This is a genomic window from Pandoraea terrae (genome assembly GCF_902459695.1).
GTDB classification, from domain to species: domain Bacteria; phylum Pseudomonadota; class Gammaproteobacteria; order Burkholderiales; family Burkholderiaceae; genus Pandoraea; species Pandoraea terrae.
Genome location: NZ_CABPRZ010000001.1, coordinates 287,074 through 402,416, shown reverse-complemented (window position 1 = coordinate 402,416; position 115,343 = coordinate 287,074). Strand labels below are relative to the sequence as shown.

Annotated in this window: 107 protein-coding genes and 1 pseudogene (2 of these 108 only partly in view); 46 read left to right on the top strand and 62 right to left on the bottom strand. The window is 62.8% G+C overall.

The features are described 5' to 3' along the window. From PTE30175_RS01800 to PTE30175_RS01725, 16 genes are all read left to right on the top strand, one after another. A protein-coding gene (locus tag PTE30175_RS01800) for a LacI family DNA-binding transcriptional regulator (protein ID WP_150695403.1) crosses the window boundary here: on the top strand, positions 1-714 show its 3' portion. It extends 393 nt beyond the left edge of the window; only the last 714 of its 1,107 coding nucleotides appear in the window; its start codon lies off the left edge, out of view; the stop codon is at positions 712-714. A 144-nt stretch (positions 715-858) separates the two neighbouring features. Further along, positions 859-1,530: an amino acid ABC transporter permease gene (locus PTE30175_RS01795; RefSeq protein WP_150695323.1), complete on the top strand. Its 672-nt coding sequence runs from the start codon at positions 859-861 to the stop codon at positions 1,528-1,530. A gap of 10 nt (positions 1,531-1,540) precedes the next feature. Further along, positions 1,541-2,194, top strand: coding sequence for an amino acid ABC transporter permease (locus tag PTE30175_RS01790; protein ID WP_150695322.1), 654 nt, complete (start codon positions 1,541-1,543; stop codon positions 2,192-2,194). A 72-nt stretch (positions 2,195-2,266) separates the two neighbouring features. Continuing rightward, positions 2,267-3,067 (top strand): transporter substrate-binding domain-containing protein, encoded by an 801-nt coding sequence (locus PTE30175_RS01785; protein WP_150695321.1) that lies wholly within the window; start codon positions 2,267-2,269, stop codon positions 3,065-3,067. A gap of 25 nt (positions 3,068-3,092) precedes the next feature. Beyond that, positions 3,093-3,878: an amino acid ABC transporter ATP-binding protein gene (locus PTE30175_RS01780; RefSeq protein WP_150695320.1), complete on the top strand. Its 786-nt coding sequence runs from the start codon at positions 3,093-3,095 to the stop codon at positions 3,876-3,878. Then, positions 3,875-4,672, top strand: coding sequence for a sugar phosphate isomerase/epimerase family protein (locus PTE30175_RS01775; protein WP_150695319.1), 798 nt, complete (start codon positions 3,875-3,877; stop codon positions 4,670-4,672). Before PTE30175_RS01780 ends, PTE30175_RS01775 begins: the two co-directional genes overlap by 4 nt. A gap of 25 nt (positions 4,673-4,697) precedes the next feature. Next, entirely contained in the window at positions 4,698-5,675 is a 978-nt protein-coding gene (locus tag PTE30175_RS01770; RefSeq protein ID WP_150695318.1) for a sugar kinase, read from the top strand. Next, on the top strand, positions 5,672-6,715 hold the full coding sequence (locus PTE30175_RS01765) for a 2-hydroxyacid dehydrogenase (RefSeq protein WP_150695317.1): 1,044 nt from the start codon (positions 5,672-5,674) through the stop codon (positions 6,713-6,715). The genes PTE30175_RS01770 and PTE30175_RS01765 overlap by 4 nt, the downstream gene beginning before the upstream one ends. Before the next feature lie 229 nt (positions 6,716-6,944). Then, entirely contained in the window at positions 6,945-7,292 is a 348-nt protein-coding gene (locus PTE30175_RS01760; protein WP_150695316.1) for a hypothetical protein, read from the top strand. Positions 7,293-7,557: 265 nt separating this feature from the next. Next, the gene (locus PTE30175_RS01755; protein ID WP_191628759.1) at positions 7,558-8,460 is read left to right on the top strand and encodes an aromatic ring-hydroxylating oxygenase subunit alpha; all 903 of its coding nucleotides are present in this window, start codon (positions 7,558-7,560) and stop codon (positions 8,458-8,460) included. Then, entirely contained in the window at positions 8,444-9,073 is a 630-nt protein-coding gene (locus PTE30175_RS01750) for a glutathione S-transferase family protein (RefSeq protein WP_150695315.1), read from the top strand. The genes PTE30175_RS01755 and PTE30175_RS01750 overlap by 17 nt, the downstream gene beginning before the upstream one ends. 38 nt (positions 9,074-9,111) lie before the next feature. Continuing rightward, positions 9,112-10,068, top strand: a complete 957-nt coding sequence (locus PTE30175_RS01745; protein ID WP_150695314.1) for a PDR/VanB family oxidoreductase — start codon at positions 9,112-9,114, stop codon at positions 10,066-10,068. Between the two features lie 61 nt (positions 10,069-10,129). After that, positions 10,130-11,236 carry an S-(hydroxymethyl)glutathione dehydrogenase/class III alcohol dehydrogenase gene (locus PTE30175_RS01740; protein ID WP_150695313.1) on the top strand — a complete coding sequence of 369 codons (1,107 nt, stop codon included), beginning with the start codon at positions 10,130-10,132 and terminating at the stop codon, positions 11,234-11,236. Positions 11,237-11,684: 448 nt separating this feature from the next. Continuing rightward, positions 11,685-12,758: an ABC transporter permease gene (locus tag PTE30175_RS01735; protein WP_191628757.1), complete on the top strand. Its 1,074-nt coding sequence runs from the start codon at positions 11,685-11,687 to the stop codon at positions 12,756-12,758. After that, complete coding sequence (locus tag PTE30175_RS01730; protein WP_150695311.1) at positions 12,751-13,689, top strand: ABC transporter permease; 939 nt, start codon at positions 12,751-12,753, stop codon at positions 13,687-13,689. Before PTE30175_RS01735 ends, PTE30175_RS01730 begins: the two co-directional genes overlap by 8 nt. A gap of 103 nt (positions 13,690-13,792) precedes the next feature. Continuing rightward, positions 13,793-14,764: a LysR family transcriptional regulator gene (locus PTE30175_RS01725; protein ID WP_224788547.1), complete on the top strand. Its 972-nt coding sequence runs from the start codon at positions 13,793-13,795 to the stop codon at positions 14,762-14,764. A gap of 15 nt (positions 14,765-14,779) precedes the next feature. Here the strand turns inward: PTE30175_RS01725 and add are convergent, their stop codons facing one another. The 10 genes from add to PTE30175_RS01680 all read right to left on the bottom strand — a co-directional run bounded on the left by add (position 14,780) and on the right by PTE30175_RS01680 (position 25,972). After that, the gene (gene add, locus PTE30175_RS01720; RefSeq protein WP_191628755.1) at positions 14,780-15,832 is read right to left on the bottom strand and encodes an adenosine deaminase; all 1,053 of its coding nucleotides are present in this window, start codon (positions 15,830-15,832) and stop codon (positions 14,780-14,782) included. A gap of 207 nt (positions 15,833-16,039) precedes the next feature. Next, positions 16,040-16,669: a glutathione S-transferase family protein gene (locus PTE30175_RS01715; protein WP_150695309.1), complete on the bottom strand. Its 630-nt coding sequence runs from the start codon at positions 16,667-16,669 to the stop codon at positions 16,040-16,042. Between the two features lie 19 nt (positions 16,670-16,688). After that, positions 16,689-17,603: an aromatic ring-hydroxylating dioxygenase subunit alpha gene (locus PTE30175_RS01710; RefSeq protein ID WP_150695308.1), complete on the bottom strand. Its 915-nt coding sequence runs from the start codon at positions 17,601-17,603 to the stop codon at positions 16,689-16,691. Then, positions 17,590-18,315: a Rieske 2Fe-2S domain-containing protein gene (locus tag PTE30175_RS01705; RefSeq protein WP_150695307.1), complete on the bottom strand. Its 726-nt coding sequence runs from the start codon at positions 18,313-18,315 to the stop codon at positions 17,590-17,592. Before PTE30175_RS01705 ends, PTE30175_RS01710 begins: the two co-directional genes overlap by 14 nt. A gap of 57 nt (positions 18,316-18,372) precedes the next feature. Further along, a complete protein-coding gene (locus PTE30175_RS01700) occupies positions 18,373-19,422 on the bottom strand; it encodes an aromatic ring-hydroxylating oxygenase subunit alpha (protein ID WP_150695306.1) in 1,050 nt (349 codons plus the stop codon). Positions 19,423-19,495: 73 nt separating this feature from the next. Then, positions 19,496-21,076 carry an ABC transporter ATP-binding protein gene (locus PTE30175_RS01695; RefSeq protein WP_224788546.1) on the bottom strand — a complete coding sequence of 527 codons (1,581 nt, stop codon included), beginning with the start codon at positions 21,074-21,076 and terminating at the stop codon, positions 19,496-19,498. Between the two features lie 42 nt (positions 21,077-21,118). Continuing rightward, positions 21,119-22,159, bottom strand: a complete 1,041-nt coding sequence (locus tag PTE30175_RS01690) for a BMP family ABC transporter substrate-binding protein (RefSeq protein WP_191628753.1) — start codon at positions 22,157-22,159, stop codon at positions 21,119-21,121. A 223-nt stretch (positions 22,160-22,382) separates the two neighbouring features. After that, positions 22,383-23,276: a hypothetical protein gene (locus tag PTE30175_RS28105; RefSeq protein WP_191628746.1), complete on the bottom strand. Its 894-nt coding sequence runs from the start codon at positions 23,274-23,276 to the stop codon at positions 22,383-22,385. A gap of 294 nt (positions 23,277-23,570) precedes the next feature. Beyond that, entirely contained in the window at positions 23,571-24,950 is a 1,380-nt protein-coding gene (locus PTE30175_RS01685; RefSeq protein ID WP_150695303.1) for an FAD-binding oxidoreductase, read from the bottom strand. A 44-nt stretch (positions 24,951-24,994) separates the two neighbouring features. After that, complete coding sequence (locus tag PTE30175_RS01680; RefSeq protein WP_150695302.1) at positions 24,995-25,972, bottom strand: isopenicillin N synthase family dioxygenase; 978 nt, start codon at positions 25,970-25,972, stop codon at positions 24,995-24,997. A 352-nt stretch (positions 25,973-26,324) separates the two neighbouring features. On the opposite strand from PTE30175_RS01680, the gene PTE30175_RS01675 reads away from it, so the two are divergent. From PTE30175_RS01675 to hutG, 12 genes are all read left to right on the top strand, one after another. Next, positions 26,325-27,158, top strand: a complete 834-nt coding sequence (locus PTE30175_RS01675) for a transporter substrate-binding domain-containing protein (RefSeq protein ID WP_150695301.1) — start codon at positions 26,325-26,327, stop codon at positions 27,156-27,158. A gap of 125 nt (positions 27,159-27,283) precedes the next feature. Beyond that, complete coding sequence (locus tag PTE30175_RS01670) at positions 27,284-27,934, top strand: amino acid ABC transporter permease (RefSeq protein WP_150695300.1); 651 nt, start codon at positions 27,284-27,286, stop codon at positions 27,932-27,934. A 4-nt stretch (positions 27,935-27,938) separates the two neighbouring features. After that, on the top strand, positions 27,939-28,601 hold the full coding sequence (locus PTE30175_RS01665; protein ID WP_150695299.1) for an amino acid ABC transporter permease: 663 nt from the start codon (positions 27,939-27,941) through the stop codon (positions 28,599-28,601). A gap of 18 nt (positions 28,602-28,619) precedes the next feature. Continuing rightward, positions 28,620-29,465, top strand: a complete 846-nt coding sequence (locus PTE30175_RS01660) for an amino acid ABC transporter ATP-binding protein (protein ID WP_150695298.1) — start codon at positions 28,620-28,622, stop codon at positions 29,463-29,465. Then, positions 29,462-30,601 (top strand): histidinol-phosphate transaminase, encoded by a 1,140-nt coding sequence (hisC, locus tag PTE30175_RS01655; protein ID WP_150695297.1) that lies wholly within the window; start codon positions 29,462-29,464, stop codon positions 30,599-30,601. Before PTE30175_RS01660 ends, hisC begins: the two co-directional genes overlap by 4 nt. Positions 30,602-30,631: 30 nt before the next feature. Beyond that, positions 30,632-31,390: a histidine utilization repressor gene (gene hutC, locus PTE30175_RS01650; protein ID WP_150695296.1), complete on the top strand. Its 759-nt coding sequence runs from the start codon at positions 30,632-30,634 to the stop codon at positions 31,388-31,390. A gap of 44 nt (positions 31,391-31,434) precedes the next feature. Beyond that, entirely contained in the window at positions 31,435-32,979 is a 1,545-nt protein-coding gene (gene hutH, locus PTE30175_RS01645; RefSeq protein WP_150695295.1) for a histidine ammonia-lyase, read from the top strand. A gap of 39 nt (positions 32,980-33,018) precedes the next feature. Next, positions 33,019-34,707 carry a urocanate hydratase gene (gene hutU, locus PTE30175_RS01640; RefSeq protein ID WP_150695294.1) on the top strand — a complete coding sequence of 563 codons (1,689 nt, stop codon included), beginning with the start codon at positions 33,019-33,021 and terminating at the stop codon, positions 34,705-34,707. 5 nt (positions 34,708-34,712) lie between these two features. Next, the gene (locus tag PTE30175_RS01635; RefSeq protein ID WP_150695293.1) at positions 34,713-35,333 is read left to right on the top strand and encodes a HutD/Ves family protein; all 621 of its coding nucleotides are present in this window, start codon (positions 34,713-34,715) and stop codon (positions 35,331-35,333) included. Positions 35,334-35,364: 31 nt separating this feature from the next. Beyond that, a complete protein-coding gene (gene hutI / locus PTE30175_RS01630) occupies positions 35,365-36,603 on the top strand; it encodes an imidazolonepropionase (RefSeq protein ID WP_420819595.1) in 1,239 nt (412 codons plus the stop codon). After that, a complete protein-coding gene (locus PTE30175_RS01625; protein WP_150695292.1) occupies positions 36,600-38,012 on the top strand; it encodes a formimidoylglutamate deiminase in 1,413 nt (470 codons plus the stop codon). The genes hutI and PTE30175_RS01625 overlap by 4 nt, the downstream gene beginning before the upstream one ends. 56 nt (positions 38,013-38,068) lie before the next feature. After that, a complete protein-coding gene (gene hutG, locus PTE30175_RS01620; protein ID WP_150695291.1) occupies positions 38,069-38,884 on the top strand; it encodes an N-formylglutamate deformylase in 816 nt (271 codons plus the stop codon). A gap of 89 nt (positions 38,885-38,973) precedes the next feature. Here hutG and PTE30175_RS01615 read toward each other — a convergent pair whose 3' ends face one another. Next, on the bottom strand, positions 38,974-40,116 hold the full coding sequence (locus PTE30175_RS01615; protein WP_150695290.1) for an acyl-CoA dehydrogenase family protein: 1,143 nt from the start codon (positions 40,114-40,116) through the stop codon (positions 38,974-38,976). Between the two features lie 64 nt (positions 40,117-40,180). After that, entirely contained in the window at positions 40,181-41,383 is a 1,203-nt protein-coding gene (locus tag PTE30175_RS01610; protein WP_224788554.1) for a CaiB/BaiF CoA transferase family protein, read from the bottom strand. 142 nt (positions 41,384-41,525) lie between these two features. Here PTE30175_RS01610 and PTE30175_RS01605 point away from each other — a divergent pair, with 142 nt between their 5' ends. Beyond that, positions 41,526-42,464, top strand: a complete 939-nt coding sequence (locus PTE30175_RS01605) for a LysR family transcriptional regulator (protein ID WP_150695288.1) — start codon at positions 41,526-41,528, stop codon at positions 42,462-42,464. Here PTE30175_RS01605 and PTE30175_RS01600 read toward each other — a convergent pair. The 11 genes from PTE30175_RS01600 to PTE30175_RS01550 all read right to left on the bottom strand — a co-directional run bounded on the left by PTE30175_RS01600 (position 42,425) and on the right by PTE30175_RS01550 (position 54,665). Beyond that, positions 42,425-43,933 carry an aldehyde dehydrogenase family protein gene (locus tag PTE30175_RS01600; RefSeq protein ID WP_150695287.1) on the bottom strand — a complete coding sequence of 503 codons (1,509 nt, stop codon included), beginning with the start codon at positions 43,931-43,933 and terminating at the stop codon, positions 42,425-42,427. The genes PTE30175_RS01605 and PTE30175_RS01600 overlap by 40 nt on opposite strands. 32 nt (positions 43,934-43,965) lie before the next feature. Further along, entirely contained in the window at positions 43,966-44,418 is a 453-nt protein-coding gene (locus PTE30175_RS01595) for a c-type cytochrome (RefSeq protein WP_150695286.1), read from the bottom strand. After that, a complete protein-coding gene (locus PTE30175_RS01590; RefSeq protein ID WP_150695285.1) occupies positions 44,415-44,912 on the bottom strand; it encodes a c-type cytochrome in 498 nt (165 codons plus the stop codon). The genes PTE30175_RS01595 and PTE30175_RS01590 overlap by 4 nt, the downstream gene beginning before the upstream one ends. Then, positions 44,909-45,439, bottom strand: coding sequence for a methylamine dehydrogenase light chain (locus PTE30175_RS01585; protein ID WP_150695284.1), 531 nt, complete (start codon positions 45,437-45,439; stop codon positions 44,909-44,911). Before PTE30175_RS01585 ends, PTE30175_RS01590 begins: the two co-directional genes overlap by 4 nt. A 19-nt stretch (positions 45,440-45,458) precedes the next feature. Beyond that, positions 45,459-46,076: a methylamine dehydrogenase accessory protein MauD gene (gene mauD, locus PTE30175_RS01580; RefSeq protein WP_150695283.1), complete on the bottom strand. Its 618-nt coding sequence runs from the start codon at positions 46,074-46,076 to the stop codon at positions 45,459-45,461. Positions 46,077-46,078: 2 nt separating this feature from the next. Next, on the bottom strand, positions 46,079-46,633 hold the full coding sequence (locus PTE30175_RS01575) for a MauE/DoxX family redox-associated membrane protein (RefSeq protein WP_150695282.1): 555 nt from the start codon (positions 46,631-46,633) through the stop codon (positions 46,079-46,081). An 8-nt stretch (positions 46,634-46,641) separates the two neighbouring features. Then, positions 46,642-47,823: an amine dehydrogenase large subunit gene (locus tag PTE30175_RS01570; RefSeq protein WP_150695281.1), complete on the bottom strand. Its 1,182-nt coding sequence runs from the start codon at positions 47,821-47,823 to the stop codon at positions 46,642-46,644. A gap of 107 nt (positions 47,824-47,930) precedes the next feature. Next, entirely contained in the window at positions 47,931-48,950 is a 1,020-nt protein-coding gene (locus PTE30175_RS01565; RefSeq protein WP_224788545.1) for a WD40/YVTN/BNR-like repeat-containing protein, read from the bottom strand. Between the two features lie 15 nt (positions 48,951-48,965). Continuing rightward, the gene (locus PTE30175_RS01560) at positions 48,966-51,326 is read right to left on the bottom strand and encodes an efflux RND transporter permease subunit (RefSeq protein ID WP_150695280.1); all 2,361 of its coding nucleotides are present in this window, start codon (positions 51,324-51,326) and stop codon (positions 48,966-48,968) included. 9 nt (positions 51,327-51,335) lie between these two features. After that, on the bottom strand, positions 51,336-53,165 hold the full coding sequence (locus PTE30175_RS01555; protein WP_150695279.1) for a DUF1302 domain-containing protein: 1,830 nt from the start codon (positions 53,163-53,165) through the stop codon (positions 51,336-51,338). Between the two features lie 96 nt (positions 53,166-53,261). Next, a complete protein-coding gene (locus tag PTE30175_RS01550; protein ID WP_338044394.1) occupies positions 53,262-54,665 on the bottom strand; it encodes a DUF1329 domain-containing protein in 1,404 nt (467 codons plus the stop codon). A 400-nt stretch (positions 54,666-55,065) separates the two neighbouring features. Here PTE30175_RS01550 and PTE30175_RS01545 point away from each other — a divergent pair, with 400 nt between their 5' ends. Both PTE30175_RS01545 and PTE30175_RS01540 read left to right on the top strand, forming a co-directional pair. Next, positions 55,066-56,016, top strand: a complete 951-nt coding sequence (locus PTE30175_RS01545) for a helix-turn-helix domain-containing protein (protein ID WP_191628745.1) — start codon at positions 55,066-55,068, stop codon at positions 56,014-56,016. A 207-nt stretch (positions 56,017-56,223) separates the two neighbouring features. Then, positions 56,224-56,697: a hypothetical protein gene (locus PTE30175_RS01540; protein WP_150695277.1), complete on the top strand. Its 474-nt coding sequence runs from the start codon at positions 56,224-56,226 to the stop codon at positions 56,695-56,697. A 95-nt stretch (positions 56,698-56,792) separates the two neighbouring features. Here PTE30175_RS01540 and PTE30175_RS01535 read toward each other — a convergent pair whose 3' ends face one another. The 5 genes from PTE30175_RS01535 to PTE30175_RS01515 form a co-directional block, all read right to left on the bottom strand. Continuing rightward, entirely contained in the window at positions 56,793-57,785 is a 993-nt protein-coding gene (locus tag PTE30175_RS01535; RefSeq protein ID WP_420819597.1) for a 2-hydroxyacid dehydrogenase, read from the bottom strand. A gap of 1 nt (position 57,786) precedes the next feature. Continuing rightward, positions 57,787-58,737, bottom strand: a complete 951-nt coding sequence (locus PTE30175_RS01530; RefSeq protein ID WP_150695275.1) for an amidohydrolase family protein — start codon at positions 58,735-58,737, stop codon at positions 57,787-57,789. Positions 58,738-58,747: 10 nt separating this feature from the next. Then, positions 58,748-60,049, bottom strand: coding sequence for an MFS transporter (locus PTE30175_RS01525; protein ID WP_150695274.1), 1,302 nt, complete (start codon positions 60,047-60,049; stop codon positions 58,748-58,750). 110 nt (positions 60,050-60,159) lie between these two features. Beyond that, positions 60,160-61,605, bottom strand: a complete 1,446-nt coding sequence (locus PTE30175_RS01520) for an aldehyde dehydrogenase family protein (protein ID WP_150695273.1) — start codon at positions 61,603-61,605, stop codon at positions 60,160-60,162. A 5-nt stretch (positions 61,606-61,610) separates the two neighbouring features. Further along, the gene (locus PTE30175_RS01515; protein ID WP_150695272.1) at positions 61,611-62,783 is read right to left on the bottom strand and encodes an L-rhamnonate dehydratase; all 1,173 of its coding nucleotides are present in this window, start codon (positions 62,781-62,783) and stop codon (positions 61,611-61,613) included. Between the two features lie 353 nt (positions 62,784-63,136). Between PTE30175_RS01515 and PTE30175_RS01510 the strand changes: the two genes are divergently transcribed. Next, positions 63,137-64,075, top strand: a complete 939-nt coding sequence (locus PTE30175_RS01510; protein ID WP_150695271.1) for a LysR family transcriptional regulator — start codon at positions 63,137-63,139, stop codon at positions 64,073-64,075. Between the two features lie 135 nt (positions 64,076-64,210). Continuing rightward, positions 64,211-65,479, top strand: a complete 1,269-nt coding sequence (locus PTE30175_RS01505) for an MFS transporter (RefSeq protein WP_150695270.1) — start codon at positions 64,211-64,213, stop codon at positions 65,477-65,479. A 926-nt stretch (positions 65,480-66,405) separates the two neighbouring features. Here the strand turns inward: PTE30175_RS01505 and PTE30175_RS28935 are convergent. After that, positions 66,406-66,537 (bottom strand): hypothetical protein, encoded by a 132-nt coding sequence (locus PTE30175_RS28935; RefSeq protein WP_263596269.1) that lies wholly within the window; start codon positions 66,535-66,537, stop codon positions 66,406-66,408. Between the two features lie 490 nt (positions 66,538-67,027). Between PTE30175_RS28935 and PTE30175_RS01500 the strand changes: the two genes are divergently transcribed. Further along, the gene (locus PTE30175_RS01500; protein ID WP_150695269.1) at positions 67,028-67,360 is read left to right on the top strand and encodes a cupin domain-containing protein; all 333 of its coding nucleotides are present in this window, start codon (positions 67,028-67,030) and stop codon (positions 67,358-67,360) included. A gap of 783 nt (positions 67,361-68,143) precedes the next feature. Here the strand turns inward: PTE30175_RS01500 and PTE30175_RS01495 are convergent. After that, entirely contained in the window at positions 68,144-68,428 is a 285-nt protein-coding gene (locus PTE30175_RS01495) for a hypothetical protein (protein ID WP_150695268.1), read from the bottom strand. A gap of 579 nt (positions 68,429-69,007) precedes the next feature. Between PTE30175_RS01495 and PTE30175_RS28100 the strand changes: the two genes are divergently transcribed. Then, positions 69,008-69,184, top strand: coding sequence for a hypothetical protein (locus tag PTE30175_RS28100; RefSeq protein ID WP_191628743.1), 177 nt, complete (start codon positions 69,008-69,010; stop codon positions 69,182-69,184). Between the two features lie 97 nt (positions 69,185-69,281). Here PTE30175_RS28100 and PTE30175_RS01490 read toward each other — a convergent pair whose 3' ends face one another. The 8 genes from PTE30175_RS01490 to PTE30175_RS01455 all read right to left on the bottom strand — a co-directional run bounded on the left by PTE30175_RS01490 (position 69,282) and on the right by PTE30175_RS01455 (position 77,815). Beyond that, entirely contained in the window at positions 69,282-70,121 is an 840-nt protein-coding gene (locus tag PTE30175_RS01490; RefSeq protein WP_338044393.1) for an enoyl-CoA hydratase-related protein, read from the bottom strand. Further along, positions 70,118-72,292, bottom strand: coding sequence for an acetate--CoA ligase family protein (locus PTE30175_RS01485; protein ID WP_150695266.1), 2,175 nt, complete (start codon positions 72,290-72,292; stop codon positions 70,118-70,120). The genes PTE30175_RS01490 and PTE30175_RS01485 overlap by 4 nt, the downstream gene beginning before the upstream one ends. A gap of 2 nt (positions 72,293-72,294) precedes the next feature. Next, entirely contained in the window at positions 72,295-73,077 is a 783-nt protein-coding gene (locus PTE30175_RS01480) for an enoyl-CoA hydratase/isomerase family protein (RefSeq protein ID WP_191628741.1), read from the bottom strand. Between the two features lie 162 nt (positions 73,078-73,239). Further along, entirely contained in the window at positions 73,240-74,286 is a 1,047-nt protein-coding gene (locus PTE30175_RS01475; protein ID WP_150695264.1) for a C45 family autoproteolytic acyltransferase/hydrolase, read from the bottom strand. Between the two features lie 16 nt (positions 74,287-74,302). Further along, positions 74,303-75,031 carry a glutamine ABC transporter ATP-binding protein GlnQ gene (gene glnQ, locus PTE30175_RS01470; RefSeq protein WP_191628739.1) on the bottom strand — a complete coding sequence of 243 codons (729 nt, stop codon included), beginning with the start codon at positions 75,029-75,031 and terminating at the stop codon, positions 74,303-74,305. Continuing rightward, positions 75,028-75,684, bottom strand: a complete 657-nt coding sequence (glnP, locus tag PTE30175_RS01465) for a glutamine ABC transporter permease GlnP (protein ID WP_150695263.1) — start codon at positions 75,682-75,684, stop codon at positions 75,028-75,030. The genes glnQ and glnP overlap by 4 nt, the downstream gene beginning before the upstream one ends. A gap of 68 nt (positions 75,685-75,752) precedes the next feature. Further along, positions 75,753-76,505 carry a glutamine ABC transporter substrate-binding protein GlnH gene (gene glnH, locus PTE30175_RS01460; protein WP_150695262.1) on the bottom strand — a complete coding sequence of 251 codons (753 nt, stop codon included), beginning with the start codon at positions 76,503-76,505 and terminating at the stop codon, positions 75,753-75,755. 395 nt (positions 76,506-76,900) lie between these two features. After that, positions 76,901-77,815 carry a LysR family transcriptional regulator gene (locus PTE30175_RS01455; RefSeq protein ID WP_150695261.1) on the bottom strand — a complete coding sequence of 305 codons (915 nt, stop codon included), beginning with the start codon at positions 77,813-77,815 and terminating at the stop codon, positions 76,901-76,903. Between PTE30175_RS01455 and PTE30175_RS01450 the strand changes: the two genes are divergently transcribed. Then, positions 77,808-79,412: a YfcC family protein gene (locus PTE30175_RS01450; RefSeq protein WP_224788544.1), complete on the top strand. Its 1,605-nt coding sequence runs from the start codon at positions 77,808-77,810 to the stop codon at positions 79,410-79,412. The two genes, PTE30175_RS01455 and PTE30175_RS01450, sit on opposite strands and share 8 nt — an antisense overlap. Before the next feature lie 25 nt (positions 79,413-79,437). Beyond that, positions 79,438-80,628: a M20 aminoacylase family protein gene (locus tag PTE30175_RS01445; RefSeq protein ID WP_150695395.1), complete on the top strand. Its 1,191-nt coding sequence runs from the start codon at positions 79,438-79,440 to the stop codon at positions 80,626-80,628. Between the two features lie 151 nt (positions 80,629-80,779). Here PTE30175_RS01445 and PTE30175_RS01440 read toward each other — a convergent pair whose 3' ends face one another. The 5 genes from PTE30175_RS01440 to PTE30175_RS01420 form a co-directional block, all read right to left on the bottom strand. Next, positions 80,780-81,739 carry an amidohydrolase family protein gene (locus PTE30175_RS01440; RefSeq protein ID WP_150695260.1) on the bottom strand — a complete coding sequence of 320 codons (960 nt, stop codon included), beginning with the start codon at positions 81,737-81,739 and terminating at the stop codon, positions 80,780-80,782. Positions 81,740-81,760: 21 nt separating this feature from the next. After that, positions 81,761-83,053 (bottom strand): MFS transporter, encoded by a 1,293-nt coding sequence (locus PTE30175_RS01435; protein WP_150695259.1) that lies wholly within the window; start codon positions 83,051-83,053, stop codon positions 81,761-81,763. 81 nt (positions 83,054-83,134) lie between these two features. Next, positions 83,135-84,067: a YncE family protein gene (locus PTE30175_RS01430; protein ID WP_150695258.1), complete on the bottom strand. Its 933-nt coding sequence runs from the start codon at positions 84,065-84,067 to the stop codon at positions 83,135-83,137. Between the two features lie 33 nt (positions 84,068-84,100). Next, the gene (locus PTE30175_RS01425; protein WP_150695394.1) at positions 84,101-85,030 is read right to left on the bottom strand and encodes a dihydrodipicolinate synthase family protein; all 930 of its coding nucleotides are present in this window, start codon (positions 85,028-85,030) and stop codon (positions 84,101-84,103) included. A gap of 53 nt (positions 85,031-85,083) precedes the next feature. After that, entirely contained in the window at positions 85,084-86,130 is a 1,047-nt protein-coding gene (locus tag PTE30175_RS01420) for a 4-hydroxythreonine-4-phosphate dehydrogenase PdxA (protein WP_150695257.1), read from the bottom strand. Positions 86,131-86,357: 227 nt separating this feature from the next. Here PTE30175_RS01420 and PTE30175_RS01415 point away from each other — a divergent pair, with 227 nt between their 5' ends. Continuing rightward, positions 86,358-87,308, top strand: coding sequence for a LysR family transcriptional regulator (locus PTE30175_RS01415; protein ID WP_150695256.1), 951 nt, complete (start codon positions 86,358-86,360; stop codon positions 87,306-87,308). 30 nt (positions 87,309-87,338) lie between these two features. Here PTE30175_RS01415 and PTE30175_RS28445 read toward each other — a convergent pair. Together PTE30175_RS28445 and PTE30175_RS01405 are read right to left on the bottom strand one after the other, a co-directional pair. After that, positions 87,339-87,461: pseudogene (locus tag PTE30175_RS28445) on the bottom strand (VOC family protein); the annotation flags it as partial. Between the two features lie 29 nt (positions 87,462-87,490). Beyond that, entirely contained in the window at positions 87,491-88,981 is a 1,491-nt protein-coding gene (locus tag PTE30175_RS01405; RefSeq protein WP_150695255.1) for a sensor domain-containing diguanylate cyclase, read from the bottom strand. A gap of 529 nt (positions 88,982-89,510) precedes the next feature. Between PTE30175_RS01405 and PTE30175_RS01400 the strand changes: the two genes are divergently transcribed. Further along, complete coding sequence (locus tag PTE30175_RS01400) at positions 89,511-90,707, top strand: chromate transporter (protein ID WP_150695254.1); 1,197 nt, start codon at positions 89,511-89,513, stop codon at positions 90,705-90,707. 32 nt (positions 90,708-90,739) lie between these two features. Here PTE30175_RS01400 and PTE30175_RS01395 read toward each other — a convergent pair whose 3' ends face one another. Beyond that, positions 90,740-92,464, bottom strand: a complete 1,725-nt coding sequence (locus PTE30175_RS01395; protein ID WP_224788543.1) for an FAD-binding protein — start codon at positions 92,462-92,464, stop codon at positions 90,740-90,742. Positions 92,465-92,669: 205 nt separating this feature from the next. On the opposite strand from PTE30175_RS01395, the gene PTE30175_RS01390 reads away from it, so the two are divergent. Continuing rightward, positions 92,670-93,272, top strand: coding sequence for a TetR/AcrR family transcriptional regulator (locus PTE30175_RS01390; protein WP_150695253.1), 603 nt, complete (start codon positions 92,670-92,672; stop codon positions 93,270-93,272). Between the two features lie 32 nt (positions 93,273-93,304). Here the strand turns inward: PTE30175_RS01390 and PTE30175_RS01385 are convergent, their stop codons facing one another. From PTE30175_RS01385 to PTE30175_RS01370, 4 genes are all read right to left on the bottom strand, one after another. Next, entirely contained in the window at positions 93,305-93,757 is a 453-nt protein-coding gene (locus PTE30175_RS01385; RefSeq protein WP_150695252.1) for a type III secretion system chaperone, read from the bottom strand. Positions 93,758-93,776: 19 nt separating this feature from the next. Continuing rightward, positions 93,777-95,690, bottom strand: a complete 1,914-nt coding sequence (locus PTE30175_RS01380; RefSeq protein ID WP_150695251.1) for a hypothetical protein — start codon at positions 95,688-95,690, stop codon at positions 93,777-93,779. A 407-nt stretch (positions 95,691-96,097) separates the two neighbouring features. Next, a complete protein-coding gene (locus PTE30175_RS01375; RefSeq protein WP_150695250.1) occupies positions 96,098-97,480 on the bottom strand; it encodes a DUF1329 domain-containing protein in 1,383 nt (460 codons plus the stop codon). 177 nt (positions 97,481-97,657) lie between these two features. Then, on the bottom strand, positions 97,658-97,843 hold the full coding sequence (locus tag PTE30175_RS01370) for a hypothetical protein (protein WP_191628737.1): 186 nt from the start codon (positions 97,841-97,843) through the stop codon (positions 97,658-97,660). A gap of 42 nt (positions 97,844-97,885) precedes the next feature. Here PTE30175_RS01370 and PTE30175_RS01365 point away from each other — a divergent pair, with 42 nt between their 5' ends. After that, positions 97,886-98,275, top strand: a complete 390-nt coding sequence (locus PTE30175_RS01365) for a class II aldolase/adducin family protein (protein ID WP_224788542.1) — start codon at positions 97,886-97,888, stop codon at positions 98,273-98,275. A gap of 122 nt (positions 98,276-98,397) precedes the next feature. Here the strand turns inward: PTE30175_RS01365 and cysC are convergent, their stop codons facing one another. The 9 genes from cysC to PTE30175_RS01320 form a co-directional block, all read right to left on the bottom strand. After that, the gene (gene cysC, locus PTE30175_RS01360; RefSeq protein ID WP_150695249.1) at positions 98,398-98,922 is read right to left on the bottom strand and encodes an adenylyl-sulfate kinase; all 525 of its coding nucleotides are present in this window, start codon (positions 98,920-98,922) and stop codon (positions 98,398-98,400) included. A 193-nt stretch (positions 98,923-99,115) separates the two neighbouring features. Next, positions 99,116-100,072, bottom strand: a complete 957-nt coding sequence (locus PTE30175_RS01355; RefSeq protein ID WP_150695248.1) for a PDR/VanB family oxidoreductase — start codon at positions 100,070-100,072, stop codon at positions 99,116-99,118. A 2-nt stretch (positions 100,073-100,074) separates the two neighbouring features. Next, positions 100,075-101,226, bottom strand: coding sequence for an aromatic ring-hydroxylating oxygenase subunit alpha (locus PTE30175_RS01350; protein WP_150695247.1), 1,152 nt, complete (start codon positions 101,224-101,226; stop codon positions 100,075-100,077). 127 nt (positions 101,227-101,353) lie between these two features. Further along, complete coding sequence (locus PTE30175_RS01345) at positions 101,354-102,181, bottom strand: ABC transporter permease (RefSeq protein WP_150695246.1); 828 nt, start codon at positions 102,179-102,181, stop codon at positions 101,354-101,356. Positions 102,182-102,245: 64 nt separating this feature from the next. Beyond that, entirely contained in the window at positions 102,246-103,502 is a 1,257-nt protein-coding gene (locus PTE30175_RS01340) for an ABC transporter permease (RefSeq protein WP_150695245.1), read from the bottom strand. Positions 103,503-103,577: 75 nt separating this feature from the next. Next, positions 103,578-104,633, bottom strand: coding sequence for an ABC transporter substrate-binding protein (locus tag PTE30175_RS01335; protein WP_150695244.1), 1,056 nt, complete (start codon positions 104,631-104,633; stop codon positions 103,578-103,580). Between the two features lie 2 nt (positions 104,634-104,635). Next, entirely contained in the window at positions 104,636-105,841 is a 1,206-nt protein-coding gene (locus tag PTE30175_RS01330) for an ABC transporter ATP-binding protein (RefSeq protein WP_150695243.1), read from the bottom strand. Positions 105,842-105,884: 43 nt separating this feature from the next. Further along, positions 105,885-107,036 (bottom strand): aromatic ring-hydroxylating oxygenase subunit alpha, encoded by a 1,152-nt coding sequence (locus tag PTE30175_RS01325; protein ID WP_150695242.1) that lies wholly within the window; start codon positions 107,034-107,036, stop codon positions 105,885-105,887. Between the two features lie 119 nt (positions 107,037-107,155). Further along, on the bottom strand, positions 107,156-108,079 hold the full coding sequence (locus tag PTE30175_RS01320) for a LysR family transcriptional regulator (RefSeq protein ID WP_150695392.1): 924 nt from the start codon (positions 108,077-108,079) through the stop codon (positions 107,156-107,158). A gap of 253 nt (positions 108,080-108,332) precedes the next feature. Between PTE30175_RS01320 and PTE30175_RS01315 the strand changes: the two genes are divergently transcribed. The 4 genes from PTE30175_RS01315 (at position 108,333) to PTE30175_RS01300 (ending at position 112,144) form a co-directional block, all read left to right on the top strand. Then, a complete protein-coding gene (locus PTE30175_RS01315) occupies positions 108,333-109,679 on the top strand; it encodes a flavin-containing monooxygenase (protein WP_150695241.1) in 1,347 nt (448 codons plus the stop codon). Then, positions 109,679-110,110: a RidA family protein gene (locus PTE30175_RS01310; protein ID WP_150695240.1), complete on the top strand. Its 432-nt coding sequence runs from the start codon at positions 109,679-109,681 to the stop codon at positions 110,108-110,110. The genes PTE30175_RS01315 and PTE30175_RS01310 overlap by 1 nt, the downstream gene beginning before the upstream one ends. Before the next feature lie 11 nt (positions 110,111-110,121). Then, a complete protein-coding gene (locus PTE30175_RS01305) occupies positions 110,122-110,799 on the top strand; it encodes a DUF1028 domain-containing protein (protein WP_150695239.1) in 678 nt (225 codons plus the stop codon). Between the two features lie 136 nt (positions 110,800-110,935). Next, positions 110,936-112,144, top strand: coding sequence for an MFS transporter (locus tag PTE30175_RS01300; RefSeq protein WP_150695238.1), 1,209 nt, complete (start codon positions 110,936-110,938; stop codon positions 112,142-112,144). A gap of 113 nt (positions 112,145-112,257) precedes the next feature. On the opposite strand, the gene PTE30175_RS01295 is transcribed toward PTE30175_RS01300, so the two are convergent. Together PTE30175_RS01295 and PTE30175_RS01290 are read right to left on the bottom strand one after the other, a co-directional pair. After that, positions 112,258-112,794, bottom strand: coding sequence for a hypothetical protein (locus PTE30175_RS01295; protein ID WP_150695237.1), 537 nt, complete (start codon positions 112,792-112,794; stop codon positions 112,258-112,260). A gap of 32 nt (positions 112,795-112,826) precedes the next feature. Next, a complete protein-coding gene (locus PTE30175_RS01290; RefSeq protein WP_150695236.1) occupies positions 112,827-113,450 on the bottom strand; it encodes a hypothetical protein in 624 nt (207 codons plus the stop codon). Between the two features lie 767 nt (positions 113,451-114,217). On the opposite strand from PTE30175_RS01290, the gene PTE30175_RS01280 reads away from it, so the two are divergent. Continuing rightward, the gene (locus PTE30175_RS01280) at positions 114,218-114,526 is read left to right on the top strand and encodes a DUF4148 domain-containing protein (protein ID WP_150695234.1); all 309 of its coding nucleotides are present in this window, start codon (positions 114,218-114,220) and stop codon (positions 114,524-114,526) included. 792 nt (positions 114,527-115,318) lie between these two features. Here PTE30175_RS01280 and PTE30175_RS01275 read toward each other — a convergent pair. Beyond that, on the bottom strand, positions 115,319-115,343 hold the 3' portion of the coding sequence (locus PTE30175_RS01275) for an SDR family NAD(P)-dependent oxidoreductase (RefSeq protein ID WP_150695233.1). It continues 809 nt past the right edge of the window; only the last 25 of its 834 coding nucleotides appear in the window; its start codon lies beyond the right edge, outside the window; it ends in the stop codon at positions 115,319-115,321.

Here is a 115,343-nt window from a genome sequence, read left to right as displayed (position 1 = left end):
GGGCGCGATGCGCGCACGGCGGCCCGCGCGAATCAGCTTGGCAAGCCCATCGTGCTGGTCGACCGCAAGCATCGCGGCATGCATGCCGATTTCGTCTCGCTCGACAATGCCACCGCCATCCAACAGGCGGCCGGGCATCTGGTCGCGCAGGGCTACCGGGAATTGCTGTACGTCACGGAACCGATTCGCGCCGTCAGTTCACGGATCGAGCGCGAGGCCGCGTTCCGCGAGTTCGTCCGCGACGCCGCCCGTCATGATAAGACCGGCCAGCCGGTCGCCGGCAGCGTGCTCGAAACGCCTGACGGGGATGGCGAGGCGCAGCTCTCCACGCTGACCGATGCCCTGCGCGATTTCTGTGCGCGCACGGCCGGCCGCCCCGCCGCCGTGCTGTCCAACAACGCCGTGACCACCTTGCGCCTCGTTGCCGCCATGGCGCGCGTCGAGGGCCGATGGGGCGAAACGCTCGGACTTGTCGGTATCGATGAAACCGACTGGTCGCCCTACGTCGGCCCGGGCATCTCCACAATCGCGCAGCCGACCGACGATCTCGGACGCCTCGCCGCAACCTGCCTCATCGAACGGTTGCGAGGGCTTGCGCTGCCGCCGCGCCAGATCCTGCTGCACGGGCAGTTGATTCCGCGCGGTTCGTCTCGCGCGGTCGGCGCGACGAAAAAACCCGTGAAACCGATCAACAAACGCAGCGGCACCCGCTAAAAACCGCTGGAAACCGTGGCCGGATGCCAGCTTAGGGTTAGTCCGAATCGTATTCTGAAATCGGTTTCTTAAACTGCGAACTTCGGAGACAGCGTTGCACACCTTTCGCGATCGGAACGCGGTTGGCGCGCACGAGGATAAAAAGTGAACTATACGTTTCAATTCGGCGACGTCTTCGCCGCCTGGCCGCTCTTGCTCAAGGGCACCTGGATCACGATTCAATTGTCGTTCTCGGCGATGGCGATCGGCCTGTGCGTGGCGGTCCTGTGCGCGTGGGGCAAGACGTCCGGCCCGGCGCCCGTGCGCTTCGTCGTGAACACGTACATCGAGATCATCCGGAATACGCCGTTTCTCGTGCAGCTGTTCTTCTTTTTCTTCGCGCTGCCCGCGATCGGCCTGCGCTGGACGCCGCACACTGCCGCGCTGACGGCGATGGTCGTCAATCTCGGCGCCTACGCCACGGAAATCATCCGCGCCGGCATCGAAGCCATCCCGAAGGGGCAAATCGAGGCCGGTCTGGCGCTCAACCTCAAGCGCTGGGAAATCTTCCGCTTCGTGGTGCTCAAGCCGGCGCTCAAGGCCGTCTATCCGGCGCTGACGAGCCAGTTCATCCTTCTGATGCTGTCCTCCGCGGTGGTTTCCGTGATTTCCGCCGACGATCTGACGTCGGTCGCGGCCAACATCCAGTCGCAGACCTTCCGCAGTTTCGAGGTCTACATCGTCGTCGCGTTGATCTATCTGCTGCTGTCGCTGGCGTTCTCCGCCGTTTTCCGCCTCGTGTATCAGTGGGGCCTCAACTACCCCGACCGCCGCTGAGGAGTTCCCCATGCGTTCCTTCGGATACCCCGAACTCTGGTTCATCGTCGAAGCCGCCAAGTGGACGTTGGCGCTGTCGGTCATCGCATTCGTCGGCGGCAGCCTGCTCGGGCTCGTCGTCGCGCTCTCCCGCACCGCTGAAGCGGCGTGGCCGCGCCGGCTCGCCACGGGATTCATCAAGCTGTTCCAGGGCACCCCGCTGCTGCTGCAGTTGTTCCTGATCTTCTTCGGCGCGCCCGTGTTCGGCCTGGAGATCAACCCGTGGGTGGCCGCCGGCGCCGCGCTGATTTTCAACAGCGCCGCGTTTCTTGGCGAAATCTGGCGCGGTTGCATTGAAGCCATCCCGCGCGGCCAGTGGGAAGCCGCGCAGGCGCTGTCGCTGTCGTACGTCGACCGCATGCGCGATGTCATTCTGCCCCAGGCCTTCAAGATCGCGGTGCCGCCGACCGTCGGCTATCTGGTGCAGATCATCAAGGGCACGTCGCTCGCGGCAATCATCGGATTTACGGAAGTCACGCGCGCGGGCCAGATCATCAACAACGCGACCTTCGAACCGCTGCTTGTGTTCTCGGTCGTCGCGGCCGTCTATTTCGTGCTGTGCTGGCCGCTCTCGCTGCTGGCAGCGCGTATGGAGCGCCGCCAGGCCGCCGCGCTGGCCCGTTGACGTTTTTGCCGTGCTTTGCCATTTGATTTGACCGATAAGAAACGCAACCGTCGCTTTCGCAGGAGACAAAAGATGCCCAATATCACCCGCCGTACGCTGACCCTCGGCCTCGCCGCCGCCGGACTCGCCGCCAGCCTGGGCGCGCTCGCGCCCAACGCCTGGGCGCAAAGCGTCGCCGACATCAAGAAGAAAGGCGAGATCACGATCGGCATGCTGGTCGACTTCCCGCCGTACGGCACCACCAACGCACAGAACCAGCCCGACGGCTACGACGCCGACGTCGCCCGACTGCTGGCGAAGGACCTCGGCGTGAAGGCGAACATCGTGCCCGTCACCGGCCCGAACCGCATCCCCTTCCTGTTGACGAACAAGGTTGACCTGCTCGTGGCGTCGCTCGCCATCACGCCCGAGCGCGCCAAGCAGGTCCAGTTTTCGCAACCGTACGCCGCCGCCACGATCGTGCTCCTCGGCAAGGCGGGCGCCAACCTGAAGTCGGCTGCCGATCTGAAGGGGCTGCGCGTCGGCGTTGCCCGGGCGTCCACGCAGGACGTCGCCGTCACCCGGAGCGCGCCGGAAGGCACTGAAATCCGCCGTTTCGACGATGACGCCTCCGCCATGCAGGCGCTGCTGTCGGGCCAGGTCGATGCCATCGGCTGCTCGGTTACCGTCGCGAGCCAGATCAAGAAGCGCGCCCCGAACGCCTATGAGGCCAAGTTCAACCTGCTGCAGCAATCGATGGGCATCGCCATGCGCCCCAACCAGCCGGAACTGCTCAAGACGGTGAACGACTTCGTCGCACGCAACACGGCCAATGGCGAGCTCAACAAGCTGTATCACAAGTGGCTCGACACCGACCTGCCGAAAATGCAGTAACGCGTCAGACCGAATGGATGCCATCATGACGGATACCCAACACGCTCCGGCCAGCGACACCATCATCCACATGGAACATGTGGAGAAGTGGTACGGCCATTTCCAGGTGCTTACCGACATCAACCTGACCGTAAAGGCCGGTGAGCGCATCGTGATCTGCGGTCCGTCGGGCTCCGGCAAATCGACGCTGATTCGTTGCATCAACCGGCTCGAAGCCGTGCAGAAAGGCCGCATCGTCGTCGACGGCATCGAATTGACTGCCGGCGGCAAGAATGTCGATTCGGTGCGGCAGGAAGTCGGCATGGTGTTCCAGCAGTTCAACCTGTTCCCGCACCTGACGATCCTGCAGAACTGCACGCTCGCGCCGATGCGTTCGCGTGGCCTGTCGAAGGACGAGGCTGAAGCGATCGCAATGAAATACCTGAAGCGCGTGCGCATCCCGGAGCAGGCGAACAAGTATCCGAGCCAGCTCTCGGGCGGCCAACAGCAGCGCGTGGCCATCGCCCGGGCACTGTGCATGACGCCGCGTGTGATGCTGTTCGACGAGCCCACCTCGGCCCTGGACCCGGAGATGGTCAAGGAGGTGCTCGACACCATGATCAGCCTCGCCGAGGACGGCATGACGATGCTTTGCGTGACCCATGAAATGGGCTTTGCGCGCAGCGTTGCCGACCGTGTGATCTTCATGGCGGATGGCAAGATCGTCGAAGAAGCGCCGCCCGCGCAGTTCTTCAGCCAGCCGGCACATGAGAAGACGCGCAATTTCCTCGGACAGATCCTCAGCTCACATCACCAGGCGGTCGCGCAATGACAACCCAACACTCCCCGATCCTGATCTCCCTGACCGCGTTCGGCGCGGCAGAGGTGATGCGGCATGGCCAGTTGTATTTCACGCACCTGTCGCACGCAGCCGGCGCAAACGGCGTGGAAGTCCGCGCGGAACTGCTGCGCGACCCCGCGACCGAACTGCCGGCCATTGCCGACGCCGCGCGCGAGCTCGGCCTGTCGCTGGTGTACTCGAGCCCGCGCGGATTATGGCGCCCTGACGGTACGCTCGACACCGCAGCGCTCGACGAGGCGATCCGTCATGCCAAAACGCTCGGCGCTTCCCGGTTCAAGATGTCGATCGGCGGATTCCAGCGGGCCTCCGCGGCCACGCTGGGCGAATTGCGCGAACGTCTCGTGGCACAGTCGGCTGAACTCGTCATCGAAAACGACCAGACGGCGCGCGCCGGCACGATCGGCGTGCTGCGCCGCTTCTTCGCCGCCGCGGCACTTGCCGGCCTGTCGCCGGGCATGACCTTCGACATGGGCAACTGGCATTTCGTGGGCGAGGACCCGCTCGTGGCCGCCGAAGTGTTCGGCAGCCGGGTCGTCTACCTGCACTGCAAGGGGGTGCAACGGCTGCCGCACAAATGGATCGCGGTGCCGCTGGCCGACTCGCTCGCGCCTTACCGCACGATCGCGCAGCATATGCCGCCCGATGTGCCGTGGGCCATCGAATACCCGCTCGTCGGCGACGATCTTCATGAGGTGACCGCCGCACAGATTCAGGCGTTGCGGCGGCTGTCGGCCGAGTGCCGCGACGTACCCGCATCCACCTGAGCCCCATTTTTTCAGAGATTTCCGCATGACCTCAGTTCCTCAGCAGGCCAACGCCGCCCTTGACGTCGTCACGTTCGGCGAAGCGATGATGCTGCTCGTGGCCGACACGCCCGGCGCCATCGAAGACGTGCACACGTTCCACAAGCGCACCGCAGGCGCCGAGACCAATGTCGCGATCGGCCTGTCGCGCCTGGGCCTGCGGGTGGGCTGGGCCAGCCGTCTCGGCACTGACTCGATGGGCCGTTACCTGCTCGCGGCGATGCAGGGCGAAGGCATCGACTGTTCGCATGTGATATGTGACGCCACGCAACGCACGGGCTTTCAGTTCAAGGGGCGCGTGATGGACGGCAGCGATCCGCCTGTCGAATACCATCGCAAGGGCTCGGCCGCGAGCCAACTCGGCCCGGACGACATCGACGTGCCCTGGCTGCAGTCCGCCCGCCATCTGCATGCAACCGGGGTATTTCCCGCCCTGTCGGCGCAAACGCTGGCCGCCGCACGCAAGACACTGGATACGATGCGCGCTGCAGGCCGCACGATTTCGTTCGATCCGAATCTTCGGCCGACCCTCTGGGCCACGCCTGACTTGATGCGCGACACGCTCAATGACCTTGCGCGGCACGCCGACTGGGTGCTGCCCGGTCTGGCCGAGGGCGAATTCCTGACAGGACAAACGACTGCACAGGGCGTCGCCCGGTTTTATCTCGACCGTGGCGCGAAGCTCGTGGTCGTCAAACTTGGGGCGGACGGGGCATATTACGAAGGCGTACACGCCGGACGGGGCGTCTGCGGACAGGTTGCGGGTTTTCCGGTCGAGACGGTCGTCGATACGGTCGGCGCGGGCGACGGCTTTGCCGCCGGCGTCATCAGCGGTCTGCTCGAGGGCCTGCCGGTGGCCGACGCGGTGCGCCGCGGCACCTGGATCGGCGCGCGTGCGGTACAGGTCCTGGGCGACACGGAAGGCCTGCCGACACGCACGCAACTGGATGCAGCAGGACTATGACCCCCCACACCGAACCCACACCCGCCACGCCTGCCACCGCCACCGCCGCCGGTACGGCGCGCCGCCGCGTGCTCGTCTTCCGGGAATTGCCGGAAGACCAACTTCGCCGCCTTCAGGACGCGCACGACGTGATCGTCGCCAATCCGCGCGTCCCGGCACAGCGTGCCGCGTTCGACGCGGCGCTGGCCGACGCGGATGGCATGATCGGCTCGAGCTATCCCGTCGACGATGCGATGCTCGCGCGCGCGCCTCGCCTGCAAGTCATCTCCAGCGTGTCGGTCGGCGTGGACAACTACCCGCTCACGGCCCTCCAGTCGCGCGGCATCACGTTGTGCCATACGCCCGGTGTGCTCACCGAGACGACCGCCGACACCATCTTTGGCCTTGTCATCGCTGCGAGCCGCCGGATGGTGGAGCTCGCGAACCTGGTGCGCGACGGCCACTGGACGAAAAACATCGGCGAGGACCATTTCGGTTGGGATGTCCATGGCAAGACGCTCGGCATCGTCGGCTTCGGCCGCATCGGCCAGGCAGTCGCGCGCCGCGCCGCACTCGGCTTCGGCATGCCGGTGCTCTATCACGCGCGCCGGCCGGTCGATCTCGGCGAGCAGGCGCCCGAGCTCGCCGGCCGCGCCACCTACGCCGCATTCGACGACTTGCTCGCGGGCGCCGACATCGTCGCGCTCGTGCTGCCGTTGTCGGCCGCGACGGCCGGCATGATCGGCCCCGCGCAATTCGCCCGCATGCGGCCCGGCGCGATCTTCATCAATGGCGCACGCGGCGGGCTGGTGCAGGAGGACGCATTGCTGCAGGCGCTGGACAGCGGACATTTGCGCGCCGCCGGCCTCGACGTTTTCGCAACCGAGCCGCTCCCGCTCGACTCGCCGCTTCGCACGCATCCGCGCGTCACCGCCCTGCCCCATATCGGCTCGGCGACCGTCGAGACGCGCCACGCCATGGCCACGCTCGCCACGACCAATCTGCTCGATGCGCTCGCCGGCCGGACACCGCAAGCCGTGTATCGCAGCGGTCGGGCCTGAACGTCTTCTCCGACGGCGCTGCCAGCCCTCCTGCATCCCCGATCCGGTGGCCGGCAATCGCGCGTCACCGCGATTCGGCGTGGAGGCGCCTGGCGGCGCATGCCCCATCGTTGGGCGAATTTCCCGCCACGTTTCGGAATCTGCTGATAGCCAAGCCGCGCCGCCGTCCTCACTATCGGTATCGCCGCAGCGTGTTTACGCGGCGTTCACTGACGGGAGGAACAAGGCGATGGAGCATTTTCGGCGACACGACGGTTTCGGGCGGTGGATGACGGGTGCGGTGGCGCGTCAGATGGGCCGCAACGACTCGCGGTCCAGAGTATTCCGGCCGCCACCGATGGCGGAATTTCAGGGGTTCGTGGTGTGGTGCTACACGCAGGGAGTGTTCCTGGGACAGGAATTCGACCGGGAAACGGACACGATCACGCATTGCTACGTCCGCAACGGGGCGTGGGCGGTGCAGTTCGACACGTTCGACGACGCCGTGGAACGGGCGCATGAGGTCCACACGCCGACGCTGATCCTGTTCGCCCTCGAGCGCCACGGCGCCGTATTCATCACGGGTACGGAACAGTAACCGTCGCCCGCGAGGCGATTGCCACGCCGGGAGAAATGGGGAACCACCCAACCCTCCCGGCGCTGCATTGCGCACAGATCGGAAGCCGAAGGTGTTCCGGAATTGGAACGTTGGTTCTTACGGTGCACCTTAGCAGCCTGCCAGGTAAAGCCTAAAGTTCGCTCAACGTCATCGGACATTGAGCGACCGGTCAATCGGCACGAAATTCGTGCGTCGGGTCGCCCCGCATGGCGTTCGCCATATGCGTAAAAAGGGGGCCCTATCCATGATTCCCGCCATCGAACCCGCGCTTGCCGACGATTGGTTCGTCGCAGCGAGCAGCCAAAGCCTGTCTGCCGGGACAACGACCCGCACGCGATTGCTGGGCGCGCCAATCATCCTGTTCCGCGACGAAACAGGACAACCCTGCGCAAGCGTTCAGCACGGGCCGCGCGAAACCGACCTCCGTCCGATCTTCGCGTGCGAACGATACACGCTGATCTGGGTGAGTTTCAAATCGCCGTGCAAGCCCCTGTTCGCAATTCCCGAGTTCGACCAGCCGGGCAGGCGCATCGTGCCGTGCGGCGCGCTCGGCGTAAAGACATCGGGCTTGCGTGTTGTCGAGAACTTCCTCGATCTGGCGCACCTGCCTTACGTGCATAGCGGTTGGCTGGGGCAAGAGGCGCACAGCGAAGTCAAGCGGTATGACGTGAACCGGAATCAGGACACCGACGAACTCTGGGCCACCGACTGCCGTTTCTGGCAGCCCCGCGCCGCACTCTCGGCCAATGGGGGTTTTGAAGTCGAATACACGTATCGCGTCATGCAACCCTTTACGACGATGCTGTACAAGTCGTCGCCCGCACGGCCGGCCGCCTTCGATTTCATTCTGTTATGCGTTCAACCCACGACAGACGAGCAATGCCTGGTCTATTCCGTGCTCGGCTATTTCGACGATGTGAGCAGCGATGCAGAACTGATTTCGTTCATGCAACTCATTTTCGGTCAGGACAAGCCGATTCTTGAAAGTCATCGTCCCAAGCGCATCCCTCTGGATACGCGCATCGAAGTACCCACCCGCGCCGATGCGTTATCCACCGCCTATCGGCGCTGGTTACGCGAAAAGTGCATTACCTACGGTGTTCATCGCCATGAAAGCGAGGCCTCAAACCATGATCAAACTCTATGACTTCGAGCTGTCCGGCAATTGCTACAAGCTCCGGCTGCTGATGCACTTTCTCCGCGTTCCGTACGAACCCGTTACCGTGGATTTCTATCCGGGACGCGAACACAAGAGCGAGAAATTTCTCGCCATCAATCCGTGGGGGCAACTGCCGGTATTGGACGAGGGGGACTACCGCTTGCGCGACGCGCAGGCGATTCTGGTCTACCTCGCGAGCAAATACGACGATGAGTGCACCTGGTTTCCGATCGACCCGGAAGCCCGGGGGCAGGTGATGGCATGGCTGGCCGTCGCCGACGACATCACTCGCACTGCAGCGGCCGCCCGCCTGCACGATGCGCTGGGTTACGCACTGGATATCGATGCCGCCAGAAACGGCGCCCGCACCGTGTTCAAGCTGATCGACGATCACCTTGCCCATCGTGAGAGCGAAGGACGACTCTGGCTCGCGGCGGATCATCCGACGGTTGCCGATATCGCCTGCTTCCCCTATACCGCCCTTTCGCATGAAGGCGGCATCCTGCGTGATGACTTTCCGGCGCTGCAACGCTGGATCGATCGCGTCCGGCACTTGAAGGACTTCATCGGCATGCCCGGCATCCCCGCGCCGAAAGTGTGAATTCGGGCGGCGTCCATTCCGAAATAGTAGAGATCGACATGAATCAACTGACCGTCAAAGTGGTACGCAAGCAGCGCGAAGCCGAAGGAATATTCAGCTACGAATTGGCTGCTGCCGATGGCGCTGCGCTTCCCCGGTTTTCCGCCGGCGCGCATATCGACGTCTATATCCGGCCGGGACTGATTCGCCAGTATTCGCTATGTAATCATCCGCGGGAGCGGCACCGGTATGTCATCGCGGTACTGCGTGAGCCGAATTCGCGCGGCGGCTCGCATGCGATGCATGACGCCGTCCATGCCGGCGACGTGATCGAGATCAGCGAACCGCGCAATCACTTTCCCCTCACGCCGGCGGCCCGCACGCTCCTGTTTGCAGGCGGTATCGGCATCACGCCGATCCTGAGCATGGCAGAGCGCCTTTCGGAAATGGGGGCCGATTTCGCGCTGCACTACTGCTGCAGATCAGCCGATCGCGCCGCGTTTGTCGACCGGATCGCCGACGCAGCCTATGCGCGTCACGCGCATTTCCATTACGACGACGGCGACGACGGCCAACGACTCGTACTTTCCGCAACGCTCGGCGAACCGGCACCCGACAAGCACCTGTATGTGTGCGGCCCCACCGGCTTCATCAGCTATATCGTGGAAAGTGCCAAGGCGAACGGCTGGCGCGACGACGCTATCCATCTTGAATATTTCGGCGCCAAGCCGGCAGACCCTAGCAAACAAAATGCGTTTTCCGTGCAGATCGCGAGCACGGGGCGGATTATCGATGTGCCGGCCGACAAGAGCGTGGTAACCGCGCTCGAGGCACACGGCGTCACCATTCCGGTGTCTTGCGAACAAGGCGTCTGCGGCACGTGCCTGACGCGTGTCCTCAGGGGCGAACCCGATCATCGGGATCTCTATCTCACCGATGAGGAAAAGGCGCGCAACGATCAGTTCACGCCGTGCTGCTCGCGATCGAAGTCGGAGATGCTCGTGCTGGATCTGTAGCCAGGCGCCGTCAAGCTGGCAATCGCTCAATGAACCCTTGTCTATTATTTAGGTATACGACATGAAAACCAAAGCCGCCATTGCCTGGGAAGCGGGCAAGCCGTTGACCATCGAAGACGTGGACCTCGAAGGCCCGCGCGCCGGCGAGGTGCTGATCGAGGTCAAGGCCACCGGCATCTGCCACACCGACTACTACACCCTCTCGGGCGCCGACCCCGAGGGCATCTTCCCCGCCATCCTCGGCCATGAAGGCGCCGGCATCGTGGTCGACGTCGGCCCCGGCGTGACCAGCCTAAAAAAGGACGATCACGTCATTCCCCTCTACACCCCGGAATGCCGCCAGTGCAAGTTCTGCCTCTCGCGCAAGACCAACCTGTGCCAGGCCATCCGCGCCACCCAGGGCCGCGGACTCATGCCCGACGCCTCCTCGCGCTTTTCCATCGGCGGCAAGCCCATCTTCCACTACATGGGCACCTCCACCTTCTCCAACTACATCGTCGTCCCCGACATCGCCGTCGCCAGGATTCGTGAAGACGCCCCGTTCGACAAGGTCTGCTACATCGGCTGCGGCGTGACTACCGGCGTGGGCGCCGTCGTTTACTCCGCCAAGGTCGAAGCCGGCGCCAACGTCGTCGTCTTCGGCCTCGGCGGCATCGGCCTGAACGTCATCCAGGGCGCGAAGATGGTCGGCGCCGACAAGATCATCGGCGTCGACATCAACCCGGGACGCGTCGAACTCGCCAAGAAGTTCGGCATGACCCACTTCGTCAACCCCAAGGAAGTCGACAACGTCGTCGACCATATCGCGCAACTCACCGATGGCGGCGCCGACTACTCGTTCGAGTGCATCGGCAACGTCACTACCATGCGCCAGGCGCTCGAATGCTGCCACAAGGGCTGGGGCCAGTCCTTCATCATCGGCGTGGCCGCCGCCGGCCAGGAAATCAGCACGCGCCCGTTCCAGCTGGTCACCGGCCGCGAATGGAAGGGCTCGGCCTTCGGCGGCGCGCGCGGACGCACCGACGTGCCCAGAATCGTCGACTGGTACATGGAAGGCAAGCTCAACATCGACGACCTGATCACCCACACGCTGCGTCTCGACCAGATCAACGAAGGGTTCGATCTGATGAAGCGCGGCGAGTCGATCCGATCTGTGATTCTTTTCTGAAGACCCGCCATAACTGATACTCGAACGCGGGCCGCTGTTCCCCGGCGGGACACTGATCGATCAAGGCCTGGCCGACAAATGTCTCGCCATTCGGGCACGCACGTCATGTTCCGGAATTGAAACGACACGTCTCATGACGGCCCTTATGCGTTTTTTTCTGTCTCCCTATATTGGTCTCAACCAACGCCGCTTACCGGCGTTGGCAGCGGCCATTCCAGCGCCCACGGGTAATCCCGGGGTTGAAGGGAGCGCGCCAAACCTGTTTAACACATTGACAACAACGGCATGAGTGGGTGTGTAATCGCGTAGCTGTTCCCCAACATGCGCAAGGGAGACACATGATGCAGGCAATATCCAGGCATGAATGGCCAACGCAGGTGGCGGCCGAGCGGATCGCGGTGCGCACGGCGCGCGCCAGGATCGCGCCCTGCTCCGGGGGAGCGACGGCATGAGCGCGCAACTGCAGGTACGTTTGCCGCGCGCCAGGCTGGTCGTGGCGCCGGCGTTGCTCGCCATCGTGCTGAGCGTGGCGGCAGGACTGGCCATTACGGCGCTGCTGCTGGTCGTCACTGGCTACCATCCAACAACGGCCTTGATGTCGCTGCTCGCCGGCGCGTTCGGCGGCAAGCAGGAAACGGCGGAAACGGTGGCTCGCGCGGTACCGCTGGCATTGACCGCGCTCGGCACGGCGGTCGCTTATCGCGCACGCCTCTGGTCGGTCGGACAAGAGGGGCAACTGGTCATCGGCGCTTTGTTCACCTATGCCACCGCGCAATGGCTTGGCGGCCGCTTCGGCCCGCTGGCATGGGGACTCCCGCTGATCGCCGGTGCGGTGGGCGGCGCGCTCTGGGGTGTACTGCCCGCCTGGTGGAAAGCCCGCCGCGGCGTCAGCGAGATTATCTCGACCGTCCTGCTCAACTATGTCGCGGTCTATGTCCTGATGTACGTGATCGCGCATATCTGCGCGAAAACGCAGTCGACCTACCTGCAATCGGATCCGGTGCCTGTGGGCGCATGGTTGCCCACGCTGGTCACCGATACGCCGCTCAACATCGGCGTGTTCGCGGCATTGATCGCCACGGCCATCGTCGGCGTTGTGCTGGCCTTCAGCGCATTCGGGTTCGAATTGCGCGCATTCGGGAGCAATCCGCAGGCGTCGCGTTTCAAGGGCATTCACAGCGGCCGCATGATCCTGGCCGTCTTCGCGATCAGCGGGGCCTTGTGCGGGTTGTGCGGCGGCGTGCAATTGCTCGGCACACATCAGCGGCTGTCGCTGGCGGTCGTCAGCGGAGCCGGCTACGCCGGCGTTATCGTCGCCATGCTAGCTCGGCTCAATCCGTGCGGCGTGCTGCTGGCCGCATTGCTCTTCGGCGCGCTGGACACCGGCAGCACGGTGATGCAACTGGAAGCCGGGGTGCCCAGCAGCCTCGCCAGAGCCATGCAGGCGTTGATGCTGATCTGTTTTCTGGTCAGCGAACTGGTCGTACGCCGCTTCTACGTCAATCGGGAACGCCATGACTGATATCCTCCAAAGTGCCCTCATCGCCAGCATTTTCGCCGCGGCGATACGTTTGCTCACCCCGATCCTGCTTGCCGCGATCGGTGAACTCGTCGCCGAGACCTCCGGCGTAATGAACCTTGGTGTCGAAGGGACCATGCTCACCGGGTGCTTCGTCGGCTTCCTCGTGGCATTCGCCACCGGTTCCGCGCCCCTGGCCATCATGGCAGCAGTCGTGTCAGGCGCGCTGCTGGGCCTGGTCACATCGATCGCCATCGTCACACTTCGCATCGAACAGTTTGTCGTCGGACTGGCCATCAATCTGCTGTGTTCCGCGCTGACGGCCTACGCGTTCCGCGCGTTCCTGCAAGACGTGACGCCGGAGCGCGCCATCATTACGCCGCTCTCGCCGATCCGCATTCCCGGGCTTGCGGATATTCCGCTGATCGGGCCGGCATTGTTCGAACAAACGGTGTTGACCTATCTGACGTACATCGCCGTGCCGCTTGTCGCGTTCTGGCTGCACCGGACGCATCAGGGTCTTCAAATGCGCTGCCTTGGAGAAAACCCGAAGCTGGTCGACATGACGGGTGCCAGCGTCGCGCGACGACGCTACGCAGCGATCGTATTTGGCGGCGCCATGGCCGGCCTGGCGGGGGCTTCGCTCAGCGTGGGGGCTTCGATGCGCTTTGTCGAGGAAATGTCGGGCGGGCGCGGCTGGCTGGCGATCGTCGCGGTCGTCGCCGCCAACTGGCGGCCCGCCCGCGTGCCGCTGGTGGCCCTCGCATTCTCCATTCTGCAAGCAATCCAGATCCAGACGCAGGCGACCGGCTCGTCCTTTCCGTATGAAGTCTTGCTGGCGTTGCCCTATGTTGCGGCCATCGGACTGATGGTGGTATTCCGCGCGTCCTCGCGGATGCCCGCCGCACTTGGCGAACCCTACGTCCGCCATTGAGCACGGTGGCGCGTGCCGCGACTTGCGGCACGCATAATTTTGATCGGGTTCGCAGCGGTGTAACATCAACAACGTTGGATATCAGGACGGAGGCGCAGACCACGTGGTCGATATCAAATTGATCGAATCCTTCGTGCTGGTCATCCGCGCCGGAAGCATGACGCGCGCCGAGGCCTTGAGCGGCACGCCCAAGGCCACCCTCAGCCGCCAGTTGGTCAAGCTCGAGAAGGATCTTGACCTCGAACTGGTGCGCCGGGACAGCCGCCGCATGATTCCGACCGAAGCCGGACGCCGGTTTTTCATTCATGGCGAACAATTGCTCGCCGAGATGAGTGCGCGCATTGAGGCCGCTCGTACCGAGGCGCAAGACCTCGCCGACGGCGTAATGGGGGATATTTCCGTACTCACCGATACGCACTTCAGCACACCGTTCATGTGCCGCGTGACGCGGCTTTTCCTGGAGCGTTACCCCAACGTGCGCTGCCGTTTCGATGTCACCGGCCGCATTTCGTCGCCGAAGATGGACGACGTCGATTGCTACGTCGGCATGAGCCCGCCCCCGCATCCGAATCTGGTGGAAAAAGTGCTGGGCCAATTGAATTTCAGCCTGTTCGCCAGCACCCGCTACCTGGAGATGTATGGGGAGCCCAAGTCGCAATTGGACCTGCCCCGACATCGCGCGATCACGCTCGACGATGCGACGCCGGACGTCGTACATCGCCTGTTTTCCGGCTCGAACGTATTTGACTATGAACCCAGGTCCGTGATTCGCGGCAACGACTACTGGGTTGTCAAGACGTTCTGCATCGACGGCTTGGGCATCGCGCTCCTGCCTGACTTCTTTACCGGCCCCGAACTCGAAGCGGGGGCACTCGTTCGGGTATTGCCCGACTGGCGCCCCGAGCCGGTGCGCGTCTATTGTGCCTACCAACGACAACGCTATAGCGGCCGCAAACTCCGCGCGTTCATCGAACTGACCGCCGCGAGCTTCCAACGTATTGATGGCTTCCATTATTACGTCGGCTCCCGCATGACGGCGGCCCGGCCCGACGAAGTCGTCGCGGCGAACAGCTGACGGGCCCTCCCCGGCCTACGCGAGCTTCTCGCGCAAACCCTGCGACGCTTCGTCGAAGTGCGCAAGCAAGCGGGTCCGCTCACCTGACGACGCAAACGACGCTTCGAACGCCGTGCGCACGATCCGCAGAATCTCGTCATGCGTCAACGCGAACTGCGCCGCCGCTGCCGCAAGATTCTCGATCAAGTCGCCGGCGAACATGCCGGGGTCGTCGGAATTCACGGTAATGCGCGCCCCGGCGTCGAGCAGTTGGCGAAACGGATGGTCGACCAGACTCGCGTACCGGCCGGGATCGACCGCCACGTTGGAGAGCGGGCAGATGGTCATCGGATAGCCTTGCGCCGCGATATAAGCCAGCACGGCGGCGTCCTCGATGCAGCGAACCCCATGATCGATACGGTCCAGCGGCAGCGTGTGAAGCGCCTGCAGAACCGCTGCCGCGCTTTCGTCCGACCCGAGATGCGCTGTCACGTGAAAGCCGTGCGAATGCGCGGCGTGCAAGGCATCTAACAAGCGGCAAGGGGAAACATCGCGCTCAGCGCCATCCATGCCGACCGCGCGCACCACGTCCGACGCCTGCAATGCCGCGAGTCGATTCACGAGATCCACCGCCGCGCCCGGATCTGTGCCGCGGTCGATATCGGCAATGAAATTGATCCGTACGCCATGCGTGCGCATGCACCATTCGCGGCCGGCGGCCAGGGCCGCGACGATATCCTCGAGCGCCGGGCCGCGCGCGGCATAGTAGGTCGGCGTGAACATGACTTCCCGATACACGATGTTCTGACGGGCGGCATCCTCACCCAGGTCGCACACAACGTCCTCGAAGTCTTCCGGGGTGCGCAACAAATCGCACACCACGGCGAAGATGTCCAGAAACTCACCGAGATCGGCGTAAAGCCGGCGCGCTGCCAGCGTACGCGCGTCGAACGGCAAGGTGACACGGTGACGGCGGGCGAGCGCCACCAGACGCTCGGCGCGCAGGCTGCCTTCCAGATGAATGTGCAACTCAGCTTTGGGCAGCGCCTCGATCAGGCGTCGGGTCTTGGGATCGATACGGTCTTTCAACACAGTTTCCGTGGCAGGCATGAGAAGAGGGGCTCGGTGAGAACTTGGCATGGGCGGCACCTGCTGCAGCGTCAGGATAAACGAACACAGGCGGCAAAAAAAAGCCCTCGCGACGGAGGGCCCAACGTATCCGAAAATCGGTTCGACATCGGACACGGACACGACCCGATTGCAACGGCGCCCGAAACGCAGGCGCGGGAACTGGCCTTAGAGGCTTGGCGAGAAGATGCCCGGCATTCCGATGAATCGGGGCAAATGCCGGATTCGGTCGATCCATCGGCGCAGGGCGGGATAGCTGTCGAGGCTGATGCCGCCTTCGTGCGCGAGTGCCACGTACGGAAAGCAGGCGATGTCGGCGATCGTCGGAGCGCTTCCGCAAAGCCATTCCCGCCCTTCGATTTCCGCATCCGCCAGATAATCATCGACGAAGCCGAAGACGCGATGCGCGCCGGCGCGGCAGTCCTCGATATCGAACGGATACGCCATCGCATCATGCAGGCGTGCCGCAGATGCCGTACGCGTTATCTCGTCGGCCGTCGCCAGCCACGCCGCAATCTGGCCGCGCACCTGCGGGTCGTCCGGATACCATGACCGCTGCGTATCGTACCGGCTCGCAAGATAGACAAGGATCGCCTGGGCATCACGAAGCACATAGCCGTCGTCGTCGATCACCGGAAGCTGCCCCAGCGGATTGACGGTTTCGGTGAACCAGGCGGCCTTATGCTCCCGTCCCGGATAAAAGTTGATTTGCCGGGTTTCGACATCCAGCGCCAGGAAACTCGATAGCAGCCTGACCTTGTAGCAGTTCCCGGACAGCTCGTAGTTATACAGTTTCATCTTGTCGACAACCTTTTCTTCATTGAGGCGCGCTGGACGCGAAGACCTCGGCATCGCCGCGAATCATTGATTTGGCGTTGATACCGGGTCCGGCCTGCAAGCCGAACTTCAAACCGCTGCTGCGCAACCATCGGCGGTAGACCGTGGACGCCGCATCTGCCCTGGCCGGCACCTCGGACGTGAGATCGACGGGCACGAGTTGGGGATGGTGGTTCTCGAGGATCGGCTTATCCTGCCCCAGGATCATCTGCTGGAATGATGTGATGTCGACATCCGAGCTGACGTCATCGAACAATGCGATCGCGAAGTGGAGAATGGACTGCGTCGGCGTCAACGGCTGCACGAACAGGAAAATCAGGTCCATTTGATCGTCACGGCCTTCCGACGTCTTGTACAGCATGGGCGTAAAGGCGTTGGCGACCCGGTACACATAATCGATCCGCTTGGCCTGCGTGGACGTCGCAGCGGCCCGCGGCTGCACGAATTCGCAGCCCAGTGCCCAAACCTCCTTGCCGTCACGCAGTTCCGCCTTGTAGTCGCTGACCTCGGTGTGCGGCTCGGCGCCCAGAATGTCGGGGTGGACATAGGGAAAATGTGCCATGTCGAGGAAATTCTCCACCGCGCGCAAACCGTTGGCGTGCAGCCCGATCGCCCCCATATAGAGGTAGCGCCGGCCGGGCTGATCGAATTCCGGCAACGCGAAAATCGGGTGCGGCGCCTCGCCGAACGAAGCCCAGACATGACCGTAGCAGTCGATGAGATGCACGGGCAGCGAACACGTGGGCGCATGTCCCGCGAGGGTTCCGTCAGAGTCCCGTTTCAGCACCAGCGTGTGCTCCAGCAATTGGGTGGAAAACTCGCCGCCGGGCGGCAAGTCCGCCGAATTGCGGATTGCGAACCATTCATTCTGCAAGACCGGATCAACGGATCTCATGATTTTCCCTTGTCGACATGGGGTACGCCCCCGAAAGGACAGCGGCGGGCGCCGCGTCGGCAACCGGTCTCGCGACATCCAGAAGCGCTTTGACGCGGTGGTTCAATGTGCGCAAATCCGCGACGGACGGCGTGCCGTCCACCCACAAATGGAATACGCATTGGTCGCCTTGCATCGGCGCCGCAAGCAAGGTGCATCCCGGTACATCATCGGTCCCGTTTGCGCGCAGGACGCCGGCCGGCCTCGATTGGAATCCCGCCTTCGTCGCCCGGCTCACGATATCCGCCATGTCGCAACTGCGCACGTAGCTGCGGCAGAACGTGCCGCCGGCCGGGGCGACCTCGCCGCTCGGCGTGCCCACGCTCGCCCAGATCACGCCGTACGCTTCCACCACCGGATACGTCTTGACGCATGCATTCTTCGGCGGTTGCGCGCAAGGATGGGCCGGGATGTAGCGGCATGCACCGTCGTTGCCATATCGCCAACCGTGGTATCCGCAGGCCAACTGATCGTCTACGATACGCCCCAGTGTCAGGCGCACGCTGCGGTGCGGGCAGCGGTTTTCCCACACCATGACCTGCCCGGCGCTATCGCGCCAGACGGCCAGCTCCTGGCCATGCAGGAACGCCTGCGTGATGACGCCGGCGCGGATGCGTAGCGATATCTCGATCGGGTACCAGGCGTCGACCGGGAAGATGATTTCGTTGTTCATGTTCATTCGCATACGTTTTTGGGGTTGAGGTCGCCAGACGGTGGCCACACCTTGGATTCACGCAGCGGCGCCCAGGCCGAACAAAGTGACGAGATCGCGGCGATATTGGTTGGAGAAGCGATCGGCCGGCACCGAGACCTCGTAGGCGGGATCGAGCGGCACTTGCCATGGCGTCTGACTCTCCACCAAGGGCGCGTCCTCTTCGTTGGTCAGCATCTGATACTGCGCATAGTCGGGGCCCGCGCCCGGCACATTCGTCAGGTTGATCTGGTAGATGTCGCACTCGTGGGCGCTGACCGGCGAGGCGATATCGAAATAGTGCGAAGTCATGGTGGCGTCGTAGTCGACCCGCAGGTGACTGGCGAAGGGATACGTCAGCTCGTACACATACTGGGTCGTGCGCTCGCCTTGATGGTCGTCGTTGAAACCGCGTTCGATTTCCACGTACGGCAGTTCCATGCGCAATCCGTAGTGGGTGCGTTCGACCTGGTAAGGCTCGACGCGCGGCCGCGCGCGGTTGCCGAAGGTCTGCATGTGGACCCAGGACAGGTGGCCGACATCGTTGAAGTTCTCGCAATGCCGGCTGGCCGAGGCGTTCCAGTGGCCCCTGGGAATTTCGATGCGCTTCCATGGCGCGGCGACCGGTTCGAGCAGCGGCCACTCGGGCAGCGCGCGCCGGGGTTCCGGCTTGAGGCAGACCCAGACGAAACCGTAGCGCTCCGCACTCAGGTAGGTGTGCAGTTGCATGCGCTCGGGAATGCGCACGCCCTCGGTGCCCATCGACGGAATCGCCACGCAGCGGCCATCGTGCCGATAGTGGTGGCCGTGCATCGGACACACGAGCGCATCCCGGTTGTCGTCGAGCCAGCCCAGCGTAAGCCTTGCGCCCCGGTGAGGGCAGGCGTCGCGGCTGACGCACAGGCCTTCGCGGGTGCGATAAACCACCAGGTTCACACCCAGCAGGCGGGCGGCCACCGGTGCGTCCTGCACTTCGGCGGAAACGGCCACGGGGTGCCAGAAGCCGGCGAGGATATGCCAGTCGGATTCGGAAAAACCGCTCTCGGGTGGGAATTCTGAGGCTTTACTGTGCTGAATGGGCAAGTACATGGCAGATTTCGTTCTTAGTAGTGAACATGGGGGCAATGTTGGCAAGACGTCGTACGACGGTGCGGTCCGTTCATCACCCGGGCTCCTGAAAAGCGCCGCCGCCAGCCATCAAGTGGCCGATCTGTTCGATCGACACCTCCGACGGTGCGCCGGCCATGATCAGTCGGCCGCCGTACATCACGGCGATCCGGTCGCTCAAGGCGAACAGATCGTCCAGCTCGTCGGACGCGAGCAGAATGGCGAAGCCCTCCTGGCGCTTGGCCAGCAGCAGGGTGTAAATGTCTTCGATGACGCCGATGTCGAGCCCGCGCGTCGGCTGATTGGCGAGCAAGACCCCTTTGGCGTGGAACAGCTCACGCGCAATCACCACCTTTTGCGCATTGCCCCCGGACAAGGTTTGCACCGGCGTCATTGCCGAGCGTGTGGCAATGCCGTAGTCGCGGATGGCCGACTGGGCAAAGGCTTGCATGCGCGCACGCGACATGAAGCCATGCCGGCTCATGGTGGCCGTGCGCTGAAGTCCAAGCGCGAGGTTGTCCGCCACGCTGAATTCGCCGACCAGCCCCTCGGCGAAGCGATCCTGGGGGATATGCCCGACGCCCGCCCGCATGATGCCTGCCGGGCCGATATTGGTCACATCCTGCCCGTCGCAAAGAATCTGGCCACTTTCGGCACGACGCGCGCCGGCAAGGACCTCGAACAATTCACGCTGGCCGTTGCCCGACACCCCCGCAATCCCGACGATCTCTCCGCGCCGTACTGAAAGGTCGATACCGCGCAGTCGGCGGCCGCTGCCGGCGGCCGACAGCCCGCGCACCGACAGGCGCTCATCCGTGCCCGAGGCGCCGCGCCGTTGCGGGGTCGCGGTGACACGCCCGACCATCAGGCGGGACAGTTCATTCTTGTCGCGCCCCTGCGTGGGCACCGTCGCCACGGTGCGGCCCTTGCGCATCACGGTGACGTTGTCGCATTGCAGGGCTTCGTCCAGTTTGTGCGTGATTACGATCAACGCCGTCCCCTGGCGCGACAGCGCGCGCAGGATCTCGAACAGCCGCGCCGATTCCTGCGGCGCAAGCACCGCCGTCGGTTCGTCCAGGATCAGCAGGCGCACGCGTTGATACAGGCATTTCAGAATTTCAACCCACTGCTGCTGCCCGACGGCGAGATCGCCGACGCGCGCATTTAGATCGACATCAAGCCCGTACTGCTCGCACAGCGCCTGCACCCTGGCGCGCACCCGGGCGGGCCGCAGCAGCCAATGTTCGCGTTGCGTTCCCGCGATGATGTTCTCGATCACCGAGAGCACCGGCACGAGCACGAAGTGCTGGTGCACCATGCCGATGCCGAGCCGCGTTGCGTCGGCCGGTGAATGGATCCGCGCGGCGCGGCCATCGAACTCGACATCGCCGGCGTCAGGCCGGTGATAGCCGCTGATGCAGGCCGTCAGTGTCGACTTGCCGGCGCCGTTCTCGCCAAGCAAACCGTGGATCTCCCCCGGCACGAGCTGCAATGACACATCGTCGACGGCGGCGAAGGCACCGAAACGCTTGGTCAGATGCCGGACGCGCAGGATCGGCGTGACGTCGGTGTTCAGCGCACCGCGCGCCGACGGCGCTTGAGTGGATAGCGGATTCATGGTGGTTCGGTGGGTCAACAGGGTTCTCCCGATGAGATGCCTGGCACACTTGGGCCGCGTTCAGTCCGACTGCGGCTTGGTCGTGACCAGCGGCACAACGAATTCCTTGGCCAGGATCTTTGCGCGCACCGCTTCGACGCGTGCCGCCACGGCCGGCGACACCACCGCGGTGTTCAGCGGTGTAATGTCCGCCCCGCCCTCAGCCATGCCGAAGTTGCGCTTATCCATGTTGCCGTTGTATGGCTTGTCGGCGGAGCGCGCCTGGTACCACTGGTCGATGATCCAGTGCAGCCCCGGCTTCCAGCTGCCCAGCGAGTTGCTGGCGATGTTCTTGGGCGCCGTGCTGGTGTAATCCCGATAACTTCCGTAGCACACGACGGTCTGTTTGCACGCCTCGAACGACCCGGCCATCATGTAAATCTGGTCGGCCCCTGCGGCGATTTGCGCCTTCGATGACTCGAGCGCCAACGGCGGATCCCACCAGCTCCCGATATACGCAACCTTCTGTTTGACGTCCGGCCGCACCGAGCGGGCACCGGCGAAAAACGCGTTCATGGCGTCGTTCTGATCTTCCGTCGGGAAATACCCGACCGCGCCGACGACCCCGGTCTTCGTCATCGATCCGGCCACGACACCGAGCAGGTAGGACGGCTCGTAGATACGGTTGTAGAGCAGAAAGGAATTGCCGCCGAGCGCCTCGTTCGGATTGCCCGTGAGCACGAACAGCGTCTTCGGGTAGAGATTGCGGATCTTCTTGACCTGGTCCGAGTACGAACTCAGCGCAAACACGATGTCGTAGCCCTTGCGCGCATACAGCCTTAGCGCGGCTTCGGCCGGGTCGCCCCAGGCGTTGTCCGTATAGACCGGTGCATTGATCTCCAGGCCATGCGGCTTCTCCGCGCGAACTTCGCCCCAGGCCTTGAGGAAGGAGGACGCCCAGGGTTCGTCCGGCGTGGATGCGAGGACTGCGGCGATCTTGAGCTCCTTGGGCGCCTGCTGCGCGCTTGCGCTGCCGGTATGGATGCCGCCCAGGCCCAGCGCGAGCGCCAGCCAGGCCGCCCGGCCAGGTCTCATGAAGGTTGTTGCCAGCGAAATCATCATTTGCTCCTTGTGCACCAATATCGAGAAACCGACGCAGTCCGGCAAACGTCGCGTCGTCGGAACGGCATGCGCACGGCAGACCGCCCAATCTCCTGCCTTCCCCACGACGTAGTGAAACCCATCGTAGGGAAGGATCGTAGTGTTGCTAACCCTGCTTGTGAGAAATAACGTCTCAAAGTTGAAACAGATCCCTGCAAACGCCCGCCGAATACCGGCTTCCCTGTCAGAAAACCCACTCGAACAGGATTTGCGGGAAGAACTCGTTGGTTGCCTTGGACACACCGGGGATGGTCTTGACCCCATATGTGTTGTGCGACCATTGCAATTGGAGGCCGGTATAGAACTGGTCAGGCCGATCCCACAGCAACAACCCGGTATCGAGCAGCAACGCATGCTGCATGGTGAAATACGACACCGCATCAAGATTCGCGTCGACGCGCGACCGGCGCGCGGCATACCACTGCGCGTAGCCTTCCGCCTTCCAGCGGGTCGCGCCCAAATAAAAATGCGAGCGGTAGTAGAAATTCACCGACGGCTGAGCCACGAACTTCGTCTTCTTCTGGAAATCCTGGTAGATACCCGCCGTGATGCCAGCGAAGTCGAAGCCGGGAATGTCCAGGAAGAAGTCCAGACCCAGAAACAAATCCTTGGTGTCGGCGGCGGGGTAAACCACCTTGGCGCCCATATCCGCAGCGGCGCCCTGATTCTGGGTTCCGGCGTAATAATCCTTGGAGGTCGAGAATTGCCAACCCGGCGCAATTCTTAATTCCTTCACCGGACCAAATGACAAATTTCTATTGAAAATCTTGTTTAAACTTAGAAACTCCCATCCCTGCGTATACATTCGATAATCACCATTATCAAATGCATTCTGAAAGTAAAAATAAGTGGCGCCGTATTTCCACCCGTTGCTGTAGTTCAATTGAAAAACATTCAATGTGCTCGACCCGCCCGTCGGATTGCCGGTCGTGTTGTCGATCGCGTTGCTATATTGCTTGAAGCCGTTACCCCGATAGAACTGAACATCGAGCTCCTGCCAGTCAGATGCCGCATGAGCGGGAATTCCCGCAATGGACATCGCAAGTGCAGCTATCAGCAAAATCATTATCTTTTTCATGACGCTCCCGTGGCGCACAGCACGCGTTAGACAATAAATTAATTTCCCTGCCTGCAATAAAACTGCCTTATCTACGATTTATTATTTTCGAGTTCAGTATATGTAGACGAAAACATTCGCATAGCCAGCACCGTGAAACGACACATTCCATTTCCGGAACAGCCGCATGCTGCCGGATGCCGGCGTCGCAATAGGGAAAATACGGATGGTGCAGGGGAGATATGCCTTTCGGGACGCACAAACAAAAATGCCCGCTTGTTTTCAGCGGGCATTTTCGGTTTAGCTACACGGCGTCTAAAGGACTTTTCCGGGATTCAGGATGCCGTTCGGGTCCAGTGCCTGCTTGATCCGGCGCATCGTCGCAAGCTCGGCTGGCATACGCGAATACGAAAGATACGGCCGCTTCAGCACGCCAATGCCATGTTCGGCCGACACCGATCCTCCGTATTGCCGCACCAGCGCATAAGCGATATCGTCGACGCCCGCGTGCGTGGCGCCCGGACTGGTGCGTCCGTCGACCGTGACATGCAGGTTCGAGTCACCGATATGCCCGAAGAAGAACGCGCGGTGCACCGGCCATGCGGCCGCGAATGCCGCGCGGCATTCGTCGACGAAAGCGCCGATCCGGCCGATCGGCAAACTGATGTCCAGGTTGATCGGATCGAGCGCGACCGGAAACTCGGCCGTGCATTCGCGGATCTCCCATAACGCCGCCGCATCGCTCGCCGACTGGGCGATGACCGCGTCAGTGACAATGCCGTCCTCGAGCGCATCGCCCAGGACCGCCGCGAAACGCCCGGCATCATCATCACCGCCGATACTCGCCATCTCGACGAGCACATACATGGGATGCGCCGCGGCGAACGGCGAGGTCTTGCTGCGCGTCAGCGATACGCACAGGTCGAAGAAATCCGGCCACATCAGCTCGAACGCGCCGACGTCGCTGCCCAGTCGACGGCGCATGTGACCGAGCAGTGCGAGCGCACCGTCGAAATCGGCCAGCGCGCACAGCGCGGTGTGACGTTGCGGACGCGGCGGCGAGAGGCGCAACACCGCGCGCGTGATGACACCGAGCGTGCCTTCCGAACCGACGAACAGTTGCTTCAGGTCGTAACCCGTGTTGTTCTTGACCATCTTGTTCAGTGAACTCAGGATCGTGCCGTCCGCAAGCACGACTTCGAGACCGAGCAGCAGATCGCGCGTCATGCCCGATTGGATCACGCGCAAACCGCCCGCGTTGGTCGCGATATTGCCGCCGATCTGGCACGAACCCCGCGCACCGAAATCGAGTGCAAGCTCGAAGCCCTGCGCCGCCGCCGCCTCCTGCGCGACCTGCAGTGGCGTGCCGGCAAGTACCGTTAGCGTCGCGGCTGCGGGATCGATCTCCTCGACGCCGCTCATCCGTTCGAGCGACAGGACAATGTCGCCCGCTGTCGGCACGGCCGCACCCGCAAGCCCCGTCATGCCACCCTGCGGCACCACCGATTGGCGATGCGCGTCGCAGATCCGCAGTGCCGCCGCCACTTCCTCCGTCGTGCGCGGTAGCAAGAGCGCACGCGGCTGCGCGGGGGCGTGGCCCGACCAGTCGGTATGGTGACGCTCGCCAATGGCCTCGCCCGTGCGCACAGCGTCATCGCCGAGCGCCTCGCGCAGGGCTGCGATTACCTCTGTCATCCTCACTCCTTGAATTGAAGGCGCGGCATTAGGGCCTGTACACGCTAAGCCACCGATTGGCTCTGCTTCTTGCGATAGCCCATCGAGTCGTTGATGCGGCCGAGAATATAGTCGCCCGCGGCGACCGGGGCGTACTTGGCGTCGGCATCGCTCGCCCCGAGATCGCGCGGATCGACGTTGGCGCCATAGTCAGGATCGTAGAACGTCGCAATCGAATAGCGCTCCTGGCCCGACCGGTTGACGACGCGGTGCAGCGTCGAACGGAAGCGGTCGTTGGACCAGCGCGCCAGCAGGTCGCCCACGTTGATGACCAGCGTGCCCTCGATCGGCGGCGCATCGATCCATGACTGCGAGCCCAGCTCCCGCACCTGCAGGCCACCGACATTGTCCTGCCACAGCAGCGTAATGCAGCCATAGTCGGTATGCGGCGCGACGCCGAACTGATCCGCTTCCGACTGGGGCGACTGCGGCGGGTAGTAGACCATTTGCGTGCGTTGCAGGCGCTTCTGGTACTTGTCGACAAAGAACGCTTCGTCGATGCCGAGGCTCAGCGCGACCACGCGCAGCAGATCCGCGCCACACGCGCCGATCGCCTCGTAATACCTGTAGAGCGCCGGCTGCAGGTCCGGCATGAAGTCGGGCCAGTTGTTCGGGCCGCGCAGCGCCTCGCCGGCGAGCACGGCCGGATCATCCTCGGGCAGTTCGAGCCCGATGCTGAAGAATTCCTTGAAGTCGGGCTTGGTCGCCTGATACATCGTCGCATCGCCGAGCGCATTGAAGCCGCGATGGCGCTGATTGACCGCCACGCGTTGCTTGGTCTCGCGCGGATGGGCGAAGAAGGTGCGCGCCGCGGCTTGCGCACGCGCCAGCGTCTCGACCGGCACCCCGTGATTCCTGATGTAGAAGAAGCCGCTTCTCGTGCAGGCCTCGCGGATCTCGCGCGCGACCTGTTCGGTCGCCGCGCGGTCACGGTTGCGCACGCCTTGCAAATCAATCACCGGAATGTATGCGGGCTGCCCCATGGGCGTCTCCTTGATGTTGTCGCCAAATCCGTCGACAGGCGGCAACCTGTCTAGTCCGGTTCGGCCAGGTGGAATGACTCAAGCCTTTCCCGCGCGCTGAGCGATGTTTTCACCGCGCGCAATGGCTACATGTATATACCGCCAGAATTTCCAGGGCAAGGTCGGTAGTGCACGGGTAAATCCCTATGAGGCTTTATTTTTAAGCGTTTAGTATTTCCAGGTCCCCGCAAGCAAGAAAGCCGGTGTAAAAAAGTTTGAAAGCTGTATATACTGGTCCGAACAAGAGCCGTTTCGAGCTCGCGGCGACGGATATCGCACCCAACCCAAATCTGCCGCACCCACAGGAGATTTCATGAAAACTGCTGCTTGGAAAACTGGCCTGCTGTCGTTGTGCGCCACCGCCTTGACCCTTTGCGCCGTCAGCGTGCATGCCGAAGATCTGCTGGCCAAGGCCAAACGCACGGGCGAGCTGGTGATCGGTACCGAAATGCAATTCGCGCCGTTCGACTTCCTCGAGAACGGCAAACAGGCGGGCTTCAACTCCGATTTCTTTGCCGAAGTCGGCAAGGATCTCGGCGTCAAGGTCAGATTCCTCGACCTGCCGTGGCCCAGCGTGCTGCCGGGCCTGGAAGCCAACAAGTTCGATATCGTCGGCGGCCCGGTGACGGTCACCAAGGCGCGCATGGAGCGTTACCGCTTCACGCTGCCGGTGGCCGAGGCGACGGTCGCCTTCCTCAAGCGCGCCAACGACAAGTCCGTCATGAAGTCGCAGGATGTCTCCGGCAAGACTGTCGGCGGCGGCAAGGGATCTGCACAGCTCGACCAGGTCAAGAAGTACGTCGAGACGCTGCCGGCCAAGGCCACCGTCCGGGAATACGTCGACAATAACCAGGCCTACGCCGATCTGGCCGCCGGGCGCATCGTCGCCGTCGGCAACTCGTTGCCGAACGTCGCGTATGTCGCGCGCCAGCGTCCTGAGACGTTCGCCGTCGTGCAGCCGGCCTTCGGCCAGAAGGTCTACTTCAGCTACGTCGGCCGCAAGGATGCGGACAGCAAGGCGTTGCTCGACGCCGTCGACCAGTCGATCCTGAAGATGCACAAGGACGGACGCCTGGTTGCGCTGCAGAAGAAGTGGTTCGGTATCGAGATGGAAGCGCCCGAAACGATGCCGACGCCGGCCGAGTAATGCCGGCGGCGTGATGCATGCGCGAGGCGCTCGCCGTCTCGCCATGCGGACGTAGTCCCCCGCGCGCCGCAGGCCGCATTGCGGTGCGCCGTCTGAACGGATGACGCATTTATCGCAGACTCGCCATGCCCAGTTTCGACTTTTTCCTGCAAAACCTGCCCTTGCTGCTGCAAGGCGCGCTCGGCACAGTGGCGATCTCGCTGGTCGGGCTCGTCTTTGGCTTCGTGATCGGCACACTCGTGTGCGCCGCGCGCATGAGCCGCCATCCGGCATTGCGCCGTTTCGGCGCGCTATACGTGGGTTTCTTCCGTGGCGTGCCGCTGCTCGTGCAGTTGTTGCTCGTCTATTACTTCCTGCCGTTCGTCGGCCTGAATGTCTCGCCGATCGTCGCGGCGATCAGCGCGGTATCGTTGTGCAGCGCCTCGTATGTCGCCGAAATCATGCGTGGGGGTTTCCTCGGCATTCCGGGCGGCCAGCTCGAGGCCGCGCAGATGCTGGGCCTGCCTGCGGGCAGCACGCTATTGCGCATCCAGGTGCCGCAGGCGTTTCGCCTTACGGTGCCGTCGCTCGTCAACGAGATGGTGCTTTTGATCAAGGCCTCGTCGCTGATCTCGGTGGTCGGCGTCGCCGAATTGACGCGTACCGCGCAGAACCTCGCCGCGAGTACCTTCCGCCCGCTCGACATCTACCTCAGCGCCGGTCTTATCTATTTCGTGATCAACGGCGTGCTCTCGCTCGCGGGCCACGCGGTCGAGCGACAACTCAAGAAGGCCTGACGCGATGAAATTCGATCCTACCGTCATCACCAGCCACCTCGCCGAGCTGCTCTCCGGCTTCGGCGTGACGCTCACCTCCTGGGTCGCGGGCGTGGTCATCGGCATCGCCATCGGCTTCCTGATCGCCGTGCTGCAAGTGTTCTTCGGCCCGATCGTGCGCGCCGTGCTGCGTGCCTACATCGAACTGATCCGCGGCACGCCGTTCCTCGTGCAGTTGTTCCTGCTCTATTACGGCGGCCCGTCGTTCGGTCTCGAACTCGATCCGATGCCCGCCGGCATCATCGGCCTGGGCATCTACGGCAGCGCGTACTTTGCCGAAGTGTTCCGGTCCGGTTTTGAATCGGTGCCGCGCGGCCATCTGGAGGCGGCCGAATGCCTCGGGCTCACGCGGTGGCAAAGCGTCGTGCGCGTACAGGCGCCGCAGATGCTCGTGATCATCCTGCCCGCGCTCGTCAACATGATCATTGTGTTGTCGAAGGAAACGGCCGTGTTGTCGATCGTCACCGTCCCTGAACTGACCTTCGTGCTGACCGGTATCGGCTCGGCTACGTTCGCTTTCGTCGAGACGCTGCTCATGCTGTGCGTCTGCTACCTCGCCCTGGTCGAGCTGACCTCGCGCGCCGGCCAGTGGGCCGAATCGCGCGTTGGCCGCTTCCTGATGCGCTAACCCTCCCAAATCCGCGCCATGAACGATCCCAAGAAGCCCCTCAGCCAAACGAAACCGCTGATCCAGGTGCGCAACGTCGGCAAGCACTTCGGTAGCATCGAGGTGTTGAAGGACGTCTCGCTCGACGTGAAAAAATCGGAAGTCGTCTGCATCATCGGCCCGTCCGGGTCCGGCAAGAGCACGCTGTTGCGCTGCCTCGCTTTCCTGGAGGAATACACCACCGGCGAAGTGCTGATTGAAGGCGAATTGCTCGGCTACACCGACAGCCGCGCCGCCAACCGCGTACGCGCGCCGCAAAGCGAGATCAATCGCGTGCGGCGCAATATCGGCATGGTGTTCCAGCAGTTCAACCTGTGGCCTCACATGACCGCGCTCGGCAACGTCATGGAAGCCCTGCTGCGCGTGCGCCGCATGCCGCGCGAACAGGCGCGCGCCCGGGCAATGGCGATGCTCGAAAAGGTCGGCATGGGTCCGAAGGCCGACTCGCATCCGGCACGCCTGTCGGGCGGTCAGCAGCAGCGCGTTGCGATCGCCCGCGCACTGGCCATGGAGCCGCACATCATGCTGTTCGACGAGCCAACCTCGGCGCTCGACCCCGAACTCGTCGGAGAAGTGCTGCAAGTGATGAAGGCCCTCGCCGCCGAAGGCATGACGATGGCCGTCGTCACGCATGAGATGGGCTTCGCCGCCCAGGTCGCCGACACCGTCGTGTTCCTCGACAAGGGCAGCATCGCCGCGAAGGGCGCCCCTGAGCAGATCTTTCATGATCCGGAGAACCCGCGCTTGCAGCAGTTCCTGCAGAACTACTTCGACCGGAACGCGTTCTGGACCCGCAAACCGCAAAGCGAGGAAAACATCGCATGAGCGCCGCTGCCCTGATCGAACACGTGCGACCTGAGGTACTCGGCCTGCCGCCATACAACGCCGGCCTGTCCACCGAGTATGTGCAGGCGAAGTACGGCGTTGCACGCGTGGCCAAGCTCGGCAGCAACGAGAATCCGCTGGGCCCGAGCGAGGCCGTCGCGCGAGCGCTGCAAGCGAGCGCGGCAAGCGTCGCGCTGTATCCCGATCCTTCGTGCACACAGTTGCGCGATGCCTTGGCCACGCACCTCGATTGCGCGCCCGAGCGCCTCGTGTTCGGCAACGGCTCGGAGGACCTGATCGCGATCGCGGCCCATGCGCTGCTCGCCCCCGGCGCGGAAGTGGTCACGATCGTGCCATCGTTCGGCCTGCATATCCTCTACCCGGTCTCGGTCGGCGCGACCGTGCGCGCGGTCAAGATGCGCGACGATTTCTCGATCGATGTCGACAGCATCATCGCCGCGCTCACGCCGAACACGCGTATGGTGCTGATCAGCAACCCGTCGAACCCGGTCGGCGTAACGATTGCGCCGGCCGACATGATGCGCCTGTTTGCCGCGATCGGCCCCGAAACGCTGCTCGTCTGGGACGAGGCGTATTACGAATACGCCGCCGCCGACCCCGGCTACGCCGACTGCTTCGCGCTGTTGCGCGATGTGCGCTGTCCGTGGCTGGTGCTGCGCACCTTCTCGAAGGCCTACGCCCTCGCGGGCCTTCGCATTGGCTATGGCGTGGCGTCGAGCCCTGCCGTGGTCGATGTGCTCAATCGTGTGCGTACGCCGTTCAACGTCAACCGCCTGGCCCAGGTCGCGGCGCTGGCCGCGCTCGACGATACCGATCACCTTGCGCGCAGTGTCGCGCACGTCGTTGCCGAACGCGAGCGCATGCGCAGCCACTTGCAGGCGATCCGCTATGTCCCGGCGCCGTCTGCCGGCAACTTCCTGTTCTTCGATGCGCACGAGGACGCCACTGCGTTGGCCGAGCGCCTGCTGGGCCATGGCGTGATCGTCAAGGCCTGGCGCGAAGCGGGCTACACACAGTGCCTGCGTGTCTCGGTGGGCAGCCGCATCGACAACGACCTGTTCCTCACAGCGCTCGCCGACGTCGCCCGCGTGGGCCAGGCGTCCCGTGCGGCCTGAAGCCATCGTCAACCCGAGCATGTGACCACGATGAGAAACCTGTCCCAATCCGCGAATTCGGAAGCCAACGCACCGGCAGCCTTGTACAAGCAGATCAAGCAATTGATCCAGGACCGCGTGCGCCGCGGCGAGTGGAAACCGGGCGACCGCATTCCGTCGGAAAACAATCTGGTCGACACGCTTGGTGTCTCGCGCATGACCGTCAACCGCGCACTGCGCGAATTGACCGAACAGGGCACGCTCGTGCGCCTGTCGGGCGTCGGTACGTTTGTGGCCGAAAGCAAGCCGCAATCGACGCTTCTGATGATCGCGCAGATCAACGACGAGGTGAGAGCTCGCGGCCACGAATACAGCCACGAGATACTGCTGCAGCGACGCGAACCGGCGCCCGGCGAAGTGGCTGCGGCGCTCGGCCTGACGGCACTCGCGTCGGTGTTCCATGTTGTCGTGCTGCATCGCGAGAACGGACTGCCCGTGCAGCTCGAGGACCGATTCGTCAACCCGAAGGCCGCCCCCGCGTTCATCGATCAGGATTTTGCGCAGAACCTGCCGTCGAAATACCTGCTCGCCACCGTGCCGGCGCATGAGATCGAGCATGTCGTCGATGCCGTGCTGCCAACGCCCGAACAGGCAAAGACGCTGGAGATCGGCGCCGAGGCCTGCCTGTCGCTGACGCGCCGTACGTGGTCAAGCGGCGTGCCCGTGACCTTCGCCCGCTTTATTCACCCAGGCTCGCGCTACCGCCTGGGATGCCGTTTCCAGCCGGCCGACGCGCAGCAACATAGCTGAAGCCCGCCGTCCCCCAATGTCACCCGCCATATCACGAGGATTTCATGACTACCTCCGGAGACACCATCACACTGACGCCCGGTGCCGTCAGCCTCGCGCAACTTCGCCGCATCGCACGCGGCAGCAACCCGATCGCGATCGACCCGGCCGCGCTGGACGGCGTGAAGCGCGCGCAAGCCGTTGTGACCGATGTGATCTCGCGTGACGCCGTCGTCTACGGCATCAACACGGGCTTCGGCAAGATGGCGCAGACGGTGATCCCGGCGGACCGCCTGGCCGAGCTGCAACGCAATCTCGTGCTGTCGCACAGCGTCGGCATCGGCGAGCCCCTGCCTGACGCCACCGTGCGCCTCGTCATGGCGCTCAAGGCAATCAGCCTCGCGCGCGGACACTCGGGCGTGCGGCCCGCGGTGATCGACGCACTGCTCAAGCTGATCAATATCGGCGTCTATCCGTGCATTCCGTGCAAGGGCTCGGTCGGCGCCTCCGGTGACCTGGCGCCCTTGGCGCACATGAGCGCGACGCTGATCGGCGTCGGCGACGTCACCGTCGGCGGCAAGCGCATGACGGCCTTGCAAGGGCTCGAGCACGCCGGCCTGCAGCCGCTCGAACTTGGCCCGAAGGAAGGCCTCGCGCTGCTCAACGGTACGCAGGTCTCGACCGCCCTGGCGCTGGTGGGGCTGTTCGGCGCCGAGGACGTGTTTGCCGCCGGCGTGCTGGCCGGCGCCTTGTCGGTAGAAGCGATCAAGGGTTCGATCGCGCCGTTCGATGCGCGCATTCACGCCGCACGCGGCCAGGCGGGCCAGATCGACGTCGCCGCCGTCTACCAGGGCTTGCTCGAAGGCAGCGGCATCCTCCACTCGCACCGTACCTGCGGGCGCGTGCAGGACCCGTATTCGATCCGCTGCCAGCCGCAGGTGATGGGCGCATGCCTGGACCAGATCCGCCACGTCGCGCGCGTGCTGGAGATCGAAGCCAACGCCGCGTCGGACAACCCGCTCGTGTTCCCCGACGAAGGCGACGTGCTGTCGGGCGGCAATTTCCACGCCGAACCGGTGGCTTTCGTGGCAGATGCCCTGGCCATTGCCATCGCCGAGATCGGCGCGATCTCCGAGCGCCGCCTCGCGCTGCTGCTCGACAGCAACCTGTCGGGCCTGCCCCCGTTCCTCGTGAAGGACGGCGGCATCAACTCGGGCTTCATGATCGCGCAGGTCACGGGCGCGGCGCTGGCCTCGGAGAACAAGTGCCTGGCCCATCCGGCTTCGGTCGACAGCCTGCCGACCTCGGCCAACCAGGAGGATCACGTATCGATGGCGACGCATGCCGCACGCCGCTTGGGCGACATGGTGGCCAACACCGCGACGATCGTGGGCATCGAGGCGCTGGCCGCTGCGCAGGGGGTCGATTTCCACCGCCCGCTGCGTTCGACCGACGCGATCGAGGCGGTCCATGCGGGCATCCGCAAACGGGTCGCATTCTATGAGCGCGACCGCTACTTCGCGCCGGACATCGCCGCCGCACAGGACTGGGCATTGAGCGTCCAGGCGCCGGCCACGCTGGCCGCCGTTCTGCCGAGCCTGCGCGGCTGAGATCACGCAATCCCCGCATTCGATACCTGGAGACCTGCCATGAACGCACCCCGGAGGCTCGACCGCCGCATCGATACCTCGCGTACGATCCGTGCTGCGCGCGGCACCGCGCTGTCGGCCAAGAGCTGGCTGACCGAAGCGCCGCTGCGCATGCTGATGAACAACCTCGATCCGGACGTCGCGGAAAAACCGGAAGAATTGATCGTCTACGGCGGCATCGGCCGTGCCGCGCGCGACTGGCAATGTTTCGACAAGATCGTCGAAGTACTCAAGACGCTCGAAGCCGATGAAACGCTGCTCGTGCAGTCCGGCAAGCCAGTCGGCGTGTTCCGGACGCATGCCGACGCACCGCGCGTGCTGATCGCCAACTCGAACCTGGTGCCGCATTGGGCCAACTGGGAGCACTTCAACAAACTCGACCGCGACGGACTGATGATGTACGGCCAGATGACAGCAGGCTCGTGGATCTACATCGGCAGCCAGGGCATCGTGCAGGGCACCTACGAGACCTTCGTCGAGGCAGGCCGCCAGCATTACGGCGGCGACCTCAAGGGCCGCTGGGTCCTGACCGGCGGCCTCGGCGGCATGGGCGGCGCACAGCCGCTGGCGGCAACCATGGCCGGGGCGTCGATGATCGCCGTCGAGTGCGACGAGACGCGCATCGACTTCCGCCTGCGGACCCGCTACATCGACCGCAAGGCCAAGACGCTGGACGAAGCGCTGGCGATGCTCGCGCAAGCCAGGGCGGCCGGCCAGGCCATTTCGATCGGCCTGCTCGGCAATGCCGCCGAAGTCTTCCCCGAACTGCTGGGGCGCGGGGTTCGCCCCGACATGGTGACCGACCAGACCAGCGCCCACGATCCGCTGAACGGCTACCTGCCGGCCGGCTGGACCATGGCGCAGGCCGCCGAGCGCCGCCAGAGCGATCCGCAGGGCGTGGTGGCCGCCGCCAAGGCGTCGATGGCCGAACAGGTGCGTGCGATGCTGGCCTTTCAGACGCAGGGCGTGCCGACCTTCGACTACGGCAACAATATCCGCCAGATGGCCTTCGAGACCGGCGTCGAGCGCGCGTTCGACTTCCCGGGTTTCGTGCCCGCCTACATCCGCCCGCTGTTCTGCCAGGGCATCGGGCCGTTCCGCTGGGCCGCCCTGTCCGGCGATCCGGAGGATATCTACAAGACCGACGCAAAGGTCAAGGAACTGATCCCCGACAATCCGCACCTGCACAACTGGCTCGACATGGCACGGGACCGCATTGCGTTCCAGGGCCTGCCCGCGCGGATCTGCTGGGTCGGGCTCGGCGACCGCGCCCGCCTGGGCCGCGCGTTCAACGACATGGTCGCCAAGGGCGAACTGAAAGCGCCGATCGTGATCGGCCGCGATCACCTCGATTCCGGCTCGGTGGCGAGCCCGAACCGCGAAACGGAAGCGATGCGGGATGGCTCGGACGCCGTGTCCGACTGGCCGCTCCTGAACGCCCTGCTCAATACCGCAAGCGGCGCGACCTGGGTCAGCCTGCACCACGGTGGCGGCGTCGGCATGGGTTTCTCGCAGCACGCGGGCGTGGTGATCGTCGCTGACGGCACCGAAGCTGCTGACCGGCGCCTGCAACGCGTGCTGACCAACGATCCGGGCACGGGCGTGATGCGTCATGCCGACGCCGGCTACCCGATCGCGATCGACTGCGCGCGCGAGAAAGGCCTGAAGCTGCCCTTCATTACGGACTGACCATCATGCAAATCACAGTAAAACGCGCTGGCGAGCTGATTGCCAGCCCATGGAAGAACGGCGGCGGGGTCACGCGCGAACTCGCCGTGGCGCCGCCTCGCGCGAGCCTGGACAACTTTGTCTGGCGCGCAAGCGTCGCCGACGTGAGCGCATCCGGGCCGTTTTCGACCTTCCCGGGCATCGACCGCGTGATCGTGCTGCTCGATGGCGACGGGATGGTGCTCGCGGGTGCCGACGGCACGTCGCACCGCCTGACGACACGCTTTGCCCCGCATGTCTTTCCCGGCGAAACGCCGATCGAGGCGACGCTCACGGGCGGCGCGACACGCGACTTCAACCTGATGGTGCGGCGTGCCCATGCGCGCGGCGCGGTCGAAATCCATCGCGAGACGACGACGCTCGTCGTCGAGGACGACACGCTCGCCGTGCTGTGCCACGTGCTGCAGGGCGAGTGGTTGCTCGCCGGCGAGGCGATATCCCCGGCCAGCCGGCTCGGCCCCGGCGACACCGTGCGCATCGAGCCCGACGGCGCGGCCCCATGCGCGGCAGCGCAACTCGTGCCGGCGGCACAGGCCGGGGACGCCCCTGCCCTGCTCGTTGCACACGTACGTGCGTGCCCGCGCTGAGCCCGAGGGCCACGACAATCAAGGACACTTCATGACGACTTCCCTGTCCACGCGCGTCTGGCGCAACGTTCGGCTTTCCCCGTGCGCCGATCCGGCACATGTGATCGACAACGCCGCGCTTGCCGTGCGCGAGGGCCGCATCGCCTGGTTCGGCCCGGCCGGCACGCTGCCGCCCGAGTTCGCCAATGCAGAATCGCATGACCTCGGCGGACGCTGGGTGACGCCCGGCCTCGTCGACTGCCACACCCATCTCGTACACGGCGGCCAGCGCGCCGATGAGTTCGCGCTGCGCCTGGCTGGCGCGAGCTATGAGGAAATCGCGCGCCGCGGCGGCGGCATCGTGTCGACCGTACGCGCCACGCGCGCGGCCGACGAAGATACGCTGTTCACGCAGGCCGCACGCCGGCTCGAGGACCTGCTCGCCGAAGGCGTGACTGCGATTGAAATCAAGTCGGGGTACGGCCTGGACCTTGCGACCGAACGCAAGATGCTGCGCGTGGCGCGACGGCTCGGACAAGCCTATCCGGTCACCGTCAAGACGACATTTCTTGGCGCGCATGCCCTGCCGCCCGAATACGCGGGCCGCGCCGACGAATACATTGCGCTGGTCACCGACGAGATGCTGCCGGCGCTGGCCGCCGAAGGCCTCGTCGACGCCGTCGATGTCTTCTGCGAGAACATCGGCTTCTCGCTCGCACAGAGCGAGCGCGTGTTCGCCGCCGCGTCGCGGGCCGGCCTGCCGGTCAAGGTGCATGCGGAGCAATTGTCGAACCTCGGTGGCACGCAGTTGGCCGCACGCTACCGGGCGCTGTCGGCCGATCATCTCGAATATCTGGACGAGGCGGGCGTGGCGGCGATGAAGGCCGCCGGCACGGTGGCCGTGCTGCTTCCCGGCGCGTTCTATTTCATTCGCGAGACGAAGCTGCCGCCGCTCGACCTGCTGCGCCGATTCGACGTGCCGATCGCACTGGCCACCGATGCCAATCCCGGCACCTCGCCGACCACGTCGCTGCTGCTCATGCTCAACATGGCCGCGACACTGTTCCGCATGACGGTGGCCGAGACGCTCGCCGGGGTCACGCGCCACGGCGCGCGAGCACTCGGCCTGGCCGACTCACACGGCGAAATCGCCGTCGGCCGTCCGGCCGACTTCGTGGCCTGGTCCGTCGACACCCTCGCCGAACTCGTCTACCGGTTCGGCGGCAACCCCTGCCATTGTGTCGTGCGCCACGGCGAGATCGTGCGCACGGCCGAAAAGGAAAACGCATGAACGCGCGCACTACCCCGCTTCATACCCCGCCTCGTACCCTGTTCGCCGCTCAGGCGCTGTTGCCCGACGGTTGGCACCGCGATGTCCTGCTGCACTGGGATGACGCCGGCACGCTGACGAGCGTTGAAGCGGGCTGCCCGGACCCGGGCAGCCATCCGCGCGCGCACGGCCCACTGCTGCCCGGCATGCCCAACCTGCATTCGCACGCGTTCCAGCGCGCAATGGCCGGCCGGACCGAATACGTCGGCCGCCCCGACGACAGCTTCTGGAGCTGGCGCACCCTGATGTACCAGTTCGCAGGCCGCATCACGCCCGAAGGCCAGGAGGCGATCGCGCGCCATCTCTATATCGAGATGCTCAAGGCCGGCTACACTTCGGTGTGCGAATTCCACTATGTGCATCACGCGCCCGACGGCAAGCCCTATGCCAACCCCGCCGAACTCGCAGCGCGCATTGCGGCCGCGGGCGAATCGGCCGGCATTGGCGTGACGCTGTTGCCGGTACTGTATCAATACAGCGGCTTTGGCGAGCAACCGCCACTGCCGGGTCAGGCGCGCTTTCTCAATACGCCCGAAGGCCTGCTCGATCTCGTCGCGCGCCTGCGCGCGCAGCATCCGGAGAACGGCAACCGGCGCTACGGCGTTGCGCCGCACTCGTTGCGTGCCGTCTCGCACGACTCGCTCACGCGTCTCTCTGAAGGCTTGAGCGTGATCTCGCCCGACGCACCGATCCATATCCACATTGCCGAGCAGCGCCGCGAAGTCGACGACTGCATCGCCGTGCACGGCACGACGCCGGTCGCGCTGTTGCTCGATACACAGCCGGTCGACGCGCGCTGGTGCCTCGTCCACGCCACGCACATGACGCGCGCCGAGACCGAGGCGCTTGCCGCATCGCGTGCAATCGCCGGCATCTGCCCGAGCACCGAGGGCAATCTCGGCGACGGCATCTTCGACGGCACCGCGTACTTGCGCGCAGGCGGACGCTGGGGCATCGGATCCGACAGCCACGTGACAATCTCGGCCGCCGAGGAACTGCGCTGGTTCGAATACACCCAGCGGCTTCACGACCAACGGCGCAACGTGCTGACGAATCCACGCACGTCCGCGATCGCCGACGGGCTCTACCTTGGCGCCGTCGACGGCGGCGCGGCCGCGGCCGGACGCAATATCGCCGGGCTCGCCCCGGGGCAACGCGCCGACTTCGTCGTGCTCGACGCCGAGCATCCCGATATCGGCGGCCGGCCCGATACGCAAACGCTCGCGGGCTATGTGTTCTGCCAGCACGGCGAATCGCCGGTGCGCGACGTGTTCGTCGGCGGCCGCCAGGTCGTGAGCGAGCGCCGCCACGCGGACGAAGCTGCGGCGCGCGCGGCGTATCGCGACGCGCTCGCAATGCTGATGGCATGACGTGCGTTGTCAACCTGCCCGAGCAACCGCATGACACATGCAATAAACGAGGCACCATGACTGAACTGTCACAACCGACTTACACGCTGCACCGCGGCACCGCGCCGCTGCTCATATCGATTCCGCATGCGGGCACGCAACTGCCCGCCGAGATCGCCCGCCGGATGGCGCCGATCGCCGCGCATCTCGACGACACCGACTGGCATTTGCCGCGCCTGTATGCATTCGCGGCCGAGCTCGGCGCGTCGATCCTGGTGCCGGCGAACTCGCGCTACGTCATCGACCTGAATCGGCCGCCGAACGACGAGAACCTGTACCCGGGCCGCAGCACGACAGGGCTTTGCCCTGTGGACACATTCGAGGGCACGCCGCTATATGCCGCCGGCGCACAGCCCGACGACGCCGAGCGTGCCGCCCGTCTCGCGGTGTACTGGCAGCCCTACCACTCAGCGCTGCAGGGTGAACTCGAACGGCTGAGGGCCGAGCATGGCGTGGCGCTGTTGTGGGAAGCGCATTCGATCCGCTCCGTGATCCCGCGCCTGTTCGACGGCCGCCTGCCCGACCTTAACCTCGGCACGGCCGACGGTGCGGCTTGCGGAGCCGGCATCGGCGAGACGCTGCGCGATATCGCTGCGCGGCACGACGGCTACAGCGCCGTGCTCAACGGCCGCTTCAAGGGCGGCTACATCACGCGCGCGTATGGCAAGCCGGCGGAAAACATTCACGCCGTGCAGTTGGAAATGACGCAATGCGCGTATATGGAAGAAGCGCGCCCGTATGCCTATGACGAGGCGGCCGCGGCACGCGTGACGCCGGTATTGCGCGAACTGTTGCGCGCCTATCTTGATTGGGGCGTCGCCAGGTCGAAGTGAGCGCCGAAGCGCGTGCAAAGGTGGCGCGAATTGCGCGTACCTTTGCGCGTACCTTTGCGCTGCATGCCAAACGTTGAACGCCAAACGACTCACGGCGCCAACATCGTACGCGCGATGACTGTCCGCTGGATTTCCGACGAACCTTCATAAATGCGCATGATGCGCGCATCGCGCACCCAGCGTTCGAGCGGCATCTCGCGCGTGAAGCCGTAGCCGCCATGAATCTGCAGCGCTGCGTCGGTGATGAAGCCCGCCGCTTCCGACGCATAGAGCTTGGCAATGGACGCCGATTGCGTGAGCCGTCCGCCGGCGGCGCGCACTGCTGCTGCCTGCAAGGTGAGCAGCCATGCCGCTTCGAGGCGGACCTTCATGTCGGCAAGCAGCCACTGGATACCCTGCTTGTCCGCCAGCGACGCGCCGCCGACCTGGCGCTCACCGGCCCATGACAGGGCGGCGGCCATGGCCGCCTCGGCGATCCCGATACTGTTCGCCGCGACATCGATACGGCTGTTGTCGAGCACCTTCATCGCCGTACGAAAGCCGCTACCTTGCGCACCGAGCCGCTGGCGCGCATCGATCTCGCAATCGAAGGCCACCTCGAACGCATGGCCGCCGCGAATCCCCATCAGCTTCTCCGGCGGCGAAATCGTCACGCCCGGCGTATCGGCGTCGACGATAAATGCGCTGATGCCGCGATGCCCGGCCGACGGATCGGTCTTCGCGTAGACAACGATGAAATCAGCATCGCCCGCGTTCGAGATGAAATGCTTGACGCCGGTCAGGCGATAGCGCTCGCCGATGGGCTCGGCGCGCGCGCCCATGTCGGCGGGGTTCGAGCCCGCGCGCGGCTCGGTCAGCGCGAACGCGCCGAGCTTGCGCCCGGCCGCCGCATCGGGCAGGTAACGTTCACGCTGCGCGTCGTCGCCGCCGATCAGCACGGAATCGGTCGCGAGGTAATGCGCGCCGATCATCGAAGCCGTCGACGCACACGCCCGCGCGATCTCGGCCAAGGCGAGAATCAGCCCGGTCGGCGACGCACCGGGCCCGCCCCATCGCTCCGGCAGGTTAAGGCCCATCACCCCCATCTCGGCCAGTTGCGGCACATAACGCGCCGTCGAAATCTCCTCCTCGTCGACGGCGTGCGCATGCGGCGCCAGTTCCTGTTCGGCAAAACGCGCGATGGCGTCGGCCAGCGCCTGATCGTCCGGGCTCACGCCGAGTCGTGTTGTCATGATCTGTCTCTCGCAGGGAAATGAAGTTCGGGAATGCGCAAAACGGAGGCAAGTGGCAGCGGCATCACACCGCGCCGAACGCACCGGCCGCGCGTAACTCGGCCACGCGCGCCATCGACAGGCCGAGCACGCGCTGCAGCACCGCGTCGGTATGCTCACCCAAGGCCGGTGCGGGCTTCACGACGTTGCCCTCGAACGCCGAGAACTTGAGCGGCTGCGACGGCAGGCGCAGCCCCGGCAGTGCCGGATGCGCGACCTCGGTCAGCACGCCGCGCGCCTGGCTTTGTTCACATGCCAGGGCCTGCGCAATATTCCAGATCGGCGCGACCGGCACGGCGGCGGCTTCGAGCGCGCGCTCGACGTCGGCGACGTCGCGCGCCATCGACCAGGCCTCGATCGCCTCGCGCAGCGCCGCCTCGTTGGCCGCACGCGTTTCGTCGCAGGCGTTGCGCGGGTCGTGGCACAGGTCCGGGCGGTCGATGGCCGCAGCGAGCGCTGCGAACAATTTGTTGTTGAGCACGGCAAGCACGAAATGCCCGTCTCGGGCACGAAACACGCCGAACGGCGCCGACAGCGGATGCCGGTTGCCGACACGCGCCGGCACCGCGCCTGTGAACAGGTGGCGCGAGACAGAGGTCGCGGCGAACGCCAGCGTGCTGTCGAGCATCGAAACGTCGACATGCGTGCCGCGGCCATGGCGCTCGCGCGCGAACAGCGCGACCAGCGCGCCCCACGACGCGAACAGGCCCGCCACGACATCGGATACCGCCTCGCCGATCAGCGTCGGCGGGCCATCGGGCGAACCTGTCGCCGCCATCAGGCCGCTCATCGCCTGGATCACGATGTCATATGCCGGCCGGTGTGCGGCCGGGCCGCTCTGGCCAAAGCCCGACACGCTGACGTAGATCAGGCGTTCGTTGACGGCCGACAGCGCGGCGTAGCCGATACCGAGCTTGTCGGCCACGCCGGGCCGGAAGTTTTCGATGACGATGTCGGCGTGACTCGCCAGCTCACGTGCGAGCGCCACGCCCTCGGCCTGCTTCAAGTCGAGCACGGCGCTCTGCTTGTTGCGGTTGACGACCGAGAACAGCGCGCCATGGCCGTCGCGCATCGGTGCGACGGCGCGATAGTCGTCGCCCTGCGGCGGCTCGATCTTGATCACGTCTGCGCCAAGGTCGGCGAGCAGCGCCGTGCAGAACGGGCCGGCCAACACACGCGTGAAATCGAGCACGCGTACGCCGGCGAGCGGCAGGTCCTTCGCCGGCAAAGCCGGTGTTGAATTCAGGAATGGGCTCACGCGTGTCTCCGGTGGGGGGGTGCCGCGGACCCGATGCCCGCGCATGTCCTTATCATGGCGGCGTCGTTGTATTATTAAAAATATTGTCTTTATATCCTTTGAATCAATAAAAATGATTCACTTCACCTTGCGGCAACTGGCCTATTTCGTGGCGGCGGCGCGTCACGGCAGCACCGCGCGCGCGGCGCGGGCCGAGAACGTCTCGCAGCCGTCGATCTCGCATGCGATTGCTGAACTCGAGGCGCAATGGGGCGAAGCGCTGTTCCTGCGCATCCATGCGCAAGGCATCGAGTTGACCGCGGCCGGCCGGCGGCGGCTGGCGCAGGCGCAACGCGTACTCGGCGAGGCGGCAAGGCTGGCGAGCGACGACGGTGCACGCATCACGGGCGAGCTGTCGGTCGGCTGCTTCTCGACGCTTGGCCCGCTGATGTTTCCCGCCATCCTGCGCGCGGTCTCGAAACGGCATCCCGATGTGATCGTGCGTCTTCACGAGGGCGACACGGAGACGCTGGTTGCCGGCGTGGAGCGCGGCACGCTCGATTTGGCGCTGATGTACGATCTGGGCCTCGACCGCCCCGTGCGCCTCACGCCCATCGCCGAGCACGCGCCCTACGTGCTGTTGCCGGCCAACCACCGCCTGGCGAAACACGACACACTGGGCGCCGCCGATCTCGCCGACGAGCCGTTCGTGCTGATCGACCTGCCGCACAGCCGGGAATATTTCCTGTCGATCTTCGGCATCGCCGGGGTGCACCCAACCGTTGCCTACCGCACCGGCTCGCTCGAAATGGCGCGCGCACTCGTCGCCAACGGCTGCGGCGTGTCGATCCTGGTCACCCGACCGGCGCGCGACGTCGCCTACGACGGCCGCCGGATCGTCTGCAAGCCATTGGCCGGCCAGTTCTCGCCGCAGCGCGTGGTGCTGGTGTCGGCGCGCGAGCGGCCGCTGTCGCCAGCGGCCGAGGCGTTCATCGACGCCGCTCGCGCATCAGCTCAACCGACTGGCGCGCATTACGACAAATCGATCAGCACCGATTGCGACTCAGTGTAGAGATCGATCGCCGCACGGCCAAGTTCGCGGCCGATGCCCGACTGCTTGAAGCCGCCAAATGGCAGTGCATTGTCGATCAGCGAGTGGCAGTTGACCCAGACAGTGCCGGCCTGGATGCGCGGGATCAGCCGATGTACGGCGCGAAGGTCGTTCGACCAGATGCTCGCACCGAGTCCATACGGCGTGTCATTGGCGCGGCGAGCGACCTCGTCAACGTCGGAGAACGGCATCGCGACAAGCACAGGTCCGAAGATCTCCTCGCGCACCACGCGCATGCTGTCGGACGTATCGACCAACACCGTCGGCGCCACGAAAAACCCTGGCCGGTCCGCACGACCGCCCCCCGTCAGCACGCGCGCCCCCTCTTCCACCCCGGATTCGATATACCGGCACACGCGATCCGCCTGCTTGCCCGAGATCAGCGGGCCGAGTTGCGTGCTCGAATCGAGGCCCGGGCCAAGCTTCATCTGGCTGGCAATGTTCGCCACCCCTTCCACCACGCGATCGAACACGCGCTCATGGATAAAGAGGCGCGAGCCCGCAGAGCAAACCTGCCCCTGATTGAAGAAAATCGCGTTCGCCGCCCCCGCCGCCGCACGGCTGACATCGACATCCTCCAGGACGATTACCGGCGACTTGCCCCCGAGTTCGAGCGACATGCGCGTCATGTTGTCGAGGGCCGCGTGACCCACGCGTTTGCCGACTTCGGTCGAGCCGGTAAACGCCACCTTGTCGATGCCGGGGTGCGCGGCCAACGCCGCACCGGCTTTGTGGCCGTAGCCGGTCACCACGTTCACCACGCCGGCGGGATAGCCCGCCATCTCGATCAGTTCGGCGAGCCGCAACGCCGACAGCGGCGTATCCTCCGCGGGCTTGAGCACCACCGTACAGCCGGTCGCCAATGCCGGGGCGATCTTCCAGATGGCCATCATTAACGGAAAATTCCACGGAATGATGGCGCCTACCACGCCGACCGGCTGTTTGCGCGTGAAGGCAAAGAACTCGCCCTCGGGCGGCATATACGGCAGCCCCGGATCCAGCGTGCTGCCTTCGATCTTCGTCGCCCATCCCGCCATGTAGCGCAAACCGCTCACGCACATGCCGACATCGACCGCATGCGCTACCTCGACCGGCTTGCCATTGTCGAGCGCTTCGATCTCCGCCAATTCGCGCCCGTGCTGCTCCACCAGATCGGCGAGCTTGAGCAGCAACCGCTCACGCTCGGACGACTTTGCGCGCCGCCACGACGGGTGCTCGAAGGCGCGGCGGGCGGCCTGCACGGCGAGATCGATCTCGGCACTCCCTGAATCGGGCACGCGTGCAATCGTCTGGCCCGTGGCCGGATCGACAACGCCAATCGTGCTTCCGTCCTGCGCAGACAACCACTGTCCGCCAATGAAATTTCGCTTGGACCTGTCCAGAAAGGCCGCCGTCATCGCGGAAAAAAGCGGTTCGCTCCGATGGTGCATGTTTGTCTCCTGAAGTCTCGAATCACTCGATGTCATTGAATCTTGGTGACGCCATGGGCATGAAGTTGCTCGATCACCTGGCTGCGCTGCGTTTTCACGTCGCCATATGCGGGTCTGCGCAGACGCGATACCTCCTGCGCCGTGTACGGTTTGAAGTCCGGCGGCAATTCGTCACGGTTGAATGTCTGCAGAAGCCAATTCAACACTTCGGCCAACTGGGCATCGTCGAGCGACGAATTGGACGATCCCGGTACACGCACGGCGAACTCGCGGCCTGCCGGCAGGTACATGAAATAGCCGAGCGCATGCTGCATCGGCGGAATCTTGCCCGGGACGCCGGCGCTGTTCGCACCGTGGCATCCCATGCAGTTCAGCACGTAGTTCCGGCTCGCCCGCGCTGCGTCGACGGCCTGTCCGAATGCGGCCGGCGCGGCGACGCCTAGCGCCAACGCCACAGCCAGCAAGCGACGATGGTGAGCTTTCATGGCGTCCCTACCCCGAGGCTGTGCAGCAGTTCGGCGCGCTGCCGGCGCACGGCGTCACCGTCGAGCGTGACGCCGCGCAGTGCGGCAACCTCCTGCGCCCCCACCGGCGCCGCGCGCGGGCCGCTTGCCCCGGCCGGCAAGTCGATCGCCAGGTAATTCAGCACATTGGCGATCTCCTCATCGCCAAGGCTGTTGAACGCCGGCATGCGGAAGTTGTAGTGCTTCCCGTTGACCGAAATATCGCCGTACATGCCGTGCAGCAACGTCTCGATCAAGTGCTTGCGGCCCGGCGCACTCCCGGCGAAGCGCGCGGGGTATTCGGTCAGCGGCGGCGCGAGCCCATCCATACCGCGGCCGCCCGCCTGGTGGCAAACGGCGCAGCGGGCGGCAAACACCGCGCGTCCGGCGTCATTGCCCTCGGCGTATGCCGAAGACACGCCTAACAGCCATACGCCGGCCGCCAGCGAGCTTGCGAAGGCAACGAGCGCTCTCATGACTGCGCCACACCGAGGAGAACGGACACGGAACAGGTGTAAGTCGCATTGGGACTCGCCATGCACCAGTTGATATCGTTGTCGAGCGACAGCTTGTAGAGCGGCTTCTCCCGTTCATTGCGATTGCACATGCAATGGCCACATGACGTCGTGCCGCAGCAGTCGTTGTAGGACACGATGTAGTCGCGCCCGTCATGCGGGTTCAGGCACGTGCCGATCCATGTGATGGGTGACGGCACGCTGCCGGGCGGACAACTGCTCGAGCTGCCGCCACAGCAACTGCACAGCCAGCCGTCGATTGCGCAGTGCTTCCAGTAGTCGCAACTGCCCGGGTCGTCCACGCCGGCGGGCAGCTTGCTGCGCTTGCCTTGCGGCTCGGCGGCATTCGCCATGCGATCGACCGGCAGCAACGGCACGAGCGCCCCGCCCACGAGCACCTTGCCCAAGCGGGCCAGCGCGCTGCGGCGCGAACTGCGTTGTGCGACGCTGCGCACCGTATGCTCGAACATTGCATCGAACCATCTCATTGCCACGTCTCCCCCATCCTCAAGAAACTTGTGCGGCGGACTGCCGCTCGTGTTGCAGATACGCCTGGATCGACGGCACGCCACGGGCCCGGGCTTCGAACAGGCTCTCCAGGTGCTCACGGGAATTGACGAGGCCCTTGGCCTGAACGCGGCCCGCGCCGTCGATCAGCACGGCATACGGCAACTTGCCGATCTGGAACGCCATGCCAAGCTCCTGCGACAGTACGTACGGGTACGGGGCCAGTCCGGCGCGCGCATAGAAGCGCCGGTGTTCGCCCGGATCACCGTCGCTGGCGATCACGAAACGCGTGTCGCGCCCTTCGGCAGCCTGCAGCGAAGGCAGCAATGGCAGCAGCTTCTTGCAAACCGGACAGGTCGGCGACACGAAGAAGAGCAGCGTTCCCTGGCCGTCCGGATCGATGCCGCCGACCTTGACCGGACGCGACTCGACGTCCATCAACTCGAACATGGGCGCGACGCTGCCCACGGCGGGACCTTTGTCGATCACGAGCGCCCCCACCGGCATCACGCGTTCGTACAGCACGCCGACCTGGCGTGTCAGCGCCAGACAAATGGCGCCGAGCAGTGCGACGACGACCCACAGGATGAGATTGGAAATCAGGATGGCATGCAGCATGGTTACGGCCTCGATTGGCTAAGCTTCGGACGATTGGCCAGAAGCAGATCAAAGGTGAAGAAGACGGTGAGCGCGCAGGCGACGCCGAGCAATACGGTCAGATAGTCGACCCAATAGACGGGACGTTCGGTGGTGTCGAACAGCGCTGGCGCCAGCAGCACGCCCAGCGCGGCAGCGCGCACGATGTGCCAACCTGAAATGCCGCCGCCGGAGTCGGCCGGCCTGTCGACAAATCCCCAGCATCCGCAATCGATGTCGCGATTGCCGCGCACCAGATTGACCGCGATCGCAGCCGCGAAGAGACCGACGAGCACCAGCAGACCCGTTGCGCTCGCCGCGCGGGTTTCGTCCCGGATCAGGCCAATGGCCAACAGCGCTTCGGCAATCAGCACCGCCGCAGCGGCGACCGGAATCATTGCCCCGGGCAGCAAGCGATAGGCATCCAGTGCGGCAGCGAACGCGGCCCGGTTGCGGAATTTCGACTGGGCCGAGATGAGGAACACGATGGCGCCGGTAGCCGTACCGAGATGGCGCACCACGGGATCGATGTAGTACATGCCGCCTCCTAGAATTTGACCAACTGCACCAGCAGCTCGCCGAGACCCTTTTCGACGTGGCGCGGCTGTCCGGTTCGCGCGTCCATGATCATCAGGTCGGTGCCGTTGGTGCCATACAGCAAGGGCTTGTCGTCTTGCGACACCTCGACGGCGATCATGGGTTCGAGCTTGCGGGCCAACAGGTTCCAACGTGCGATGCGCGTGCGCTTGGCAATGTCGTAGACCCAGATCTCGGTGCCGGCGTCCTTGTGCGAACCCTCGCCGCCGCGATGCATGGCGACATAGAGTCGCTGGTCCGGCGCGTGAACCGCGAACGGCTGGTTGCCCCCCGGGCGCCAGCCCGCCGCCTTGTCCGCAGGCGTTAGCAGCGGCCATGGCGCGTCGAACGTTGCCTTGTCAGACGAGAAATCGGCGCCGTAGATGTCGCCGTGAAAGGAAAGGAACAGGTACTTCTCTCCGAGCCGCTGCGCGTTGATGTAGACGGGGTCCTTCTCCACGTCGATGAACGGCGCACTTTGTTCGCGCGCGACTTCCCGTCCGTCGTCGCCGAGCGTCACGGTCAGCGCCCGGCCGCTCTCACACAGCGACGTGAAGCGCCGGTTGCCTGACGGGAATGCCAGCACGCAGGCGGCGGTATCCACCTCGCCGACGACCAAGCGCCGCGCAAGATCGACCACCGAGACGGAGGTTGCCGGCGTGATGTTCGTCACGTAGGCAAAACGGCCGTCGCGGCTGATCGACGTGTTGAAGCCCGTGGCGATCTCCTGGGCGTGCTTCGGCGGCAGCACCACCTCCGCGTTCTTGTCAAACGTGGCCGTGTCGGCAATCTCCAGAACGTCGGTGCGATCGCCGCGCGTGCCGCGTGCAAAGTAGCTGGTCGCAATGTAGTTGTGCGCCTGGTCGGGCGAAGTCGCGAAGCCCGGCATGAAGCCGGCCCCCAGCTGCCCTATGATCTTGCGGCGCTCCGCGTCATACAGCACGACTTTTCCGTCGACCAGATGACTGATCGCCACGTCGATGGCGTAGAGCCAATGCGGATTGCGCGGCGGCATCGGCGCCGTACGCAACGTTTCGGCCGCCAGCGGCGGCGGCAGCGTTTTCGTTTGCGCCTGCGCCTGCGCCGTCATGATCCACAAGGTGAGCGCCATTGACGTCAGCGCTCGCCAACCGGGTGTTGCCTTCATGCTCATTCTGTTCGCCTCGTTGTTCATGGGGTCGTCACATAATCACTATATTCGATGGATACCTAATCAAATATCCAGATTCGGCAGACGTTTGTAAGCGGGCCTGAAAACGCTCATTTCGTTTTCACGCCGATCACGCCGGTTTCGGAGAACTGGACCACGTGGCCGTTGGGTGCGACGGCGGCGGCGGTCAACGTGAGACGATCCGGACGTTGCGATGCCGAAAAGGTCCGTCCGCCGTCGGTGCTTGTCACCACGGTGCCGTCCAGCCCCACGCCCGTGATGGCCGCAGGCGCGGCGACCAGGCTGGTAATTGAGCTGTGCGCCGGCGATGCCACCGCCTGCCAGCTCGCACCGTCGTCGTTGCTGCGGTAAAGCGTGCCGCGCAGGCCGCCGACGACCAGCGTGCCGTCGGCGAGCGCCACGCCGCTCCAGAGCGTGCCCTTGTAGCCAGTGGCCACGTATTGCCACGTTTGACCGTCGTCCTGCGAGCGAAAAACCGTCCCTTGTTCGGCCGCGATGAAGAGATTGCCCTTCGCGTCTGCAAATATCTTGAACATGTTGCGATCGGGCCGCCCGCCCGCCGGCGGCGCCGGAATGTCCACCTTGCGCCAGTGTTGACCGCCGTCGTCAGTCGTCAACAACATGGACCACAAGCCGGTCGCCCATCCTTTGTGTTCGTCCTTGAAATGCACGGAAAAAAGCGGTTGGTCGATCGCGGTATCCATGCGTTGAAGCCGCCATGTGTCGCCGCCGTCATCCGTTCTGAGAATGACGCCCCAGTGCCCCACGGCCCACCCGTGTTGCGCATCGGCAAACGCGACTGCCGTCAGCGCGGTTTGAACGGGTACGGTGCGCGCCTGGCGGAAGTGAACGCCGTTGTCGTCGGAGAGCAGGACAACACCATGGTCGCCGACGGCGACGATGCGCCGGCCGGCGGTCGTCGCGGCGTCAAGCATCATGGCGTTGGCCGCATAGGCGGACCGTTCAGCCGGCTTGGGGCCAAGATGCGCGGCCGGCGCAGCGGCGGGCGCGGTGGAGGGTGCGTGTTGCGCGGAAGCCGACGTCATCAGGCCGAGCGCGAGGAACGTGCCAAGCAAGGGCGACAGACGGTTAGCGAGATAACGTTGCATGCGATTCCTCATGGATCAGTGAGACAACGCGCTCGATGCCCGAACCGCCTTGCGGCGCGGGAACAGCTTTTCGAGGACGACAGCAAGCGCAGGCAGCGCGGTCATTGCCATCACGAGATTGACCATGAACATGAAGGCGAGCAGCTTGCCCATGTCGGCCTGGAACTTGAGCGTCGAGAACGACCACGTCGCCACGCCGATGGCGAGCGTGATGGCGGTGAAGACTGTCGCCATGCCGACTTCGAGGATCGCGTGCTCGATCGCGCGGCCAATCGGCTCGCCGGCCGCGAGGTGCCATTGCAGCCGGTTATAGATATAGAACGCGTAGTCGACGCCGATGCCCACGGCCAGCACCATCACCGGCAGCGTCGCAACCGTCAGCCCGATCTGCAGGTCCTTCATGAACCAATAGCCGATAAACGTGCCGACGGTGAGCGGCAGGCAACATGCGATCACGGCGCGGAAGTCGCGATACGCCAGGAACACGAGAATGATGATGGCCGCATAGACGTACAGCATCATCGGCAATTCGCTCTTGTGCACTTCGTCGTTGGTGGCCGCCAGCACCCCGCCATTGCCGGCCGCCAGGCGAATGGTGATGCCGGGTTCGCGATGGGTCGCACGGAATTCGCGCACGGCGTCAATCACGCCGTTGAGCGTGCTCGCCTTGTGATCGGCCAGGAAAAGATGCACCGCCGTCATGCTGCAATCCTTGCGCATGTAGCCGCGCAGCCGCCCGACCTCGCCGGAAAGCCCGCTGTAGTTCCCGGCATCGATCGGCACGACCGACATCTTCGGATTTCCCTCGTTGTAGCCGGCGTTGTAGGTACGTAGCATGCCGGCGTACGACGTGACCGACACGACACCGGGCACGTGCTGCATGCGCCACGCGAAGGCGTCCTCGAAGGTGCCGAGGGCGACGTTCTCGCACGACTCCGCGGGGGCTTCGAAAACGACCGTCAGCCAGTCGAGGCCGACGTCGTAACCATGCGCTACGGCCACCGCGTCGCGATTGAAGCGCGCCTCGGGCCGCAGCTCGGGCGCGCCGGGCTGCAGCGTGCCGATCAGGCGGTCACGGCTTTGCCAGACCGCAAGGCCGAGCACGGCGCAAACGACCATGACCACAACCACTGCATTGCGCGGCACGGCAACGCGGGTGAGCACGCGCAGCCAGTTGGCGCGCCGCTCCCGTTTGAGCATTGCGCGCTCGGCATACGCCTGGGTGAATTGGAAACACGACGCCGCCACCGGCAGCATGATGAGATTGGTGATGATCTTGTAGCCGACGCCGAGCGACGCCGTGATCGCCAACTCGCGCACCATCGGAATCGGGATCAGGGCCAGCGTTGCGAAGGACACAAATGCTGTTACGAGCGCCAGCGTCCCCGGAATCAGCAGGCCGCTGAAGCTCCGGCGCGCAGCCACATCGCTGCTGGCGCCATGCGCCAGTTCGCGCACGATGAAATTGATCTGCTGCACGCCGTGCGAGACGCCGATCGAAAACACCAGGAACGGCACGAGGACAGCCAGCGGATCGAGACCGAATCCGAGCAGCCGCAGCGTGCCGAATTGCCATACCAGCGACGTCAGCGAACACACCACGGGCAGCACCGTGAAGCGCACGGAATGGCAATACCAGTAGACAGCCAACGCGGTCAGCAATAGTGCGATGACACAGAACTCGAGCACCGATGTGGCGCCCTGCGCGATATCGCCGATCTGCTTGGCGAAGCCGACGATCTGGATTTCGAAGTTTCCGTCTTCAAACTTGTCGCGCAACTGCTGTTCAAGCAGGCGGTTGTAGGCCATGTAGTCGAGCTTCTTGCCGCTGGCGTCCTGCTCGTTCAACTCCGCGGTGATCATGGCGCTCGTCTGATCGTGGGACACCAGCGTGCCTACGAAGCCGCCCTGGTTCGTCGCGCGCTGAATGCCGGCAATGATCTCCGGCGTCAGGTTTTCCGGGGTGACGGTGCCGCTGATCAGCGGATCGGCGCGAAAGCCCTCTTCGGTAACCTGATTGACGAAACTGTTTGGCGTCCACATTGACTGCACGCCGAGCTTGTCGACATAGGGCAGGAAGCTGACCGCCTGCGTCACCTGATAGAGCCGCGCAAGACCGGGCTTCGTCCAGATCGTGCCGTGACGCGCCTTCACCACCACCGTCAGCCGGTTGGCGCCGAACAGGTCGTCACGGTACTTCTGGAACGTCTGGATATATTCGTGCCCGGTCGGTAGCTGCTTCTCGAAGCCGGCATCCATGCGCAACTGCAGTGCGAAGACGGCCATCACCGCCGTATAGGCGGCGATGATGCCAAGCACCCAAGCGCGCCGTGCGAAGCAGAACGCTTCGAGCTTCCTGACAAACGTGTTCAGCATTTCACTATCCTAGAAGTTGTACGAAACGAACGCGCCCAGGAAATTTCGATCCGCCAGCGGCTGGGTCAGATTGTTGCCGCCGAAGTACGCCGTGTAGTTCACGCCCGCGTTCCACTTGCCGTTATTCTTGGCGAACAGCACGTAAAAATTGGCCGATTTCGCGCCGCGCATGTAGTTCGCCGAGAACGTCGGCGTGTAGCCGAACAGCGAATCGGTAAAGGTGACGCCCGGCGTGACCTGCCAGCCGGACAACAAGCCTCCGTCATACGTCCAGTTGAAGTCGACCGTGATGCCGCCGGAATATGACGTGCCCGCCGTTGCCGTGGTCGGGTAGCCGAGTGCGGCTACGGAGCCCTGGTTCAGCCATGCCGAGTACCCGGCCGATACCCCCTGCATGACCTGCGTGCCGCCCACCGTGCTGAAGATGCGCATGTCGTTGCTCACCCCCGGGTAATGCACGACCACGCCTTCGATCGTGAGCGCGGCGGAGTCGGCGTGACCGAGCAGGTTGAGGATCGGACCGTATTCGCCGGGCGTGAGCGAAAGGAGTGCCGTCAGGTCAAGCTGGTACTTTTTGTTGTCGGCCCATTGCTTGCAACTGCCGGCCACGGCGTTGGTGTTCGCGTCCAGCGGACCGCCCGGGTTGAAGCAGCCGGTGAGCGAGATCGCATCCTTCGGGCGGTACGACAGCTCGCCCCCGATGGCCCAGTCGCCGAGCGGGAAGTTCGTGCTGATGCCGTACAGCTGGCGATTCTCGAGGAACTGCCACTGGAGCTGGCCCGAAGCCAGCGCATTAAGCACCGGCACCTTGTCGTGATAGTTCAGGGCGTAGAAGCCGAAGTCGACCTGATATCCCGTCGGCTTGTAGTGCATCGACACGCCGAACTGGCCTTGACTCTTTGCGCGCGCATCGTCGGCAAACGGGATGCCGATGGTGTTGAAAGGGGGACCGGCGAATGCCCCGTTCGCGATCGCCGGGTTCAACGATGCCAGAACGCCATGGCTTACGCGGCCGGGGCCGCCGATCGTCCCCGAGTCGGTGCCGAAGGCATTGGCATTGACCGTGTTGATGAACAACGGATTGCGGCCGGCATCGTAGACATCGGCCGTCGAAAAATAGGTGCCGACCGGCGGCACCAGCGAGCGGTTCCAGCCGAACTGGTAATAAGCCTCGATGTTCACGCCGTGCCCCAGGCCGGTTGCAAAGCTCAGCATCGGCGATGGCAGCACCGCCTCCTTCACCTGCGTTCCAGGCACCTGGAGTTTTTGCAGATCGAGCGCGTTGGTCGCGTTGATGCCGCCAAGTGCGTAGAGACTTTCTCCCCAATTGATTACCTGGTTGCCCAACCGCAAGCGCGCACTTTGGCTTCCGATCGAGAAATCCTTGCTGACCCACAGGTCGAGCAGGCGAACGTCATGCGCAACACGCTGGTTCGCCGTCGGCGAGAGTTCCGTGCGATTGGTATTCGGTGCGGCAAAATCATCGAGCCAACTACCGCGCGCCATGAACTTGTACCCTTCGGGGAACCCCAGCAACAGTTCATGAACGCCCTTGATGTAGGCCGAGAACAGTTGTCCCTTGCGATAGTTCAGATTGCCGTCGTCGCTATTGGACGCTTGCGCGGTATTGGCGCTGGCGCCGCATTCCCCGTTGGTGTCGCCCACGAGCGCACAACTCGGGTTCTTCATGCGCATGCCGCCGCCGGCGGAAACCGTCGAATTGAACGACCCCTGGATCGCGCCGGCGTCGATGTTGACGGCGTACGCGGGCGCGGCGGCCAGCAGCGCGCCGCCAAGCAAGCATGCACGGCGCGCCGGGGCGCGGTGGGATGAACTCATGACGCGTGCCTTTCTCGTTATCGTGATTTGAAGGGCGAGTTTTGCCAGCCGAGGGTTGCACGGGGCAAACTCGGCCGGGAACCGCCAGGAGGGGAATTAGCGTTCGCTCATCGCGCGGAGGTTTTCCGGCGTGTAGTAATCAGGCGTGAAACGTCTGTCGCCACGGGCTTCGGCAAACCACTGGATGTCCTTGCCTGAACCCATGATGTTGAAGTCCGCGATGTAGCGGCCGTCGATGAGGTCGTAATTCTGGAAGCTCGCGAACGTGCACGCACCGCCCAGCTCCCATACGGGGATCGGCGACGTCTCGCGCGTGCGCCACAGCTTGCCCTGGCCGTCGTAGTCTTCCGCGGCTGCAATGGTCCAGCTGTCTTCGTCAACGTAGAAGGTCCGCTTCGGCGAGGTATGGCGCATGCCGGGCTTCACGGCGGCCTCGACCACCCACACCCGGCGCAATTCATAGCGCAGCGCCGAAGGGTTCACGCCATCCGGCGTCATGACCTTGTGCAGATCATTGGATGTCCGGAAGTCGTAGATCTTGAAAGCATTGGCCTGCACATAGATTTCCTTCTTGCCGACGAGCTTCCAGTCGAATCGGTCGATGCGCCCGTAGAAGCCGAAGGCGATATCGAGGGGATACTCGTTTTCCATGCCGATCTGCGGCGCGTCGTACGCGTAATTCGGCAGGCGGCGCACGCGGCGTTGACCGGGGAAGTAATAGAACGTTTCGCTTGCGTCGTTGAACGAGGTGGTGATGAGCGCGCCTTGCCCGGCAAATGCGGCCGGATTCAGGTACTGGAAGATCGTCATCGAGTCGTTCGGCGGCAGCTGGGTCAGCTTCTTCGAGCCCTTTTCGCCCCAGGGGAAGTAGAACGGCTCACGTTCGGCCGGTTCGATCCATTCGGCCGAGCCCTTCTTCGGCGACACCAGCGTGCGGTAGCCATCGGTGAAGAAGCCCACGCCGTTGTAGTGCAGCTTGGCGTTCCACATCACCTCGGCGCCGTTCTTCGGCAGCGGGAAGGGAACGCCCGGCAGATTCGCTTCGGCCAGATCATGGCCGTTTTCGGCGAGCTTCGCTTCGGTGACGTTCTTTTTCGTGTTGCCGTAGACGAAATCGGGGAAGCCGCAAGTCCGATGGGTCGGATAGATATCCATGCGCCGTCCCTTGCCCGTCTTCATCAGTGCAATCTGCCCGGGTGTGAGACGGCTCGCGTATTTGTCGACGTTGCTCGCGTCGATCGAGGCGGTGGGCTTCTCGTCCTTGTACTTGAAGTAATCGCCGCGGTACTTGCCCCAGGACCACCCCGGAAGCGGCGCGTCCTTGCCCTCCCAGCGGGGGATGGACCCGTCCTTGTTGCCGGCCGTCTCCGCACCGACCGGTGTGAGCGTGGTGCCCAGTTGCTCCGCGTCCGTTGCTGTGTGCGCGGTCTGCATGACCAATGCAAGCGCGCTCGCCGAAGCGAGTGCCGTGAGTCGAATTCGCCATCCACGAGACATCATTTCTTTCCTACCTCCGCTACAGGTCACCGCCTTCACGCGCGCTCGCAGCGCGCTGAAGGGTCGTCGAAAAGCGCTGTCCTCTTTGATGGCGAATGTCATCGACGTGCCATGAAAGTCGGAATGTGGAGGCGAGTATAGGGTTCGGCTCCCGCGTGCCGGTATCCAAAATCGGCGGTGATTTGTAACCGGACATAAAAGTTCCCAGAATGTTTCACGCACGCATTTGGTGCACCGCACACACACCGCCTGACGGGGCGCGGGTTTTGCCGGTGGGGCGCGCCGGCCGATGGCAACAGGTCGTGATTACACGAGCCAGCCCACCGTAGTTCCCCTAGTGTTCAGGGCAAATTGCCCGGCGGAAGATGCATCGACTCCAGACTTGGCAGCAGCGGTTGGCTTCATGGAACAGAACGGACACTTTGGTACGCATCAATTCTCCGATGCCGATGAGCATGCGCGTTCGCTCGTCAATTTCGAGCAGCGCTATTTCCAGATCGAAGCAGGCAAATTCAAGAGCACGATGACGCAGTGCGATCTCGATGGATTGCGTCTGGTGCGGGAGCGCACGAGTCATCGTGTATCGCAACAGGGGCGTTCGCCGGCCGATGTTTATACGATCGGGTTACCGGTGAGCGCGCCCTCGCCGGCAACGTTTCAGGGACGTCCGCTCGAAGCAGCGACGTTGCTTCAGCTGCGCGGCGGCCAGGAATTCTCGCTGCACACGCCGGCAGACACGGAGTTGGTGGCGATCGTGCTCCCGGAGCATGAATTCGGTGAGCTGATGGAATACCTCGGCGGTGCCGGGTCGGTGGCCTGGTTACGGGCGCCGACGATGCAAGCTGGCAGCGCGACGGCGCATCGGGCGTGTTCGGCGATTCGCGCGTGTTTTGCACACGCCGAACAGAACCAGGACCTGTTGACCGTTCCGGCAGTGCGCAAGGCATTGCGCGACCAGATCATCGAGCACCTGCTCTGCGTACTGACGGAGGGTGAGACACCGGGACAGCCCGACGTGACGCGCCTGGCGTACAGCCGCATCGTGAAGACGTGCCAGGAATTCGTGCTGGCGAACTCCGAGCAGCCGCTGACCGTGACCGACCTGTGCCAGGCCCTGCGCGTGAGCCGGCGGACATTGCAAACGAGCTTCACCGAGGTCACCGGGGCATCGCCGGCGTTCTACCTGCGCTATATGCGGTTGTCGGCCGTGCGCAGCCTGTTGCGCTCGACCGGGGCGACACTGACGATCCGTGATGCCGCCGCGTATTGGGGATTCATCCACATGGGCAACTTCGCGCGCGATTACTTCAGGATGTTCGCGGAACTGCCGTCGCAAACCTGCCGCCGCAACTGACGGCATTCGCGTGGCGTCACGCCTTCCACCGCATCGGCATGGCGTGATTTCCGTGATTGACGGCCTCCCGAAACGCTGCACCCATGCTAGGTAAAACCCTTAAAAGTCACAGAATGTCACAGAAAATCTCCGCGTCTCGTCATCGCTTGTCCGTCCGAAGCGTTAATGGGGAACGCACGTAATATCGTGCAACCCTGGAGAGATACCGTGAAGAATTCGTTCCTGATGGTAGCAACGAGTGCACTGTTCCTGACGTCGGCCGCCTTCGCGCAAACCGCGGCACCGGCCGCGCCGGCCGCAGCGGGGGCCATGGCGCCGCCCGCAGTAACCGCGACGTGCAAGGACGGCACGCCGTATTCGGGCGCCACCCTGAAAGGCGCATGCCGAGGCCATGGCGGCGTCGACAAGAATGCCGGCGCGAAGGGTGCTTCCGCTCCCGCGGCTGCCCCGGCTGCACCGGCGGCGCCGGCCGCTGCTGCAGCAAGCAAGGGCGCCACTCCGGCAGCCATGGCCCCCGCCGCCGGCGGTGGTGCGGGCAAGGTTTGGGTCAATACCAGCACCAAGGTCTATCACTGCCAAGGCGATAAGTACTACGGCAAGACCAAGGCGGGCGAATACATGTCGGAAGACGACGCCAAGACCAAGGGTTTCCGCGCCGATCACGGCAAGGCCTGCAAATAAGGCAACGCGGCAGCCATTACGAAACACGCCGCCGGAAACGGCGCTGCACCCCGGAAGCTGGACGCATCCGTCCTGACTTTCGGGGTGTTTCTTTATTAAGGGTCCCCGATCCTTTCGGTAGCCAACACTTCCGGATTGACCAGGTGCGCCGGCCTGCGGCCTTGCATCGCGTCGAGCAGGTTGCGCACCGCCAGAGAAAACATCGTGCTGCGTGTCGCCACGGTCGCGGTGCCGATATGCGGTGCGAGCACGACGTTCTCGAGCGCGAGCAGTTCGGGATGCACCTCAGGTTCGCCCTCGTACACGTCAAGGCCTGCCGCACCGGGGCGGCCCGCGCGCAACGCCTCGGCAATCGCGCCGTCGTCGACCACGCCGCCGCGCGCGATGTTCACCAGGGTCGCGCCCGGCTTCATCCGGGCCAGCTCGCGCGCGCCGATGAGATGATGCGTGGCCGGCGAGTACGGCACTACCACGATCACGTGATCCGCTTCCCGCAACAACGCTTCAAGCGAAACATATTGCGCGCCCGCCGCCTGGGCGTCGGGTAGCGGCTTGCGGTTGTGATAGCACACGCGCATTCGGAACCCCGCCGCGCGCCGCGCGATCGCCTGCCCGATCCGCCCCATGCCGACAATGCCGAGTGTGGTCCCGCTGACATCGGCGCCCAGCCAGTCGTCGAAGCGCCAGCCGCGCCCCGGCCAGGCGCCGGAACGCAACCATCGCTCGGACGCGCCCAACCGCCGCGCGGCGGCCATTATCAACAGCCAGCCGAGATCCGCGGTCGCATCAACGACAACGTCCGGTGTGTTCGTCACCAGCACGCCGGCGCGCGTGCAAGCCGCCACGTCGATGTGATTGAATCCCATGGATGCCGTACTGACCACGCGCAGTGACGGCGCCGCCGCCAGCCAGCCGGCATCGACGCGATCGCCTGCGCCAACCAATACTCCGTGGCAACCCCGCAGGCGCGCATGCAACGCCGCAGCGTCGAGCGCCTCGTGGCGATCATTGATGTCGACGACGCACGACTGCGTCAGCATCGCCGGCAGCGGCGTCACGAAACGCCGTGTCACCAGCACGCGCGGCATCTCATCCATTCGCAGCCTCCGCAGTCGCGTGCAGCGCCTGCCCGGTGCGGTACAGACGTTGCGCATTGTCATGAAACATGGCGCGTTGCCCCTCGGCCGGCAAACCGGCGGTAATGGCCTTGAACCCGTCGAAGATCTGCGCGAAGGTTGCGCACAGGCCGTCGACCGGGAAGTTGCTGGCGAACATCACGCGCTGCGGCGAGAACATGGCGATGCAGTCGTTGACGACTGGCGCGTTGGCGGCCACAGTCCATGCCTGTCCGGCTTGCCCGAGCCCCGATATCTTGACGGCGACGTTGGGGCAATCGGCCAGCGGTGCAAGTGCCCGGCGCCACGCGTTCAACCCTGCCGCGCTACGGTCGGCAGGCAGCCCCGCATGATTGAGAATGATCGTGGTCCGAGGGAAATCGCGCGCGAGTTGCACCGCCTCGTGTGCGTGCCACCATGACGTCTGCAGATCGAAATGAAGGTCATGCCGGGCCAGCTCGGCGTAGCCGCGACGCCAGCGCTCGTCACTCATCAGACTGCGCACGCGCGCCGCGTCCTCGGGGCGCGCCGCACCGCCGGGCTTGTGACGCACGCTGCGCACGAGCGGGCATGCCGCTTGACGCGCCAGGAGATCGGCCGCATCGGCATGATGCAACCATGCCTGGGCGACCACGGCGTTGGGCACGCCGTGATCCTGCGAAATCCGCGAAATGAAAGCGGTCTCGCCCAGCGGGTCGCGCGGGTCCCATTCCGATTCTACGTAGACGGTCGCGGTGACGGCATGCCGCCCCGCGTCAGCGAAGTAGTCAGCCGGATAGTAACGGCGCTTGATCGCGCTGTAGTCGCCGTATCGGAACGGGATCAGCCCTGGCCCGGACAACCACGGATGGTGGTTGGCGACCGGGTCCCAGAAGTGATGATGGGCGTCGACGATAGGGCCGTCGTAAACATTCTCGACAGTCATGATCGCCACCTTACGCCCGGCGTTGCCGCAGATCGATCAACAGCGTGCAGCCGATGAACACAAAGGCGCATGCCGCGAAGAAATGCAGTACGGTCTCATACGTCCCGAAGCGCTGCAGCATCAGGCCGACGACGATCGGGATCAGCATGCCGCCGAGGCTGCCGGCCAGGTTCATTGAGGCGCCGACGATGCCGACGCGCGCGCGCGGCGCCAGGATCGCCGGCAAGCTCCAGTACAGACTGCCCCACATGGTGATGAACGCCGCAAGGCACAGCAGGCACACCGCCTCGATGGGGTCGGCGATGCGCGGCAATATCAAGAACACGGTGGCAATCACCACGCCGGAGAACGTCAGCATGCCCTTGAGCACCCAATTGCGCGGCAGGCGCCGCATCAGTGCATCGGCACCGAAACCGCTGGCCAGCGAGCCGAACGCGCCCGACAGGAAGATCAGGAAGGTCGCCATGCCGATCTGCTTGAGATCAAAGCCTCGCGCGTGAGACAGGTAGCTCGGCCCCCAGGTCAGCAAACCGAAGTACACCATCGCCCAGCTCGCGCGGCCGAGCGTGAGGCCGAACCAGCTGCGCGGCGAGATCCTGCCGGTGATGTCCGCAAGCGAGGTCGCGCCCGGCCCCATCGCGCGAATGTGCGCGAGCTCCGCCGCGTTGACGCCCGGATGCAGGGCCGCGTCATCGCGCAGGTAGCGCCACGATATCCAGCTCATCAGCACCGTCACTGCGCCTGCGATGAAGAACGCCGAACGCCACGAATCGAACGAGAGGATCAGCCAGGAAATCACAATGCCGCCGAGCGCCGCACCCAGCGGGCTGCCGGCGTCGACGAGCACCGCGCCACGGCTGCGTTCGCCCGGCGCGAGCCAAAGGGCATTGAGCTTGGCGCCGGCCGGAAACAGCGGCGCCTCCGCACCGCCAAGCGCCGCGCGCGTGACCAGCAGCGACGCGCCGCCGGTGGCGAACGCGGCCAGCGCCTGGCACGCGCCCCACAGGGCAGTGGCGCCCGTGATCATTTTGCGCGGGCCGAAGCGGTCGATCAGCCAGCCGCCCGGAATTTGCAGCAGCGCGTAGGTCCAGAAAAAGCTGCTGAGCACCAGGCCCTGCATGGCCGGGCTCAGCGAGAATTCCTTCGCGATGGTCGGCATCGCAATCGACAGCGATATCCGATCGAGCAGGTTCATCATCACCAGCACAAAAATCACGCTGAAGATGCGCCAGCGTGCACGCGTGGGTGCAATGTCGAGCGCGCCGGCGCCGGCGCCCTCCGAATGGGCGTTGGATGCCAATGGTGTGGTCATGTGTCTCCTCCTGTCGTAGTGTTGGCGACGCGCGGCGGGGGTACCGCGCGTCGCACCGTCGCGTCATCGTCACGCGGCGCTGTCTGCGCGGCGCGCTGCGCTTACTGGGTCTACCCGGCAGACGTGTAGGCCGTCTTGACCGTCGTGTAGAACTCTCGCGCGTAGGAGCCCTGCTCGCGCGGCCCGTAGCTCGACGCCTTGCGCCCGCCGAACGGCACGTGATAGTCGACGCCCGCCGTCGGCAGGTTGACCATCACCATGCCGGCTTCGGCATGCTGGCGGAAATGCGTGGCATGCTTGAGTGACGTCGTGCAAATGCCGGAGGCCAGTCCGAACTCGGTATCGTTGGCCATCGCCAACGCCTCGTCATAATCGCGCACGCGCATGACGCTTGCCACCGGGCCGAACACTTCCTCGCGATTGATGCGCATGCCGGGCGTCGTGTCGGTCAGAAGCGCCGGCATCTGGTAGAACCCCGGCGTTTCGCGTTCGAGCGCTTGGCCGCCGAACGCGAGCGTGGCGCCCTCGCGCACCGCGATATCCACATACTCGAGGTTCTGCGCCAGTTGCTTCGCGTCGACGACCGGCCCGATGTCCGCGCCCGCCTTGAGCGCATGATCGACGCGCAAGCCCTGCAGTTTGGCGCGCACCGCCGTCACGAAGCGGTCGTGAATACCGTCCGTGACGATGAATCGGCTCGACGCCGTGCAACGCTGCCCTGTGGAGAAGTATGCGCCCTGCACCGCGCAGTTCACTGCAATATCCAGATCCGCGTCGTCGAGCACGATCAGCGGATTCTTGCCGCCCATCTCGAGCTGGACCTTGGCCTGCCGCGCCGCTGTGGCGGCCAGCAGGTGACGGCCGGTCGCCACCGATCCGGTGAAGCTCACGGCGGTGACACCGGGATGCTGCGCAATTGCCTCGCCGACCACGCTGCCGCGCCCCATGACGAGATTGAACACCCCGGCGGGCAGGCCGGCGCGGCTGATGATCTCGGCCAGCGCCCATGCGCATCCGGGCACCAGCTCGGCCGGCTTGAATACGACGCAGTTGCCGTAGGCGAGCGCCGGCGCGATCTTCCACGCGGGGATCGCCATCGGGAAATTCCACGGCGCGATCAGGCCGATCACGCCGAGCGGCTGACGCACGATATCCACGCTCACGCCCGGACGCACCGACGGCAGCACCTCGCCGCCCGTACGCAGCACCTCGCCGGCGAAGAACTTGAATATCATCGCCGCGCGCCCCACCTCGCCGATACCCTCCGGCAGGGTCTTGCCCTCCTCGCGCGACAGCAACGCGCCAAGTTCCTCGCGGCGGGCGTGCAGCTCGTTGCCGATACGATCAAGGGCGTCGTGCCGCGCCTGGATGCCCCCGGCCGACCATGCCGGGAAAGCCGCGCGCGCCGCCGCGATGGCGGACTCGGCCTGTGCCTGGCCGGCTTGCGCATACTCGCCGATCACATCGCGCGTGTCAGACGGATTGACGTTGGCCTGGGTGTCCTCACCGGCCAGCCACTTACCGCCAATATAGTTACGGAACACGGATTCGCTCATGATGTTCACTCGATGATCTGGAACTGGTCGAGATAGCGCTCGTCGATCGTGAGGCCCAATCCCGGCAGATTGTCGTCGAGATCGAGGAATCCGTTGTCCGGCTGCGGATCGCCCTTGAAGATGTAGTAGAACAGCTCGTTGCCGACTTCGACGTCGTGCACCGGGAAGTACTCCGACATCGGTGAGGCCAGCGTCGACATGGTCAGGTGATAGTTGTGCATCTGCCCCGCGTGCGGGATCACCGGCACGCCGTACGCTTCGCACAGCGCATTGATCTTGTGCGCAGCGGTGATACCGCCGACACGGTTGGTGTCGTACTGCACGACCGACACGGCCCGCTTGTCGAGCAGTTGACGGAAGCCATGCAGGGTGAATTCATGCTCACCGCCGGAAATCGGAATCGACGTGAGCTGGTTCAGTTCCGCATAGCCGTCGATGTCGTCGGCGATCACCGGCTCTTCGAGCCAGCGCGGCTCGAACTTCTCGAGCTTGGGCAGGATGCGCTTTGCATATTCGAGATTCCAGCCCATATAACATTCGAGCATCAGGTCGTTCTCATAGCCGACGACCTCGCGAATGGCCTCCACCGACTTGAGGTTCTCGCGCACACCGGCCACGCCGTCGCGCGGACCGTAGCCGAAGCGCATCTTGAAGGCCGTGAAACCCTGATCCAGGTAGCGCTGGGCTTCCGTCTGCATGTCGCCGAGATCGGTGCGATACAGCTTCGACGCATAGCACGGGATCTTCTCTTTCGTGCGCCCGCCCAGCAGCTTGAACACCGGTTTGCCGGTCGCCTTGCCCATCAGGTCCCACAGGGCGATGTCGATACCCGAGATGGCCGCCATGCCGATGCCCTTGCGACCCCAGGCCAGCGTCGAGCGATACATGCGTTGCCACAGATACTCGTAGTCGAACGGATCGTGGCCAATCACCAGCGGTGCGAGGTATTGGTCGATGATGGCCTTGGCGATACGGGGAGCGAGCGCGACGTTGCCCAGACCGACGAGCCCGGTGTCGGTTTCCACTTCCACCACGGTCCAGCCATGGAAGCGGAACGTTCCCATCGAGTCGCCGCGATCGTACAGCTGATCCATTGCGTTGGAACAAAAGTGCGCCTGCGGCGCCACGGTCTTGCCCTTCCATTCAAAGACGCGGGCACGAATATTGGTGATCTTCATAGAGCGATTTCCTCGTGAAAATGTCGGGACAGGACGCCGCACGCCTGGCGGCCCCATCCGGGATGAAATGCAGTACCGTCACGTCAGGACTTGACGGCCGGCGACCGGCAGCAAGCGCCAGCGGCACTTGCGAAGGGCCGATGCGCACGCCGTGGCGGCGGGCGGGAATGAGGGCATGACGTGTCTCCGAATCGCTTTGCCGGCGGGTCCGCCGGCATTGTTCTTCTGGCGAGCAAACAGCCCGCTGAGCAGAAAATATAGGAGGGACAGGTGATAAAATCTATTGACGTTTTTCTATGTATCAATAAGTATTTCTCATACCCCACTTTGGGTCCATACGACCTCGAACCGACATGATTCCAAGCTTCAGCACCCTGCAAGGACGTCTCCGAATGCAGCATCTTCGGCTGCTGCTGGCGATCGAGGAACGCGGCTCGCTGCGTCAGGCCGCCGACGAATTGGCGCTCACCCAGCCGGCCGTCACGAAGATGCTGCAGGACATGGAAGCGCTGCTCGGCGTGCCGCTGTTCGAACGCCACGTACGCGGCTTGCGGCCGACGCGCTTCGGCGCGACCGCCACGCGCTACGCCAAGCTCGTGTTCTCCGACATGGCAGGGTTTCGCGACGAGCTGGCCGCGCTCGAGTCAGGCAAGATCGGCAAGGTTCGTGTCGGCGCGGTGATGGCCCCCACGCCGGTGCTGCTGGCGGAAGTGATTCGCCGGCTCAAGCGCGACCATCCCCTGCTCGACGTCAGTGTCCAGGTCGACACCAGCGACGTGCTGGTGCCGTTGCTGGAGCGCGACCAGCTCGACCTCGTGCTCGGCCGCGTGCCCGAGGGCTGGGACACCAGCCTGCTCGAATTCGATCAATTGGGTGAGGAGGGCCTGGCCATCGTGGTGTGCCGCGATCATCCGCTGGTCAAGCGCCGCAAACCCTCGTTCGAGGAATTGGCGACGTTTCCGTGGATCATGCAGCCGCTGCCGAGCCCGATGCGCGCGCTGGTCGACCGCTCCTTCGCCGATGCAGGCGTCACGCCGCCGTCGAGCACGATCGAGACAGCCGCCGTACTGATGACGACGTCGCTGCTGCCGGGCAGCGACCTGGTCGCCGTGCTGCCAGCCTCGGTCGCCGCCTTCTACGCGCGCCTCGACGTGCTCAAGGTGCTGCCGGTGCCGTTGCCGCGCAAGCTCGGGCCCTATGGCATCGTGACGCGGCGCGGCCGCCCGCTGTCGGCCTCGATGTCATTGCTGGTCGACACGTTGCGCGCGGCGGCGGCCGAGGGACTGGCCTGACGCGCCGGGGCGAACAACGCCGGTTATCACCCTATCGAAAAGATTCAATAGACATCCGTTCCCTCGTCGCGCGACCCTAGCGCAAACCAAAAAAATGCGGCGTCACCCCGACGCTGCGCGACAACGGAGCGAGACATGCCCACCGATAGCCGGCAACGGCGCCGCACACTCTGGCTGCTGTGCGCCCTTTCCTTCATCCTGTACGTCGACCGCGTCAACCTGGCGACGGCCGCCGGCGCCATCAAGGCCGAACTGGGCTTGTCCAATACCGAACTCGGTATCGCCTTCTCCGCGTTCGCCTATTCCTATGCCATCTTCCAGGTCGGCGGCGGATGGATTGCCGATCGTTTCGGCGCGCGCATCACGTTGATCGGTTGCGGCCTCATCTGGGTGGTATCGACTTTCGCCACCGGACTCGTGCACAGTCTGGGCCTGCTGTTCGCGGCGCGGCTGCTGCTCGGCATCGGCGAAGGCGCAACCCTGCCGGCCCAGGCACGTGCGATCACACGCTGGTTTGGGCGCGAGCAGCGCGGCATGGTGCAAGGGTTCACGCATTCGTTCTCGCGGCTCGGCAATGCCGTCACGCCACCGCTCGTGGCCGCGTTGATGGCATGGCTGTCGTGGCGATCCGCCTTCTACTTGATCGGCGCGGTGACGGCTGTCTGGCTGGTTTGGTGGTGCCTTTCGTTTCGCGAACATCCGCACGGCGCCAATGCCTTTGCCCCCGCCTCCCCGACCGACGCCCCAACCGGCCTGACCCCGTGGGGCCCGCTTTTCAAACGCATGGCGCCGACGATTTTCGTGTACTTTTGCTACGGCTGGACGGCGTGGCTGTTCTTCACGTGGCTGCCCACCTTCTTCCTGCATGGCGAAGGACTCGACCTGAAATCGTCGGCGCTGTTCGCCTCCGGCGTGTTCTTCGCCGGTGTGGTCGGCGATACGCTGGGCGGATGGCTGAGCGACCGGGTCTACCGCAAGACCGGCAACCTTGCCACCGCCCGGCAGGGCGTCATCGTGCTCAGCTTCACCGGCGCACTGCTGTTTCTCGTGCCGTTGGCGTTCGTGCATTCGACGGTCGGCGTGGCGCTGTGCCTGTCCGCGTCGTTCCTCTTTCTCGAACTGACTATCGGACCGATCTGGGCGGTGCCGAGCGACATCACGCAAACGCATGCGGGCATTGCCAGCGGCATGATGAACGCCGGCTCGGCGGTCGCCGGCATTCTCTCGCCGATCCTGTTCGGTTTCCTGGTCGACCGTACCGGCAGTTGGACCCTCCCCTTCGCGGGCTCAGTCGCCATGCTGCTGATCGGCGGCGTGGTTGCGCTGCGCATCCGCCCCGATCGTCCGTTGGCCACGGACGCCGTCGAAGCACCGCGCCGGGCGCTCGCGCCGCCGAGCCTCTGAGCGGCCTCGCCCGGCAAACGTCCGGTTCGAACTTCAGCGAAAGCGTGCTATCGACCCCACTCAGACATACAGCCAGTCAGACGGCTCGCCCGGAGTTCGACTGAAAAGAGACGTTGGGCGAACGAGAAACTCTCAGAATGGCATCCGCACGTCATGCCTGACGGACCGGACCTCCAGTTCGCCGAATCGCTTTCAGCGATCGATTGCCAGGAAGCACAGGCAGCTGACGATGTCAGGCAAGGCCTATAGAAATGCAGCAAGCGTTCGCGCTGATGCTGTACTACCTGGAAAACCTGCTGTACCGCACGGTGGGCTTGAGATGAGACCCGCTTGCATCGACAGTTCCAGGCGTATGCCAACTGGATGCATCGCGAAAGATGCGGCCTCACCGTTGCGACGACGTAGATTTTCAATAGTCGACGACAGCGATGTTGGGGGTATGCCCGCTGCAGAATCAGGGGGGTGCCCCATCCTCGGCTTTCATCGCTGTGTATAGCATGCAAATGTGGGGATACAAGCACCGGGACCACCGACACGGTGGTGTGGCGATGCCCCTGTCGCCCTGCGGTGGCGTAGCCTTGTGACTATCCCGTGCCACCCGTACGGTCCGCGGCGGCGCACGCCACATCTGAACTAACAGAGGCCAGCATGAAATACCTTGCCTTTGCCACCGTCGGCGCTTTCATGGTGGGCTGCATTTCCATTGCGCCTACTAAATTCGAAGCGGCAGCGTCTCAGGTCGTCGCGCATCTTTTCGCATTACTGCACTAGGGAGAGGAAATGGGAGCGCGGATCAAGGAAGCTTTACTTGCCCTGGTGTTGCTTAGCCCCGTGCTACTGCTGGCCTACCGATCAGGAGTGGACTTTCAGCAAGCAGCCGAGGAGATTCCCCGCCACTTACTGCAACTGCTGAGGCTACTGCTCGATTAGGCAATGTCGAGGCTGAGCTGGACGGCGAACTGTTCCTCGTTCGCTGCGGGCCGTAGCTTGATGACTGGCTGGGCCCCCTTCAAGCGCTGTGCTCGCTCGATGGCGGTCAGCCCCATTTGATCTTTCATCAATTCGTGTTCGAGGGTCCGCAAACTAATCATGGCGACCGCCCATGGAGGAACCACGGCTGCGCCCGCAAACCAAGCTTTGAGGGTGCGTTCGTGACGCTGAAGTATGCGGCAAAGCGAACACGCAGCACATACAGTGTGATGGTCCGGTGTCTGCATGAAACCGGACACTCCCGGATCTATCCCAAACGGCAGCAACTGGCCGATTGCACCAGTTCAATGAACGTTCGACAGCACGGACGTTGGGACCATCAACGTCAGCTTTCCGGCAGTTTGTGTGACCGCGAACTTTCGGCCATCTCCAGTCGTCCGATTGATTGAAAGCGCGGTCACTGCAATGGCTCGTTTGCTCCCAACATCGGCCAGTCGACTTTACTGAATCTTGTGCGCTACAGTTGCAATGCGTAACCATCCGGCGATCAGCGAGCTGGTCCCGACGCTGCTCGACGGTCTTGCGCCTATGAGGTGAAAGTTGAAGTGAGGTCGTGCCATGCAACTTCAAACGGGTAACCTGTTCAGCTTCGAAGCGAAGCGCGGCGGCGAAGAGCGCATCGACATGCTCATCACGGGGCAGCGCCTGAACGTGGAGCGGATCGTGTCGTTGGGACACGCGAGTCCCGAAGGGTTCTGGTACGACGACTCGCGCGCCGAATGGGTGGTGCTGCTGTCGGGCGCGGCCGTGCTCGAGTTCGAAGAGGACTCGACGCTGCACGACATGCGTCCCGGCGACTACGTGCTGATCGAGCCGCATTGCCGGCATCGCGTTGCGTGGACGCATGCCAAAGAGCCAACCGTCTGGCTTGCGATCTACCACGAACGCTGAATCGAGCGCCGAGTCATACGCCGCATTTGACCATCGTCGAGAGTTCAGACAGCCGAGGTGTTGTCCAGTGCCGCAGTTAATGAAAGCTGGCTCTCCAACGGTCGAAGATGGCCTCAGCGCCGACCAGGCTGCGAACGAGTGGGACCGGTGGTCCAAGGCTTGGCGTCCCGACCGACAGCAGCTGCCTAACTTGACTGACCTAGATTTTGCACATAAAAAAGCAAGGGCTCTTGAGTGACGAGCGACGGTTGCAGCTTGAAACCGGTCGTTGTGATGAACTGCGTCTGGACGGCTGATTCGGGTCGGGAGCACGCATTCGCGGACAGTGAGACCGGACATTCGCGGCCATCGGCGTGCGAACGGCAGGAAAGCGACCTGTAGCCGCCTCAACGACGTTGTGACCTCAACGGCGGCTCCGGCCGATCTGCCCCATCTTCGCGGATGTCCCCTGTCTGGCCAGCAGCGGACGGTCATTGTTGCAATATAGGCGCCCCGTCAGGGACCGGTTCTGGCCGGCAGCGGACCGCCGCCATGGTCAGCTTCCGAAGCTGACGGTCGCTTCGGTCAGGCAAAGGTGGCGGCAACGAATGTTCAGGGCGCGATCGTTAGTGGCCCCGACCATTGGCTGATGGAAGAAGTTCCGAATCAGACGACGTCGGCGCTCGTCGCATTCCTGGGTAAGCCCTCGTCATTCTGAGGTATCGGGACTGACGCAGCTGAAATAACGAAACGCCGGACGGCGATGGCTGTCCGGCGAAGTTGACTACTTACTGCTGCTTGCTTTTATACCGGTGGCTGTGCGACACCAGTCTTGGCCGCACGGCGTTGCCGGCCGATCTTCTCGGCGAGTGCGTAGGCTTCCGTCGCGAGTTCTTCCATCTGCTCGAAAAACGCGCTGATGAAATTCTCGTCTAGTGACGAGATCGTGCCCTGGCTGCCGATCGCGGATAGCGCCACGATTCGGCTCGTCAGTTCATTGAGTCGCAGTGATTCCGCGTCTCCGTACTTCAGTGCTTCGGTGATTGCTTCGTCTTCTTCGGGGGAGAGTTGACGCTGGACTTCAGACATAAGTCAGCCTCCTTGCTGCGCGGTAAAAAAAGCGCCCGCCCTGGCGCTGCCAGCGAAGAGGAGACCTCGATAACGACGGGTGGGCGGGCATCAAGCCGGGGTGAGATACCGTACTGATGTTAAAACGGCTGACCCTAAGGTCACCCGGCTTAAGCCCGCCCATAAAGGATGGCGTGGGTTGGCACGCGCGACCGCAAACATCGCGGTCGTGTGCCAACATCAGTTCAGGATCTCACTCCCGAGTCGCGGTTGTCTGCCGCGACACGGAAGAGCTTACGAGCAACTCACGCCCTGCACAACCCGAATTCTATGGCTTTGCCTGCTTTTCAGAATCGTCCGAGTCGGGGATTGGGAGAAGGCCGTTATATTGTTGAATAACTGCTTTTCTGACTGACGCGCGAGTTGCTGCTATCGGCCAACAACGGCCCGTCGGGACTTCCAGAGACGGACATTCGTGCTCAAATGTACTAACAGCCACACTGGTGAGCGCCCCGAGATCAGCACCCATGGACTGCTAGCGACGGGGCGACATAAGCGCCGAGCCGTTTCGGACTAGAATCCTCTGAGGAGGTATCAATCATGTCAGCTATCAAGCGCATCGATCCGGGCCATTCCGCCTATCAGGCCGCACTGCACAGGACGACCCGATACCCTGCGGAGCACGTGACGTTGACGGCTGGCTCCAGGAAGAGGCTGCGCCCCTGTGTGCCGCATCGAAAGCTCGGACGCGGCAAGGTCGGCATCGGCGGCAAGTAGGCACCTGCAAACCTTGCAAGGCGTCGGGCTTTAGCAGGTGGCTTGACGTGAATTGGCTGTCCGGCGCGAGGGCGGGTTTCAGTAAAAGTGGGCGCGCCTATTGACCCTTGAATTGCGGGGCGCGCTTTTCGAGTGTCGCGGCGAGCGCTTCGATATGGTCCTCGGTGTTGTGGCACATCCCCTGAAACGCGGCACAGTGGTCGAGGAAGTCGGGGAGTTCCATGCGCTGGGCTGATTTCATCAGGCGCTTCGTCAGCCTGAGGGCTTGCGGGGGTTTTGCTGCGAGGTCCCTGGCCAACCGTTGCGCGGTATCCAGTAACTGATCTGCGCTCACGGCGTCGAGAACGATACCAAGTTCCTTGGCCTGCGCGCCCGTAAAGGTGCGGCCCGAAAACGTCAGCTCTGCGGCCCGCTGGTAGCCGACGAGTCGCTGGAGCAACCACGCGCCGCCATCCCCGGGAATGATGCCCACGTTGATGAAGGTCTCGCCCATGATCGCATCGGTTGTTGCCAGTCGCAGGTCGCACATGCAGGCGAGGTCGAAGCCCGCGCCCAATGCGGCGCCATTGATGGCTGCGATGGAAGGGACCTCGAGACGATGCATTGCCAGCGGCAAGCGCTGGATGCCTTTTCGATATCGTTGCTGGACCTCGTATACGTCCCCCCCAAAACTCCCTTCGCGATGGAGCATGTGCTTGATGTTTCCGCCGGAAGAAAAGGCCTTGCCGGCACCGGTAACAATCAGGATGCCGATAGATTCCTCGGCGTTAATCCACTGAACGGTGCGCTCAATATCGTCGACGAGCGTCGTGCCGGTCAGTTCGTTACGCACATCGTCCCGGTTCAAGGTCAGTATCGCGACACGCCCCTCGACGCTTAGCAACGCATCAGTCAGTTCAGGTGCAAGGGTCATTCTGGCTTCCCGGTTGAAAGTCACTGTGGGGTGGTTGCGCCGACATCCTCAAGCAGGATGCGCGCGTCAAGAATGGCTACCCCGCTGGAATAGGCCAGCACGGGGTTAAGATCCAGTTCGGCAATTTCGGGAAACGCGGAGCAAAGCGCCGAAATGCCCATCATCAGCCTGACCAGCGCATCCTTGTCGGTCGGAGCGGCGCCACGTACCCCGTTCAGAATCTCACTGGCCCGGATCTCGGCGAGCATCCGGTGCGCATCGTCCTGCGTGAGAGGAAGCGAGCGGAACACGACGTCCTTGAGCACTTCGACCAGAATGCCGCCGAGGCCGAACATCATGACCGGCCCATAAGTCGGGTCACGCACAACCCCGATGATGATTTCGATGCCACCTTTGGGCGCCATGGGTGTCACCAGGACGCCGGTAATGTCCGGATTTTGCACATGCTTTCGCCCGTTGGCCACGATGTTTTCGAACGCTTGCCTGACTTCTTCGGGACTTCCAACGTTCAGCCTGACCCCACCGACGTCCGATTTGTGGATGATGTCGCGCGACACGATTTTCATCGCGACCGGCACCGACGCGAGGCGCTCGAACGCCGCAACGGCCTCATGCGCAGACCTGGCCAGAATCGCGGGTGCCGACATCGGGACGCCCGCATTCGCGAGCGCCTGCCGGGCTTCATGCTCGAGCACAACCGTCCGGTGCTCGCTGCGACAGGACGCAAGGACTGTCTCGAACGCCGGCGAGCGCACCGCAAGGCCGTCCGCGTCGGCTGACGGCCGCCTTTGCGTTTCGCCAAATTCGGCGAGCGCCAGCATGCAGCGGACTGCCAGCTCAAGCGAGTCATAGACCGGCACGCCAGCTTCACGGATACATGTCAGCGGCGCAGGTCGCAGGTCCGCATACAGACTCCCGTACAAGCTATGCACAATGACAGGTTTGCCGTGCGCTTCCAGCATCCCGGCGATACGCGACGAGGTCTGCATCTCAATGGGCGTCAGCGACTGCGAGAACCTCACGCCATACCCACCGTAGAGCCCCGTGATGAGCAGCCCGTCGACCTGAGGGTCCTCAAGCAGGATGCGCGCGCAGTCGGCAAATACCGCAGGATTCGCGTCCGTTCCCCCGGCCACATCCACCGGGTTTGCAACGGCGGCCGACGGCGGCAGGATTGCCGAAAGGCGCTGCTGCGTTTCGTGGCTCAGAGACGCCAGCGTCAGACCCTGTTCGCTCAGGGCGTCTGCAGCAATCGTCGCATGCCCGCCACCGTCTGCCAGCACCGCCACGCGGCGCGACGCGAGCGGCTTGAGTAGCGAAAGCGCTTCAGCGAGCGACAGAATCTCGTCGGACTTGCGAGCCAGCACCGCACCCGCCTGACGCAGAACGCCCTCGCTAACCGCGTAGTCGCCGGCGAGCGCACCGGTGTGCGACTTCGCGGAACTGCGTCCGGCGCTGGTGCGACCCGACTTGTAGAGGACGACTGGCTTCCTGCGTGTGATCCGACGCAGCGCGTCCAGAAACACCCGCCCGTTGTTCATCCCCTCGACGTACGCGACGACGGCCCGGGTGTTCTCATCTTCGGCGAAGTAGTCGAGATACTCATCAAACTGGATATCCGATTCGTTGCCAATGCCCACGTACGTTGACAGACCGATGTGTCCATTCGCCTCGGCCTCCGTCACTAGGGAAAGCGCCATGTTCCCGGACTGCGACAGCAAGCCGATTCCACCTTTCTTCAGATTGCTGAAGCCGACGATGTTGCAGGCTTTGTGGGTATTAAACACGCCGGACGTGTTCGGCCCGACGATACGCACGTTACAGTGCTGAGCAACCCGCACCATTTCATCCTGCAGGCGCCGCCCGTCATCGCCCGCTTCGGCAAACCCGCCCGCCAGGACAACCGCCCCTTTTGCGCCCTTCCTGCCACACTGCTCGATGACCTGTGGCAGGGTCTTCGCCGGCGTGCAGACCAGAACGAGGTCAACGTTGCCCGGTATGTCGCCCAGGCTCGCGTAGCATTTGAGCCCCAGGATTTCCGATTCCTTCGGATTTATCGGGTATATCGCCCCGGCGTATCCGTCTTCCAGCAGCTTCTGAATGGAACGGAAGCCCCGCTTCGTCTGGTCCCTTGATGCGCCAACGACGGCAATCGAGTCCGGATAGAAAATCTCATGGAGCGCGTGGCTGCTCATTGTTATTCTCCCTTGAACACCGGTGAGCGCTTCTCGGCGAAGGAATCGATCCCTTCCTGCCAGTCTTTCGTTGTGGAACAGAACATCATGCCCTCCAGCTCGGCTGTCAGCGCTGCGTCAAGGGTGCGCTCGCCCGCGAAGTTCAGTTGTTCCTTCGCCAGGCGCATTGAGAACGGTGCCTTGCTGGCGATCTTCTGCGCAAACTCCCGCGCGCTCTGCAGAAAGCCGTCATCGGGAAACACACGGTTTGCCAGCCCGATCCGGGCAGCTTCGTGCCCGTCGATCTGCTCGCCAAGGAAAACGAGCTCGCGGGCTTTTGCCAGACCGACCAGCCGGGGGAGGAGATACGTGATGCCGCCACCAAGAAAATTGCCGATGCTGATTTCAGGCAGTCCAATCTTCGCGCTCCCGGCCATCACAACGAAGTCGGAGGCAATCGCGATTTCTGCACCGGCTCCCAGCGCGAAGCCATTGACCGCCGCGACCACGGGCTTACCGAGCGTCAACAATCGCTTGCAGACTACCTGCTCGCCTCGCAGGTACTCGCGACGCTCGAAGGCGGTGCGACCCGCCTTGTGTTCCTTCAGGTCTGCGCCGACGCAGAATGCGCGTCCCTCTCCCGTAATGAGGACCACCCGTGCGTCGCGGTCCGCCTCCGCCAGACTCAACGCTTCGCCCAACTCATCGTAAAGTTGCTGGACCACCGCGTTCAGACGATGCGGCCTGTTCAGCCTGACTTCTGCAATGCCGTCCTGCACACCGTAAATAATCGTTTCGAAAGCCATGAACGTCTCCGTCATTGCACCTTGAAAAGCTCGCGCACGTTGTTGAAACATCCCTCACAGGATTTGGCGCCTCAGACAACCACAAACGCGCAAAGCAACGTCTGTTGCCGAAAGGTGTGAATACCCGCGATGAAATACAGTTGTCACGCTCTGCCTCGGCGGTCAGGACCCGGTGCGTGCCCGCGATTCCTGGGGCATGAATTGCTTGAATCGAAGTTCACCTTGCTGGCGCACTTCGAATTCCACACCGGCTTCCCGAATGATGAACAGCGCGGTCGCGAGCGTGTTCTCGTCGTCCGGGTCCGCGGGGTCATCACGGTAAATGGGCAGACCTTTCGACGCCTGGTCGAAGAGTACCTGCAGGAGATTCAACTCGCCGACGCCTGAGAGCGCCGGAAGAAGCTCACCGAGTCGGGTCTGCCGGTCGCGGGACGATGCCGTGACAATCTGCTCCTCGTTGCCACAGCCATCGTGGATGAGGTGATTGGCGTGCCCGGACAGGCGGGGCACCTCAACCACCGAGCAGCGTTGTACCGTTGCTTCGATGCTGAGCAGCCGCGGGTCCCCTACGCAACCCAGTGTGTGGTGAAAGCCGCTTGCGCGCGGGACGCCGTTGAGAACCTCGACCGCGGCATCAAGCGAAGCGACGTCTAGCACCGCGCGGGTGAGCACCATGCGGGGTACCCCAACTGCGGGGTGCCTGATTCGCAGGTTGTTGATAGCCTGTACCAGTCCGGCACGGTTCACTGCGAAGGTATGTCCGGGCAGGGAGCCCGGGTAGTAGAAGCTCACGAATCCGGGCTTTCCGGTTGGGCGAACGTCCACGAGCGCGCACTGGTCGCGCAGATACGGGTCGCCATCTTCGTTATGCGCAATGAACCGCTCCTCGGGTGACCTGGCAGCGAGCGTCGTGCAACCGTCCGGCGCATTGTGAATCAACTCCCCCCGGCAGTTCCACAGAAACACGTCCTCGGCAGACCATCCCATACCGGCCGCCATGCCGTCGATTTCTGCGACATAGTCGGGGAACACACTTTGGGCAGCCTGGCGCAGGTCTCGCACAAACGAGCGCCCGCGCCATCGGCTGACCGCCTGCCAGGCGACACTTTGCCCCATGTACGCACTCATCACCGGCCTGGCCAGCGAACCGAGTTCGTATCCGATGTCGTACGGAGAGCCGGAAATGACGGAGGGAGTTAGAACCTGCATAAAAACATAACCTCGCTTAAGCCACGTGCTGCAAAAAGTCTTTCAGTCGCTGCGTCGGCGGGGTGTGGATAAGCGCGGCCGGGTGCCCGTCCTCGGCAATGCCGCCCTGGTCCATGAACAGCAGACGCGTGCCGACACGCTTTGCAAACGCGATTTCATGCGTCACGACAATCATCGTCATGCCCTCGTTGGCCAGGTCCTGCATGACCTTGAGGACTTCGTGACGAAGTTCCGGGTCCAGCGCCGAGGTTGGCTCGTCGAACAGCATCAACTTTGGCTTGATGGCCAAGGCGCGAGCAATCGCGACGCGCTGCTGTTGCCCCCCGGACAACTCGGACGGGTAATGATTAGCGCGCGCTTCAAGGCCCACCTTGTCCAGCAATGCCATTGCCTGGTCGCGTGCTTCAGCTCGCGAGGCTCCGCGTACCTGGATAGGGCCGAACATCACATTCTCCAGCGCTGTCATCTGGGGAAACAGGTTGAACTGCTGGAAGACCATGCCGGCCTCAAGGCGGATATTACGGACCACGGATGCGCTGCCCTTGACGCTCTGCCCGTCGACCAGCAAGTCTCCGCCCGAAATTTTTTCCAGTACGTTGATACAGCGAAGCATCGTGGACTTGCCCGAGCCGGACGGCCCGACGACAACCACGACTTCCCCACTTTTGATGCAGAGGCTGATGTCCTTGAGTACGGCCACATGGCCGAAGCTCTTCGAGACCCCCTGGAATTCGACCATGTTCATAGGATGCTCATCCTCTTTTCAACGAGACGCAGTGTGAGCGTCATCACGCCAGTCAGAATCAGATAGATGACGGCAACTGCAGTCCAGATCTCAACGGCACGGAAATTTCCCGCGATGATTTCTTGCCCCTTTCGTGTCAGTTCGCCCACCCCGATGACAATAAATAGCGACGTGTCCTTCAGGCTAACGATGCACTGATTTCCGAGCGGCGGAATCAGCCGGCGAAAGGCGAGCGGCCCGACAATCTTTAAGAGGACACGTGGCATGGACAGACCCATCGCAAGGCCGGCTTCCGTGAGGCCCTTGGAGATGGACAACAGTGCGCCGCGCACCACTTCGGCAAGATAGGCACCCGAATTGACCGTTATTGCGATGATCGCGGCTGTCAGGCCATCGATCCGGATATGCGCAAGCACCGGTAGCGCGAAGTATAGAAACATGACCTGGACGACAATTGGCGTACCCCGGATCAGCTCGATGTAGACCTGCGCCAGAACGTTCAGCACAGTGGGTCCATATGCCCGGAACATCCCGGCAATCATGCCGACGATGAAGCCGCCGATGAGCCCGACAAATGCAATAAAGACTGTGAGCTTCACGCCGTCCAGCAAGTCTGGAAGTGCCGCCCCAATAGCTGACCAATCGAGTTCCACGGATCGCTCCTGGTTGTGTCAAAGGCAGCGCGAGGGTTGTCACCCCCCGCGCACTCATTTCCGAGCGATTACGACTTCGGCGGCTCGGAGCCGAACCACTTTTTGTACAGCTTGGCGTAGCGGCCATCCGCCTTGATTCTGGTCAGCTCTTCGTTGACCTTGGTTACCAGCGGGCTTCCCTTCGGAAACCCGATGCCGTACTTGTCGCCGCTCACAGGGGCGCCGGCAACCTTTACCTTGCCTTTGCCTTCCGTGTTGACGAAATACAGGACGTTGGGCGTGTCGTGCATGGCCGCGTCGACACGGCCGGCTTCCAGCGCCAGATAGGCCTGGTCGATGTTGGGGAACTGGCGGATTTCCTTCGGCTTCAGGTGTGCCTTGATCCAGTCGATAGTGGCGGTGCCCGTTTTTGCGCCGATGACCTTGCCATTCAGGTCGTCAATGGACTTGATGCTCGTGTCGCCGATCTGCACCATCGCAGCGAGTCCGCTGTCGTAATACGGGTCCGAAAAATCGATAGCCTTCTTGCGCTCTTCCTTGATGGTCATGCCCGAAAGCGCGACGTCAATGTTTTGGGTTTGAAGCGCCGGAATCAGGCCAGCGAAGTCCATCGGCTGAATCTTGTACTTCCAGCCTTGGTCCTTCGCGATTTCGGCCCACAGGTCAAGGTCGAAGCCCACGTACTTGTCCCCCTGCTTGAATTCGAACGGCATGAAGGAAGTGTCGGTGCCGACGACCAGTTCTTTGCTTTGCGCGTGTGCGATGCTCGCGCCAAACATGGCAACAGCGATGACGGACATAAGGAAGGAACGACGTCCCATGATTCTCTCCGCAGTAATTGACAAGGCGCCCTCCGCGACGCGGGCGGGACCCATGACAGCAACACTCCATGCAGTGAAACAGATGATTCTTTATTTATGCTTCATGCAACGTTTGTTGTCATCACGAATTCTATGCCGCCAATAGAGGAAGTCAACAAAAAACTGGGTGGGGGAAACCCGTATCCCTTGCCGAGATTGCGCGCCGAGGTGCGGAAGACGTCGAGCACCGCCAGCGTCTTCCCACTTCCGCCGGACCGTGGCGATCCCCTCGCTCAATCGGACGGCCAACGGGCCGCGCCGGCTGGCCGTCGCCGAACGTCAGCGTCCGCTTCAGAGAAGCACGAACGGCCGAAGCGGGTACGAAAATTGGCTCGCAGAAACCGGGCGGGTCATCGTCACACGATCGACATCAGCCTGATGATCTCCCGCAGGAAATAATTCGCCGCCGGACTCAGTCGCCGCCCGGCCCGTGTAATCACGTAGCGATCGAACGTACGGGCGAATGGATGGTCGATCGGTACCGCTTTGACTTGACCTGCAGCGATCCGCTCTTGAGCCGCCCTGCGCGTCATGAATGCAACGGCCAAGTTCTGTGCTGCGATTGCCACTGCCGTCGAGAACAGATCGCAGCGGAATGCCGGCACGTAGGTGCGCCCGATATCGGACAGCATCGCATTGACAAGGGTTTGCAGCCCGAAATCGGCCGGCATGAAGACCAGGCGTTCGCCGGCGAGATCTTCCATCTTCACCGATTTCAGCGACGACATCCGATGCTCGACCGAGAAGATGGCGCACAATGGCTCGCTCTGGAACAAGCGCGCGTTCAGTGTGGGATCGGACGACGCGCCGATGGACACGCAGATGTCGACCATATCCTCTCGAATCATGGAGATGAGTTCGGGAAGCGAGCCGGTGCGCAAATCCACAACGATGCCTGGGTATCTCTCGAGAAATTGCTTCAGGACGTCGTTGACCAGGCTCGTCACCATGCCCTCGCCGGCGGCGATGGTGACCTGCCCGCGCTGAAGTCCACGGTATTCGTCGAGCTGCGCACGAAAGCGCTGGGCCTGGCGCTCGCGCTCACGAAAATAGTCGACCGCCATTTGACCTGCTTCGGTCAACTCCATTTTTCTACCTCGACGCGTCACGAGCGACAGTCGAAGCTCACGCTCGGCAAGGCCAACTTGTCGACTGATGGTCGAGACATTCACATCAAGACCCAGTGCCGCTTGGCGCATTCCGCCGTACTTTGAGATAGCTACCAGGTATTGGAGCGTGCGTTCCGAAAGGCTCCGTTCGAGTGTGTCCAATGAGAACTCCAATGTTGCACTGAATGCAACATTATCGCAGCCCAAAGAGCAACTTTCGATCCGGATTTTGGCTGATACTGGGCCCCAGAGATTGGCTACGGCATGCGGGTATGCCCAAGCCGGCCAGAGTAACGCACACAGCGAGAGCAATGACGGAGGCGCAATGAATAGCGAGAAGCCGACAGTGAACGCATCAGGGCAAGACGCCCGGCTATCTCAGACAGGCGGGAGCAAGGAACCGGTCAACCCTTATGTGTTGCTCTTCCTCGTGTTGACGGCGGCCGCGATAGCGACATGGCTCGTCCCAGCGGGCGAATTTACGCGGACGGTCCGCAATGGCATCAGCTTTGTTGTGCCGAATAGCCTGCGACCGGTCGCGCAGCACGGCGTATTACCCGGCGAGCTGTTTACCGCACTGGCCAAGGGGATGATCGAGTCCGCCCCGATCATTTTTCTCATCCTCTTTACCGGTGGCGCGCTCGCCGTGCTCGAAGCGACGGGCGCGATTCGCAGCGCACTTGCCATGCTCTCGAAGGGAGAAGGCTCGCGTGAGCGCATCACCGTCATTGTCATTTGCGTAACTTTTTCGTTGCTCGGCACATTGGGCGTGGTGACGAACTCGGTGGTGGCATTCGTCCCGCTTGGACTGCTTCTGGCCGAGTCGATGGGCCTGTCGAGAGAAATTGGCACCGGCCTTATTTACCTGGGCACCTATGCCGGTTTCAACATGGCCATCCTCAATCCGGTGACCACCGGATTGTCGCAACGCTTGGCCGGCCTGCCGATGTTTTCCGGAATGCCGTTCCGGGTCGGCATATACATCTGCTTTTTACTGGCCACCCTCGTTTTTCTCATCGCGCGAATCCGTGCCCATCGTAAGGCCGGCGTGGCGCAATCGGTAGCGATGAAGGGGGCCGAGCCCGCACAGCCTTCCCCTTCGCCGCGGCTCGACACGCGTCAGATGGTCGTCGTCGGAATCGTGCTCGTCTGCCTGTCGGTCTTTGTCTACGGATCGTCGACGCGCCACTGGGCCGAGCCGGAAATGATAGCCATGTTTGTCATCATGGCGATTGCCGCCGGGGTCGTGAGCGGAATTCGCCCCGGCAAGATTGCGGATATCTTTCTGCTCGGCTGCGGTGGACTCACCAAAGGCGCGCTGGTGGTGGGGCTGGCACGGGCCATCTCAATCGTGCTCAGCAACGGGAAGATCCTGGATCCGATTGTCAATCTGCTCACCGGATTCCTTGCCCCGCTCGACGCCACGCTGGCTGCGATCAGCATGTTCCTGAGCGCCGCTTTGATTCACGTTGGCATCTCGTCCGGGTCCGGCGAATCCGCGGTGCTTATCCCGATCTTCGCACCGCTCGGCGACACCCTGCACCTGACCAGGCAGGTGACGGTTCTCGCGGTACTGCTCGGCGAGGGTTTCATCAATTGCTTCAACCCGACGTCCGGCGTCTTGATGGCGGTACTCGCAACGTCCGGCATTCCCTACGCCAAGTGGGTGCGCTTCGTGACGCCCCTCTTGCTGGCCTGGTTCGCGATCAGCATCGTCGCCATCGTCGTAGGCATTGCCATGCATCTGGGGCCGTTCTAGTTGACCTCTTTTCATCGAGTTGAACATGTCATTACCTGGTCTTAGTTCCGTCGCCGACCTGCAGCCCTTTGCCGAAGATCTGCGACAGCTCCGCCACTCCCTGCATAGCCATCCAGAACTGGCGTTCGAAGAGATGCGGACCGCGGAGGTCGTGGCGACCCGGCTCAGAGAGTATGGCTACTCGGTCGAGACCGGAATCGCCGGCACCGGTGTGGTCGGAACGCTGCGTCTGGGCACGAGCGAACGCAGTATCGGCGTACGCGCCGACATGGATGCACTACCGATCGACGAGCTCAACACGTTCAGCCACAGGAGCTGCGTTCCGGGACACATGCATGCCTGCGGTCACGACGGGCACACGGCCATGCTGCTCGGAGCGGCGCGTCAACTGGCGCAACGTCAAAGCTTCGACGGCACGGTGCATCTGATTTTCCAGCCGGCGGAGGAACGAGGCTACGACAGCGGCGCCAAGCGCATGGTCGAGCAAGGGCTCTTTACACGCTTCCCGTGTGATGCGGTGTTCGCCTTGCATAACCATCCGGGTGCGCCAGCCGGCACCTTCATGTTCCGCACAGGCAACTTCATGGCTGCGGGCGACCGCGTCTTCGTGCGTATCATTGGCAAGGGCGGACACGCTGCGCGCCCGCATTTGGCCAACGATCCGATCGTCGCGGCAGGCAGCATCGTGATGGGCTTGCAGACCATCGTGTCGCGTAATGTCGACCCGACCAAATCCGCAGTTGTGACGATCGGCAAAATTGCGGGTGGCACGGCCCCAAATGTGATTCCCGGCCAGGTCGAGTTGAGCATCAGCGTTCGATCCTTCGATACGGAAGTCCGTCAGCTGCTGAAAGAGAGAATCATCAAGCTCGTGCACGCGCAGGCAGACAGCTTTGGCGTCACGGCGGTCATCGATTACGTCGAAGGCTATCCGGTCGTGACCAACACCGAGGCCGAGACCGCGTTTGCCATCCAGGTGGCAAAGGAACTGGTTGGCGCGGACCGGGTTACGGAGCAGATGGACGCATTGATGGGCAGCGAAGACTTTGGCTACATGCTGCAGCAGCGCCCCGGAACCTTTCTGCGACTCGGCAATGGCCCGATCGAGGGTGGCAACACGCTGCATAGTGCGACCTACGACTTCAATGATGAGAACCTGGTTGTCGGCGCCGCTTTTTGGGCCAGGTTGGTGGAACGCTATCTGCCGATCCAATAAGCAGTCGATGCGGACCATTTTAACCATGCGTGCGGTGCACCTACCCCGGCGGCGCGTCCAAACCGGGTATGGGCATCCGGCCCTTTGAGCGGGGCCACCCGCTCATCGCCGACCTGAGAAACAGGCTCGGCCTGACACCCGAAACCGACGGTCACGCCCCAGAGCCGACGACGGGAACCGCGCACTGCGGAAGATCGATGCGATAGAAGCGCAGCGCATTCCCGGACATCACCGCGCTGCGTTGTGACGGTGTGAGATGATCGAGCATGCGCACCACGCCACCGACCAGTTCGGGGTAGGTAATGCGCAACCCGGCGACCGGGAAATTGCTGGCGAACATGCAGCGTTCCCAGCCGAAGATTGCCAGCGTATCGCGCACGATGCGCGCGTTCGCATGCCAGTCCCAGGCTTGCCCGCGCAATCCGAACTCCGAGAGCTTGACGTGCACATTGGATTCGCGCGCCAGCGTTTCCATCCAGCCGCGCCAGCGCTTGAGTCCTTCCTCGCTGCGATCCCACGCGAAGCCGTGGTGATTGAGGACGATGGGCACCTCGGGAAACATGCGCGCGACCTCGGCGGCTTCCGGCAGGTGCCAGGCGGGCACCCGGAGGTCCCAACTCAACCCATGGCGGCCCAACAGCGAGAAGCCGCGCAACCAGGCCTCGTCCTGCATGGTCCCCGGCAGTCCGCGCACGCTGTGCACCGGCGACGGCGCGGTGACCGGCTTACTGCGAATCCCGCGCACGAGCGGGCATTCGAGGTGCTGCAGCAAGCGCGCCTCGGTATCCGGGCGATCAAACCAGACGTGCGCGACGACAGCATTCGGGAAGCCGTGCCTGGCATGCATCGTCTGCAGCCAGGCGGTCTCGGCCACCTGCTCGTCGCGGGCGCGTTCGGCCTCCACGTGCACCGTCGCCACCACGCGGCACCCGCGCGCAGCGGCGCGATAGTCCCCGGGAAGAAAGTCGCGGCAGATCGCGCGGTACTCGCCGAGAAAAAACGCCTCGGCGTCGTAGGCTTCCTGCAACCACGGGTAACGGCCTTGCGACAGATCCCAGAGATGGTGATGCGCATCGACAACGTCAATGGGACCGGCGTCCGGATTCGACATGCTGGCACTCATGGCAAAAGCTCAACGCTCGCAGCGAGCGGGCAGCGTGGCCGCGATCGTGGCCGCAATCACCAGCGCCGCAGCCAGGCAGTAGACGCCGACGTTGGCGTTGTAATGCTGGATCAGTACGCCCACGGCATATGGGCCGCAGAAGCCGCCCAGGTTGCCGAGCGCGTTGATCAGCCCGCGGGCGCCGCCGGCCGTCTCGGGATTGCACAGCTTGGGCGGAATCGTCCAGAACACGCCGGCGGCAGCCTGCAGGAAGAAGCCGCTACCGATCAGGAAAATATACGACAGCGCCACGCTGGCCTGGAAATGGACGGACAGGAACAGGCACAAGGCAAACCCGAGCAACGGCGCAATGACGAACACGCGGCGCTTTCCCCTTCTATCCGACAGATACGACGTCGCCCACATGCCGGCCATGGTACCGATGTACGGCAGGATCGCGAGCATACCGACCTGGCCCATGCCGCCGTGCGTCAGGTTTTTCAGGATGGTGGGCAGCCAGAGCGTGTAGCCGTAGATCCCGACCTGATAAAAGAAATTAAGCACGATGAGGCGCCAGATGATCGGGTCGCACAGCACCGCGCCGAACGAGGCGGCAATCGCGTCCTTGCCGCGCGCCGCTTCGCGTTCGACGCGCAGGGCCGTCAGGATATAGTCCTTCTCCGTGGCCGACAGCCACTTGGCGCTTTCCGGGCTGTCGCTGGCGAACGGAATCCAGATCAGCAGGAACAGCGCTGACAGCGCTGCTGTCGTGAAAAACAGGTAGTGCCAGTTCAACGCTGCAAGCACCGCGCCGGACAGGGGCGCAGTGATCATGCCCGCGAGCGGCACAAACATGATGACCATCGCGTTGGCGCGTCCACGCTCCTTGTCGGGAAACCAGCTGCTGACCATCGTCAACACCACGGGCAGCATGCCGCCCTCGGCCACACCCAGCATGAAGCGTAGCGTCAGCAATTGCCAGGCCTCCGTCACCAGGCCGGTCAACATCGAGATCAACGCCCAGGCGACCAGCGACCACGCGATGAAGCGCTTGCCGCTGCCAAGCGCCGCCAGCCGTCCGCCGGGGATCTGCAGGAACAGATAGCCGATGAAGAAGATGCCGCCGGCCAGGCCGACCGTGCTCGCCGCGAGACCGAGGTCGGCGCTCATGCCGCCGGGCATCGCAAACGCGATGTTCACCCGGTCCATGTAGGAAATGATGCAGGCAAGCAGGATCGGCGGAATGACGCGCAGCCAGCGTTTGCCGGGAATGGCGATGCCGCCGGCGGCACTTGTGGGGCCAACCGTTTCGAAGGTGCTCATGTTGTCTCCTGATTCCGCACTCGCGCGCATGCCGCGCGATGCGTGATTTTGCTTATCGTCTTGTTGTGCCGCGCAGGCGCACTAGCCGGCCAGCACGACCAGCCCGTCGGGCTCCTTGCCGGTGGCGAAGGCGTGCGACAACGCCAGGGTTTCCAGATCGAGACTTGCCACGCTGTTGTCGTTGAGCGGGATGTAGGCGAGCGGCGCGGCCGGATGAAACGCGAGCGCGATCGGCTTGTGCACGGTCGGCACGCGATGCAGCGGCGCAAGCGTCTGCGCGTCGTAGACGCCGATGCTGCGCTCCCCGTAGTTCGTGACGAACAGGCGGTTGTCACGGGACAGGTAGATGCGTGTCGGATCCTCGCCGGTCGGCACGGTCTTGAGGATCTCCATTGTCCTGGCGTCGAGCATGGAGAGCGTGGCGTCGTCGCGGCTCGCCACGTAAAGGATCGACTCGTCGCGATTGAGGCAGCATCCTTCCGGGCGGCCACCGACACTCGCGGCCAGCGGCGGCCGCGTTGGGTCGTGCGGGTGCACGCGCGTGACGGTATGCGATTGCAGATGCGTGATGTACGCCCGCTCGCCGTCGCGGCTCACCACGAACAGATGGCTTTTGACGCCGCCCGAGGGCACGACGCGCGCGGGTGTCCGGTGCTCGGCCGGTTTGTCGAACACCAACAGCACGTTGTCGTGCTCGCTGAGCGCATACACGCGATCGTGCCGGTCGATCTGGATGCCGTGGATGCGGCCATGCGGCGCGCAATCCAGCGAAGCGACGTGCTCGCCGCGCGCGATGTCGACCACGAAGACCTCGTGTCCGCCCACGCCCTCATGGGCGAAGGTTTGCACGCCGTAGTGCCCGACATAGGCAAAGTCGCCGCGCGCGTCGACCACGAATTCATGAGGATAGGCTGGCAATTGGGCGCGGAACGCCAGCGCGCCGGTGTCCAGGTGATAACCGCTGAAGCTGTTGCCGAATTTCTCGACGAGGACGGCCTTGAGACGGGATGTCATAAAACTTCTCCAAAGCAAAACACACGCGGGGAATCAGCGGCCCCAGCGAAGCACCAGCGGATCGAGGCGGCGGGCCGTATCGAGCAAACCTTCGCGAATTTCCGGCGTCAACGCCGGCATCGGATGCCGCGGCGCGTCGCAGGCGATCACGCCGCCCTCTTTCATCAGCACCTTGGCGCTCAGAATGCCGCTCTGCCGGTTTTCGTAGTTGATGAGGGGCAACCAGCGTTGATACAAGGCAAACGCCTTGTCGCGGTCGCCACCTCGATACGCCTCGATGATCGGACGGATGCCGTCTGCATAGGCGCCGCCCGTCATCGCGCCGGTCGCGCCCGCGTCCAGGTCGGCCATCAGCGTGATGGCTTCCTCACCGTCCCACGGTCCCTCCACCGCCGCGCCGCCGAGACGGATCAGCTCGCGCAGCTTGGCGGCCGCGCCCGGCGTCTCGATCTTGAAGTAGGCGACGTGCTCGATCTCCTGCGCCATGCGCGCGAGGAACGACGCAGACATCGGCGTGCCGGCGGCCGGTGCGTCCTGGATCATGATCGGAATGTCGACCGCATCCGAAAGGCGCGCGAAGTACTCGTAGATCTGCGGCTCGGGCACGCGAAAGGTGGCGCCGTGATATGGCGGCATCACCATCAGCATGGCGGCGCCCTGCGCTTGCGCCCGGCGGCTGCGTGCGGCGCAGACGGCCGTGCTGTAGTGCGTCGTCGTCACGATGACCGGAACGCGCCCGGCCACATACTCGAGCACGGTGCGCGTCAACACCTCGCGTTCGTCGTCCGACAGGGTGAATTGCTCGGAGAAGTTCGCCAGAATGCAAATGCCGTCGACGCCAGAGTCGATCATGAAGTCGATACAGCGTTTCTGACTTTCCAGGTCCAATTCGCCGGAAGGGTGGAAAGTGGTGGGCGCGACCGGGAAAATCCCTCGGTAGCGCGGCTGGGTGCGAAGCGTCATGTGGGTACTCACTGAATGATGGGGAAATGCGCCGGTGACGTTGGCATCGGCGGTCATGCGGACACGCCGGCCGCGGCGCGATAGGACGCGCCCATGCGGCATGCGATCAGGAAAGCTTGCCAAGTGGCTTCAACACTCGCTGTTCCCAAGCCGGCGATGTCGTAGGCCGTGCCGTGCGCCGGCGTGGTGATCGGAATCGGCAAGCCGCCCTGCACCGTGACGCCGCGGGAAAAGCCCATCAGCTTGATCGCGATCTGCCCTTGGTCGTGGTACATCGTGACGACAGCCTGATACTCGCCGGCCTGCGCCTTCAGGAAAATGGTGTCGGCCGGGAATGGGCCATGAAACGGCGAGTCGGTCGGCCACTCGCGCGCCTGAAGCGCGCGCACCGCCGGTTCGATGATGTCCACTTCCTCGCGGCCGCACGTTCCACCGTCACCGCCATGCGGATTGAACGCCGCCACCGCGATCTTGGGCGCTGTCACGCCGTTGGCCAGCAGCGAACGATAGATCAGCTCCGCAGCCTGCTCGATGCGCGACACGCTGAGATAGCCGGGGGCATCCTTGAGCGGCACGTGGGACGAAATGCGCGACGTCCACAATGTGCCGAGCGTATTGAATTCGCAGAAGTAGCCGGTCACGCCGAGGTGCTCGGCAAAATGATGCAGTTCGTCCTCGTGGCGCAGGCCGCCAAGCTTCATCGCTTGCTTATTGAGCGGCCCGAAGCAAATGGCGTCGATCTCGCCTTCGAGCGTGGCGTCCATGCACTGGTCCAGAATCTGCAGCACGGACCGCCCGCCGGGCGCGTCGGCACGGCCGCGCTGCACGCCGGCCGGCGCAACGGTGCCGACCGCGAGAAAGGCGGGACGCGATGTATCTCGCCGGCCCCGGACCTCGCCCAATGACGACACGTCGACAGTGGCAACGTGGGTGCCGGCCACACGCTGGCCGTCTTCCCACAGCCAGCGGTCGCCGATCAGGACGATATTGGCGTGTTCGGTGGCGGCGGGCTTCGCGAGCAGCTTGGCGATCAGTTCAGGGCCGATCCCTGCGGGGTCGCCCAAGGTGAGCGCGACAACGGGTTTTGTCGAGGAAGTCATGGCGTCAGGTACTTGGTAGGTTCAGTCTTGAGAATGATGTCGCGTCCCAACCCGGTGCGTTCGGCACGCATGGGCATTGGCCGCCGCGCCGAACGGCGCGTCCATCAACTGTCTCCGGTTCGTCTTTTATTGGATGGGAAGTGGCTTCCATTGAGCGTATGGTAGGCAGGCCATTGATTACCGTATAGTGAAATAATTTGATCCATCGATAACCTGGAGAAATCAAATTGGGCTCCATCGACAAGCGGGATTCGACCCCTCAATTGCTCAATCGCCTGCGCATGCGGCAGGTCGCATTGATGCTGGCCATCGAGGAGCGCAAGACCCTGCGGGCGGCGGCGGCCGAACTCGGGCTCACGCAACCGGCCGCGACCAAGATGCTCCACGAGTTGGAGGACGCGATGGGGCAGCGTCTGTTCGAGCGCGTGGGCCGGGGTCTCGTCATCAATTCGGCTGGGCAGCGAGTGATGGAGTACTTCCGCGGTATTCGCGGCAGCATGGAAGCGCTCAACGGGGAACTGGACGAACTGCGCCTGGGCAGTGCCGGGCGTTTTTCGGTCGGCAGCGTCATGGCCGCGTCGCCGGGACGCCTGACCGAGGCGTTGGTGGGACTCAAGGCAGCGTTTCCGCTGCTGTCCGTGGAGATCGCAGTCGACACGAGCGATCGCCTGCTGACGCAATTGCGTGAAGGGGTGCTCGAAGTGGTGGTCGGACGTTGGGTCCGCGAAGAGCGCAAGGATTGCCTGTTCCGCGCGCTCGACAACGAGGAGCTCTCCGTCGTCGTCGGCAACCACCATCCACTGGTCGGCAAGCGAAGGGTGAGCTTCTCGGACCTGCAACCCTATCCGTGGATACTACAGCCGTCCGGCAGCCCGATGCGCGAAGTGATCGAGCGCGAATTCCGCGACCATCAGACGCCGTTGCCGCGCGGCCTGATTGAAACCGGCTCGATCCTCACCACGATCAACCTGATCCGCCGTTCGGAAATGATCGGCGTGATCCCCGAAGCCGTGGCGCGCCGGGACGCCAAGCACCATGTGATCAGCATCGTGGCCTATCCGATCCGGCAGAAACTGGCGGCCTACGGCAGCATCGTACGCCGCGATCGTCCCCCGAGTACGGCCGCGCTACGGTTTCTCGAACTGTTGCACGCCGGCCCCGTTCGGAAGGCGGGTTAGGGTCCGAACCGGCCGCGCGCGTGGCACAAGTCAACGCAGCGGTCGTGCGAAGCTCAATTCATGACCATCCGGATCCGTGATGTGGAAGTAGCGTTCGCCCCAAGGCGCATCGCGCGGCGCAAAGGCGGGGCGAAGTCCGGCCGCAAGGGCCTTCTCATCGCAGCTGGCAGCAGCCCAATGCGTCAGGTAACCGGATCCGCACACTCCATGCGAGCCCTCGACACCTTGTTCCTGCCGGTGGCTTTCGCGTTGTACAAGGCTTCGTCGGCAGCCTTGATGACCGCAGTCACGTCATCGCCCTGATTGGGTGTCCAACTGGCCATGCCGATGCTGGCCGTGACCCGGCCGTGCTCGCTGCCCGTGTGCTCAATACCCAGTTCGCTGATCGCCACCCGGATTTTTTCTGCGATCAGCGAAGCCCCCGCAGGCGGGGTGTTGGGAAGGACCACGACGAACTCCTCCCCCCCATAACGCGCTGCGCTGTCGCCCGGCCGCCGGATGTTCTCACCGATGCACTGCGCCGCGGCCGCCAGTACGTCGTCACCCGCCTGATGTCCGTAGGTATCGTTGTAGGCCTTGAACCGGTCGAGGTCGACAAACAACAAGGAGAATACGCTACGCGCCCGCTTGGCCCGACGCCATTCGTGGTCGAGAATCTCGCCAAGGGTGCGACGGTTGTGCAGACCCGTCAGGCCGTCGGTTCTGGCCAGCACTTGCAGCTCCGATTCTGCCCGCAAACGGCGGCGCAGTTGAACACCCAGCAGGAACGAAAGGACGACGAATCCCACCCCGAGTGCAGCCATGAGCGAGCCGATCATCGTTGTGCGCTTGCGCCATGCCGCGTAGACATCCTGTTCGGCCTCGGCCACCATGATGATCAATGGCAGGTCGGGGAAATTCTTGAACGAATAGAGCCGGCGCACGCCATCGATCGACGCGGTTTCGCTGAAACTGCCTTCCGCCTCCGATGCGAACTGCCGGAACGTGCTCGCCTGGCTGATATCGCGCCCGATGATGCGTGCCTCATACGGCTGACGCATGACCATGATGCCGTTCTTGCCGATGAGCGCGATGGATCCATGCGGACCCAGTGACAGCCCGGCAAACAGATTGTGGAAATACTCGAGATTGACGGCGAACAGCACGATGCCAGCGAACGAGCCATCGGGGTGCGAAAGCCGCCGCGTCAGTGCAATGCTGGGTTCGCCGTCCCGCAATTTTGATTGATAGGGATCGCTGATGTACAAACCGATATTCGGGTTGTCGCGATGGACAGTGAAATACTTGCGGTCGGCAAAATTCCCTTTTCGCGGTTTATCGCTGGCGTCAATCAAGATATTTCCCGACGCATCCAGCACCAGCATCGACCCCAAATATTTCGCGGTGGCAGCACGATCGAAAAGCACTGCGCGGATCAGATGGGGGGGAAGCGCCATCACGTCGGGCTCGCTCATGCCTTCGACGACCGCCTGCAAGGAAAGGTCATACAACTCGAAGTTCCGCTCGATATCCCGCTCGGCGATCAGCGCGACGTTGCGCGATGTTTCCCGGGCGCGATCGAGCGCATCGGCGCGCCCCTGATACAACACGGTTGCGCACAAACAAACCATGATGAGCGCGATGACGCCCCCGCCGTAGACAATCAAATGGGAAGCCGCGAACTGATGTCGCATCAGACCGCGTGCGAGTGGGCAAGCCCAACCACGCGCTTCAGTTACTTTGTCCACACTAACCTCGACAGTGTCAGGAAAATCCGGCAATACATGGGTTACACAATCGTTCGGGCCAAGCACGCCACAGCACTCCGACGCTCAAAAACGACTGCAGGATGGTTACCGGTTCACCGCCGAAGGCCGCCTTGACGTTTTGGGTCCATCTCATTTTCTTCTTCGGGTTTGCATCAGGTCGCTTCGCGTCGCGACGGCAATTATCCTCGAAATCTTGGGGCCTGAGGTTGCTCAAAGGAAACGCGGCACATCCTGCGGGTGAATTTCTGTCGGAAAATCGCCCAACACATGTTGGCGGGCAAATCCGACCCAAACGAAGAAAATGATGGGAGAATGCCGGGCAGGAATCCGCGCCGGAATTCAGTAAGTTGGCGTTACAACAGGTCAGGAGCGGCCAGTACATCCGGGCAACAGCCTGCTAGCCGGGGTTGTTGCAACAAATATCGCGCGACTGGATCGCACAAAGATAATATCGATGACGAGCGTCAATACCATCCTGCGTGGCGAAAGCGAGCCATTGTGGAAGTTGTTCTGGGTAGTATTCGGCGTGTCCTTGCTGTCGTGGGGCGGGCTTGCCCTGATGGCTCAACTGGAACACCACTATGTCCAGCGCAAGCAGCGCCTTTCGCCGCTGGCCTTCGCCGATTTGATTGCGCTCGCGTGGATCGTGCCCGGCCCGGTCGGGTGCAACGTCGCCGTGCAGCTCGGCTATGCCCTGCGTGGCCGCACGGGGGCCTGGGTGGCTGGCGTGGCAAGCGTGGCGCCGTTCTTCCTGTTGATGACGGTGTTCGCCATGTTCTATCGGACACCGCTCGTCCATACGGTTGCCTCGCAAGCATTGATCAATCACTTCAGCGTCGTGCTTGCCGTGTTGATCGGCCTTGCGTGGTACAAGCAAACGCGCGTGCTCGTGCGTGGGCCCATCGAATGGGTGACAGCCGTACTTGCATGCGTGGCCCTCGCGTTTGCGCACAGCCCGGCAGCCTACGTGCTGCTGCTCGGCGGAACATTCGCGGCGGGCTGGTTCCTCAGCCCTGAGCGCAAGGGAAAACTTGAATTCTCGGTCGCGCTGGCAGACCGGCGATTGCTGTTTGGACTTTCGATCCTGCTCGCCCTGTTCGCCGTGCCGTGGCCCAGGCAGTATGAGCTCGCATTGCTGTGGCCGCGGCTTGCGGGTGCCGGGATGACACTTTTCGGCGGCGGCTTTTCGGCACTGCCCGTCCTGAAAACGCTGTTCGTGACGCCCGCCGTAGGCATCTCGGAGAATGACTTCACATTGGCATTCGCGCTGTCGCCGATTTCACCCGGGCCACTGCTCAATGTGATTCCGTTCCTCGGCTACCTGATCAACGGCTGGACTGGCGCACTGATCGCGACCTTGGCGCTGTTCGTGCCCTCGGGTTTTCTCGTCGTCTTTGCGCAACGGCATGTGAGCGAACTGAGGGCATACTCGCGCTTCGAAGACGGGCTGCGGATGCTGCGCGTGGCAACCACGGCGTTCCTCGCGTTCGCCGTAGTGCGCATCGTGCTGCACATCCCGTTCCAACCGGTCTATCTGCTGACGGCGGCATTCGCGGGCGCTTGCCTGTTCAGGGCAAAGGTGCCCGTATACGCGGTGTACGCCACCGTTGCTGCCGCGTTCGGATTGTGGGTCATGGGGGCCCGCATGTAGTTTGCCTGATTGCCCCAAGCCAGGGGGGCAAGTCAACTCGGTGGAATGAGATCGGCTGCAATATGATTGGCGGCGATGTAACCGAAGGTCATCGCCGGGCCGATGGTTGAACCCGGACCGGGATAGGTCTTCCCCATGACGGCCGCCGACGTATTGCCCACGGCGTAGCATCCCGCGATCACGCTGCCATCCGGGCGCAGCACGCGGGCCAACGCGTCCGTGCGTAAGCCGCCCTTGGTGCCGAGTTCGCCGGGATCGATCCGCAATGCGTAGAACGGCCCGCGCTCGATCGGCCCGAGACAGGGATTCGGCGTCGACGTTGCGTCGCCGTAATAGCGATCGAAGGCATTCCCGCCCTTGCCGAATTCCGTATCGACACCCGTCGCCGCAAAGCCATTCATCTTCCGAACGGTTTCGGCCAGGCCGTCGGGATCGACGCCGATCTTCGCAGCAAGTTCGGCGAGCGTATCGGCCCGGAAGATCACATTATCGAGCCAGCCGGGCGGTATCTTGCTGTCCGGTTGCACGCTGCCCGGCAGCAGCACACCGCACGGATAGCGTTTGCGGTACTCCGCATCGAAAACCATCCACGCCGGCACATTCGCATTCGTGCGCGCCTGATCGGCGTACATTGCGTAGATGATGTCGGTATAGGGTGCCGCCTCGTTGACAAAGCGCCGCCCAAGCCGGTTGACCATCACGCAGCGGGGCGCGGCGCGCTCGACGAACAATGCGCGCTGCTTTTCCTCGTCCGGCACGCGCACTGTCGGCGCGCCCCAGGTATGGTCCATCAAGGCGACGCCGGCCCCGATCTCCAGACCTGCGCGAATGCCGTCTCCGGTGTTGATCGGCGGCGCGGCGGTCCACTCGGCCCGGGTCGGCTTGGGCAGGTATTGCTCGCGCATCGCCTGATTCGCTTCAAATCCGCCGCACGCCAGCACGACGGCGCGCCGTGCATGAATACGGAACGTGCGCCCCTTCCGCTCCAGCGTCACCCCGACCACGCGCTGATCGGCGGTATGCAGTGCGCACATCCGGGACTCGAGCCACAGCGCAATCGTGCGTTGCGCGAGTGCGGCGCGCAGGCTCGCCACCAGCGCGTTGCCGAGCGTCAGCCGCCGATCACGCCGCGTGCGGCGCCGCCAGGCGAAATCCGTCGCATACCGCAGGGCCAGACGCGTCACCAGCCGGAGCCAGCCGGACTCTTTCGCAAGGATGGTGTGCGCTTCGACCTGCGTCATCGCGATACGCCCGCCGATCAGGGTGGCCGGCGACGGTGCGCGCAACTCGTCAAACTGGTCGCCGAGACGCTTTGCGTCGAAAGGCGCCGGCTCCATGGTGCGGTAGCCCGGTTTGCCGCCTTCGCGGTCCGGATAGTAGTCGGGATAGCGAGGCACCGCGTGGAAGTGGGTCTGCGCCTTCGCGGCAAGATACCCGACCATCTTCGGTCCGTTCTCCAGATAGGCATCGATCCGACTGCGGTCGAAGTCCTCCCCGACAACATTCTGCAGGTAAGTGATTGCCTCATCGTACGAATCGCTTCCACCGAGCGACGATATCTGGTCGTTGCAGGGAATCCAGATGCCGCCGCCGGAAACGGCCGTGGTTCCGCCGTATACCGCGCTCTTCTCAAGCACAAGCACCGACAGACCGTGATCGTGCGCGCGCAAGGCCGCGGTCATGGCGCCGGCGCCCGAGCCGACGACCACAACGTCGTACGTGGCGTCCCAGTGCATGGTCTCAAGGGAGTTGTTCATCGATGTGTCCTCGCGCCAGATGGTCTAAAAAGAGGAACGCCCGCCAAACTGGCAGGATCGCACCCCATTGCTATGTCACAAAATAAACGTTTGTGACACATGATGTCACAAAAACATGCATTTGTGACATCATCTGGAAAATCGGGCGCGATGGAACGCACCGTGCATTGAGCAAGGCATTTCGTCCAAAGAGGCAGAGGTTTGTATGAGTCGACAATTTCGCTGGGGAGATGCCAGCCGGATGGACAGTTCCGACGAGGGACGGACCTTGATCTTGCGTTCAGCGCTGGATTCGATGGTTGAACTGGGGATTGAGGGGTTTTCGATAGATGACGTTGCCGAGAGGGCAAATATTTCCCGCCGGACCCTCTATCGCTACTACGGGACCAAGAAGGAATTGATTCAGGCGGTCATCAGTGCCGAGAACCGTGCTTTTTTCGAAGAAATGCAGCACGGCTTGTCCGCGTACGAGGATGACTTCGAGGCGTACCTCGAGGAGTGTGTGTGCTTTGCGGTGCGTTATCGGGAACGCCACGGCGGATTCCATCATAACTATCTGGCGCGGAACGTGACCGCGGAGGTGTTCGCCTACATCCTCGAAAACATCGCGCCGATGTGGCACCACGTGCTGGATGGGCCGTACCGCCGTTACGTAAAAAAGTATGGGCCGTCGCTCGCGTCGCTCGACGACGTGATTGGGCTGATCAGCAGAATCGGGCTCGCCTATAGCCTCGTGCCTGCGGACGAGAGCGCGATTCGCGCGCAGATGCGATTGCTCAGGCGTGTCCCGGACAAAGCCTCGGGTTGAGGCGTGGGCCATATCATCGACGAAGGCACACGTTATGGTGCCAAACGGGACTTCCAATACTCCGCCGCGCCCACGAAGCGCTCTATAAGTCTCACAAAGGCACCGTCGCCGATTTCGTCCAACTCGACGGTGCGACAAAGCACCACCTCGTTTGTTTCGCCATCGACCGCCAATGTCGCGCCTGCAGTCTCCGCTACGAATAGGTTCGCTTCCAACAATTGCAGGAAGAACGCCTCTCGCCCTTCGACCGGCAACGTGCCAAGCACCGTGTAGACCTGCATGCAGCCCGTGTCAGTGGTGCATTCCAAGTCTACGGCCAGCCGGTCGTCAAACATCAGACGTGCACAGCCGCGGCCGTCGAACCGCAGCGGCTCGGGAAAACCCGCCATCCGGCCCAGGTTGAGCAAGAGTTGATCGGCAACAAACATGAAGTCGTCGTGTTTTTCGAAACGGAATTGACGTCGCAGTGCAGTGGTCAGCCCCACGTATCACACTGCCCCGTATTTACTGCGCCTCACCTGGCATCACGTCATAGTTGTAGACAAGCGGGGCCGACAGGCGTACGTCTCCATCCTCATCAATTCGCAAAGCAAAAGTAAAGTCGGCGCAACCATGGTTGACGTCAAGCAGCACCATATCGTTACCGCGCTCGACGCCATCGGGTGACGGTGGCATGAAGTGCGTTGCGCCACGGATCGTGTAACCCGCTGATAGCAATAGCCCGCCGTCAGCATCGTCAGCAATTTGGTACGTTACCTTTTGAACTCCGCCAACAAGGCAGCCGGGCCTGCCATCCGGCAGGCGAACGGGGCTCTGCGCCGATAGCAGTATCCTCTGCAGACCCGAGAATACACTCTGGTTTGCGAAGTACGACGCCAGTTGCAGATTGCGCAGATTATCACCCGTGATGGTGCGCAGCTTCTCGATCGCCGCTTTGGCCCTGCTCTCCCGATCGTCAACAACGCGCGTCCTGTCGTACAAGGAATCGACGACACCGTCGGCCGTTTTCATGCTGTAGTCCGCGCGTGGCAGATCGATAATGAACGTCGGGTCGACGCCGCTATCCGTTCCGTCTTTCCAGACGTGGCGCTTTTTCGGGTCAAACGTCGCCAACATGTCGCGAAGGCACTTCATGATCGCACCTTGCACCTGTTCGGTGCCAGGTCCGGAACACACATTGGCGACACCCTTGTCGTTGAGACTGACACCAAATACGTCGCGTAACACCTTTGCGACGTCAGGCACGTCAACCTTGATGGGTCCGGCCGCGCGTTCCGGGCCCGCTTGGTAAGGTTTGATGTTCCGATCTTCAAGCTGCTGCTGTACGCACCCCTGGAGAATTCTCATTTCGACGGCTCGCGTATACGGCCCTTTTCCCAGTTCCGCCGTAGCGTCGTCGTCGTCGGACGAGAGGGCCCGCCCTGCCGTGTCAAGTGCCTCGATCAGCGCGTGTGCGACAGGACTTTCCAGCCATGCGGCGAATGCCGTCAATTCATCCGAATCGAGCGTCTGGAGCACTCGGCCCAAGAGGTTTTCACGGAACACCATCGCGTCGTCCTCCCCCTTTGCCTCGTTGCCCAGTTGCGCGTGGACGACTCGCGCGTTGCTGCCGTACGACTCAGCTTTTTCCAGGATTGCCACGAAGGCTGCGATATCGCTGCCCTTGAGAATAGCGTCCAATGCAGGGCGCACCGCCTCCACGTAGGCCTCAACAACAACCCGGCGCCGACGCTCGGCCTCGCGCCGGTACTTGCCCACGACCTCGCCCCCCTCTCCGAGGTGATCCATACCCTTCACCAGCGAGTTGAGTTGTCTATTGTCGAGATTGGGGAAAATGTCTTGCGTCGGCGACAAATAGTCCAGGAGGTGCTGGTGGACGTCGCCGATGGGGCCGTCCATTGACGTGGCGGTATGAAGTTCGAGCGCCAGAGCGTCCTCGCGTAGCATCACCACTGCACGACCGAAGGAGGCAATTTCGCGTGTCAGATTCTCGATATTATCTATCTGCGGCCGGCAATAGCAGCGCAATCTGCGAATACCCTCGTTCACGGTCAACGCGAGCCTTTCAGCCTTCACCTCGTACGCGAGCTTCACAGCCACGCGGGCACCAGGCACCCATCCCGAGAGATTCTCGTCGGCCACGCGAAGCAACGAGCGCAGTTCGTCACGGGGCAGCAAGACCAGCGCCGCCGCTACCTTGGCGCGATGCCTTTCCATTGTTTGCTCCACGGAAGTATCCGAATCCTTTCCAAGGGAGACAATGAAACGCTCCATGGTCTCGAGAATCCGCGCACGCTGCAAGCGGGCGAGCGGTTCGCCGACGAGTCCGGCACACCCTTCCTTATGAAGCACTTCCCGCACGGCCCGACAAAGCGCTTCGTACCTGGATGTCGCGGCGGTCTCCTCCTTTTGCTCCACGAAGCATCGCAGCACATTCCTCAGTGGATCGTTCCGGGGGCGCGCGCAAGTTGGCATGAGCATGCCAAGCAGCGGCCTTCGCAAGTCCCCGTCGTTGCGTCCAGGACCGGAGAATGTTCGCCCCGAGGCGCGCGGCACTGAGGCTGGTGCCTGCTGCACCGCTCTCCCACCCAGTCGGCCCACAAGCACCCGATAAGCGTCGGGACTGAATGGCGCTCGCTCGACCGTGCGGTGGGAAGTCACTGGAGGGATAGGCCCCATTTGCTGATGTTCCTGTTCGGGTAGGTGCCGTCGATATCGGGCGTATAGGCTGTAGAACGCGAGGCCATGCTCGAGATCGAATGATGCGAGGGCGCACCCGCCTGGTCTTTCACAAATCGCTCATGCCAGGCGGGCGTCAGTGAGCCTCAGAGCCCCGACGACCGGATCGAATCCGGGGAGAAATATCCCTCATCAAATTCCGGGTTGCTGTTCAGGCGCACCATCTTTCCCTCGTTTGTCAGTCGATCAGCCATGTACGCCGAGGAGATCAGGTCCTGATAAAAAACCGCTGCCGGATAAAACCGCTGGGCGTCATACGCGTAGAACGTCGTCTGCATATTGGTCCGCCACAACTGCCCGCGAGCGTCATAGTTGTCGGCCAGCAATCCCATCCAGGTGTCTTCGTCGAGATAGATCACCCGCTTCGCGTACTGATGGCGATAACCTGATTTCAGTGTCGCTTCCAGCACCCAAACCCGGTGCAACTCGTAGCGCACAAACTCCGGATTGGGGTGTCCTTTCTGCAGCAGCGATGCGTACTTGATCGCGGATTCGTTCAGTTTGTAATTGTCGTAAGGAACGTAGATTTCCTTCTTTCCGATGATTTTCCAGTTGTAACGTTCGCCGGAACCATTGAACAGTCGGTCGTCGTCAACCGTTCTGAACCCGCCAGGTCCTTGAGGCTGATCGAAGCCGAATTCGGGCGCCTGCCGGACACGCCGGGTACCAGGGTTGTACACCCAGGTTTTGGTGAGATCGGATCCTTCATGATCCCAGTAGGTCTGGGAGACGATGATATTGCCGCGGTCCCTGAGCGGCAGATCCGTTCCCACGCGAGCGAACGTCCTGTCGACAAGAGGCTGACCGTAGTGGAACTTCGGACCATTCAACGGCGACCAGATTTCGTATTTCCACTTCCCCCAGGCAATACTGCCGCTCGGATAAACGACCGCCTGGTCGTACACCGCAGCCTCGGTGGTGATCGCCGATGAGAAACGCAGATTCCACATCAACTCCAGACCGCTATGCGGAATGGGAAAAGGCGCCTGGGAAGGATAGTGCTTCAGACCGTTGCCGTCTGCCGTCATCTGCACGTCTTTCGCATTCGTTCTAATGTTCTTGTATGCAGCCTCCTCATAGCGGAAATCGCGATGACTCGGGTAGACGATCATCTTGAACGAAGCGGGGTACTGCTTGAAAAGCGCCTTCTGTCCGTCAGTCAGATTGGCCTGGTATTCGGACATGTTTTGCGCGGAAATGACGAAGCGCGGCTGCTCGCTTGCATACGGATCCGGATACCGATCCCCAGGCTTGTATGCCACGCCGGATGGCGTGCCCAACCACTTGCCGCTCCATGCCGGGATGGTTCCGTCCGCGTTGCCAGCACGTTCCGCCCCTATCGGCGTGAGCGAACTGTCCAATCGATTAAGTTCTCCCGCACTCGCGCCGGCCAGTGCAGGGGAACTCAAAAACGGAATCGCGGCAGAAACAATAGCCAATGCAAAGGATCGTCCGTATGAGGATCTCATTTTTTGTCTCACTCCATTTTGATGAATGTGTTCTGAAAGGACCTGGGGTTCCTTGCACATTCATTATCTGGTGAGCGCAGACGTGGAATGATTACCGCGCCGATCGTCAATCATGACGACCTCGCTCAAAAGGAGATTTGCGTGGCAGCTTCGCGGCCTCGGCAGGCAACTTTCGGCTCAGCGCGTGTCGGGCGGCATTGCGTCGCCCGGTGGGCACAGGCATCCGATAGCCATTGCGACCAGGCTGTCGAGCAGTGCGGGCGATTCGAGTTGTTCCGGCATGTCCTCGAGCACCGACCTGATGATGCCGCGCAGGCCTTTCCCCAACAGGTACGCTGCGAGCTTGGGATACGGCGTCTTCACGTCCTCTGCATAGAGATTCAGAAGCGGTAGCCAGGTGCATCGATGAACGCTTCGGCCGTCTTGTACTGCCCGCTCCACATCCCCAAAACATGGGGCGAAGTGACCGCGTCGGACATCCTGCGTCTTGATGCGCAAGGCCGTGTCATCGACGGCGACTGGAATATCACGCCGACCATCAACCTTCATATCGATGTGCATGCCGAGCGTCACGACGTTCGCGTGGTGATTCACAATCACCCCGAATGGGGAGCGGTGTGGGCCGCTGCGGGGCGATTTCCGCCCGTATATGACCAGACGTCGGCGTTGGTCGATACCGATCCCGTCCGCTACGACGAATATCGCGGGACCGTGGATGACGAGGCCCTCGGGGCGCAGCGGTCAACGCACCGACGTGCACGGCTTCCCGTTCCTGTGGGAAGCGATGGCGCGTGAAGAGATTCGTCGCGACCCGGGCGTATTGGAGTAAAGGCGAGGGGGCGCGCAATGACGTACGCAATTGCGCCATGATGCGTCAGGCCACTTCTCGGCCAACCACCCCCGATCCCTGCAGCAGTTCAGCGCGCCTTGAGAAGGTCCATCGTCGCCGCGACACACGCCGCAATCGATAGCTCGCCCGTGTCGAGCAAAATATCGGGACTGAGCGGCACCTCGTAGGGGTCGTCAACGCCGGTCAGGTTGGTGATGACGCCTGCCCGCGCCTTACGGTAGAGACCTTTCGGGTCACGCGCTTCGCACACCGAGAGAGGCGCCGCCAAATACACTTCGAAGAACTTCGGCCTCCCGACGATCCGGCGCGCCAGTTCCCGATCATCCCGATAGGGCGAAATCAAGGCGGCAATGGCCCAGGTGCCGGCTTCGTTGTGCGCCCGACACAGGTCAGCCACGCGGCGCACGTTTTCACTGCGATCCTGACGGGAAAACCCGAGGTCCGAACTCACCCGCTGGCGCACCGCGTCGCCGTCGAGTATCTCGCAAGTTGCGCCTGCGATTGCGAGCGCCTCGGCTAGCGCGTGCGCCAGGGTGGTCTTGCCGGCCGCGCTCAAACCGGTAAGCCAAAGGGTCGATGGAATGTGCTTCATGCTATTTCCCGGGCCGCCAGTCCGTCGCCCTCAATGGTTTGAACTTGTGGGCGCGCTTGACATGAAGGTTCCAGTGGACGATTTCGGAGCCAACGGAGTGTGATGGTACTACGCGGCGCGCGAACGGACACGCGTTGCCTCCCGACAGGGCCAGTGGCCGCTCGTCCCGGAACGAATTTCGGTAGCCACCCCGTCAGCAATCGAGAACCAGACGTCCCCGTTTGCAACCCGAGACACAGACCATCATTGACTTTCCGGCGTTTCTCTCCGAACCGCTCAGGACGCTATCCCGATGGTCGATCTCGCCTTCAAGTACCGTCATCTCGCAGCTGCCGCAAATTCCCTGTTCGCAACTGAATGGGACGTCCACGCCAGCGACAATGAGCGCATCGAGCAGACGCGTGCCGGACTCGACCCAGACGGTTTTCCCGCTCCGGGCGAGCTCAACCTCGTAACCGGGCGTCGCCACGGCGTCGGCGTTGACCGGCGCGGCGCCAAATCGCTCAATATGAGCGTGGGGGTACCCATGCCTGGCGCAGGCCTGCTCGAATGCGCCCAACATCGGTGACGGGCCGCAACAGTAGTAGCGGGTGTCCGCGCCCCGGCCACCAATGAATGCGTCCAGATCAGGCGGGCCGCGCTTCTCAACGTCAAAATGCAGCGAGAGCGGGATGCCAAGTGCCTGAATTGGACCCAGCCATGCAGCGTGTTCGCGCGAACGGCAGCAATAGAGCATGTCGACGCGCTTGCCGAGCGAAACGAGCCGCTGCGCCATGCTGTAGATGGCAGTGACACCGATGCCGCCGGCAATCAGCACGAACCGTTCGCCCGTTTCGTCGAGTGGAAAGTTATTGTGCGGCCCCGAGATGCTCAAGTGGTCTCCCACGCGCAGCTGCTCATGAATGAATGAGGAGCCACCTCGACTGTCGCGGGCGCGCAGCACGCCCAGCACGTAGTGCTGAACGTCATCGGCTGGATTGACCAACGAGTAACTGCGCACGAGTCCGTTCGGCAGATTCAGACGGATGTGCGCGCCAGCGTCGAAAGCAGGCAGTCGGTCGACGTCAACGGGACGCAGTTCGATGCTCAGCGTGTCAGTGGCTTCGACGGTGAGTTTTCCGACGACGACAGTGAGAGTGGCTGTACACATATTCAGATGCAGATTCGACGTGCCATGTAGCGATGAAAATCACGCAACGTTCCTTCGAGGTCTTCCGATGCGAGCGGGCCAGGTGAGTAGAACCTGGACGCGAGGCCCGTCTGCAGCATTTCCAGTTTCACTCGATCTTCGGCGTTGAACGAATCGGCGAACGCGATATATTTCTGCAGGTTTTCCTCGCTTGGCGCCGTTTCGTGACCCGCGATGCCCCAACGGATCGCCACGCTGCCCGTCGAAGCCGGTCTCAGCAGGAGATAGATCGACTGGTGGGGCATATACGTGACGACCAGATTCGGGAAGACACTGAAAATGAAACTGTACCGACGCTCTGCCGCAGACAGTTCGGGATGGAACGGGGCACGCTGGGCCGATTCAGGCGTGTAGTGCGAACGGTACGCCGAGAAGTGGCCGTTGCCCGGCACATACTCAGATAACTCTGACGGAGTCGTCGGACGCAGGGTCTTCGGGTGCGTCGCGTTCAGGTGATAGCCTTCCATGAAGTTTTCGGCAAGGCATTTCCAGTTGGTGTTCCACACCTCTTCCCGCGTGTAATACAGGTTGCGCTCTTCATGATGGTAATTGCGGATGTGAGGTTCGAGCGGCGCAAGGGATGGCGCAAGCGGCGCCGCCGTGCCGTCCAGATTGACGAAGATGAAGTTCTGCCAGATCGTCGTTGCAATGGTTGGCAACGCACAGCGTGCAGGATCGAGCGCCTTGCTTTCCTGCATCAGCGGTGCGCGTTTGAGCTTGCCATCGAGGTCGTAGCTCCAGGCATGGTAGCCGCAGACATGCACGGCAGCATTGCCGCGACCGGTCGCGACCAGGTTGCCACGGTGCCGGCAGACGTTTGCGAATACACGGACCTCGCCCTGTGAAGTGCGCTGCACCAGAAGCGGCTCACCGATCATCTCCGTGGTGAAGTAGTCGCCGTTGTTCGGAATCTCACCTACGTGTCCGACGCAGGCCCAGCCACTACGGAATACCCGCTCGCGCTCCAGTTCTGCGAAGCGCTCCGAGGTGTAGAAAGCGCCCGGCATGGCATGGCTGGCACGATCGGAGGTAACGGCCAGCGTCGTAAGCGCGTCGAGTAGCTGGCGGTCGGCTTGCGACGACATCATGGCTGTGGCGTTGACAACATTGGACATAAATCAGGCTCCTGGGCTGCACTTGGGGGCCGACTGGCCTTGCAGCGAGTCAATGAAAATGGTGGCGAACAGCGCGGCCCGCCGTCATGCCGGAGGCTGGCCACGGGAAATGCGTGGAGGGCAGGACTCAGGCGAAGGACCGGTTCGCCGCTGCGGCGCGTTTGCGCAGCCAGTTCATGCACGCGAAAAGGGCCATGGCAAATACCATCAGAAGCGTGGCTACGGCAAGGATGGACGGGTCAATGGATTCGCGTATGCCGCTCCACATCTGCCGGGGCACTGTGCGCTGGTCTGGGCCGCCAATGAACAGGATCACGATCACTTCGTCGAAAGAGGTCGCAAAAGCGAAAACGCTACCGGTTGCAACGGCCGGAGCGATCAGCGGAAGTGTGACGCGTCGGAAGGTGACCCAAGGCGGGGCGCCAAGCCCGGACGCGGCGCGCAGGAGGCTCTGGTCAAAGGAGAGCATGGAAGCCGTCACGGTGATCACGACGAATGGGGTGCCAAGTGCGGCGTGCGAAAGAACGACGCTAAGATAGGAATTGACGAGCCCCAGGGGCGAGTACACCAGATAGAAGCCAGCCGCGACAACGACGATCGGCACGATCATCGGCGACACGATGATCGGCATGACGACAGCGCGGAATGGAAAGTGCGAACGGCTCAGGCCGAGCGCCGCCAGGGTGCCGAAGACGGTTGCGATTATCGTCGATGCAGCGCCGATGCCGATGCTGTTCGCAAACGCGCGCTGCCAGTCTGACGAACTGAGTGCCGCCTCGTACCAGCGTAGGGAAAAGCCCTGCATCGGGTACGAGAAGAACGATCCAGCGTTGAATGACAGCGGAACGATCGCAAGGATCGGCGCAACGAGGAAGAAGAAGATCACTGCGCAGTGCACGTTAAGTCCCGCGCCAGCGATGCGCTCCGATAGAAGCCGGGTTCGTCCGTCTTTCATTTGAGTCCGCCTGTTAATGATCGGTGAACAGTGAGTCTATGGGTGTCGAAGGCGGCAAACCGCCTCAGCCGAAACGCAGGCGGTCGATGCCAACGAGCCGGTTGAATATGAAATAGAAAACCGCGGTGAATACGACGAGATAGCACGAAAGTGCGCCCGCAAGCCCCCAGTTCAACTGGTCATTGGTTTGCGATGCAATGATCTGGCTGATCATCTCGTCTCCCGCGCCACCGAGCAGGGCTGGCGTGATGTAGTAACCGAGCGCCAGGACGAATACAAGGAAGCACCCTGCACCCACCCCTGGAAGCGTTTGCGGGATATAAATCCGCACGTACGCGAGCGCGGGATGAGCGCCGAGCGACTTCGCTGCTCGCATGTATGACGGCGACACATTTTTCATGACCGAGTAGATCGCCAGGATCATGTACGGCAGCAGGATGTGTGTCATGCCGATCAGCACCCCAGTCCGATTGAAGATCAGCGGCAGCGGGTGGCTAATGAGCCCGAACTTCATCAATGCGGTATTGATGACGCCGCTCGGCTGCAAGAGTACGTACCAGGCAGTGGTACGAACGAGAAGCGATGTCCAGAAGGGCACGATCACAAATAGCATCAAGCGGTTGCTCTGCTTCTCCGGCAGGGTAGCGAGCAGATATGCGACTGGATAGCCAAGCAACAGACAAAGCAAGGTGACCGTTGCACTGATCGTCACGGTGCGACCGAATGCGGCGCGATACACGGCACTGTCGGCCGCAACCTGCGTTACCGAACCATCTGATGCCACGTGCGCGTCAACGGCATTCAGGAGATAGTCAGGGGTAGGCGACACGGAAGCCCGCTTCAGCAGGCGCCAGGTTTCCGGCTCATTCCAGCGGGAATCAATATCGATCAGCGCCGGCTTCCATTGCGCAGGGGACGCGGACCGCGCGGCGCGGGCGGTCTTGAAGAGCAGGCTCCGGTACTCCGACTTATAGAAGTTCATGCGCCTTGCGATGTTGCCGAGCTGGCCATCCTGGCCAGCACCCTTCAGGTCGTGTGCGAGCGCAGCAAAGGCCGGCTCCCCGGGGACGCCGGTACCGTTCCACGTTGACAGCGCTGCGGCCAACTGCGGCATGCCGGCCCGGACTTCCGGATTTTGGACGCTGCGCCCGAGCAGGCTCGTGATCGGTGCGACAAACGTCACCAGAAGAAAGGCGATGAGGGGCATAGCCAACAGCAAGGCACGTGCCGCCGCCTTTCGACGGGCGGCGCGAAACGACTCGCGGTCCGCAGCTTGCGGCCCGCGGCCGAACGGAACGGTAGATGGCAGCAGCATTTTCATCGTTGTCAATGTCTCTTGCTCTGATCGGGCCGACGCAATCGCGTCGGCCCGAGTTGTCCCGATGCGGGCCGGTCGTTACTGCGTCAGCCAGTTCTGGAAGCGTTTGGTGATCGCATCCGCGTTGTCAGCCCAGAACGAGGCGTTGATCTGCAGCGGGCGCTTGAAGTTCTCCGGTGCAGTCGGCAGGTCGTTCAGACGCGCCTTGTCGATGAGCGGAATCGAGTTCTTGCGCGGAGGCGCATACGCGATGTATTTCGACAGATCGGCGTATGCCTGCGGCGTCGAAGCAGAGGCGATGAACTTCTTCGCTGCCTCGGCGTGCTTGGCGCCCTTGGGAACGCCCCACCATTCGAAGTCGTACACCTGCGCGTCCCAGACGATCTTGAACGGCTTCTTGTCCTTGTGAATCGCGTCGTCGATCCGGCCGTTGTATGCCTGCACCATCACCACTGCGCCGTCGGCGAGCAGCTGCGGCGCCTGCGCCCCCGCTTCCCACCAGACGATGCTCGACTTGATCGTGTCGAGCTTCTTGAAGGCGCGATCGACGCCGGCCGGCGTGCCGAGTACCTTATAGACGTCCTGCGGCGCCACACCGTCAGCGATCAGCGCCCATTCCACCGCAGCCTTCGGCGACTTGCGCATGCCACGCTTGCCCGGGAATTTTTTCAGGTCGAAGAAATCGTTGATCGTGGTCGGCGCGGCCTTCAGCGTGGTCGTGTCATACGCATAGACCGTGGACCACACCATAGACGCAACAGCGCAGTCGCTGATGGCGTTGGGCAGGAAGTCGCCGGTATTGCCGAGCGTTTTCTTGTCGATTTTTTCGAGCAAACCCTCGTCGCACGCAGTAATGGCGTCGTTCGATTCGAGGTCCATCAGATCCCATGTCGGGTTCTTGGCCTGCTCCATGGCCTGGAGCTTGGCGAGACCACCGTCATACGACTCAGTCGAAAACTGGTCGCCGGTTTTTGCGGTGAACGGCTCGAACCACGCCTTCTTTCCGGCGGCTTCATAGGCCCCGCCAAAAGTGACAACCGAGATCGTGTTGGCAGCGTGGGCAGCAGCAGCGCCGAATACCCCGAGCGCGCATGCCGCGATGGTGGTTCCAACTAGCGAGATTCTGGTCTTCATTTCTAGTTAACTCCTGCGATGAGTGGCGATGCGGACGATGAAGCGAAAGTGGTCGAACACTCGACAACGTCATGCGTAGCGGCAGTAGAACGGGGGGCCGCATTCGCGGGTAATACCTTGCAGTCGTCACGTCGCCACGTCACGGCGGTTTGACCGCCGAGTGACGGGAGATCGTGATGTTGGGTGTTTGGCACCTTGACTGCCACGGTTTCGCCGTGGCCGAGTTTCAGATGTACGCGATGGTGGTCGCCGCAGTAGACGAGCTCCTGCACAAGGCCCCGCACAATGTTCATGTTCTGACGCTCCGCTTCCCGCACCGCGTCCGGCGTCGCCGCCACATGAGCGCGCTCGGGGCGCAAAGCCAGCATTGCGGCGCCACCGGCGGCCAACCCGGTGCCGGCGCGACCGAATACGATACTGCCATCGGCGAGTCGCATCGCGGCCCATTCCCCGCTGTCAGGCATGACCCGGCCGGTGAGGCCATTGTTTTCCCCGACAAAGTTCGCAACGAACGCATTCGCCGCGTTTTCATACAGTTCGGTTGGCGAGGCAGCCTGCTGGATACGACCATCAGAGAACACCGCGACGCGGTCCGACATCGTCAGTGCCTCGTTCTGGTCGTGCGTCACATAGACAATTGTCAGTGACAGTTCGCGATGCAGACGCATGATTTCGTACTGCATGGTCTCCCGTAGCCGCTTATCGAGAGCACCGAGCGGTTCGTCCATCAACACGACGCTGGGCTCGAACACCAGCGCGCGCGCGAGCGCGACGCGCTGCTGTTGGCCACCCGACAGTTGTGCCGGACGACGCCCTGCCAGATGCGCGAGCTCCACCATTTCCAGCGCCCGCATGACGCGCGTCTTCTGCTCGCTGCGACTCACCTTGCGTACAGACAACGGGAACGCCACGTTCTCTGCAATCGTCATGTGCGGAAACAGCGCATAGTTCTGAAACACCATGCCGATGTCTCGCTGGTGGGGCGGCTTGTCATCCAGCCGCTTGCCTGCAAGGCGGATTTCGCCGCGCGTCGGCGATTCGAAGCCGGCGAGAATCATCAGCGTCGTGGTCTTTCCCGAACCCGACGGCCCGAGCAGCGACACGAATTCTCCGCGAGCAACGTCGAGTTCGAGTCCTTCTACCACGCTGTGGACGCCGTCATATGATTTGCTGACGTCTCTGAAGGAAATAAACGGTTCAATTGACATAGGAAGTCCCGCAGAAGTTTGACTGTCAACCGACGCGACGTGGTTACGCTGTGCCGAGGCGGCTCGCGAGATAGCGCGCAAAGTCGTAGTTGGGCCGCTCAAGGTGGCTCAGATGACCAGGCTTCGCGAGCGGTGCCTGCACGCCCCGGAACACCGACTCCACGCCACGCCGGTCTTCCGCGTTGACTTCGTCAAGCAGCGCCTTGAGCGTCGCCATGTACTCGTCGGCTTTCAGATCGTTGACGAATTCCGGCGCCAGACCGCCGCCGAAGCGGATGTGAACCTGATCGACACCGCGCGGCTGGAGAATCAGGTACCAGAAGTAGCCCGGAGTGAGCGTGATGAGGTGGGTCGGGTAGATCGCCAGCAGCGCGGTGGTACGGCGCCAATGGCCTTCCAGGCGCGAATTGTCCGGGTGAGCATTGCCGATCGGCAGCGATGCTTCTTTCGTGATCCAGTGATAGTTGAACGCCGGCAGGCCCGGCGGACATTCCATTTCTTCGAGTTTCGAGTGCGGCCCCACCGTCGACCGATGCAGCATCGGCAGATGGTAGCTCTCCATGAAGTTTTCCGCGAGGATCTTCCAGTTGGTGTGCCAGATGTGTTCTTCGTGGAAAGTCTCGACGTAGGCGGTCATGCCGTAAGGCTCGATCAGATTCGTCAGTTCCGACAGATGCGTTTGAACCGAGGGCGCATGCTCATTGAGCGTCACATAGATCCATCCCTGCCACGTCTCGCACCGCACCGAAGGCAGTTGGTATTGCTCCTTGCAGAACCCTGCCTGACGCTCCATCATCGGAGCGTTGGCAAGCGATCCGTCGAGAGCGTAATTCCACGCGTGATACGGACACACGATGCGGCGCACGTTGCCCCGGCCTTCGAGCAGCACCGACATGCGGTGCAGACATACGTTGGAGAAGGCGCGCAATTCGCCGTTCGTGTCACGCAGAACAACGATCGGCTGATCGTCGATCGTGGCGGTGAGATAGTCGCCATTCTTCGCAAGCGCGCTCGCCCGGCCTACACAGAGCCAATCGTTGCGGAACACCTCACGTTGCTCCAGCGCCAGGAATGCCCCCGACGTATAGACCTCGGGTGGCATCGCACGAGCGTCCTCGAATGGGCGCTCGCAGTTGTTACGCAGGGCGCGGACGATTTCAAAACCACTGTCCGTCGAATTGGGAAGTGCAGTCATGCGTGCCTCCACGTCAATGTGTGAATCGATAAGCACAATCTACCAATCCAAATTACCAGCAAATAAATTGTTTTCTGATGCACTGGATAGGTTTTGTCTATGCGCGCACTTTGCGCCGCCTAGTCGATGTGCAGGAGGCGAATGTACGATTCGCAAAATGTTGCGAAGCGCTTGACTACCTCGCGTGGCTTCATGGTGCTCGGCAGCGCGACGCCCAAGGTCGTCGCGTTGACGTTTTCCTTGAAGCGCTTGATGACGAAATCTTCGCCATCGACGGTTCGGCTCGACTTGAGCGGAAAGTTGAGAATGCTGTAACCCAGTCCGTTGGCCACCATCCCGCGAACGACTTCCGGCTGCGACGAGCGGAACGAGGCCGCCGGGCGGGTGCCTACAGCATCGAACAGTGCGGAGAAGTATTCGCGGCTGTGGGGTAGATCGAGCATCACATACGGCTCGGGGATCAGGTCAGCCAGTGAGACCTTGCGGGCCCGCGCCAGTCGGTGGGTTTTGGGCAGGATCACGTAGGGTGGCAGCGACAGCAATGGGGTAAACGTGATGCCATCGGTGATGTCGAGGTTATAGGTAAGGGCAATATCGAGTGAGCCGTCGTGCAGTCCACTGAGCAGGACATCCTGATGGGCCTCCGTGGTCCGGAACGTAATCGCGGAGTGATCCCGGACAAAACGGCTGATGATGCCCGGCATCAACGGGGGCGCGAGCGAGACGAGGCATCCCAGCGAGATCGAGCCGGTCACCCCACCGTCCATCTCCCTGGCAGTCAACTGCAGTTCTTCCGCATTCTTCAGCAGGTTTCGCGCATGCCCCAGGAGATCGCGCCCCGCTTGTGTCAGTGACAGGCCGCTTGCGTGGTGGCGGATGAACAACTGAACACCAAACGACACTTCGAGATCGGCAACTGCTGTGGAAATGGACGGCTGTGAGATGTGCAGAAGCTTGGCGGCGGCCGTGAATGAGAGGGTTTCGGCGGTGACTACAAAGTATCGAAGCTGCCGCAGCGAATAGCGTACGGGATTGACTTCCATCGTGGCCTCCTTGGTCTTTTCCCGGCGAATGACGGTTTGCTCAAAAAAGCTTGCATAGTTAAACACAATGCAGAGCATTTTTTTAATATGTTTTCCCCCATGTGCGCCGAAGCGTAGAGTCGGACCGGACGTGACAGGGAAAGTCCCGATGCGCCGGTATCGGCTCGAGCATCGCGAGCGTTGACGCGCGTCCATGGCGCAACGCGCCATGAAGACAGAACCGAAACAGACTGCTACTCAGAAGGAGACAGCCATGACGGCTGAAACAAAGTCGATCGACACTCTGGTTGTGGGCGCAGGCCAGGCCGGCGTTGCGATGAGCGAACACCTGAGCAAGCTCGGTGTGCCGCATCTCGTGCTCGAGCGAGACCGCATCGCCGAGCGTTGGCGCACCGGCCGTTGGGATTCGCTGGTCGCTAATGGGCCGGCCTGGCATGATCGGTTTCCTGGTATGGAATTCGAAGGACTCGATCCGGACGCCTTCGCAGGTAAGGAGCAGGTCGCGGATTACTTCGTCGCCTATGCGAAGCAATTCCATGCGCCGATCCGTACCGGCGTGGAAGTGACGAAGGTCGTGCGCCAAACGGGCCGCCCGGGCTTCATCGTCGAGACGAGCGATGGCACGTTCGAAGCAAATCGCGTGGTGGTTGCGACGGGGCCATTCCAGCGTCCGGTGATTCCGCCGATCGCGCCGCAAGATGCAAGTCTCACGCAGATACATTCGGCCGACTATCGCAACCCTGCCCAATTGCCGGAGGGCGCCGTGCTGGTGGTCGGCGCGGGTTCGTCGGGCACGCAGATCGCCGACGAACTGCGCCGCGCGGGCCGCGCGGTGTATCTGTCCGTCGGCGCGCACGATCGTCCGCCGCGCGCGTATCGAAACCGCGACTTCTGCTGGTGGCTCGGCGTGCTGGGTGAGTGGGATAAAGAGGCAGCAGGGCCGGGGCGCGAGCACGTGACGATCGCCGTGAGCGGGGCCTACGGCGGCCAGACCATCGATTTCCGCCGTCTCGCTCACGAGGGTATGACGCTCGTCGGATTAACCAAGTCGTTCAAGGATGGCCTTGTGACCTTTGAACAAGACCTCGTCGAGAATCTGAAGCGCGGCGACGAAAATCTCTTCTTGCTGCTCGACGCTGCGGATGCCTATGTCGAGCGCACCGGCATTGACCTTCCGGAAGATCCCGCGGCGCGCTACATTCCGCCCGATCCGGAGTGCGTGAAGCATCCGCTGCGCGAACTCGATCTGGCGAAGGCCGGTGTCAAGACAATCATCTGGGCGACCGGTTATGCGCTCGACTATAGCTGGCTACACGTCGACGCGTTCGACGAGAAAGGCAAGCCGAAGCATCAGCGCGGCGTATCGAAAGAGCCGGGCGTGTATTTTCTCGGCCTACCGTGGCTTTCCCGCCGCGGATCGTCGTTCATCTGGGGCGTCTGGCACGATGCGAAACACGTCGCCGATCAAATCGTCACACAGCGCAAATACCTCGCGTATCGCGATGCCTCGCAACGCAGTCTGGACAATGTACGGGCAATGAAAGTGGAAGCGCCGACTGCCAAGGACGCGCAACAAATTAACGAAATGGGAGTTATCTGATGCCGACGCATACCCGCATCCGCGCGTTCAACACGAAGGACACATACCCCAACCAGTCGCTCGACAACGATCTGTGCCAAGCGGTTCGCGCCGGCAACACGGTCTACGTCCGCGGCCAGGTCGGTACGGACTTCGACGGCAAACTTGTCGGTCTCGGGGACCCTGGCGCGCAGGCCGAGCAGGCGATGAAAAACGTGAAGCAGTTGCTTGAGGAAGCGGGCAGCGACCTGTCGCACATCGTCAAGACGACGACGTACATCATCGATCCGCGTTATCGCGAGCCTGTGTACAAGGAAGTCGGCAAGTGGCTGAAGGGCGTGTTTCCCATTTCCACGGGTCTTTGCGTGAGCGCGCTCGGCCAGCCGCAGTGGCTGATGGAAATCGATGTAATTGCGGTGATTCCGGATAACTGGACGCCTGCGCAGGCGTAAGGAGAGAGGCCATGACATTCTCGATCGTCGGACGTTGTCAGCAGACCGGGCAGCTTGGCATCGCCATCAGTTCGTCGAGCGTTTCGGTGGGCGCGCGTTGTCCGTGGGTGCGCGCGGGCGTCGGCGCGGTGGCGACGCAGAACATCACGCTACCGGCGCTCGGCCCCGAAATTCTGGACCTGATGGAGCGCGACCGGCTTGCGGCCGGGGCCGCGCTCGACCGCGCGTTGAGCGCGGATCAATGGAGCGAATACCGTCAGGTTTCGGTGATCGACCATCAGGGCCGCACGGCGGTGTTCACTGGCAACCAGGCGCTAGGCATGCATAACGCGGTTGCGGGGGATCAGTGCGTCGCAGCAGGCAATCTGCTGGCGAGCAAAGCGGTGATCGACGCGATGGCGAAGGTGTTTGAATCGGCGCAAGGCGTACTCGCGGACCGCTTGCTCGCCGCGATGCATGCTGCGGTGAAAGCGGGGGGCGAAGCGGGGCCGGTGCATTCGGCGGCGTTGAAGATCGTCGACAAGACAAGCTGGCCTGCGGTCGATCTGCGCGTCGACTGGGCGGACTTCGATCCGATCGGCCAACTCGACGCGTTGTGGCGGAGATACCGGCCGCAGATGCAGGACTACGTGACGCGCGCTCTGAATCCGACCGCCGCACCGAGCTACGGCGTGCCGGGCGATGAGTGAACTGTCGAGCCGCGCGCTGCTCGGGCGGCTCGAAGCGATCTGAGACGAGCTCTCGCAGCCGGAACATCACGACGGGCGCGGAGGCGGCGTGGCAGAATGGGACGCCTCTTAACGTGATCCCGTCCTCAGAATCGAGATGACCGTGAATCCGGCCCCGCTCATTTCGCGCCCCGCCATCCCTCGCACCGTCTGGGCGCTGGGGTTTGTAAGCCTATTCATGGATTTGTCGTCTGAGTTGGTCCATGCGCTGTTGCCGATCTACCTGGTGACAACTATGGGCATGAGCGTTGCGGCCCTCGGCGTGTTAGAGGGTGCCGCCGAAGCCACCGCGATGATCGTCAAGATCTTCTCCGGGGCGATTAGCGACTGGCTGGGCCGTCGAAAGGGACTGCTACTCCTTGGCTATGGCCTCGCCGCCCTTACCAAGCCTCTCTTTCCACTCGCAAGCACACCGGCAGTAGTCGCGACCGCACGCATGCTTGATCGCGTCGGGAAAGGCATTCGAGGGGCGCCGCGCGATGCGTTGGTCGCGGATGTTGCCCCCGCCGAGATACGCGGTGCATGCTTCGGACTGCGGCAATCAATGGACACCATCGGCGCCTTTGTTGGACCGCTCCTGGCGATTGGGTTGATGTTTTGGTTCGCGGATCACATCCGCGCGGTCCTGTGGTTTGCCGTCGTGCCGGCGTTTATCGCCGTCGCACTGATCCTGTTCGGCGTTAATGACCAGGAACACGAGCACGGGACACATCGATTCCGCTCGCCACTTCACTGGCGAGCGTTACGCGAATTTCCGGCCCGCTACTGGTTCATCGTGACCATCGGCGCCATATTCACGCTGGCGCGCTTCAGTGAGGCGTTTCTGGTTTTACGTGCGCAGCAGACCGGGCTCGATCTCGCGTTGATTCCGGCAGTCATGGTTGCAATGAGTCTCGCGTACGCCGCTTCCGCCTATCCGGTCGGCTTGCTCTCCGACCAGTTTGATCGGCGGGCCTTACTTGCTTGCGGCCTGGTGTTGCTCATCGTTGCGGATGTGCTGCTGGGGGTGTCCGCGTCAATTCCGACGATGTTCATCGGCGTCGCCGTGTGGGGCCTTCATATGGGATTCACGCAAGGAATTCTCGCGGGCATGGTCGCTGAAACGTCGCCAACAGCACTACGCGGCACCGCATTTGGCGTCTTCAACCTGGCGAGCGGCGTTTGCATGCTTCTGGCGAGCGCGACTGCGGGATGGTTATGGGATCGATTTGGCGCTCCGACTACATTCTTTGCTGGCGCCGCCATGGCCACCTTCCCTTTGGTCATGTGTTGGTTCGTTCCTCGTCAGATTGAGAGTCCGGCCTGACCGACGTGCGCTGAATATCTCACTACCTCGGGCGCTCCCGCTTGATGATCTCTCTCTACGTGAAGTCACACTGGCGCGGCGTGGATTTTGTTGTGCTGTTGCCGCCTCGGAACTTAGTCGCTCTGCGCGGTCTGTTTCAGTTGTATTTTTATTGACCGGTCGTCATAATTCTGAATGCATTCCAGCTTTTCCGAATACTGCCCGCATATCTTTTGAAGCAAGTCAGGTATGCACTCGCCGTAAAATGCACCCTCAACCGGAAATGTTTCAGCTTCCTTTTGCAAGATTATACGTACATGACTGCGTTTATCATCAGAGAGGAGGTCTCTAACCGATGCAAGCGATTCATGCGCAGGAGGTTCCATCTTGATCGAGCGGGCGTAGTATCCCGCGCTTTTGTCGTACGCGAACTTCACGCCCTGATAAATAGCACCAACACCTGCCAGAAAGGTGAGTAGGCCAACGGCCGGCCCCGTAATCTTTACTGCCTTGACAATTTTTGCAACACCCTCGCCAAACTCCGCTTCACCAGCACTGTTGGTGGCCTTCGCCGCTTTCATTGGAAAGTAAACAAGCGCCCAAAGCGCGAGGCCTGTCACGACGGCTGCGACGCCCCCCGCCATGATTATAAAACCCAGCGATTGCTCCATCCTCCAGCAGTCGTATAGGTCGCGCATCTTTATTATCTTGGCTCTGGCATAAAAATGGTTGTAATTTTAATCTTCCTGTCGAAGATTAACTGCACAGCAGTCCTACTCACATGGTACTCAAGCTTCTTCCGTTCGCCTTTATATTCTGGCATTTTCCCCTGAAAGACGGCACCAATTTGTTTTGATTGTGTCTGAGCGAACTCCAGAACAGAAGCGTCCAGCTCCTTTAACTCGGCCGGCATGTTTCTCCTTAAATAGCCCGCGCGCATAAGGGCCGGGAGAGTTTTCTTGATGTATTCCGGGTTTGTGAGTTTGTCTATATTCCTGTCGCGAATATAAGTCAGATATTCAATCGAAATTGAGTAGGCCTCAGTCGCATAATCTTCGCCGCGCGTCGGCGCCATCATCGTCGCTATTCCAGGGTCTGCGCCGGTAGCGGCGAACGCGATATTACAAGTCTTGTTGGCCTCGGACATGACGATGGTGCATGCAGCTCGCGTACCGTAGGCCATTGTCTCCGTGCCGGATGGAAATTCGCAATAACAGGCCGCGCGCGCCACGCCGGGAATACTGGCCATCACCGCTCCCAAAACGCCCAGCAACACGCGTGTGCTGTCTGGCCCGGCCCACAGCCTGAATGCTTTTGTGTGGTGCATGATTCGCATCCTTTTCTTGCGCTTGACCAAAAGTGGCGACCTGGACTTCGGACGCATCCGATTGTCAGGTATAGCCCAGTTTCAGGGAAAGGCAAGGACTTCCGGGTTCAAGACGTGGTTCGAGCAACGGCGTTCGCACTGCCTGGAGGATCGGCCGCTGGCGCGTACCGGTGCCCCTCCCCTTCATACATGTGACCTCAGCGTTACGCTCCCGCTGACTACGCGTACGACTCATCTCCCACCTCCTGCATCCATCGGCGCTCCTGCATGGTCCGCTCATGGTAATGCCTGCGTGGATTGCCGCACATCCAGCAGCTACACGGAGTGGGTGTGTGAAACGCACGTCCCAGTTCCTTTGGATCAAGTTCACGGCCCCACCAGCGGCGGCACAAGCGCTGACGCAGCTTCCTCAGGCGTGCGGCGTGCGCACGTCGTTCTGCCTTTTTAGACATCACACATCCTGTTTCAAGTCTCGAATGTGCGAAAGCCCGCTCGATGGCGGGCTGTCGGGTCTGGTTGCGGAACAATTTAGACCCGGAAGTGATAACTGTCAATTGGACATGGCCGGAGCCGATGTGGTGGCAGCACAGGGAGGGAGGCGGTCCGTCGCTCGATCATTCCGCACGAATTCACCTCAAAATCAGCAACAATCAATTGAAAAGTGTCGCATTTATCTCCGAGTTGGGGCGCAATAGACTTCAGTTGTCGGCGGTGCAAAACATAAACCAAATGCGTCGCCACTTAACCAAACTGACAGGAGAGTCACCATGAACCGCTCGAACATCGCCATCGCCGTTGTTGCCGCTGCCCTTTCGCTGGGTGCCAGCGCTTCGTTTGCTGCCGACAATGGCAACAACTACCCCGAAATCGCCCAGCAAGGTCAGGGCCTGACCCGTGCCGAAGTGAAGGCCGAACTGACGCAAGCCCGTGCCGAAGGCCTCGTGGCACTGAACGATCAAAACTACCCGTCGCGAGCCACGCCGGCCTCGGAAGTGAGCCGTGCCGACGTGAAGCTGGCGCTTTCGCAAGCGCGTGCTTCGGGCGAAATCAACCAACGCATTTTCTCGGGTGCTTAAGCATCGCGATTGGCGACTGGAATCGGACTGGCTGTCATTGATGGAGGTCAGTCACTGAAAGAATAAGTTGGTGCCGGCGTTTTGTGGCCGGCAAGCCGGATCTTCGCTCCTGTCGTCATGTGCTTCCCAATAGCTCATGAATTCCCCGCCCCGGCATCGAGGCGGTTTTTTTATGCGCCGGGTGATCGCTATGGTCCCCACTCGCATCAATACCGGTCACATCCCGCGCCACTTTATTCTATGCCCCCACAGTCCCGGGGGGGCCGAATAGGCGGGCCGACGTAGGCTAGTGCCAACACCGGTGAAAATGCTGCCGCCCGTCGCAGTTAAGCTTGGCGTGCCAACAGATGCCTCGCTTACGCTTTGTCGACAGATGGGGCTCTCACTGGTTTCTGTCGCGCTTGCGCCGAACCTCACGCGACCGCTATTGTGATGTCCCATCCGAACCCGCGGCGGCCTGCTCAAACTCTACTGCACCGTCGGGAAGATTACACCGGACTACTGGATTTCTGGCGCCGCACTGCGGGCAGCGGAAGAACTCCAGGGATGGCACCTTATGCGCGCATTCTCCCGGTCATACTCCTTTTCGGCTTTCTTGGCGGCGTGGCTCACGCCGACTACAGGGCGGCGAGCGAAGCGTTTTCCACCCTGGACATGACAAGGGCATGGATCATTCTACGCACAGCCAAACTCAACTCAGCGACATCGCCAAGTTGCGTGATCCGACCGAACCGCGTCCAGTTCCACAGCCTGGACCCATAGCGGCCCTTCGCAAAAGGCATCTAACGGCCCCTAACGTCGTGGCGTTGGAAGATGG

Excerpts from the sequence above, each read along its gene's own strand:
- PTE30175_RS01790 (WP_150695322.1), top strand. The coding sequence starts at position 1,541 with ATGCGTTCCTTCGGATACCCCGAACTCTGGTTCATCGTCGAAGCCGCC.
- PTE30175_RS01785 (WP_150695321.1), top strand. The coding sequence starts at position 2,267 with ATGCCCAATATCACCCGCCGTACGCTGACCCTCGGCCTCGCCGCCGCC.
- PTE30175_RS01780 (WP_150695320.1), top strand. The coding sequence starts at position 3,093 with ATGACGGATACCCAACACGCTCCGGCCAGCGACACCATCATCCACATG.
- PTE30175_RS01775 (WP_150695319.1), top strand. The coding sequence starts at position 3,875 with ATGACAACCCAACACTCCCCGATCCTGATCTCCCTGACCGCGTTCGGC.
- PTE30175_RS01770 (WP_150695318.1), top strand. The coding sequence starts at position 4,698 with ATGACCTCAGTTCCTCAGCAGGCCAACGCCGCCCTTGACGTCGTCACG.
- PTE30175_RS01765 (WP_150695317.1), top strand. The coding sequence starts at position 5,672 with ATGACCCCCCACACCGAACCCACACCCGCCACGCCTGCCACCGCCACC.
- PTE30175_RS01760 (WP_150695316.1), top strand. The coding sequence starts at position 6,945 with ATGGAGCATTTTCGGCGACACGACGGTTTCGGGCGGTGGATGACGGGT.
- PTE30175_RS01755 (WP_191628759.1), top strand. The coding sequence starts at position 7,558 with ATGATTCCCGCCATCGAACCCGCGCTTGCCGACGATTGGTTCGTCGCA.
- PTE30175_RS01750 (WP_150695315.1), top strand. The coding sequence starts at position 8,444 with ATGATCAAACTCTATGACTTCGAGCTGTCCGGCAATTGCTACAAGCTC.
- PTE30175_RS01745 (WP_150695314.1), top strand. The coding sequence starts at position 9,112 with ATGAATCAACTGACCGTCAAAGTGGTACGCAAGCAGCGCGAAGCCGAA.
- PTE30175_RS01740 (WP_150695313.1), top strand. The coding sequence starts at position 10,130 with ATGAAAACCAAAGCCGCCATTGCCTGGGAAGCGGGCAAGCCGTTGACC.
- PTE30175_RS01735 (WP_191628757.1), top strand. The coding sequence starts at position 11,685 with ATGAGCGCGCAACTGCAGGTACGTTTGCCGCGCGCCAGGCTGGTCGTG.
- PTE30175_RS01730 (WP_150695311.1), top strand. The coding sequence starts at position 12,751 with ATGACTGATATCCTCCAAAGTGCCCTCATCGCCAGCATTTTCGCCGCG.
- PTE30175_RS01715 (WP_150695309.1), bottom strand. The coding sequence starts at position 16,669 with ATGAAACTGTATAACTACGAGCTGTCCGGGAACTGCTACAAGGTCAGG.
- PTE30175_RS01710 (WP_150695308.1), bottom strand. The coding sequence starts at position 17,603 with ATGAGATCCGTTGATCCGGTCTTGCAGAATGAATGGTTCGCAATCCGC.
- PTE30175_RS01705 (WP_150695307.1), bottom strand. The coding sequence starts at position 18,315 with ATGAACAACGAAATCATCTTCCCGGTCGACGCCTGGTACCCGATCGAG.
- PTE30175_RS01700 (WP_150695306.1), bottom strand. The coding sequence starts at position 19,422 with ATGTACTTGCCCATTCAGCACAGTAAAGCCTCAGAATTCCCACCCGAG.
- PTE30175_RS01690 (WP_191628753.1), bottom strand. The coding sequence starts at position 22,159 with ATGATGATTTCGCTGGCAACAACCTTCATGAGACCTGGCCGGGCGGCC.
- PTE30175_RS28105 (WP_191628746.1), bottom strand. The coding sequence starts at position 23,276 with ATGAAAAAGATAATGATTTTGCTGATAGCTGCACTTGCGATGTCCATT.
- PTE30175_RS01685 (WP_150695303.1), bottom strand. The coding sequence starts at position 24,950 with ATGACAGAGGTAATCGCAGCCCTGCGCGAGGCGCTCGGCGATGACGCT.
- PTE30175_RS01680 (WP_150695302.1), bottom strand. The coding sequence starts at position 25,972 with ATGGGGCAGCCCGCATACATTCCGGTGATTGATTTGCAAGGCGTGCGC.
- PTE30175_RS01675 (WP_150695301.1), top strand. The coding sequence starts at position 26,325 with ATGAAAACTGCTGCTTGGAAAACTGGCCTGCTGTCGTTGTGCGCCACC.
- PTE30175_RS01670 (WP_150695300.1), top strand. The coding sequence starts at position 27,284 with ATGCCCAGTTTCGACTTTTTCCTGCAAAACCTGCCCTTGCTGCTGCAA.
- PTE30175_RS01665 (WP_150695299.1), top strand. The coding sequence starts at position 27,939 with ATGAAATTCGATCCTACCGTCATCACCAGCCACCTCGCCGAGCTGCTC.
- PTE30175_RS01660 (WP_150695298.1), top strand. The coding sequence starts at position 28,620 with ATGAACGATCCCAAGAAGCCCCTCAGCCAAACGAAACCGCTGATCCAG.
- hisC (WP_150695297.1), top strand. The coding sequence starts at position 29,462 with ATGAGCGCCGCTGCCCTGATCGAACACGTGCGACCTGAGGTACTCGGC.
- hutC (WP_150695296.1), top strand. The coding sequence starts at position 30,632 with ATGAGAAACCTGTCCCAATCCGCGAATTCGGAAGCCAACGCACCGGCA.
- hutH (WP_150695295.1), top strand. The coding sequence starts at position 31,435 with ATGACTACCTCCGGAGACACCATCACACTGACGCCCGGTGCCGTCAGC.
- hutU (WP_150695294.1), top strand. The coding sequence starts at position 33,019 with ATGAACGCACCCCGGAGGCTCGACCGCCGCATCGATACCTCGCGTACG.
- PTE30175_RS01635 (WP_150695293.1), top strand. The coding sequence starts at position 34,713 with ATGCAAATCACAGTAAAACGCGCTGGCGAGCTGATTGCCAGCCCATGG.
- hutI (WP_420819595.1), top strand. The coding sequence starts at position 35,365 with ATGACGACTTCCCTGTCCACGCGCGTCTGGCGCAACGTTCGGCTTTCC.
- PTE30175_RS01625 (WP_150695292.1), top strand. The coding sequence starts at position 36,600 with ATGAACGCGCGCACTACCCCGCTTCATACCCCGCCTCGTACCCTGTTC.
- hutG (WP_150695291.1), top strand. The coding sequence starts at position 38,069 with ATGACTGAACTGTCACAACCGACTTACACGCTGCACCGCGGCACCGCG.
- PTE30175_RS01615 (WP_150695290.1), bottom strand. The coding sequence starts at position 40,116 with ATGACAACACGACTCGGCGTGAGCCCGGACGATCAGGCGCTGGCCGAC.
- PTE30175_RS01605 (WP_150695288.1), top strand. The coding sequence starts at position 41,526 with ATGATTCACTTCACCTTGCGGCAACTGGCCTATTTCGTGGCGGCGGCG.
- PTE30175_RS01600 (WP_150695287.1), bottom strand. The coding sequence starts at position 43,933 with ATGCACCATCGGAGCGAACCGCTTTTTTCCGCGATGACGGCGGCCTTT.
- PTE30175_RS01595 (WP_150695286.1), bottom strand. The coding sequence starts at position 44,418 with ATGAAAGCTCACCATCGTCGCTTGCTGGCTGTGGCGTTGGCGCTAGGC.
- PTE30175_RS01590 (WP_150695285.1), bottom strand. The coding sequence starts at position 44,912 with ATGAGAGCGCTCGTTGCCTTCGCAAGCTCGCTGGCGGCCGGCGTATGG.
- PTE30175_RS01585 (WP_150695284.1), bottom strand. The coding sequence starts at position 45,439 with ATGAGATGGTTCGATGCAATGTTCGAGCATACGGTGCGCAGCGTCGCA.
- mauD (WP_150695283.1), bottom strand. The coding sequence starts at position 46,076 with ATGCTGCATGCCATCCTGATTTCCAATCTCATCCTGTGGGTCGTCGTC.
- PTE30175_RS01575 (WP_150695282.1), bottom strand. The coding sequence starts at position 46,633 with ATGTACTACATCGATCCCGTGGTGCGCCATCTCGGTACGGCTACCGGC.
- PTE30175_RS01570 (WP_150695281.1), bottom strand. The coding sequence starts at position 47,823 with ATGAGCATGAAGGCAACACCCGGTTGGCGAGCGCTGACGTCAATGGCG.
- PTE30175_RS01565 (WP_224788545.1), bottom strand. The coding sequence starts at position 48,950 with ATGCAACGTTATCTCGCTAACCGTCTGTCGCCCTTGCTTGGCACGTTC.
- PTE30175_RS01560 (WP_150695280.1), bottom strand. The coding sequence starts at position 51,326 with ATGCTGAACACGTTTGTCAGGAAGCTCGAAGCGTTCTGCTTCGCACGG.
- PTE30175_RS01555 (WP_150695279.1), bottom strand. The coding sequence starts at position 53,165 with ATGAGTTCATCCCACCGCGCCCCGGCGCGCCGTGCATGCTTGCTTGGC.
- PTE30175_RS01550 (WP_338044394.1), bottom strand. The coding sequence starts at position 54,665 with ATGATGTCTCGTGGATGGCGAATTCGACTCACGGCACTCGCTTCGGCG.
- PTE30175_RS01545 (WP_191628745.1), top strand. The coding sequence starts at position 55,066 with ATGGAACAGAACGGACACTTTGGTACGCATCAATTCTCCGATGCCGAT.
- PTE30175_RS01535 (WP_420819597.1), bottom strand. The coding sequence starts at position 57,785 with ATGCCGCGCGTGCTGGTGACACGGCGTTTCGTGACGCCGCTGCCGGCG.
- PTE30175_RS01530 (WP_150695275.1), bottom strand. The coding sequence starts at position 58,737 with ATGACTGTCGAGAATGTTTACGACGGCCCTATCGTCGACGCCCATCAT.
- PTE30175_RS01525 (WP_150695274.1), bottom strand. The coding sequence starts at position 60,049 with ATGACCACACCATTGGCATCCAACGCCCATTCGGAGGGCGCCGGCGCC.
- PTE30175_RS01520 (WP_150695273.1), bottom strand. The coding sequence starts at position 61,605 with ATGAGCGAATCCGTGTTCCGTAACTATATTGGCGGTAAGTGGCTGGCC.
- PTE30175_RS01515 (WP_150695272.1), bottom strand. The coding sequence starts at position 62,783 with ATGAAGATCACCAATATTCGTGCCCGCGTCTTTGAATGGAAGGGCAAG.
- PTE30175_RS01510 (WP_150695271.1), top strand. The coding sequence starts at position 63,137 with ATGATTCCAAGCTTCAGCACCCTGCAAGGACGTCTCCGAATGCAGCAT.
- PTE30175_RS01505 (WP_150695270.1), top strand. The coding sequence starts at position 64,211 with ATGCCCACCGATAGCCGGCAACGGCGCCGCACACTCTGGCTGCTGTGC.
- PTE30175_RS28935 (WP_263596269.1), bottom strand. The coding sequence starts at position 66,537 with ATGAAAGATCAAATGGGGCTGACCGCCATCGAGCGAGCACAGCGCTTG.
- PTE30175_RS01500 (WP_150695269.1), top strand. The coding sequence starts at position 67,028 with ATGCAACTTCAAACGGGTAACCTGTTCAGCTTCGAAGCGAAGCGCGGC.
- PTE30175_RS01495 (WP_150695268.1), bottom strand. The coding sequence starts at position 68,428 with ATGTCTGAAGTCCAGCGTCAACTCTCCCCCGAAGAAGACGAAGCAATC.
- PTE30175_RS28100 (WP_191628743.1), top strand. The coding sequence starts at position 69,008 with ATGTCAGCTATCAAGCGCATCGATCCGGGCCATTCCGCCTATCAGGCC.
- PTE30175_RS01485 (WP_150695266.1), bottom strand. The coding sequence starts at position 72,292 with ATGAGCAGCCACGCGCTCCATGAGATTTTCTATCCGGACTCGATTGCC.
- PTE30175_RS01480 (WP_191628741.1), bottom strand. The coding sequence starts at position 73,077 with ATGGCTTTCGAAACGATTATTTACGGTGTGCAGGACGGCATTGCAGAA.
- PTE30175_RS01475 (WP_150695264.1), bottom strand. The coding sequence starts at position 74,286 with ATGCAGGTTCTAACTCCCTCCGTCATTTCCGGCTCTCCGTACGACATC.
- glnQ (WP_191628739.1), bottom strand. The coding sequence starts at position 75,031 with ATGAACATGGTCGAATTCCAGGGGGTCTCGAAGAGCTTCGGCCATGTG.
- glnH (WP_150695262.1), bottom strand. The coding sequence starts at position 76,505 with ATGGGACGTCGTTCCTTCCTTATGTCCGTCATCGCTGTTGCCATGTTT.
- PTE30175_RS01445 (WP_150695395.1), top strand. The coding sequence starts at position 79,438 with ATGTCATTACCTGGTCTTAGTTCCGTCGCCGACCTGCAGCCCTTTGCC.
- PTE30175_RS01440 (WP_150695260.1), bottom strand. The coding sequence starts at position 81,739 with ATGTCGAATCCGGACGCCGGTCCCATTGACGTTGTCGATGCGCATCAC.
- PTE30175_RS01435 (WP_150695259.1), bottom strand. The coding sequence starts at position 83,053 with ATGAGCACCTTCGAAACGGTTGGCCCCACAAGTGCCGCCGGCGGCATC.
- PTE30175_RS01430 (WP_150695258.1), bottom strand. The coding sequence starts at position 84,067 with ATGACATCCCGTCTCAAGGCCGTCCTCGTCGAGAAATTCGGCAACAGC.
- PTE30175_RS01425 (WP_150695394.1), bottom strand. The coding sequence starts at position 85,030 with ATGACGCTTCGCACCCAGCCGCGCTACCGAGGGATTTTCCCGGTCGCG.
- PTE30175_RS01420 (WP_150695257.1), bottom strand. The coding sequence starts at position 86,130 with ATGACTTCCTCGACAAAACCCGTTGTCGCGCTCACCTTGGGCGACCCC.
- PTE30175_RS01405 (WP_150695255.1), bottom strand. The coding sequence starts at position 88,981 with ATGCGACATCAGTTCGCGGCTTCCCATTTGATTGTCTACGGCGGGGGC.
- PTE30175_RS01400 (WP_150695254.1), top strand. The coding sequence starts at position 89,511 with ATGACGAGCGTCAATACCATCCTGCGTGGCGAAAGCGAGCCATTGTGG.
- PTE30175_RS01395 (WP_224788543.1), bottom strand. The coding sequence starts at position 92,464 with ATGAACAACTCCCTTGAGACCATGCACTGGGACGCCACGTACGACGTT.
- PTE30175_RS01390 (WP_150695253.1), top strand. The coding sequence starts at position 92,670 with ATGAGTCGACAATTTCGCTGGGGAGATGCCAGCCGGATGGACAGTTCC.
- PTE30175_RS01375 (WP_150695250.1), bottom strand. The coding sequence starts at position 97,480 with ATGAGATCCTCATACGGACGATCCTTTGCATTGGCTATTGTTTCTGCC.
- PTE30175_RS01365 (WP_224788542.1), top strand. The coding sequence starts at position 97,886 with ATGAACGCTTCGGCCGTCTTGTACTGCCCGCTCCACATCCCCAAAACA.
- cysC (WP_150695249.1), bottom strand. The coding sequence starts at position 98,922 with ATGAAGCACATTCCATCGACCCTTTGGCTTACCGGTTTGAGCGCGGCC.
- PTE30175_RS01355 (WP_150695248.1), bottom strand. The coding sequence starts at position 100,072 with ATGTGTACAGCCACTCTCACTGTCGTCGTCGGAAAACTCACCGTCGAA.
- PTE30175_RS01350 (WP_150695247.1), bottom strand. The coding sequence starts at position 101,226 with ATGTCCAATGTTGTCAACGCCACAGCCATGATGTCGTCGCAAGCCGAC.
- PTE30175_RS01345 (WP_150695246.1), bottom strand. The coding sequence starts at position 102,181 with ATGAAAGACGGACGAACCCGGCTTCTATCGGAGCGCATCGCTGGCGCG.
- PTE30175_RS01340 (WP_150695245.1), bottom strand. The coding sequence starts at position 103,502 with ATGAAAATGCTGCTGCCATCTACCGTTCCGTTCGGCCGCGGGCCGCAA.
- PTE30175_RS01335 (WP_150695244.1), bottom strand. The coding sequence starts at position 104,633 with ATGAAGACCAGAATCTCGCTAGTTGGAACCACCATCGCGGCATGCGCG.
- PTE30175_RS01330 (WP_150695243.1), bottom strand. The coding sequence starts at position 105,841 with ATGTCAATTGAACCGTTTATTTCCTTCAGAGACGTCAGCAAATCATAT.
- PTE30175_RS01325 (WP_150695242.1), bottom strand. The coding sequence starts at position 107,036 with ATGACTGCACTTCCCAATTCGACGGACAGTGGTTTTGAAATCGTCCGC.
- PTE30175_RS01320 (WP_150695392.1), bottom strand. The coding sequence starts at position 108,079 with ATGGAAGTCAATCCCGTACGCTATTCGCTGCGGCAGCTTCGATACTTT.
- PTE30175_RS01315 (WP_150695241.1), top strand. The coding sequence starts at position 108,333 with ATGACGGCTGAAACAAAGTCGATCGACACTCTGGTTGTGGGCGCAGGC.
- PTE30175_RS01310 (WP_150695240.1), top strand. The coding sequence starts at position 109,679 with ATGCCGACGCATACCCGCATCCGCGCGTTCAACACGAAGGACACATAC.
- PTE30175_RS01305 (WP_150695239.1), top strand. The coding sequence starts at position 110,122 with ATGACATTCTCGATCGTCGGACGTTGTCAGCAGACCGGGCAGCTTGGC.
- PTE30175_RS01300 (WP_150695238.1), top strand. The coding sequence starts at position 110,936 with ATGACCGTGAATCCGGCCCCGCTCATTTCGCGCCCCGCCATCCCTCGC.
- PTE30175_RS01295 (WP_150695237.1), bottom strand. The coding sequence starts at position 112,794 with ATGGAGCAATCGCTGGGTTTTATAATCATGGCGGGGGGCGTCGCAGCC.
- PTE30175_RS01290 (WP_150695236.1), bottom strand. The coding sequence starts at position 113,450 with ATGCACCACACAAAAGCATTCAGGCTGTGGGCCGGGCCAGACAGCACA.
- PTE30175_RS01280 (WP_150695234.1), top strand. The coding sequence starts at position 114,218 with ATGAACCGCTCGAACATCGCCATCGCCGTTGTTGCCGCTGCCCTTTCG.